The following is a 98,721-nucleotide window of genomic DNA, read 5'->3' on the forward strand; positions in this document are numbered from 1 at the left end:
GCTACTCCACCCAGGTAGGGCTAACCTCCTTCATAGCAGCGATAGCCGGAGGCTTTGGCGGAGTGAATGGCGGTACGGTAGAACAACAAGCCACCTACAACTCCTTCGACAATGCCCTGAACGATATCGGCCTGCTCGGCACCTCCAACGACAATCGTCCTGCAGCCTACCTGAACTACATCCTGTTCGATGAGCATATGCAATTCTACCAGCATGGCCACGTTCAGATAGGAACAGCGGCCAATGGCGCCCATGAAAAGCTGATGCTACAGGACATAGTAGCAGAAAAGGCAGGATTTGTGTATGTTTATATCAGCAGCGAAAGTGCTGCCACCTACTGGGTATATTTTGATGACATGAAGGTGACCCTGAATGAGAGTCCTGTGGTGCAGGAGGATGATTATTATCCTTTTGGTCTGACCTTTAACTCTTATCAGAGAGTCACTGCAAAGGAGAATAGATTCCTTTATAACGGCTTTGAATTGCAGAAATCCCTTGACTGGGGGGTATACGATTATCAGGCAAGATATTACAATCCCGAAATAGGAAGGTTCTTAAATGTTGATCCTGCAGCTGACCTGATGAGAAGGCATAGCCCGTACAATTACGCTTTTGACAACCCGATTAGATTCATCGATCCAGACGGGATGGTGCCAAATGACAATGTAACTGACCCTAAACCTAAAAAAGTTGAAGATTTAAATGTAGCTGAAAAGGTAGCACTGGTTTATTTTATTCTCATGGACAAACTAGGGGCTGCGTTGAATGAATCAGAAGGAAATGAAGGTTCATCTTTCGGAGAAAACCTTCAAAGAAGCTCAGAGTTCATCACAGAGACAACCTTGGAAGTGCAAGGTGCTCGTGAAATGACGAATGCCAGCCTTAGCTCTAAGTCCTCCAAGAATACGAAAACAGTTGCTAAAGTTGTAAATACTGTTGATGATAAGGTTGATGATGCAGGTAAAGTTTACAGTAAATCACAAGGGACTTTCGGAGGAGAAAGAGCGGGTAAAAAATTTACATCTTCTGGACGAACCGAGATTTCAAAAGAAAACGTATCAAAATATGGCGTTGAGAAATGTGAAAATTGTAATGTCGAGTTGGTTCCAGGAACACAGTCTCAGAAGGGGGTTTCCCCGGTGTCTAATGAGAGAAGGTATGACCACATATATCCTATGTCAAAAGGAGGAGACGGGGCTGCTAGTAATGGACAATTGTTGTGTATGCCATGTAATGCGAAAAAAAGCGACAACTTGCCTGTAGTTAAACCATTGAGGGAGCAATTATTACCAAGAAATTAAGAAATGAGAAGTAAATCATTAGATCACCAAAAATTATGTTTTAGGTATTTTAATGAAGATACCAATGCGCATGAAATCGAGATGCTTTGGTGTATCAAAAGTGGTAACCACTATATTGTAGATAATATACCTGTTTATGTTCCTAGTGTTGCTTTTAAAGATGTAGTCGAGGGTAGAAAAGTTAATGGAGAATTATTTGCTACACAAATCCTTGAAGTATCGGGAAATAGTACCGTTAGAGTATTGTTCAAGAACAAAGCTTTAATAGGGGGTACTATTGATAAAATGAGGCTGCTGGGATGTGATTCAGAAATTAGTAACATACCTCATTTAGTGGCATTTAATATTCCAAAGGAAATCGATTATTTTAATTTAGTACAACCCTATCTACAAGAAGGGGAAAATAAAGGAAAGTGGGAGTACGAGGAAAGTTGCCTAGCCCATGATCAAATAAAGGGGTAATAATTTTAACGTTACTTCAAGGAAAAAGCCTTGCATTGCTGGCTTATTTACTTAGTTGCAAAAGCTCTTTTAGTTCGGACGTTCTGCAGCAGGTTATCAAGCGTGTAAAGGATGTGTCCTTTATCTTCATCAGGTAGTCCCTGAATCTCCAGTACCCTGTCAATAACTGTTTCTCAACAGTCGCTCGGCTGTGCCGAGTGATTAAATATTGAAGAATAAGGTCAAGAAAGACATTGTTTTAAGCTCGGCTGAGCCGAGCAATATAAAAAGTTGATTAGAATCGTAAAGTGGCAATAGTGGTCACTCTTCACAGCCGAGCGACTGGATTGAGGGGTCTTGTGACACGGGCTTGGGAAGTACGCTCACTTATTTTGCATTCTAGATTTCATCTTAAAGAGGTGATTTTTTTATTATTTGAAAAATAGTATATTTTGCTTGTGATTAAATTTAAACATGTTTAATATCTATTTTTATGAAAATTAAGCTATATATTTTGGTATTATATTTAATAATATCAACCCCTGTTTTATTTGCCCAGAAAAACTATGTGCCGGGTAAGGTCTTTACAAATGAAAATGATACCATAAGCGGCTTAATTGACTATAGGAATTGGGAAAAGAATCCTGATGTTGTGAGCTTTCAAAGAGAAACGGGCGAGGTAGGCATCTATACACCTTTAGATATACATGGCTTTGAGGTGAATAACGAAGTGTATATTAGCGCTGTGGTTGATTTGGAAATAAGCCCTTTTAGAGCGAACGAATTGACTGATGACCCTGCACTTAACATTAAAGTGGACACCACGTTTTTACTTACGATTTTTGAAGGACGTAAAAGTCTCTACTCAAATATCAGTGACAACGGAGTAGAAAACTTTTATATTAAAAATGGGATAGATTTTGAACTGCTAGTCTACAAGATATTCCTGAAAAAGGGAAGTTACTCTTCTGTTAAGGCAGAGAACAAAAAGTTCATTGGTCAATTAAAATTGTACTTGAATGACTGTAGCAGCTTAGATGGCCAACTCTCCAACCTTCGCTACACGCAAGGTAGTCTGGTAAGTCTTTTTAAAGACTATTATTCTTGCGTGCAATCCTTTCCATCATATGCAAAAAAGAAGGATAGGGCTAAAGTGAGTGTCGGAAGTCTGGTGGGTTTGAGTCTTACATCGATAAATTTTAAGAGTGAAGAATTTGAGGCCTTGACCAATACAGACTTTAAAAATTCCGTGAGACCTGCTCTGGGGGTTTTTATCGACTTTGGACTTAAAAGAAACAATGAAAAATGGTCTATCAACAACGAATTGCTATTCACTACATACAAATTTTCAGAAAAGTATGAACGATATCAAAATGCCGACAATTCTTACTCAACATCAATGGAGTTAGGTTTCTCATATTTAAAGGTGAATAACATGGTACGTTATGCCTACCCACTTGCCAGGCTTCACGCCTATATCAATGTAGGCATGAGTAATGGCATAGTAATAAAAGAAACAAATTCTCAAAAAGGGACGATGATAATTAACACTGTACACAACTCTCGTTCAGGAAAAATAATAGAGGATGTTAGAAAGCATGAACAGGGGTTCTTGATAGGCACCGGCCTCAGACATAGAAATCACCTATTTGAGTTAAGGTACGAAATGGGTAATGGAATGTCTAAACTTGTTTCACTGAATTCCCAAAGCAGAGCGCTTTACGTTCTTTGGGCATTTAGGTTTTGACAGCCCTTGCTGCTCTTCCACACCATCGGAGTCACTCAATGAGGACTCTGGTGCTTTCCAGGCTGGATTTTTTAGGTAAATACATGCGTTACGCTACCGCTAAACATGCGCCAGCAAAAACTAAACGCATACCAGCAAAGGCTTTGCAATATCAACTTCAGCGTAATAAAACCCACTTAAACAAAATATTCCCACCTTATCTTCTTGTGAAATTTTTGACCGGTTAATTCTCCCTTTGAGTGGTAGGTAGATGTGGCATGTCAATATCGGTCAATCCAATGATCTAAAACGGTTGAAAAACGCATTTATTATTTATAAAAATTCTAAATAACAATGTTTAAACTTGAAATCCCGCTTAAAAAAGCAGATTTTCAATGTCTCCTACGTAAAATCTCTTCAATAAGTTGCCAAAGGTGGCAAATGGTGCGGTAAATATGTTTGAAATAAACTTATCCGATAGTAGATTTGTGCCCGGGTTAAGACATGCAAGAGCTGCATTAAAGAGTTATAAATTACATTAACATGACGCAAAACAGACCATTGACTCGCGTTTTTTTAGCATTTACACTAGCAGGTTCACTTTTATTTACTAACATTTCACGGGCTCAGGAAGCCGATCAGCAAAATGCAGCCGAGGGTACGCAGCAGGGAACTGAACAGGCCGCTCCAGCTACTGATGGTGGTTTGCCTGCTGACGATGCTAGCATAAGCGAAGGAATGTCGCTATTCAACTCCAATTGTAAGAGTTGCCACAAAATTGAAGGTAAACTTGTTGGTCCGGCTCTCAAGGACGTACATAAAAGAGCCCCATCTATCGACTGGATTGTTGACTTCGTACACAATTCATCAAAAGTGATCGCCAGTGGCGATGCCTATGCCAACAAAATTTATGAAGAGTATAACAAAACTCAGATGACTGCTTTCCCTACACTAAGCAGACAGCAAATACTGAACATACTCGGATATATCAAGCAGGAGACAGACGCACTGGCGGCTGCACCAACAACTACAGCAGTACCTGGTGATGCTACCGGCCAGGGGCAAGGCACCGATACCGGCATACCTGCTTCATACATGAACATCATCATGATTGCACTCGTAGTAGTGCTTTTATTGATCCTTGTAGTGTTGATCCTGATCACTACAGTACTGAAAAAATACATCAATCAAAAGGGAGAACTTGAGGAGGCAGACAAAGAGATCGTAGACGCCTCTTTTAACATCAATGCCGTTGTTAAGAGTAAGCCATTTATCTTCCTTGTTACTTTTATATCTGCTGCAATCGTTTTCAAAGTAGTGATCCACAACTTGTATGCAGTGGGTATTCAGCAAGGGTACGCTCCCAAGCAGCCGATAGCTTTCTCGCACAAGTTGCATGCCGGTCAATACGAGATCGACTGTAACTACTGCCACACCGGGGTGCGAAAGAGTAAGAACGCTAATATCCCGTCACCAAATATTTGTATGAACTGTCATGTCGCTATCAAAACTGAGTCTCCTGAGATCCAGAAAATATATGCTGCTATTGAAAATGACAGACCTATTGAATGGGTAAGAATTCATAACCTGCCTGATCTAGCCTATTTTAATCACGCTCAGCACGTAGAAGTGGGTGGTATTGAATGCCAGACATGCCATGGAGAAGTACAGGAAATGGAAGTAGTTGCTCAGGCTTCTCTACTGACTATGGGATGGTGTATCGATTGCCACAGAAAAACTGACGTCAACACCAAGGGCAATGAGTACTACGATAACCTTGTGGAGTTGCATAATGCAGAAGGAAAGGGTGCCCTTAAGGTTGAAGACATTGGAGGACTGGAGTGTTCCAAGTGTCACTATTAATTAAATTTAGATTTTGTTAAGATTCCATCTATAGATAGATTATGAACGATAATAAAAAGACATACTGGAAAGGTATTGAGCAGTTATCCAATGATCCTGAGTTTGTAAAAAATGCAGACAGGGAATTTCCCGAATTTCTTCCTATCAATGGAAATAGCGAGGGTGGAGGAAGCAGCAGAAGGGATTTTCTGAAAATGATGGGTTTCGGTATAGCTGCAGTATCATTAGCAGCTTGTGAGGCTCCGGTGAGAAAGGCCATTCCTTATGTTAACAAACCCGTAGATGTCGACCCCGGTATTCCTAACTACTATGCTTCTACCTATACTCATGGTGGAGATTACTGCAGCATATTAGTGAAGACAAGAGAAGGCAGACCCATAAAAATAGAAGGTAACAGCCTTTGCAAAATAACTGAAGGAGGTACCAGCGCCCAGGTGCAGGCATCTGTATTGACATTATATGACAGAGAGCGTTTGGGATTACCTGTTATTGGTGGAAAAGACGGTACCTGGGAGGATCTGGACAAAGAAGTTATTGCGAAGCTGCGTAGCATAGCTGCTCAGGGAGGTCAGATCAGGATTGTAAGTAATACAGTGCTTAGCCCAACTACTAAGCAGGTTATTGAAGACTTTAAGGCACAATACCCAACGGCACAGCATGTAGTGTACGATGCTGTTTCTGCCCATGGTATACTAGCTGCCAATGAGGAGTCCTTTGGCACGAGAGCTATTCCCCGTTATGATTTCAGTAGAGCAGACGTAATTGTAAGTTTTGCTGCTGATTTTCTGGGCACCTGGTTGTCTCCGGTTGAGTATTCAAGGCAGTATAGCAAAACCAGAAAGATAGGCGCCAATAAAAAAACGATGTCTCGACACTACCAGTTCGAGTCATTGTTGTCTATGACCGGTGGTAATGCCGACTACAGAACAAGGATCAAACCCTCTGAAGAGGGAAAGGCGGTAGTAGCGCTTTATGAGGCCATCACTGCAAATAAAAAATCAGATATAGAATACATCAACAAAGCGGCTGCTGATCTGAAAAAAGCACAAGGCAAATCCCTTGTTGTAGCCGGGTCCAACGATCCTCGGGTTCAGGTGGTGGTTAATGCTATCAACAGCGCTTTGAATAACTACGGCACTACCATAGACTTGTCATCACCGGCATACTACAAGCAGGGCGATGATGCTGCGATGGATAGGTTTGTAAATGATGTAAAAGGTGGAAAAGTAGCAGGAGTGATTTTCTACAACTGCAACCCGGTTTACAACTACAAAGGAGGAGCGGAACTGGCAGAGGCTTTAAAGAAAGTGTCTCTTAAGGTTTCCACATCAGACAGGCCCGATGAAACTGCAGCTATATCAGACTATGTGGCTCCGGATCATCACTTCCTGGAGTCATGGGGAGACGCTGAGCCGGTACAGGGTTATTATACTTTTGTGCAGCCTGCCATAACTCCTATATTTAATACAAGACAAGCACAGGAGAGTCTGCTCACATGGGCAGGTGTTCAAACTCCTGATTACTATACTTACCTTAAAAATGCCTGGGCACGCAGAGGTGTAAGCGGCAATGCCTGGGATAAAGCTTTACATGATGGTATCCTTGGTGCAAGGAGTGCTTCGGCAGGTGTTGAGGGAGATACCACATCATTGGCATCTACAGTAACGGCAGCGGCTGGTGCCGCAGCTTTTGCAGGTGATGTTAGCAAGGCCTCAGCAGCTATTAACAATATCAAAGGTTCCGGGCTGGAGCTGGTGATCTATCAAAAAGTAGCTATTGGTGATGGTTCTCAGGCCAACAACCCGTGGTTGCAGGAAATGCCGGATCCCGTAACTAAGGCGACATGGGATAACTACCTGAGCGTTTCTCCAAAGTGGGCATCGGAAAATGATGTAAAGAGCTTTGAAGGCAAGTGCAACATGGCCCGTATCACTGTAAATGGAGTGAGCAAAGATGTGCCTGTCCTTATTCAACCCGGACAAGCAGAAGGAACTGTTGGTCTGGCATTGGGCTATGGCCGTGTGAACGGAGGCCTGGTAGCGAATGGTAGAGGCGTAGATGCTTATCCTTTTATGCAGGTTCAAAATGGCGTAGTTGCTTATCAGGTGTTGAGCGGTGTACAGGTAGAGGTGCTTTCTGAAGTATATCAGATCGCTCAGACACAGACACATCAAACCTATATGGGTCGCGATACAGTGGTTCAGGAGTCTGTTCTTTCTAAATATCAGGACGATCCGTTTGCGGGAAGACATGATCCTAAGATCGCTACGTGGATGTCTGAGGAGGGAAGCGTGCATCCCGGAGCCTTGTCTTTGTGGAAGGGACATAAATACAACAATCATCACTGGGGCATGGCTATAGACCTCAACTCTTGTACAGGATGTAGCGCGTGTACTATTGCCTGTCAGGCGGAAAACAACGTGCCTGTAGTAGGTAGGGATGAGGTGATTAACAGAAGAGATATGCATTGGCTGAGGATCGACAGATACTACAGCAGCGATGCTGACCCGGAAGATAAAAGAGGACTGGAGATAGCAGCAGCTAACCCTGAGGTTACTTTCCAGCCGATGCTTTGCCAGCATTGTAATAATGCACCTTGTGAAACAGTTTGCCCTGTGGCGGCTACAACGCACAGCACAGAAGGCCTTAACCAGATGACATATAACAGATGTATCGGAACCAGATACTGTGCCAATAACTGCCCTTACAAAGTGAGACGTTTCAACTGGTTCAAATACCATGACAACGGAAACTTTGAGGATATAAATACTCCTATGAACAATGACCTGGGTAAGATGGTACTTAACCCTGATGTTACCGTAAGGTCAAGAGGGGTGATGGAGAAGTGTTCTTTCTGTGTGCAGAGGATCCAATACGGTAAGCTGGAGGCCAAGAAAGAAGGTAGAAGACCTAAGGATGGCGACATTACAACAGCTTGTGCCAGCGCTTGTCCTACTGATGCCATTGTGTTCGGTGATATGAACGATACGGAGAGCAGGATCTACAAGATGCTTAATATCAATGATACTGATGGTCCTGATTACATTACGGAAAAAGAGATCCTTGAGCCGAGAGCATACCATGTAATTGGTGAAATAGGAACGAAGCCAAATGTAACTTACCTGACCAAGATCAGAAACAAGGACATAGAGGAAACCAAAGCTTAATAACTAAAGAACTAAATTAAAGAACATAATATGCAAGTTACTTCATCCGTTCGCGAACCATTAGTAACCGGTGGAAAAACCGTTCACGATGTTACGGAAGATATCTGCAGACAAGTAGAAGGAAGACCTACCAAATCATGGATGCTGGGCATGGCCATTTCTCTGGCTACGCTGGGTATTGGTACCTATGCGGTATTCATGTTGCTTTGGGATGGTATTGGCGTCTGGGGATTGAACAAGACAGTGGGATGGGCCTGGGATATCACCAACTTCGTATGGTGGGTTGGTATTGGTCACGCAGGTACCCTTATTTCAGCTATTCTTTTACTTTTCAGACAAAAATGGAGAATGTCTATCAACCGTGCGGCTGAGGCGATGACCATTTTTGCTGTTATATGTGCTGCATGTTTCCCGGGTCTTCACATGGGCCGTTTGTGGCTGGGCTTTTACTGGGCGTTGCCACTACCTAACACGTGGGGGTCTTTGTGGGTCAACTTCAATTCTCCACTACTATGGGACGTGTTCGCGATCAGTACTTATTTCACAGTATCACTAGTGTTCTGGTACATAGGTCTTATTCCTGACTTTGCTTCTATCAGAGACAGGGCCACCAATAAAATATCTAAAGCAGTTTACGGGGCATTAAGCTTTGGATGGGACGGAGCCGCTAAAACATGGGCTCGTTACGAGTCGGTAGCGTTGATACTTGCCGGCTTGGCTACCCCTCTGGTACTTTCGGTTCACACCATCGTATCTTTTGACTTTGCTACGTCAGTCATCCCCGGATGGCATACCACAATTTTCCCTCCTTACTTCGTTGCAGGGGCGATCTTTTCAGGGTTTGCCATGGTACTTACCCTTATGCTGGTAACCAGGAAGGTCTTTAAACTGGAAGACTATATCACCATCAACCATATTGAGCTGATGAACATAGTGATCATCATTACAGGATCTATCGTAGGAGTGGCGTATATTACCGAGTTCTTCATCGCATGGTATTCCGGTGTTGAGGCTGAATTCTATGCCTTCTACAACCGCGCTACGGGTCCCTACTGGTGGGCATACTGGACGATGATGACCTGTAACGTGATCTCGCCTCAGCTTTTCTGGGTGAAAAAGATCAGGACCAACATCGCTGCCACATTCATACTTTCGATCATTGTAAACATCGGTATGTGGTTTGAACGCTTTGTGATCATTGTAACGTCACTACACAGAGATTACCTGCCTTCAAGCTGGGCAATGTTCTATCCTACATTCTACGATGTAGGGGTATATTTATTCACCTTCGGTTTGTTCTTTACAGCATTCTTGCTTTTTGCAAAATTCTTTCCTGTGATCAACATGGCTGAGGTTAAAAGTATTATCAAGTCTTCATCTTTAAAAAGCAATAAATAGCATGGAAAGTAATAAGCACTTTGTATTAGGTATTTATGATGATGAGGATGTTCTCCTGAGTGCCGTTACCAAGGTGAGAGAGAGCGGAGTCAAAATTCATGAAGTATATTCACCCTTTCCCGTTCACGGGCTGGATGAAGCATTGGGATACAAAAGAACAAGATTGCCTATAGCAGCCTTCTTATTTGGCCTGTTGGGTACTACTCTGGCGCTCACAATGCAGATATGGATGTTGGGTTATGACTGGCCTATGATCATCGGTGGTAAGGATTATGTTGCTCTTCCAGCTTTTATCCCCGTTACTTTTGAGCTCACAGTATTACTTTCGGCTCTTGGAATGGTGGGTACATTCATGGTAATCAGCGATCTGAAGCCCTACAAGAAGCCACGATTAATGGACATACGCATTACCGATGATAAACATGTAATGGCGATAGACCTTGCAAAAAATGCTTTGGCGAAAGAGAAGATCAGAGAGATAGTAGGTGGTACGGGTGCTACTGAAGTGAATGATAAAAATTTTGAAGAATAAAGAATTTTAACTGAGCATGAATATATACAGACATATAAAATTCGCTTCTTTAATGGCAGTCGGTGCGGCGCTTAGTGCGTGTGGTGCCGGAGGGGATAATCCGGGGTATGAATATGCACCTAATATGTACCATGCAGTGCCTTACGAGCCTTTGAAGCAGATTGTTGATCCGGAGGCAGGAACGGCTGCGGAGTGGCTTGATGCTAACAGTGATGGTCATGGAGAATACTATAACTCCAATCCGCTAAATCCTTACGGCATGACTATGAGAGTGCCTCCCGCTAATACTGTGCCTCGCACAAAAGGTGGATACCTGCCTTATAGAATACCAAAGGATAGCCTTGAGGTGGCTTCCGCCACTGCGAAAAATCCTTTGCCTAACACTAATGCTGTGCTGGCTGAGGGACAGATATTGTATGGAAGATTTTGTGATCACTGCCATGGTGGTAACGGACAGGGACCTGATGAGGGTAGTGTAGGTGAAGTGTTTGCCGGTGTACCTTCTTATTCTTCTGCTGCTGTTAAAAATGCTACTGAAGGACATATTTTCCACGTGATTACTCATGGAAAAGGTAGAATGGCTGCCCATGCTTCTCAGATTGGTGTAGAAGACAGGTGGAAGATCGTTAGATACGTACAAAAACTTCAAAATCAATAGTTCACAGGATCTATACTGATAGGATCTGATAAATGAGATAAAATGCCTAAGGCATAAAACATAAATTGAAATGACTGAAGAAAGATTTTCGTTTACCTCCGGAGCTAAAAAGACTTTAATTATCACTGGTATCATTGGTGTGGTACTATTGATCCTGGGTGTTATCTTAACCAGCGGCTCTGATCACGGACATGGCGGGGAGCACCACGCTTTGAATGAAGCTACTGAAAACCTGCTGGCAAGCGCAACACCACCACAGGAAGCGGCCGTAGAGCATGCAGCACAGAATGAACACGCTGAGGAGGGTGGCCATCACGAATCTCCAATATGGCTAAAGAGAATTTTTGCCAACCTATGGGTGAACAATGTTTACTTCACTGGTTTAGCAATCATAGGCCTCTTCTTTGTTGCTATCCAGTACGCGGCACAGGCAGGATGGTCCGCCGGTATGAAAAGAATACCCCTGGCTATGGCACACTGGCTGCCAATAGCGGCATTGCTAATGATAGCATCATGGTTTGTAGTGAAGGCTGATGTGTTTCACTGGACTCACAGCAATCTATATGGCGAAGGTGGTGACGAGATACTTCAGCATAAGAGCCCTTTCTTCTACTGGCCGCTTGAAGCCGGTTCTTTCCCACTGTTCTATTTCCTGAGGATGGTGATCTTCTTTGTACTTTGGTATATGTTCTTTATCTGGATCAAAAGGGAAATGCTTGCGGAAGACATTGATGCAGATGTAAAGCATTGGTATCAAGCCAGAAAGTACTCTGCTATTTTCCTGGTGGTATTCGCAGTAACATCTTCCGTATCGGCCTGGGATTGGGTAATGTCTGTTGATCCTCACTGGTTCAGCACCATGTTTGGATGGTACGTGTTTGCAAGTTGGTGGGTTACTGGCCTGGCTGTGATCACCCTGATCGTGGTTGTGTTGAAGGAAAACGGATACCTGAAAATAGTTAATGCTAACCACCTGCACGATATTGGAAAGTTTATTTTCGGTTTCAGTATTTTCTGGACTTACATCTGGTTCTCCCAGTTTTTGTTGATCTACTATGCCAATATCCCGGAAGAGACCGTTTATTTTATTGAAAGGCTTGACGCAGAACAGTATAAGTGGGTGTTCTTTTTAAACCTGCTGTTGAACTTCTTCTTGCCATTCTTACTGCTAATGACCAGGGATGCGAAGAGACATATGGCATTGCTTAAGCTGGTTTGTCCCATAGTTATTGCAGGACACTGGTTCGACTTTTATCTGATGATCACTCCCGGAGTGATGAAGCAAGACGGAGGCTTTGGCTTCATAGAAATTGGTATGCTGATGATCTTTGGTGTGGCATTTTTGTTCGTAACGCTGAGCAGTTTGACAAAGGCTCCGTTATTTGCGAAAAATCACCCTATGTTGAAGGAAAGTTTACATCATCATATTTAATAAATACACTGAATTAAATTTAAAGATTAATATATAGGGATATGTTCGAAGTGATTATTGCTATAGGTGCCATTCTTCTTCTCGTTATTCTATTCATGTTATTTAGAATAGGCACGTTGGTCAATGTAGTAAAAGGTACGGATAAGAAGATCGTTGGCACCAGTAATAAAGTGAACGCAGTACTTATGCTGTTGTTCATGGTGGGATCTTTTGGTCTTTTTTTCTGGTACTCATGGGTATATTTCGATGATTACACAGTGCCTTTGGCTTCTGAACATGGAGCAGCCATTGACAGCACTTTCTGGATCACCATGGCTGCAACTGGTTTTATCTTTATTCTTACCAATGTGCTATTGTTCTACTTTAGCTATAGGTATCAACATAAAGAAGGTCGGGTGGCTACATTCTACCCTGATAATACCAAGCTGGAAATACTATGGACTGTTGTGCCGGCAATTGTTCTTGCTGCCCTGGTATTCACAGGTTTGCGGGCGTGGAATGATATTACTTCTCCGGCTTCGGCAGATGCTGAGGTAGTAGAAGTGATGGGTTATCAGTTTGCATGGGCCGTGAGATACCCAGGAGTAAAAGACAACCAGCTAGGGAATTATGATTACCGACTGATCAATGACAGAGAGGGTAACCCTTTTGGTATTGATGTTACTGATGAGAATTCCTATGATGATTTTGCTCCTTTGGAATTACATATCCCTAAAGGGAAGGAAGTATTGCTGAGCATCAGAGCAAGGGATGTATTGCACAGCGTATTTATCCCGCATTTCAGGCTGAAAATGGATGCTGTTCCCGGTATGCCTACCCATTTTAAGTTTACAGCTACCAAAAGTACTCAGGATATGAGAGCTGAATTAGGAGATCCGGAGTTTGATTACTTCATCACGTGTACTGAAATATGCGGAAGAGGTCACTTCTCAATGAAACTGAAAGTGATTGTTGACGAACCTGAAGACTATGAAGCCTGGAAGGCTGAGCAGCCCACATGGCTGAAGTTGAATCCGGACTTTCTGGAGAAAGTACCTGCTGATAAGCGAGAGTTGGCTATTATAAAAGCCGGAATTGATAAAGAAGAATTAGAAGCATCATTATAGAAAGATTAGATTATGGCTACTGCTGATATACACATTACTGAAGAAACTCATCATGATGGTCATGAGCATGATCACGATCATCATGGCAATTTTTGGACTACTTACGTTTTCAGTACCGACCATAAAATGATCGCCAAGCAGTTCCTGATCTCAGGGATTTTCTGGGCGCTTATTGGTGGTATATTATCCGTAATTTTCAGGTTACAACTCGGTTTTCCTGAAGCCCAACTAGATTGGCTTAAACCGGTTTTAGGTGAGTGGATCACTCCTGAGGGTAAGCTTGACCCGGAGTTTTACCTGGCTTTGGTTACTATGCATGGTACCATCATGGTATTTTTCGTTCTTACGGCCGGTTTGAGTGGTACTTTCGCCAATTTCCTTATTCCGCTGCAGATCGGTGCGCGTGATATGGCTTCAGGCTTTATGAACATGTTGTCATACTGGTTCTTCTTTGTTTCGAGTGTGATCATGTTTACATCACTCTTCATTGAAACAGGTCCTGCTTCAGGTGGCTGGGTTATCTATCCTCCATTAAGCGCACTGCCTCAGGCGATGAATGGCTCAGGACTGGGGATGACACTGTGGCTGGTCGCTATGGCGCTGTTTATTGTATCGTCATTATTGGGAGGTATCAACTATATTGCAACCGTTATTAACCTGAGAACCAAAGGGATGTCTTTTTCTAAACTTCCTTTGTCAATATGGGCATTGTTCCTTACGGCTGTAATTGGTCTGCTTTCTTTCCCGGTTTTATTTGCCGCTGCTTTGCTACTGATCTTCGACAGAAGCTTTGGTACAAGTTTTTACCTTTCTGACATTTATATCAATGGTGAAGCGCTTCCTAACCAGGGAGGTAGCCCTGTATTATTCCAGCATTTGTTCTGGTTTCTGGGACACCCGGAGGTGTATATAGTATTGTTGCCGGCTCTTGGTATTACTTCCGAGGTTATTGCCACCAATTCGCGTAAGCCAATCTTCGGTTATAAAGCCATGGTGGGTTCCATTTTATTCATTGCGATATTATCGTTCGTTGTTTGGGCACACCATATGTTCGTATCAGGTATGAACCCATTCTTAGGTTCAGTGTTCATGCTGTTAACCCTGATTATTGCAGTGCCTTCAGCAGTTAAGGTGTTCAACTACTTAACCACTTTATGGAGAGGTAACCTGAGGTTTACGCCTGCCATGTTGTTCTCCATAGGTTTGGTGTCATTCTTCATTTCCGGTGGTCTTACAGGTATATTCCTGGGCAACTCCGCCATTGACATTCAGCTTCACGATACATATTTCGTTGTGGCTCACTTCCACCTGGTTATGGGTAGTGCATCTTTCTTTGGAATGCTTGCCGGTATCTACCATTGGTTCCCTAAAATGTTTGGAAGAATGATGGATGCCAAACTGGGATATATTCACTTCTGGTTGACATTTGTAGGTGTTTATATGGTATTCTTCCCTATGCACTACATTGGTATTGCCGGATACCCGAGAAGGTATTATTCATTTACTAACTACGATGTATTTAACTCATTCAGTGATTTGAATATGCTGGTAAGTATTGCGGCCATTGTTACACTGGCGGCACAGTTTATCTTCCTGTTTAATTTCTTCTATAGCATGTTCAGGGGTAGAAGAGCTTCTGCTAACCCCTGGCAGTCAAATACGCTGGAGTGGACTACACCTATTGAGCCGGGCCATGGAAACTGGCCGGGAGAAATACCTACTGTATACAGATGGCCATATGACTATAGCAAGCCAGGTGCAAAAGAAGACTTTATCCCTCAGCACATTCCCTTCTCAATGACTCCTGAGTCTAACTTGCCTCATGAGAATGACCTGATCAAGTTGGAAGGAGACAATGATGTGGAGGTAGTAAAGGTGGATGAAAAGAAATAATTCGAGTAGCAGGCTATTTTCAAACTTTAGCCTGCTTACCCTTATAGCCGTCTATATATTGATCTTGGTAGGTGGCATTGTGAGAAGTACGGGATCCGGAATGGGATGCCCTGACTGGCCCAAGTGTTTTGGCAACTGGGTGCCACCAACAGATGTTAGTGAGCTACCTGAAAATTATAAAGAGATATACTCCCAAAAGAGGGAGAAAAAGAACGAGAGATTCGCAAAGTATCTGAGTACGCTTGGTTTTGAAAAGACAGCAAACAGGATATTAAAGGACGAGTCTATCTTGGAGGAGGCTGATTTTAATAAAACCAAAACCTGGATTGAATACTTTAACAGGCTGTTGGGAGTGTTGATCGGATTATTTATTCTGGGGACATTTATCTTATCGATAAGATTTTTGAAAACTGATAGAACGATATTTTTTGTGGCGCTGGCTACGCTGTTAATGGTAATATTTCAGGGTTGGATAGGGTCTATTGTGGTTTCTACCAATCTGGTACCATGGATGGTCACTGTTCATATGTTTTTGGCTTTGGTTATTGTGGCTCTTCTTATTTTTCTGGTATACAAAACCAGTGCTGGCTTGGGGGGCAATCTCAAATTGACAAACCAAAAGCTTTTTCTGGGGGTATTAACGTTGTGTGCCATAACCCTTTTGGTTCAGATCGTGTTAGGTACACAAGTAAGAGAGGGCATTGACAGGATCGCAGCTTCATTGAACTATGAGGGCCGCCATCTTTGGATTGAAAGAGTTGGAGAAGTATTTATAATCCACAGATCATTTAGCTGGGCCATACTCATCTTACACATATTACTGCTTTTTATAATAGGCAGACAGGGGCGTTCTATAGTTACGGTGTTTTTGCTGGCGGTGATTGTGGTAACCATAATCTCAGGCGCGGTAATGGGGTATTTGGCCATTCCTGCTGCCATTCAGCCGGTGCATTTATTGCTTGGAACACTGGCCTTCGGGCTTCAGTTTTTGCTATTTTTGCAGGTCAGTAATGTAAAAGGAAAATTAACGACTTCATGATTATTAATAATGCATATGGTGTTTCATTGTTGAATGCTAAGCTCCGGGCTTACTTTGAGCTGGTGAAATTCCGTTTGTCATTTCTTGTGGCATTTTCGTGTGGTTTTGGATACATCCTTGCCTCAAATGGAGTGATGGACTGGCTTCATCTGGGTGTGCTTTGCCTTGGCGGATTTTTGGTGTCAGGAGCATCTATCACCATAAATCAGATCATAGAGAAGGACCTTGACAAGCTGATGACGCGTACCATGAACAGACCACTTCCGACCGGTCGTGTTACACCTGCTGAGGCAGCCGTTTTTGCATTTGTTATTGGAGCCGCGGGTCTCTTAATATTGATGGTATACACCAATATGCTGACCACAATGCTGTCGCTGCTTTCAATGATCTTGTACAGCTTTGTGTACACACCATTGAAGAGGGTAGGGCCAATAGCTGTTTTTGTAGGGGCCATTCCCGGTGCTTTGCCCCCATTATTGGGCTGGACAGCAGCTACAGGCGCTATTACATACGAGGCGCTGATCATTTTTGGAATCCAGTTTATCTGGCAGTTCCCACATTTCTGGGCTATAGCATGGGTTGCTGATGAGGATTACAAAAAAGCAGGATTTAAACTGCTGCCTGTTAGAGGGGAGAAAGATCTTAATACGGCCATACAAATTATGATCTATACGCTATTTCTGATTCCTTTAGGGTTGCTGCCGGCTAAATTTGGGATAACAGGGATAGATTCTGCCGTGGTAGTAACGATTTGTGGGATATTGTTTTTAAGCCAGACCTTTGCCCTGATGAAAAATGGCAATAGAAAGTCTGCCTTAAGGATTATGTTTGGATCCTTTTTGTATCTGCCTATTGTGCAGATAGCATTTTTGTTGGATAAAGTGTAGAAATGAATATAATGACTTCAGATTTGAAACTTGTAGAAGAACCAAAGAAGCCTTTGGCAATGGATCCAAAGAAGTTTGCGCTTTGGCTATTTATAATCACGGTAGTGATGGTTTTTGCGGCTCTTACCAGCGCTTACATAGTGCGGCAGGCCGAAGGAAACTGGATGGTTTTTGAGCTACCGGTGGAAATGTGGCTAACAACAGCCACTATTTTCTTGAGCAGCATCACTATGCACTGGGCATATCTCGAAGCTAAAAAGGATAATCTGGAGAGGGTCAAGCTGGCTTTGGGTATCACTACATTGCTGGGGATATTGTTCCTGGTGGGGCAGTTTTATATTTGGGGGGTATTAGTTGAACGCCAGGTATACTTTGTTGGGAATCCTTCGGGGTCGTTTTTATATGTCATATCAGGACTGCATGGCTTACATATTGTAAGTGGTGTCATATTTCTGATTATTGTATTAATTTCGACTTTCAAATATAAGGTGCATTCCAAAAAATTGTCACAGATACAGATGTGCGCTACATATTGGCACTTTCTGGATGTGCTTTGGATTTATTTATTTGTATTTTTATTGTTGAATCATTAATTAGAGATTAAAGAATCATTTATGTCAACTACCGCACATACAATTGATCAGCCCAATAGAAGTATTTGGGACGGTGGGCAATCGCCATTGAAGGCTAGTTATGGAAAACTGATGATGTGGTTTTTCCTGTTATCAGATGCTTTTACATTTTCTGCCTTACTTATTACTTATGGATTGGTGAGATCTGCACATCCCGCTTATGAAGGAGCTGCTGATGCCTTTACATTTTCTAACAACTACTGGCCTATACCTGAAAAGGTGTTTGAGGCAGTACCTTTTTTACATGGGGTAAATCTTCCTCTTGTATTCGTGGGTATCATGACCTTCATCCTGATCATGAGTAGTGTTACCATGGTATTGGCGGTAGAGGCCGGACATAGAATGGACAGAAAGAATGTCGAAAAGTGGATGCTATGGACGATTATAGGTGGATTGACCTTCCTTGGCTGTCAGGCATGGGAGTGGGCTCACTTTATTCATGGCACAGACTCAGGTACAGTGATGAAATTTCTGGTAAATGGTGAGTGGATCGAGAAGACTATTTTCGGAGCTAATCTAAGCGTAAACCAGTATGGACCTCCGGATTTTGCCGCTTTCTTCTTTTTTATCACCGGATTCCACGGTACACACGTATTGAGTGGGGTGGTATTGAATTTCATCGTTTATTATAATGCTGTAACAGGTGTGTACGAGCGAAGAGGCCACTATGAGATGGTTGAGAAGGTGGGGTTATACTGGCACTTTGTAGACCTTGTATGGGTATTTGTGTTCACATTCTTTTATCTCGTTTAAGACTTTAAAATATTAAATATGCATACTGAAGAAACAACACACGTTCAGGTACAACCCGCTGATAAAGCCAAGATAAGAAAGATATGGGTGACTGCTGGAATATTGGCAGTTGTCACTGCACTGGAATTTCTTGTTGCTTTTACCATTCCTCTTGAAATGGCAACATTAAGGATAGCCATATTCGTAGGAATGACCATCGTAAAAGCATTTTATATAGTAGGTGAATTTATGCACCTTAAGTATGAAACCAAAGTATTGATCTGGTCGATACTTGTACCTATGATATTTGTAGTATGGATGCTCGTTGCTTTTGTGTACGAAGGCATGTCGATCTTCGATGACAAGTATCTTAATTAGTGTCTCTAAGAAAACGCCAATGTCCGCGTTACACTCGTTCCAAAAATGCTCATGTACCTCAGTACGCTCCGCTTTTTGGAACTTCGTCCCGCCCTTTGGCGGGAACGTTTTCTTAAAGGCACTTCGAGTTTTCTTACGAACACTAATTAAGATTCGATAATGATTTAAGAAGGCTAAGGTGGATCACTTTAGCCTTATTTTCTGTTATAAGGCTGTGAATAAATTTCTAAAAATATCTTTTCTCGTCATTATGCTCGCTATACCATTGAGCATTTTTATTTTTCTGAAAATTTTTGGCGAGAACAAATTTGATATTCCCATACAGCACGCTGATGGAGTTGATGAAAAATTTGGAGCATGTGAATATGAGACCGGGCAATTCCTGGTTCCGGATTCGCTATTGAGCAAAGGCGGACCGTCATTGATCTTTATTTACAATGCTCAGGGAATGAACGCCAATACCCTAAGTAATCAGTATGAACGCATCAGGCATCTGTTTAAGGAGGATATGCCGTCCATGCGGGTGTTTACCGCTGATAGTATAGAAGTGGATACCGTTCAAATCACACGGGTCTCTCCTCATACCCTTAAACAGGTGATGAACTGTGGCTTCGTTACCGATACGTACAATCAGTATATATTGGTGGATGCAGATCGCAGGGTCAGAGGATATTATAATACTGAGCTTGATGAGGTGGATAGACTTATTGTTGAAATAAAAATTTTATTGGAAAATGGAAATAGCGGGTAAAGATGATAGGTATAGGAAATTGATTGTTGGACTTTCGGTGATCATACCGCTGGCCGTAGCGGTTCTTTTTGGAGTTAAGGTGGAGGGATATGATTTTTCATTTTTGCCACCAATATATGCCACCGTCAATGGTGTGACGGCAATAATATTGATAGCTGCACTGGTAGCGGTGAGGAGCCGGATGTATAAGCTTCATGAAAATCTTATGAAGATATGTATCGGTTTGTCAGCGTTATTTCTTGTAATGTACGTGTTGTATCACATGACAAGCGAACCGACACAATATGGAGGAGAGGGTGCTTCACGTTATATTTATTTCACGGTTTTAGTATCACATATCCTGCTGTCGGTAGCGGTAATCCCGTTGGTGCTGTTTACCTTTGTGAGGGCGCTTTCACAGCGGTTTGACAGGCATAGAAAGCTGGCCAGATGGACCTTTCCCATATGGCTATATGTGGCGGTAACAGGGGTGATCATTTATTTGATGATCAGTCCGTACTATACCAGTTAAGCACGAACCAAAGGAATGAAGATGTTGTTAATTTCAAAATGAAACTACTTAGAAAAATATTAACCTTGCTTCCTGCATTTGTAATGGCAGCTTCGTCAGATCTGCTCGCACAGTGCGCCATGTGCAGGGCTACAGTAGAAAATAATGTTAGCAATGGTGAAATTGGCATTGGAGCTGGACTCAATTTTGGCATTCTGTATTTGTTTGTAATGCCTTACCTGGCCATTGGAGTAGTAGGATTTTTGTGGTATAGAAAAAGTAAAGCCGATGCAAAAGCCCAACAAAGCAGGCGCTATTCTCAGGGGTAAGTGTCCACGTTGTCATCAGGGAGATATTTTTAAGCATTCTCCACTGACTGTACCGGGTTTTCAAAAAATGCATAGCCATTGCCTTGTTTGTGGGGTGCAGTATGAGCGAGAACCCGGATTCTTCTTCGGGGCGATGTATATCAGCTACGCATTCTCTGTGGCTATATTTGTAGCGGTTGGAGTTGCTCTTTCCTTTATCGGAGATTTTCCTTTGCATGTCTATTTGATAACTATAGTAGTGGTAGTGATATTACTACTCCCTTTCCTTTTCCGGTATTCACGCATTTTGTTTCTCCATCTGTTTGGTGGTATAGATTTTGATCCTAAGTATAGCAATTAGTGGAAATCCATTATATTTAATGGAATAGGATCATTCGAGATTAATAATTTGTCAAAGAAATATCAATATTATTTTTTACTGGCAGCGATTGGCTTTTTATTTATGGCCGCTGTGCTGTCGATTGGTTTTGTTAAAGAGGAGCAAACTGCTGAAAAAAATGTTGAGGACATTGAGCGGCTGCTGAAGAGGGAAGTCACCAGCCTGCAAAGAGAAGTGGTTCAGATATTGGAACAGCTTGAGAAAAAGGAGGGTGTGGCCTTTTCTGATTTTAAAACTTCGAAATACTCCTTTTACATATTCAACGCAGGAAAACTGGTATATTGGTCTGACTACCGGTTTGTTCCCGATTACCGATACCTTCAGGGCGACTATCGGATAAAGCGGATAAAAACGCTGAGGAAGGATTTTCTTTCCAGGAAATGGGATATACACGACAGCAATCTTGAAGTATTTGGCATAATACCCTTATATGACGACTATAAGATTGACAACAATTATGTACAGTCGGGCTTTAATCCTGCAATTTTTTCCGATCAGGAACTGATGCTTCATGATCCGACCTTCGAAAAGGGCATGGACGTCTGCCTGGGTGAGGATCAATGTTTTTTTAAGGTAACCTTTCACGAAGATTATGCCAGAAAGAATGTGGCGCTCAGCATTATAGTCTTTGTGCTTTATGCACTTAGTGGTATTATGTTGCTGATATTTATTGTCAGGCAAGCTTTTTATATTGCCATTTCACAAATGGAAACAGGCCTGTTGTTTCTGATAGGCTCATTGATGCTGGTAAGGGTGGTGATGCTGATATTTGACTTCCCGGCTAATTCACTGGAAACTTCAATGTTTGACTCCCACCATTTTGCTTCATCGAGTTTTAACCCCTCCTTTGGTGATCTTTATCTCAACATTATATTTTTCCTGCTTGTTGCTGTGTATATTTTTCGCTTTTACCATCGTTCCTTACTAGTGGCGAAGCTTCTGAACACCAGAGGTAATATCAGAACAATTGTTTCTGTAGTGCTTGCAGGCGTACTGTTCTTAATATTTCACTACCAGTACCTGATTTTCCAAACCATATATCACAACTCCCAGATTACTTATGATATCAACCAGTCAATAAAATTTAGCAGTATCCGGGTGATAGGCTTTGTTATTTTTATTAGCAATACGGCTATCGCATTTCTGCTGTTTCATGTTTTTTTTAGGTTATTGGAAAGTATAAGCGGGAACATTCGGAAGCTTATCTACTGCCTGGTAGGTGGGTGGGTCACTTTTTCGGCTATTAACATCGTAATAGAACAACACTTTTTGCCGGCAGTTGTTGTTACGCTTCTCTTTGTGATAATTTTAATTGTTACCGGCCTTTCCAGGAGCATCGCTCAATTAAAATACAGCACCTTCCTTTATTTTTTCATGGCTATTCTATCCTCGTCTCTGCTTGGAGCTTTGGCAATCTATGAGTTTGAAAATGAACGCGAACTGGACAGGAAATTTAAATTTGCCAACCAGTTTCTTATCGAAAATGATAATCTGGCCGAATTTCTCCTGTCCGAGGCTAATAAAAATATTAAGGAGGACGTTTTTATTCAAAGCCGGATGTCCAGCCCCTTTATGTCCAAAGACATTATTCGATCAAAGATCAGACAGGTGTATCTAAGCAATTATTTTGATAAGTATGATGTGCAGATATATCTATACAATGCGAATGGACAACCTTTTGAAGATATACCTGGCAATCAGATGGCCGGTGAGATCAGGAAGTTTAATGTGGAGGAGTACAAAACCAGCTATGATGGGATTTATTTCATCAATCGGCTCGGTGCTAATGCTTCAAAGAGATACCTTAACTTCATTGAGATCAAGAAGCGGGGCATATTGTCGGGATATATAGTACTCGACCTGAATCTTAAGCGTATAATTCCTGAGAACGTTTACCCTGAGCTATTGGTCGACAACCGTTTCCTGGTGCCTTATCAAAATTCGAATTATAGCTATGCTGTATTTGCTGATAGTGTCATTACATACCATTCGGGAGATTTCAATTACATTACCGACTTCAGCAATGAATATTTGGCCGATGAAGATCTGTATGAAGCGGGAATAAAAGTAGAGCAATACAGACACCTGGCAGTTAAAGATCAAAGCGGTCGTATAATAGTTATCAGTTCCAACAACCATCCGGTATCAGACCTTATTTCTAATTTTTCCTTCCTCTTTTTGATCCAGGTTTTTACTATTTTGGTATTGGCGGGTGTGTATGCTCTATATTTTAGTTTTCAGAATGTAAGCTTGAATTATTCCGCCAAAATTCAGTTATATCTTAATATTGCTTTCTTTCTTCCCCTGTTTGCTGTGAGTATTACTACACTTAGCCTTATTAACTCATCGTTTAAGCAGGAGGTAAATGAAGAATACTATAAGAAAGCGGAAAGCATCAGTAGCAACATCAGTGATGATCTGGATGAGTTTGTTAACAGTGTACAGGCCGATAGAGAGGAGTTGCCAAATAAGTTGGCTCAGATATCCAAGTTTTCAGGAGCAGATGTCAACCTGTTCAACATCAGAGGGAAACTGCTGGCAACCAGTCAGCCGTTGATATATGAAAACAATTTGCTTTCACCGTACATCAACCCAATGGCTTATGCCAAGATCAAGGAACAGCGTGAAAATGCCTATGTTACCAAGGAGTCTGTCGGTAACCTGCAATATAACTCAACTTTTTACGGGGTAAAATCATTTGATACCGGGCAGCTAATCGGTATTGTGAGTATTCCTTTCTTTCAGTCTGAATATACTTTGGAACAAAACCAGATACAGGTACTCACCAATGTGATCAATATTTTTACGGTTATCTTCATTGTTTTTCTGATAGGATCTTTCCTCGTGGCCAAATGGCTCACCTTTCCATTAGTATTCATTACTCAGAAGCTTAGGAAAACGACCCTTACCGGGTTTAACGAACCTTTGGTATGGAGCGCTGATGATGAGATTGGCCTCATGGTGGGGGAGTATAACCGCATGCTGGTGAAGTTGGAGGAAAGCAAAAAAGCCCTTGCCCGAAGTGAAAAGGAATCAGCCTGGCGGGAGATCGCTCAGCAGGTGGCGCATGAGATCAAGAATCCGCTTACACCTATGAAGCTTACCCTTCAGCACCTGAGCAGGAGGCTGCAAGGTAAGCATCAGGATGAAGAGCTTGAAAAGCCTATTAACAGCCTGCTGCATCAGGTGGAAACATTGAATGATATCGCTTCCTCTTTTAGCTCTTTTGCTAAGATGCCTATCCCTGAAAATGAACGATATGAATTTGGAGCAGTGGTGAGAAATACGGTCAATCTCCATAGCAACAGAGAAAATGTGACGATACATTTACAAACACCCGGCCATGCCGTATATACAATTGGTGATGAACAACTAATGGGCAGGATCATTTCCAATATTATTATAAATGCGATACAAGCTGGTGAAGATCAAGACCATCTGGAACTTGAAGTCATTTTGATGGACATCAATGGAACTAAACTTCAACTGGAGATCAGGGACCATGGACCAGGTATCGATGAAACTATACATAGCAAAATATTTATACCCAATTTTAGCACCAAGGAGTCTGGTTCGGGTATTGGTTTGGCCATAGCCAAGCATGGGGTAGAACATGCCGGAGGCAAGATATGGTTTGAAACGGAGATGGAAGTAGGTACTTCATTTTTTATAGAACTGCCAATGGTAGATTAGTGTGATCAGGAGACTTTCCATAGCATTTTTTCTTATCTTATCCTTCACTTTGTCATGGGCGCAGGAGGAGAATCAGATATGTGTATGGGTCGATGTTTTTGACAGGCCTCTTATCCTCGACAGCTTGTCAATTATACCAGGATCTGTGATTATCCATCACCAGGATAGTGCGCATTTTAAAATAGATCATGAGTTGAGCACAGGGCAGATTACCATTTCTGCTCCAAATGCCACAGATTCTATTCAGGTTTGTTTTAAGGTGTTTCCGGTTAGCTTTCATCAACAGTATTACCACCGTAGCCTGCAGGTGTATGATTCTAATGCCTTTTTTAAGGATCCTGTTCAGGAAGACGACATGCTATTTCAAAGGGAGGAACTGTTTGCAATAGAAGGATTGAATAAAAGCGGTAGTATCAGCAGAGGGGTGTCCTTTGGGAATAACCAGGATGTTTTTGTAAACTCCACTTTGAATCTGAATATGGAGGGCAAGCTTACCGATGATCTGAACATCCGGGCAGCCATCACCGATCAGAACGTGCCATTTCAGCCCGAGGGTAACACACAGCAGCTTCAGGATTTTGACAATGTGTTCATCCAGGTGTACAATGAAAAATTTTCAGTGACAGGGGGTGATGTGGTACTCAAAAGCCGGCCTTCCTACTTCATGAAGTATTACAAAAATGTGCAGGGCGGATTGGCAGAGTTGAACTACCACCTATTCGATAGCACTAAAGCCACTACTTCCCTGGGTATTTCCGTTGCCAAAGGCAGATTCGCATCAGTTCAGATACCGCCGATCGAAGGTGTGCTTGGGCCTTACAGAATCCCGGGGCCAAACAATGAAGCCTTTGTTATTATTCTTGCAAACTCTGAAAGGGTATTCCTGGATGGAAAACAGCTCACCAGGGGCTTTAACAATGATTATGTGATTGACTACAACAGTGCCGAGATCACTTTTACCAGCAATGTGCTGATCACTCAATTTTCCAGGATCAGGATTGATTATGAGTATTCTGATCAGAACTATAGCAGAACAATAACAGCGGCCAGTCATTACCAGGAATCAAAAAAGCTGAGTTTATTTGTAAGCGCCTACAGTGAAAAAGACAATCGCAATCGCCCCTTGCTGTTGGATCTGGAAAATGAAGATAAAGTGCTGCTCAGCCAGATAGGAGATAATCTGGACCTGGCAGTTACTTCAGGAGTTGATAGTATTGGTTTTAGCAGCGATCTTATATTGTATAAAAAGACCACAGCCACTGACGAGGTGGGTATGTCATATACGATTTACCAGTATAGTACACATCCTGATAGTGCTGTTTACAGAGTTACGTTTTCCAGCGTTGGCCTCGGCAATGGAAATTATGTGCAGGCTCAAACCACTGCCAATGGCCGTGTATATGAATGGGTGCCTCCGGTAAATGGGGTGCCACAAGGAGAATATGAACCCGTAATCGGTATCAGAGCTCCTAATAAGAAGCAACTGATTACGATGGGTGGCAGCTATAAGGTCAGTCCATATGAAAGCACCTATACCGAGCTTGCTTTTTCAGATCATGATATCAACCTGTTCTCTGAACTAGACGATGGCGATGATAAAGGGTATGCTGTTAAGGGTGGCTTTACTTCTGAGGGTAGGCCTGTATCTTTTCTAAATGGTTATAAATGGCGCATTTTTGCCAGTTATGAGTTGGATGGTAAATATTTCAATCCTATCGACCGGTTCAGATATATAGAATTTGACCGCGATTGGAATTACGACCCTGCTATTGACCTGAGGCGAGAGAACGATCAGATCATCAACGCAGGGATTGGCTTTGGAAAAGATCAGGATAATCGTTGGCTGTATGAGGTGACACACCGGAGAAGGGATAACCAGGTGAATGGATTCCAGCACAAAGCCAATGTGGATAAAACCCTGGGGAAATTTCAGCTTCGTACTTCGTTATTCTACCTGGACAATATGCTGGACTCACTGGAAGCTACCTGGGTCCGGTATGCTACGGATATTTCCTATAATTCAAAATTTTTTGTGCCCGGATATATTTATCATATAGATAAAAACCGAATAGCTACGGATATTGCTGACTCAGTTGTACGATCATCCATGTATTTTGATGAACATGTATTTTATCTGAAAAACGGTAAAGGCATCAAGCTCAATTATGAGTTGAAGCACAGTATAAGAGAGGATAGGATACCTGTAAGTGGCGATATGGAGCCTTATACCTATGCCAATACCACGCAATTTTTCTTAAATAAAGATGCCGGGAAGCATAAATTAGGGATAGTGTTGACCTATCGGAAGCTGGATTATCAGATGCTTGAGGAAACAGACGAAAGTATAGCGGGGAGGCTGGACTGGCAAAGCTACTGGTTGAACAGGCACCTGCGTTCTGATCTTACCTATGCCATATCTAACGGGCGGGAGCTTAGACGCGAATTTGTTTATATCAAGGTGCCACCCGGAGAGGGCACTCATACCTGGAGGGATTTGAATGATGACAATGTGCAGGACCTGAACGAGTTCTTTGAAGCTGTGAACCCGGATGAAAGAAATTATGCCAAAATATTCGTGCCTACCAATCAATATGTGACAGCCTTTCAAAATTTGCTGATCTACCGTATTGCTATTGAAGCACCACGTACCTGGAGCAGGGAGGAAGGTGTGAAAAAGGTGCTAAGTAGATTTTCCAATAACACATCCTGGACGGCTGATGTAAAAACTACGGATGATGCTATTGAGACCCGCTTGCTGGGATTCGCACGAAACGTAGAAGATACATACTTATTAGCAGAAAGAAATATTCTGAGATCTACCCTTTTTTATAATCGGGCAAGCCCTCGGTATGGTATTGAGCTTAGCTATTCAGATGCAAAAAACAGGCAACTACTTACCAACGGGTTTGAATTTGTGGGTACGGAAGAATATTTATTAAGTGTGAGGGTTAATCTGGGGCGTCTATATAGTTTTAATATAAAGACATCGACTTCACTTCGTGAGGTGAATTCAGATTTTCTAGAGGGAAGGAACTACCTGATAGACTCCTACAGGATCAACCCGGAGATTGCATGGCAGCCCAAAGGAAATATCCGGGTCTCCGGTCAGTACGGATACGAGGCTAAGGAAAATATTTATTCGTCTGAATCAGGTGAGAGCGCTTTTTTTAATGAGTTCATACTGGATCTTAAATTAAATAAAGCCGTAAAAAGTACGTTTAATGCACGAATAAGGTGGGTGGAGATTGATTTTACCGGAGAGGAGAATACACCTATTGGATACGATCTGCTTAATGCTTTACGACCCGGGAGAAACATTACGTGGGGGGTTAATTGGCAGCAGCGGGTGGCATCAGGCCTTCAGCTTAGTCTGAGTTATGATGGCAGAAAATCAGAAAGTGCCGATGTGGTGCATGTCGGACGTGTACAGGTAAGCGCGCTTTTTTGAGCAAAACATCGTCAGCACTGGAAAAATCCATACATTGGATAACCCACTAGATTTTCTGGTCTACCTGTTTAACCACTCTACAGCGGCTTCTTCAGTATAAAAAGGTTTGAATTCTACCCCGCACTGCTCCTCGTTCACCAAAATAGGCATGATCACCTGTTCCGGCTTTTGCATAATAAGAGCTACTTTTGCTTTAGAGAATATATGATTTCGCTCTTTGTATATATTGGCGATATCTTTCACCCGGTCAGGGTCTACTCTTAACCGGGCTTCTCTATAGTCGATAATGAATTGTTTAGTATGATCAGGAAATAGCTTTGCATGAATAATGGATTCCCAACTGGTGATCAGATCACCCAGATAGATATCTCCTGAGAGCTTTTTATAAAATATTCCCTTTTCCTGATCGTAGTAGCAATTAACCTTTTTATCCATGGATTTCGCTTTAGGCCGAAACTCATAAATATAAAAAGACTTTGATGAAAGGATAATATATTTCTGCTAAAATATAAGAACCGTTTAACGGCTAAGCACGGACAAAAATTTTGTTTATAAACCTAAGGCTTTATAATATTCTGCTTTTTCAGCATTTCCGTTCTTCGTTCTTCCTGGCGCAGCCAGTCTTTAAACATCTCAGGATATTTAGCTTCGAAATCCGTTGTTTTTTCTATTCCCTGAGATAAAGTATAGAATACGCCTCTTTCAATATCGTAGAACAAACCAGGCTTATTTACCAGGCGAAATTTTCTATCAAAGAAGCTCTCTATTTCGATGTATTCATTAGTAGTAGTTTGTATGAATTTCGGGTGCCGTCTCATTTTGTAGAACTTTATCCACAAATATACATGTATTTGCGAAATTTCATTGCTGTTATTTGATGTGTCAGGGCTTAGCATGCACCAATGCCCCTTTTGAGTTGATGGATAAAAAAAATTACTTCGCCATACAACCTTTTGAGTTAGTGAAAGCACTAACTTATATTAAAAATACAAAATAAATTAATGCAGGCAGATAAGGAATTGGTGCAAAGTTTTTTAAAAACAGGCAGCGAAGCGGCTTTTCGAGACTTGTACAGCGCTAAAACTCCGGATTTATATCGATTAGCGCTACACCTTAGCGGGCAAGACCAATACATGGCCGAAGAAGCTATACAGGAAATGTGGTTAATAGCCATTCGGAAACTGCAGATGTTCCAGTGGCGGTCTACGCTACAAACATGGCTGACGGGAATACTGATCAACATAGTGAGGCAATTACGCAGGAAGGCCTTTCAACAGGCTGTCGGGATGGATGAAATAATGAAGAACGGGGGGCAACTTCAAAAGCCTATGGATATAGATGTTTATGATTTGAAAAGCGCCATTGCAAAACTGCCGGATGGCTACCAGCAAGTACTGGTCCTGCATGACATTGAAGGGTATACACATAAGGAAATTGCAGAAATGTTAAATATTAATGAGGGGACCAGTAAAAGTCAGCTATTTAACGCCAGAAAGGCTTTGCGAGTACTTATACATCAAAATATGAAGGAGGTAAGACCATGAACAATCACGAGGAGCTGACAGATCGGGAAAAGGAGCTTTTTCAGGAACTGCACCAACCGGTTGAGATACATCCCGGGGTGGAGGAGAGACTCGTACAGAAGCTTAAAAATACCGGATTGATAAAAGATACAAAATCAAAACTTATGAATTGGACTATTGGCATAGCAGCGGCTGTTGCACTGCTGGCAACGGGAGCTTTTATGGGGAGATATCTTATTAATGTGGCGCCAAATGCAGAGCCATCATACAACTACATGCTGGTATTATATGAGGATGAGGCCTTCTCTGTTGGCGACCCCGAGGCCTTGTTTAATGAATATTCCGCATGGATGCAGCAGGTTTACCAAAAGGGGATAACCATTGATGGACAGGAGATGAAACCTGTGTCAGTAATAATTGAAGCAGAAGGCCAAAACCATCAACCCGATAAAAAGGTAGGAGGGTATTTTGTATTGAAAGCATCTTCTTTGGACGAGGTGATAGCCATAGCAAAAGATAGTCCGCATTTGAAATATGGAGGTACTATTGAGGTAAAAGAATTTATGATACGAAATTAAAAGAGAATGAAAATAACGGTACTAATACTGGCTGGTTTGCTGAAAGCCTTGACAGTCCAAGCACAGTCAACAGGCCGAGAAAAACCTGTATTCTCATGGGAAAGCGCTCAATGGCTTACCGGATATTGGGTAGGTGATGGTTTTGGAGGTGTTTCGGAAGAAATATGGGCGCCAGCTAAGGATAATACCATGATGTGCATGTATCGTCATATCAAAGATGATAAGGTCACCTTTTATGAATTTGTGCACCTGACCCCCGAAGGTATGAAGCTAAAGCATTTTAATCCTGATCTTACAGGTTGGGAGGAGAAAGACAAGTTCGTAACCTTTCCTTTATTGGGCATAACGGAAGATAAGATCATTTTCGATGGGCTCGAAATATGGAGAAAATCCGGGAATGAAATGGACGTTACGCTCACGTACAATCAAAATGGACAGGAAAATAAAGAAGTTTTTCACTATCGAAGACGGGTGTTGGAGTGATTCTTTAGAAGAACGGCAGCATACATCCTATTTCGGATGCCTTCTCTTCTGATTTTCCAACTCAGGATCTTCTCTTCGTCAACTTTGGTACTTCTTCCTCATATTTCCCGGAGCTTTCTCATCACCTTGTTGGCAAAAACGAAGTCATCGAATTCTTTAATTCCGGAAGTCATGATCTCGTTTTTATTGCCCTCCCAAAGCTTTTCACCCTTGTAAAGGAACATGATCTTGTCACCTATGCCTAATACCGAGTTCATATCGTGTGTTACCACAATTGTGGTAATGTTGTATTCCTCGGTAATTTCCAGGATCAATTCATCAATAAGTATAGAAGTTTGTGGGTCCAGCCCCGAATTTGGCTCATCGCAGAACAGATAGCTGGAGTTATTGACAATAGCCCGGGCAATGCCTACACGTTTTTTCATCCCACCGCTGATCTCAGAGGGCATTTTGTGATTTTGACCGGCCAGGCCAACACGCTCCAGGCAGAAATTAACACGGTCCAGCTTTTCAGCTTTAGGCATTTTTGTCAGCACATCAAGAGGAAACATCACATTTTGCTCAACTGTTTTTGAATCAAACAATGCTCCTCCCTGAAATAACATGCCTATTTGCCTTCGGATCTCCGTTTTTGTGTCTCTATTGGAGTTAGTAAACTCCTTATCATCAAAGTAAACGTGTCCTTCATCAGGTTCGATGAGCCCTACAATACATTTTAAAAGCACACTTTTTCCCGTACCGCTGGAGCCGATAATGAGATTTGGCTCCCCCTTTTCAAAGGTACCGCTGATCCCCCTTAGCACGGGTTTACCATCGAACGATTTATGTATATTTTCGATCCTGATCATATTTTACAAAAGTAATTGGGCCAGTAAGTAATCGGCAAGCAATATGGCTATTACACTTTGCGTTACTGCTGAAGTACTGGCTTTTCCAACCTCTACAGCCCCTCCCGTAGTATAATAGCCTTTAAAAGAAGATATTGAGGCTACCAAAAATGCAAAAACAAAGGACTTAATTAGGGCAAACGTCACCGTATATTCGTTAAAATCGAACCTGATGCCATATATATATTGAGTAGCTGTAATTACTCCGGTGAATACACCGGCCAGATATCCACCCACTATAGCCAGCAGTCCTGCTATTATAACAAGCATCGGGTACATCAGCAACGACCCTAATATTTTAGGAAGCACCAGGTAAGACGCGGAGTTGATGCCCATAACCTGGAGAGCATCTATCTGCTCGGATATCCTCATGGTGCCAAGTCCGCTGGCCATGCTTGACCCTACCTTGCCGGCATATATAACGGCAATGATGGTGGGAGCCAGCTCCAGTATGGTCATATCTCTTACTACCAGGGAAATAACATAGTTGGGGATCAGTGGATTTACAAGATTGTAGGCTGTTTGTATCGTAGTAACAGCCCCCATGAAAAATGATACCAGCGATACCAGGAAGATTGAATTTATACCTATGGCGATACATTCTTCGATAGTCAGCTTGAAGTATGTTCTGAAGGTCTCCCTGTTGACGAAGAGAGAACCCAGGAACATGAAGTATTTACCTATGGTTTCCATTAATTTCTTATAAATTTATAGCCGTATGCGGATTTTTGATCATCGCCCGGTAAAAAGATAGTAATATTATGATTAATGGCTTTGCTATAAAAATGTTTTGATAAAAAAATAAAAATCGTACAAACAGGAAATGAATAAAATAGCTGTAGTAACAGGAGGAACAAAAGGAATAGGAAAGGCATTGGTAGACCTATTTTCCGAATATGGTTTTGACATAGCGGTGTGTTCAAGAAATTCGGAGCAATTGAATATCCTTAAAAAAGAAATTGAACAAAAGTATGACAATAGAGTCTATGTGATGAAAACCGATATGGCTGAGCAGAAAGAGGTGCTTCGGTTTGCTGAATATATTGGAGAGCAGGATGGTGAAGTAGAGATATTAGTGAACAATGCAGGGATTTTCATTCCGGGACAGATACACACTGAAGAAGATGGTGTACTGGAAATGACCATTAATACCAACTTGTACAGCGCTTATCACATGACCCGGGCTCTTATTCATGGCATGAAAAAGCGCAAATCAGGACATATTTTTAATATTTGCTCCACGGCTTCGTTTGTACCTTATGTTAATGGCGGCTCTTACTGTATTTCCAAATTTGCCATGCTGGGTATGTCGAAGGTGTTAAGAGAGGAGATGAAGGAGCATGGTGTGCGGGTTACATCAGTAATGCCCGGAGCGACACTCACGGCTAGCTGGGAAGGGGTAGATCTTCCGGAAGACCGGTTTATGCGGCCTGAGGACGTGGCAGCGGCTATTTGGAATGCTTATAAAATGTCGGACCGGACGGTGATCGAAGAAATCGTGATGCGTCCGCAATTAGGTGATATTTAAACAGGTTCAGAGTTTTGAGCTTGCAATTTTTTCATCTGCCGACTGTAAACGGAGAACAGGGAACTATCAAACTGATAATATGTTTTGTTACTTTTGTAGAATAATAGATCAGGGAAGTGAATACAGAAATTACTAACGCCAGGCAGTACTGCAATAGCTTAACATCCTACTCAAGAAGGAAGACGCGGGTTGTGAATATTGGGGATGTGCCACTGGGTGGAGAACATCCTGTTCGTGTACAATCGATGACCACAGTGGATACCATGGATACGCTTGGTTCTGTAGAACAGGTCATTAGAATGGTGGATGCGGGCTGTGAGTACGTGCGAATAACTGCTCCAAGTATAAAAGAGGCTCAAAATCTGGAGAACATCAAAAAAGAGCTGCGAAAGCGAGGATACCAGGTGCCACTGATCGCAGATATTCACTTTACCCCAAATGCTGCCGAGCTTGCTGCGCGAATAGTGGAAAAGGTGCGGGTTAACCCGGGCAACTATGCCGACAAAAAAAAGTTTCAGCAGATAGAATATACAGACGAATCGTACCAGGCCGAGTTGGAGCGGATCAGGGAAAAGTTTACCCCTTTGGTTAATATATGTAAAGAATATGGCACGGCCATGCGTATCGGCACCAACCATGGCTCGCTGTCTGACAGGATCATGAGCCGTTATGGTGATACGCCACTGGGGATGGTGGAATCTGCCCTCGAGTTTGTAAGGATCTGTGAAGAGTTGAACTACTACGACATAGTGCTTTCCATGAAAGCAAGCAATACGCAGGTAATGGTGCAGGCTTACAGACTGCTGGTGAACAAGCTGAATGAGGAAGGCCTGCAGCCTTATCCATTGCACCTGGGTGTAACCGAGGCAGGCGAAGGTGAAGATGGGCGAATAAAAAGTGCGGTAGGCATTGGCGTGCTTTTGGAAGATGGATTGGGTGATACGGTGCGTGTTTCCCTTACGGAAGAACCTGAGTTTGAGGCGCCTGTGGCCAAAACTATGGTTCACAGGTACTACGACAGAGCCGGACATGGACCCATCGCCCCTATTGATGAAAATCCGGTAGATCCTTTTAGCTATGGCAGGCGGCATACACGGGAAGTAGGCAACGTTGGTGGACAAAACGTTCCACGTGTGATTGCAGACATCAGCAGGTTAGGCGTTCGTGATTATAAAGACCTGAAAGGAATAGGTCATTTCTATTTGCCAGAGCCTGATAAATGGAGAATGAACGATCTTGGCGCAGATTATATCTACTCAGGTTATGCTCCTGTTCCTTTTATGCTACCCAACGGTTTGAAAGAGATCCTGGAGTATGACACCTGGTCAACCCTGGACGATAAGGTCAACAAAGTACCCCTGCTTACTGTTCGGCAATTTCTTAACGAAGCACATCAACATAACACCATCAACTTTGTGGCGGTTGGCCTGAAAGACCTGGATGCCGTCCTTTTGGAACGCCTGAAAGGAGATGCTACTGTCATACTTGTTCTTTCTACCGATAATAAACACGGCCTTGCGGAGCAAAGGAGGGCATTCTTTGAGCTGATCAGAAATAACCTGGAGATCCCCGTGATCATCAAACGTTCTTATGCTGATCTCACCGATGACCAACTACAGATCTATGCAGCTACTGATGTTGGAGGACTGCTGATCGATGGGTTGGGAGACGGAGTTATGCTGGGAACCGAAATAGCTGCCGGAGGAAAGTCAAGAGAAGAGATGCAGAACCTTGTGCAGAGTTACAATAACACCGGTTTTGGAATACTTCAGGCGGCAAGAACCAGGATGACCAAAACCGAATACATTTCCTGTCCATCATGTGGAAGAACGCTTTTTGACCTGCAGGAAACAACAGCTATGATCAGAAAGCGAACCGACCACCTGAAAGGTGTTAAAATTGGTATTATGGGGTGTATCGTAAATGGTCCCGGTGAAATGGCTGATGCAGATTATGGATATGTAGGATCAGGCAAAGGAAAGATCACACTCTACAAGGGCCAGGAAGTGGTAAAAAGAAGCGTGCCTTCTGAAAAAGCAGTTGATGAACTGATCGAAATCATCCGGCAGGATGGGAACTGGTTGGAGAAGAAATCTGAAATCTAAAATTCGTAATTCGTAATTCGTAAATTGTAAATCAAAATGGCTGATAAGAGGGTAGAAGAAAAAAACGGGAAAAACACGCTGAAGGATTATTTTGCCTTTGGAGAGGTGTTCGGTTATTTCTTTAGAAAGAGAGATAAGAGCAGGCCATCTAATTTTAATTTAAAAATGATGCATGGCATTAATAAGTTGTCCATCATTATTTTTCTGCTGGCAATTATTTTTTTGATAGTTAAGCGCCTGTTCTGATGAATATAGAGGAATTCAGAAATTTCTGCATGGCCAAAGCCGGGGTTACCGAGGGCTTTCCTTTCGATGAGACCGTTCTGGTCTTTAAGGTCATGAATAAAATGTTTGCACTGACTGGCGTGGATACATTTGAAAGCGCCAATCTAAAATGCGATCCTGACAGAGCGGAAGAGCTCCGTGAAAAGTATGCAGGTATCAAACCGGGATATCATATGAGCAAAAAACACTGGAATACTGTAATGATGGATGGTAGCGTTAGTGATCAACTCATCTATGAACTTATTGATCACTCTTATGATCTTGTTGTGGAGGGTTTGCCTAAGAAGCTCAAAGTGGAACTCGAACTTTTAAAAACACAGAATATATAACTGAGGAGCTGCTATCAGGTAAAACAACCCCTCAGTTTTACCTATTTTTTGTATAGCTTCAAATTATATTGGTCATTATTGGTTAGCACGGTAATGGTATAAATACCTTTCTTCAACTGTGATAAGTCCAGATCAGTAATAGTTTTAGAGGGAGCGTATTCCAGAACTACTTGTCCTGACGTATTAATTACCTGGATAAGTAATGGCTTCTCTGTTCCTTTAAGTACCTCAATGCTTACCTTATCTTTCGCGGGAACAGGAAATAATTTGATGTTTTGTTTTCTGACGTGGTCTAATGAAGTGGTAACCTCATTAACATCTGTAACCGTAATGTCAAAAGCCCTCTCGTAGATATTACCGCCGCTGTCCTCAGTGCGTATTCTCACACTATAGAGTGATTTACTTTCAAAATCGAATGATTCGGCAGTTAGCAATTCTGCTCCGTCAATAGAGAATGAGCTATTGTCACTATCCCCATTGCCGGCTACAAGAGAATAGCTGAATGTTTCCCCGGCATCTTCGTCAGTAGAGGATAACGTGCCGACAAGAGTGCCTGTGGCTTCATTTTCGTTAACACTAGCACTGCTTAGCGAGATATCCGTGGGACTTTCCTGGACATCGGAGACGGTAATTGTGAAAGCTTTCTCAAATCCGTTGCCTCCGTTATCCTCAGTTTTTATTCGTATATGATATGACGCCTTGCCTTCAAAATCAAATGATTCGGCAGCGATCAATTCGCTACCATTGATGGAGAAAGCACTATTGTCTGCACCTCCGCTACCTGCTATTAATGAGTAAGTGAAGGTGTCTCCGTTGTCTTCATCGGTAGTTGTTAAGGTGCCGACCACAGTGTTTGACGCCTCATTTTCATCAATGGAAGTATTGCTGAGGATGATGTCGGTAGGAGCCTCGGCAACATCATTGACTGTAATGGTAAAAGCCTTTTCATAGGCGCCTCCAAAGCCATCGTTTGTTTTTATTCTGATGCTATAAGTATTCTTACTTTCAAAATCAAAGGATGCCGCGGTCAACAATTGGTCTCCGCTGATGCTGAAAGAGGTATTATCGGCATCTCCTGTGCCTGCCACCAATGTATAAGTGTGGGTCTGGTCCGTATTACCATCGGTGGTGGAGAGTTTTCCGACTATAGTCGTTGTAGCGGTATTTTCATCCACAGAGGTATTATCCAGCATGATATCCGAGGGAGTGTAATTGGGCTCTTCGTTCACGACTACAGACCATGACTGCGTATTGCCTGCAGAGGAGGTGACTTCGAAAACAGCAGGGCAGGTAAAGTCGACAGCCACTCCACTTGCAGGGCTGGCGTTTGCTCCGGTGGATAGAGTAAACGTTGATGTAAGGTTTGTCATGTCTGTGCCATGAAAGACATCAATTTCAATCGCGTGATTGGTGTTATCAATAGTGGCTACGGAAGTTTGTTCATTTAAAGAGAAGGCTGTAATGTCAGCATCCGCAACAATGGTTGTGATTTCGGCAACACCTATATTATTTGATGTGGAGCATTCTGTCATGGTTTCTCCACTTTTTAATTTAATCTCAATGATCACATAGGGGTATTCGGCAATAGTAGTAGTATTAGGATAGCTTCCCCGATTGCCGATATAGGTTTCCCCAGGTAATAAATAAGGAGTATCCGAAGGGAAGATCGCTCCTCCCGCGGCTACATCTCCACCTAAAACCTGATCTTTGGAAACATAGCTCTGGATAAGCATTCTGTTCAGAAACATGGTATCCAGACCCACATTTTTTAATTCATATTCATATTGAATATTATCATCGGTCGGAGTATTTGTAATTGTGATTCTCGATACAATAAGATCTGCATTCGGACAGCAGTCAAAAGCGTTGGTCTTGAAGGATATAACACAACAAAGCAATAGAAGAATGTGTAGTAAAGTCTTTTTCATACAACACGGTTAAATGGAACAAAATAATTCGTCAATATACGTTAAAAAGATTTCGCACGTTTTGAAATGTAAAAAAACCTGGCAATTCCTGATGTTCTTCGCGTAAGTTTGAACATCTTGCCAGTGCGTTCAAAGGTGTAGATGTACCAAAATGCATTAATTTATAAGTTTTTATTTTAATTTATTACTTTTTAAAGCTACCTTTGAAGTTTGGCAAGAAATGTGTGAAAATGCCCCATATGGCCGTAGAGCTTGGGCTTCTTCAATTGGTTTGCATGAGTAAATTGTATCAACCTTTAGCTGCGATTATCCTGTTTTTGTGCGTTCAGGCATGCACAGAAAGAGCGATATGTCCTGCCTATCAAAGTGCCTTTATACATGATAAGGAGGTTTTAAAAAGGCACTTCAGCTACTTTGGAGAAGATTCCATGCCTAAGGTAATGGAGGCGAGTAAGGATAAGTTCCTTATTATCGAACCGATGTCTTATCGCAAAAAGCTTAGGAGCCTGGAGACCATCCCCATGAAGGATATCTATCCTCAGGAAGCAGATTCGCTGCGATTTGATGATAAATTTTATTTGGCTGAACGCGATGGTTATGATTCCACAGCAGTAATTGCAGTGGATACACTGGCTTCCGCTGCTGATAGTATCTATATGATCTCTCTGAAAAAGGAGAAGTTTAACATAGATCAGGAGCTTTATCTATGGTATCTGCGTGATTACCTGGTGTATCCTGACGTGCGTTTGCATAGGCAGGAAATGGCAGAGCAAAAGCGGGTTGAAGAGAAGGAGGAGCGCAAGAAGAAGGGTGTATTTGGTTTTTTCAGGAACCTGTTTAATAAAAAAGAAGAGCCTTCTGACAGCACAATATTTGACGTAGAAACCTCTGCAACAGAGCTCGATGGCAAATCAAAAAAGAAGAAAAAGCCACTAGGCCTCTTTAAAAAGAAGGAGAGATCAGAGGAAGAACCACAAGACCAGCTACCACCATCTCAACCAGCCCCGGTTGAGGAAGAAGATGATGGAGAAGACGATTTTTAGATTTACGATTTTAGATTTACGAATACCTAGCAACCTGTCCCCAGAGACCAGCTACCAGCTACCACTTACTATTAATTGTTCAGCATTAACCGGTATACGGATGTTATCCAGCAGCTTCTCTTCCAGCAGACTTGCCCATTCATTCAGGTAAAGTACCACATCTTCCTTTTTATTGGGTGTTAAAAATCGCTGACCCTTCTGTAAACGGTTAAGCACTTCTTTATCTGATAATTTTTCCAGCCGTTTCAGGTCATCCGTATCCAACCCAAAGTTGAGCATTTGGCTGATGAGGTCGTCCATAAGCAAGCCGCTGGTAGGGCAGTAATCGTTTAACTGCTCGTTCCAATCACCATATTTGTGCATAGCTCTACTATGGATCTCTGTTTTGGAGAGTTTGGTGATCTCCTGTGCCAAAAAGCCACAATTGCAGCTCCCCATATGTCCCCACTGGTAGTTATTACTGGCAGCTAATGCGTTTGCCGTATTTCTGATCGCTTTTATGAGGTGTAGACTTGGTTTTGCCATGGATTTAGTATTTAACGTGCGTTTGATATAGAAGGACCGATTAAAGGTATACATATCTGAAAATAAAGTCCAAAAAACCTCTTTTAGGGAAGAATGAAGAATCTTACTAAGTTCAAGGGTGCTATTAGCAACTTAGGAAGATCCTACTCCCGTCAGGAGGATAAGCATTTTATTTTATATCGAACCCACCGTTATTTAATAAGAAACAAATGACGGACTTGCATAGTTTCTGAATACTTAGCCGCGATTTCAAATTTCAAATTTTCAGATCGCAGATCTGCTCATACGCCGATTCATGCCCCGCACCCCTCGTGAACCTCCGCTGCACCACGGTTTCAGATTTCAGATTTCAAATCTGCCGCCCGTATAAGATCGCTCTGAAAATACATCAAAAACACCGAAGTTTAAAGTCTAAACACTAAACCCGTGAAATATGAAATTAAGTGATTTTAATCTTCGTCATGCTATATTGGCTTTTGGTGTAGGTGCGTTTGTAGCAGCCTGCACATCTGCAGAAGATGGTAAGTCTGACAGTGAAGCGGTGGTAGGGATCAACACTAGTTATATAGACTCTACTGTCCGGCCTTCTGATGATTTCTTTCGTTTTGTTAACGGAAAATGGATTGACCAGACTGAAATTCCCGGTGACCAGGGTCGATGGGGCAGCTTCAATGAGCTGAGAGAAATGACTAATGAAACCGTACTTTCAGTACTTGAAACAGCAGGTAAAAGCAACAAATACGGAGAAGGTACCGACCAGAAAAAAGCTACGGATTTTTATGCTATAGGTATGGATTCCCTCTTAGCAGAAAGAGTTGGTGCTCAGCCGCTGCAGCCTTATTTCGATAAAATAGGGCAGATCTCTGATGCCGGTGACCTTCAGAAATATCTTTCCGAGCAACAGACCTATGGAGGAGGCGCTTTTTTCAACTTTGCAGTATTTCCTGACCTGAAAAACAGCAAGGTGATGGCTACGTATCTGGGCCAGGGAGGCCTGGGACTTCCTGACAGAGATTATTATACCAAAATAGACTCAAAATCTCAGGAGATCAGAGATAAATATGTGAAGCATATAGCCAGAATGCTAACCCTGGCTGGCGATGAACCACAAATGGCTGCCGATCAGGCTGCCAGGATCATGGCCTTAGAGACCCGGTTAGCCGAAGCATCAATGACAAATGTGGAGCGGAGGAATATTCCTGCTCTATACAATAAAAGATCATTAACGGAATTGGCTGAACTGGCACCCTCCATTGATTGGGGGCAGTACCTCGAAGATATGGACGTGACCGGTATTGATACGCTGATCGTTATGCAGCCTGAGTTCATAGCTGAATTTCAAAAAATAACGGAAGAAGTGCCTGTTGCTGTGTGGAAAGAATACTTGCGTTGGAGACTTGTTGATGGTACAGCAGGATTTCTGAGCAACGAATTTGTTCAGGCCAATTTTGAATTTTATAGCAAAGAATTACGTGGTGTGGAAGAAATGCAGCCACGATGGAAAAGAGTTTTGGCTACCACAAACGGCTCACTTGGGGAAGCTATAGGGAAGCTATATGTAGATGAAAAATTTCCACCTGAGGCCAAGACTAAGGCACAGGAAATGGTAGAGAATATTAAACTGGCTTTTGCTGACAGGATCAAAAAGCTGGATTGGATGTCGGATTCCACCAAGGAGAAGGCACTGGAGAAATTGAAAACAATGACGGTGAAGATCGGTTATCCCGATGAGTGGCGCGATTACTCAGGCTTGATGGTAGAGGGTGATCCTGAAAAATCATCTTATATCCAGAATGTGCTGAACGCTTCGAAATTCGGATTTGAATACCAGATCAGTAAAATAGGCAAACCCGTGGACAAGAAGGAATGGGGCATGTCGCCACAGACGGTGAACGCCTATTTCAACCCCTTGTTTAATGAAATTGTATTTCCCGCAGCCATATTACAACCTCCTTTTTACAACTACAAAGCTGACATGGCAGTTAACTATGGTGGTATAGGCGCTGTCATTGGTCATGAGATCTCACATTGTTTTGATGACCAGGGCAGCAGATTTGATGCGGAAGGCAATTTGAAAAACTGGTGGACAGAGAAAGATGCAGAGAGCTTTAAGGCCAGAACGGGTCAGTTGGTGGCCCAGTATGATGCATATGAGCCGCTGGATAGCGTCCGGGTAAATGGCGCCTTTACACTCGGTGAAAATATTGGAGACCTGGGAGGTGTAAGTGCTGCTTATGATGGCTTGCAACGCCACCTGGCCGAGCATGGTAATCCCGGCCTTATCGATGGCATGACCCCGGAACAGAGATTTTTTGTTTCGTGGGCTACTATTTGGAGGATCAAGTATAAAAATGAGACGCTGCGCACTCAGGTCAATACAGACCCTCATTCACCGGGCATGTATCGTGCCAACGGCCCGCTTGCTAACCTGGAGACGTTCTACCAGGCGTTTAATGTTCAACCAGGTGATGGCATGTACCGGGCAGATAGTGTTAGAGTAAAGATTTGGTAATATTTTTAAACTTTATTAAACTTGTTTAAACGAGTTTAATAAAGTTATTTTAATCAATATCTATATGGGAAAAGGAGATAAAAAGACTAAACGAGGAAAGATCGCCATGGGTACCTTCGGAGTTTCCAGACCCAGGCCGAGTACTGGAAAAGGCAAGAATACTTCAGTGGCCGGAGAGCTAAATGAAGAGCCAAAGACCCGAAAAGCAGGGCCGTCAAAAAAGAAATAATTTTTTTTGTTTGCTTTTAAGTTTTCCTTTTATACTTTTGATCTGAATATGAAAAACAATTTCTTTAATAGCGCATGGTGGTGGCACTTTACTAAACTGTAAAGGAACAGCGTTATTGTAGATTTGAAATAGATCAAAGACATTTTAAGCCCGCTGTTCTCCAACAGCGGGCTTTTTTATTATCGATTTACGGGTATATAAAATGACAATATTCATAGCAAAAACAACTAAAGCATGGTGGTGGCACTTTAATCATTTCCAATGATGAGCAGTATCGCTATGCCAAATTTTAAAGGGCTTGCTGTTCATCCGGCAGGCCCTTTTTTATTTAATAATGATTTGTAAACAACTAAAAATGAAACGATTTACCTTAAAAACGAATACCAAAAAGCTGCTGGCGGATATGCTTACACCAGTGAGTATCTATCTAAGGCTGAGAGATAAATTTTCGGAAAGTATTCTTCTCGAAAGTTCGGATTATCATGGTACCGACAATAGCTTTTCCTATATCTGTTGCTCCCCCATAGCTTCTTTTGAGGTGAAAAAGGGACAGTTGCAGGTGGTATATCCGGGAGGGGATGTGCAACAAAAGGAGGTAACAAGGGAAAATATTCTGTCGGAGCTCGATGCTTTCCGCTCTGCGTTTGATTCGGAACCTACCGAACACAAATTCGTGACCAATGGCCTGTTTGGTTACATGGCATATGATGGTATTAAATTTTTTGAAGATATTGAGATAAGCCAGGTAAACGATGTTATCCCCGATATCATCTACAGGGTGTACAAGTACGTTATTGTTATAGATCACTTCAGGAATGAGCTTTACCTTTTTGAACATAAGGTGGAGGAGTTGGAGAAAAAGGGTAGTCTGGGATACCTGGAATCCCTCATTAAGGTAAATAATAACCCTCAGTTTGATTTTACACTTCAGGGTAAAGAACAGTCGAACTACACAGATGAAGAGTTTCTTCAGATCCTGACCAAAGGCCGGTCGCACTGCTTACGTGGTGATGTGTTCCAGATAGTATTATCAAGGAGGTTCCAAAGCAAGTTTTCAGGTGATGAATTCAATGTTTACCGTGCCCTGAGGTCTATCAATCCTTCACCATATCTCTTCTACTTCGACTATGGCAGTTTCAAGATCTTTGGATCATCCCCCGAATCACAAATAGTGATAAAAGGAAAGCAGGCGAGCATATATCCAATTGCAGGCACGTTTAAACGCACCGGCAATGACTCCGCTGATGCTGACCTTGCCCGGGAGCTGGCTGCCGATGAAAAGGAAAACTCAGAGCATGTGATGCTCGTTGACCTGGCCAGGAATGACCTGAGTAGAAGCTCGGAGAAGGTGGAAGTGGAGGTTTTTAAAGAGATACAATATTATTCTCATGTGATCCACCTCGTGAGTAAAGTCACCGGACAGCTTGCAGCACAATCATCACCACTAAAGCTTGTTGCGGATACCTTTCCTGCCGGCACCTTGTCCGGAGCGCCCAAACACATGGCCATGCAACTGATCGACAGGTATGAAAATATCAGCCGAAACTACTATGGAGGGGCTATAGGTTTCATGGGATTCAACGGAGATTTTAACCATGCCATTATGATCAGGTCTTTTTTGAGCAAAGACAATACGCTGCACTATCAGGCCGGGGCAGGTGTGGTGGCCAAATCACTGCCCAACAGTGAATTGCAAGAAGTAAATAACAAGCTTGCGGCTTTAAGAAAGGCATTGGAAATGGCACAGAGACTGAACTAGAGCAACTATGAAAAACATATTACTACTCGATAATTACGATTCATTTACCTATAACCTGGTACATATCATCAGAGAATTAGGGCATGCAGATCACCTGGATGTGATCCGTAACGATAAAATATTGCTGGAAGAGGTAGCCAGGTATGATAAGGTACTGATCTCTCCGGGGCCCGGAATACCCGATGAGGCAGGCATCCTTAAAGCGCTGGTGAAAAGATATGCATCAACCAAGAGCATTCTGGGTGTTTGCCTCGGCTTGCAGGGCATAGCGGAAGTTTTTGGCTGTGAGCTTTATAACATGTTCACAGTGTTGCATGGAGTGGCGAGCAATATCACAGTGCAAGACCCGGAAGATTACATTTTCACAAATATCCCTCCGCAGTTTAAAGCCTGCCACTACCATAGCTGGGCTGTGCTGCCCGAGTCCGTCAATGGGGCTTTGAAAGTGACCGCCCTGGACGAACATAACAATATCATGGGACTTAGCCATGTGCAATATGATGTGAAAGGGCTTCAGTTTCACCCGGAATCAATTCTGACAGAGCATGGCAAATTAATGATCGAAAACTGGTTAAAAAATTAAAGATATGAAGGATATTTTAAACAAACTGATAGAACATAAGTCGCTGGACAAAGAGCTTTCGCGCCAGATACTGCTGGAGCTGGCACAAGGTAAATACAATAACAGCCAGGTAGCCGCTTTTCTGACGGTATACATGATGAGGAGCATCACTGTTGATGAGCTGGAGGGGTTTCGTGATGCCATGTTGGAGCTGTGCCTGTCTGTTCCGATAGATGAATATGATGCCATCGACCTTTGTGGAACGGGTGGGGATGGAAAGGATACTTTCAATATATCCACACTGGCTTCTTTTGTGGTTGCCGGAGCCGGACAGAACGTAGCTAAACATGGCAATAATGGAGTGTCTTCTGTTTGCGGGTCGTCCAATTTGCTGGCGCATTTTGGCTATGAGTTCACCAATGATATTGGCGAACTAAAAAGAAGTCTGGATCAGGCTAACATTTGCTTTCTTCATGCACCGCTATTTCATCCGGCCATGAAAAATGTAGCCCCTATACGTCAGGAGCTTGGAGTGAAAACCTTTTTTAATATGCTGGGTCCTATGGTAAACCCGTCTTTCCCTAAAAAACAACTGGTAGGGGTTTTTAGCCTGGAACTGGCCAGGTTGTATGGCTATCTCTATCAAAAAACTGATAAGGATTTTATTATCCTGCACACCCTGGATGGGTATGATGAGGTGTCCCTGACTGGCAGATTTAAGATGATCTCTAATCAGGGAGAGCAAGTGCTGGGACCGGAGGACCTGGGGCTGCAGACCGTAAAACGACAGGAAATATCAGGAGGGAAGACAGTTGAAGAATCTGCTAAAACTTTTGATCAAATATTGAAAGGACAGGGTACATCTGCTCAGAATGCCGTGGTTATCGCCAATGCCGGTATGGCATTGTATAGTGCTAACCGGGAAGCCGGGTTGGACTATTGCATCAATAAGGCTGAAGAATCCCTGCTGTCAGGCCGGGCATTAAAGGCTTTCCAAAGGTTAATTAGTAGGAAAAAAATATACACAATTGCTTAGTTAGTGTCTTTAAGAAAACGCCAATGCCTGTGTTATGCTTGTTCCAAAAATGTTCATCCCGACAACTGTACAAGACTCCGCTTTTTGGGACTTCATCCCGCTCTTTAGCGGAAACGTTTTCTTAAAGCCATCCTAAATTATACCAACCCCGATAGTGATCGGGACAGGCCGAGGGTGAATAAAGTTTGTAGCGAATTCATCCCCGAAACAAGTTCGGGACAAGTTGTGACCATTGAAAATAAATTACATACACATGAATATTCTGGAAGAAATAATAGCGCATAAAAAGAAAGAGATAGCCGAGAGAAAAAGTCTGTTTCCAACAAAACTCCTGGAGCAGAGCATTTACTTTGCAGGCACTCCGGTCTCGCTGAAAAAATATATACTACGAGAGGATAAATCAGGGATCATTGCCGAGTTTAAAAGGAAGTCACCTTCTAAAGGAATTATTAATTCCAATGCCGCAGTAGAGAAGGTTTCCATTGGCTATATGCAGGCAGGGGCCTCTGCTTTGTCAATTCTTACGGATACTCAATATTTTGGAGGTAGGAGCGAAGACCTGACTGTAGCAAGGAAATTTAACTTTTGCCCTATACTTCGAAAGGACTTCATCATTGATGAATACCAGATAATAGAAGCCAAGTCCATTGGAGCAGATGTGATTTTGCTTATTGCTGCCGTATTAGAAGAACCGGAAGTAGAACGGCTTGCGAAATTTGCCCGTTCGTTGGGCCTTGAGGTGCTGCTCGAGGTGCATAATGAGCAGGAACTATCCGCCATCAATCCTTATGTGGATCTTGTGGGGGTCAACAATAGGGACCTGACCACTTTTAAGGTGGACCTGGCTACATCAGTGGCTTTATCGGAGCTGATCCCTGGTGATTTTGTAAAGGTGTCAGAAAGCGGTATCCATACCCCTGAAGATATTGTGGAGCTTAAAAAACATGGGTTTAATGGTTTCCTGATCGGCGAACGGTTTATGCAAAACAGCCGGCCGGAAAAAGCATGTGCCGGTTTTATAGAGCGACTAAGTGAAATAGAAGAAAGGGATTATGCCAAAGCTTAATAATATCCGTCTGAAAATCTGCGGCCTGAGAGATAATATCTCCGAAGTAGTTGACCTCCAGCCCGACTATGCAGGTTTTATTTTTTATGACCGGTCACCGCGTTGTATGGCTACCAGAGTTGCTGCTGAGCAGGTAAAAGCTATTCCGGACACCGTGGCTAAGGTGGGGGTTTTTGTTAACCAGTCGCTGGGAGAGGTTTGTTCCACGGTAAAGGAATTTGACTTGCAGTATGTTCAACTTCATGGAGTTGAGAATGTGAATTATTGTAAAAGGCTACATGCCGAGGAGGTAAAGATTATCAAAGTGTTTTCAGGAAATGAAGACCTCAATGAACAATTGCTAGATCAATATGCCCCTTTTATTGATTTTTATCTGTTTGACACGCGTACGGATAAACCTGGAGGAACCGGAGAAAAATTTAATTGGGAGAAACTAAGACATTTTGATCTTCAAAAACCGGTTTTTCTCAGCGGGGGTATTGATTTGGACAATATCGGTGAAATTGAATCGCTGGACTTCGGGCTTCATGCCATAGACGTCAACAGCAGGTTCGAGGTAGAGCCGGGTTTGAAAAATATAGATTTATTAAAAAAGCTGAAGAATAAGATGAAATCTGTTCTTCAGAAGGAAAAGCATTAAAAATATGAGTTATCTAGTAGACAAAAATGGTTATTACGGGCAGTTTGGAGGGGCTTTTATTCCCGAGATGCTGCATCCAAATGTGGAAGAATTAAAGGAGAATTACCTTCAGATAATAGAAGCTCGGGAATTTCAGGAGGAATTTGCTCAGTTGCTGCGGGATTATGTGGGAAGGCCCACACCATTGTATTTTGCTCACCGCCTTTCTGAGCATCACAATGCGAAAATATATCTGAAAAGAGAGGACCTGTGCCATACCGGAGCCCACAAGGTAAATAATACTATCGGACAGATCATACTGGCCAAAAAGCTGGGAAAGAACAAGGTCATTGCCGAGACCGGTGCCGGTCAGCACGGGGTAGCCACAGCTACGGTTTGTGCACTGATGGGCATGGAATGCGTTGTATATATGGGCAAAATAGATATGGAAAGGCAACGCCCCAATGTTGAGCGCATGAGAATACTTGGTGCCACAGTAGTACCTGCCACCAGTGGTAGCCAAACGCTTAAAGATGCAACCAACGAAGCCATGCGCCACTGGATCAGTAATCCTTTGGACACACATTATATCATTGGGTCGGTAGTGGGGCCACATCCCTATCCCGATATGGTGGCACGCTTTCAAAGTGTGATCAGTGAGGAAATGAAACTGCAACTCAAGGCAGCAACTGGCAATGAAGAACCTAATTACGTGATTGCCTGTGTTGGTGGCGGAAGCAATGCTGCAGGGGCTTTCTATCACTATCTTGATGCTGAAGAGGTAAAACTGGTAGCCGTAGAGGCAGCCGGGAAGGGAATAAATAGCGGAGAGTCTGCGGCCACTTGTGTGCTTGGTAAGGCAGGAGTGCTTCATGGAAGTAAAACCCTACTGATGCAAACAGAAGATGGGCAGGTAATAGAGCCGTATTCTATTTCCGCAGGTCTGGATTATCCTGGAATAGGGCCCATGCACGCACATTTGTTTGAAACCGGACGGGTGAAATTTGAAAATGCAACCGATGAAGAGGCTATGCTTGCAGGCATTGAGTTGAGCCGCCTGGAGGGTATTATTCCGGCTATTGAATCAGCCCACGCACTGGCAGCGCTTAGTAAAATAAGCTTTAAACCGGACGATGTTGTAGTCGTTAATCTTTCCGGCCGTGGCGATAAGGATCTGGAGACATATATAAGATGGGGGAAGTACTAGTGCTGGTTACTGGTTACTGGTTACTGGTCACTGGTTACTGGTCACTAGTCACTGGTCATTGGTTACCGATTACAAACGAGCACGCAACTAACTGAAACTGAGAAGTGGAAACTGTGAACTGAGAACTGAGAACTGAGAACTGAGAACTAAAAACAGTCATGAATATAAAAGTTACGAACAGAATAAATGAATTATTTGAACACAAGAAGTCCGGAATATTGTCGGTCTATTACACGGCCGGGTTTCCGAAGCTTAACGATACACTTGATATTGCACGACACCTGCAGGCAGCCGGGGCAGATCTCATTGAGATCGGCATACCATTTTCAGACCCGGTGGCAGATGGACCTACAATTCAGCAAAGCAACAAACAGGCGCTCGACAACGGTATGACCTTGAAATTGTTGTTTAGCCAGTTGGAGGAGCTGAGACAGCACGTACAGATACCGGTTATCATGATGGGATATATCAATCCGGTGATACAATTTGGTGTCGATAACTTTTGCAAGGCGTGTGAAAAGTGTGGCATAGATGGATTGATACTGCCGGATTTGCCTATTAAGGAGTATGTAGCGGACTACAAGGATAAATTTGAGGCCCATGGGCTCAGGAATATCTTCCTTATCACCCCCCAAACCGCTGAATCCCGGATCAGGGAGATTGATGAACAGTCTGATGGCTTTATTTATATGGTGTCATCGGCCAGTACTACTGGTGCCAAAGCACACGTTGTGCAGGATCAGATAGCATATTTTCAACGGGTAAGAGCTATGCAACTCAAAAACCAGACACTCGTTGGGTTTGGGATCAGCAATAAGGAAACTTTTGAAACGGCTGTCCAGAACAGCAATGGCGCCATTATAGGAAGTGCTTTTATCAACCTGCTGGAAAAAAGTGTTGATCTGGAAAAAGATATTAAATCATTTGTAGAAGCAATTAAAGGGTTAAGTTCATGATAGTGCAATTAAAAAAGGGGCTTGATGATCAGTATAAACAGGAAATTATTGATAAGATCAATGACCTTAAATACAAAACTACCGAGGTAAACACCCAAAAAGGTGATTATATCATTGGCATTGGGAGAACAGACTTTGACATCCGCCAGATCGGGCAATTGCCGGGTATTGCAGATATCCACCGCGTTTCTGATGACTATAAGCTGGTTTCACGGAAGTGGAAGGTGAAACCTGCCACTATTGATCTGGGAGATGGCATATTGGTAAAAGAAGGAAGTCTCTCTATTATGGCAGGCCCATGTTCCATAGAGGGGGAGGAACAAATTGAGAAGACGATCAGGCATTTGAAAACTAATAATGTTAAAATTATGCGGGGAGGTGTTTACAAGCCGAGGAGTTCGCCTTACTCCTTTAGGGGGCTTGGTATTGAGGGTTTAAAGACCTGGTTCAAAGCTGCCAGAGAAGCAGGTATAAAAATTATTACGGAGGTGATGCAGGTATCGCAGATAGAAGAGATGTACGACTATATAGATATTTACCAGGTAGGAGCGAGGAATACACAAAACTTTAACCTTTTGGATGAGCTAGGGAGGGTAGATAAGCCAGTACTCATAAAAAGAGGTATATCAGGTACCATTGATGAACTGTTATACTCGGCTGAATATGTTTTCTCCGCAGGTAATGAAAATCTTATGCTATGTGAGAGAGGAATAAGGACCTACGAAAGAGCCAGTAGGAATACGATGGATATCAATGCCATCCCCATTTTAAAAGAGAAGACTCACCTGCCGGTCATTGCTGATCCGTCACATGGTATTGGTATTCGCGACCATGTGGAGCCGGTGGCCCTGGCTTGCATAATAGCAGGCGCCGATGGAGTGATCTATGAGACGCATGAAAAGCCGCATGAAGCATTTTCTGATGGGCAACAGACGCTGAATTTCAATGAGTCGGAAAAGCTTATTCATAAAATGAGAAAAGTTTTTGAGCTCAGGGAATCGATGTAAGAAGTATTTTTTTGCCCGGGCCTATTTGAAAAACTGACTTGCTGTAATGCGGGAAATTGTCGATATTACATTTTGGCTTTTAGTCTTTAAATGTAACGTCTTCAATATAATTGGCTTGTGAAAGGCTTCCTGTATAAACTTATAGCCATTTTCCTGATCATATTCTTTTCAGGGAGCGCTATCCATGCCCAGAATGAGCTCAATGTAGATAAAAATCTGGATCAGTATAACTATGATCATTGGACCAGTGAGCAGGGTCTGCCGGTCAACTCCATTATTCACATTATACAGGCACGTACGGGATATATCTGGTTTGTGTCTTACGGAGGTATTACCAGGTTTAACGGAATAGACTTTTATACGTACAGCTCATTTAATACTCCTGCTATTCAGAATAATTCCTACACACATATTTATGAAGATCGATCGGGTATAATATGGGCGAGTTCAAGTGGAGCAGGTGTGACAGCTATCGATGGAGAAAAGATTAAGATCTACGATATGGAGGATGGGCTACCGGGCAATTTTGTACAGGAGGTCGTTGCGGACCTGGAAGGAACGCTATGGGTGGCTACCGATAACGGTTTGTATTATAAGGAAGGCGAACGTTTTCTGAATGAAGATACCCCCGGGGAACTGAAAGATGTGAACCTCACCAGTATTGATTGCTCGCAGGATGGGTATTTATGGGTCGGCACCGTGGATAAGGGTGTTTATCGGTTTAAGGGAAATGATATTCAGCGCTATGACATGAGTACCGGGCTGACCAGTAACCATATCAACTATGTGAAATGCGAAATGGGAGCGGTGTTTATAGGGACAGACGGTGGCATGTCAGTAGTAGAAGGAGGAGGGATAAGACGGATGACAACTGAAGAAGGTTTGTTAAATAATTATGTTACCTCTTCTGAAATAGATAATAATGATATTTTGTGGGTGGGGACCTACAAGGGCTTTACCCGGGTCGATGATGACAGGTATTCATATTTTTCAAAGGTACATCCTCTTTTTGGCCAAGACGTTACTTCAATGGTAATGGATAACGAAGGAAATTTGTGGTTGGGAACCTATCGGCAAGGACTCTACAAATTGTGGGACGGTAAGTTTACCAACTATTCAGACCTCAGAGCAACTGATCAGAAACCTTATGTGGTACACGCTATTGTTGAAAGGAGTACAGGGGAGTACCTGGTTGTACACCAGGAGGGTGTCAGCATACTCAATGCAGAAAAGAATACGCTTCAGCCTTTAAATCTTGGCTATGACTTTTCATCTACAAATCTTAAAAGTGGGTTTCTGGATAGCAGGGGGAATCTTTGGATATCTACACTCAATTTCCTTTTAAAGTACAATGGGGGTGAGCCGGTAATATATAATACGGGAAAAGGCCTTATACATGATAACGTGCGTTTGGTATTTGAAGATTCAAAAGAGAATATCTGGGTGGGTACTACGGATGGCATAACTGTGATCAATAAAAATGAACAGATAAGTTATTCTGTGGAAAATGGACTGTCTCATGAATACATTATGAGCATTGATGAAGATTCGGATGGTAATATCTGGATAGGTACACGTAATGGCCTTAATGTATTTAAAGATGGAAAATTTACATCCTTTTACGCCAGAGATGGGCTGGCAGGTGATTTTGTGTTCAGAACAGTTGAGGATAGTGACGGTGTAAGGTGGATTTGTGGTAATGCCGGTCTTACAAGATATAAAAATGGGGAGTTCAAAAAAGTGCTGGCAACGAATGGGCTTACCAGCAACACGATTTTCCAGTTGATAGAAGATGATTTCGGTTATTACTGGTTCACCACCAATCAGAAAGGGATAAGTGTGTTCAAAGTGCGCAAAAGTGAACTCAACGACTTTCTTGAAGGAAGGATTGATCGAGTTACTTCTGTTGCTTACTCACAGGAAGACGGGTTAAAGGCAACAGCGGCCACATCATCAGCTCAGAGCCTGAAGGCAAAAGATGGTACCTTGTGGTTTGCTACTAACCGGGGAGTGGAGATGATCGACCCTGGAAATATCAAGCTGAATGCCAGAAAACCACCGGTGGCTATTGAAAAGGTGTTGATCGACAATAAACCGGTAACAGCAGATAGTTTGATCACCATTCCTGCCGGAAAGCACCGCATTACGATCAAATTTGCCGCCCTTAGCTATATTGCACCTCATAGTATTACTTACAAATACAAGTTATCAGGATTTGATGATGACTGGCAGGAGTCTCAGGATAAGAAGGAGATCAGTTACACCAACTTGCCCTATGGAAATTATAGTTTTCAGGTGCTGGCGGCCAACAGAGATGGTATCTGGAATGACGAAGGGGCCGTACTTTCCTTTTATATAAAACCGGCATTTTATGAAACGAATGCCTTTGCTGTGATGGCTATTTTGATAGTGGTTTCTTTGATTTGGCTAGTGTACTATCTCAGAATCAGGTCTCTAAAAAATGCTCAGCAGGAGTTGGCGAGGATAGTGGCGGTGCGTACTTCTGAAATCACTCATCAAAAAGAAGAGATAGAAGCACAGAAGGAGGCTATTGAGGCGCAGCAGCGACAGATCGAGGATAAAAATAAGGAACTGCAAAAGATAAATCTACGGCTGGAAGATATTGTGGAGGAAAGGACAGATCAGCTTAAAAAAGCGTATAAAGAGCTATTGGAGGTGAATAAGGAGCTGGACACCTTCATTTACCGTTCGGTGCATGATGTAAGAGGGCCTATTGCCCGCCTGCAAGGGTTGAGTCACTTAATTTCACTGGAAACGGCAGATCAGAAGATACTGGAGCTGGTGAATTTGTTGAATGTAACTGCTGAGGAAATGAATGATGTCTTTTATCGCCTGCTCAACATTGTTCGTCTGAAAGCCTCTGAACTGAATATTAATGAAGTAAATGTTGGTAAGCTCATAGACCGGGTGCTTGACAGGCTTTTGCCTAATGCAAGAAATGAAGTGCAGGTCAGCATTGACATAGAGGAGGGATGTCAGCTATTCTCAGATAAGGAGACAGTTGAAAATATTTTCTATCAACTGCTGGATAATGCTATTAAATTTAAAAAAGAAAACGAAGTGCCCCGTATTGAGATCCGTTGCAGGAAAATGAAAGGACAGACTGTGTCAATACAAGTGACAGATTATGGTTTGGGCATTCCAAAGGATATTACTACCAAAATATTTGATATGTTTTTTGTGGGGCATGACGAGATCAGTGGTAGCGGACTTGGGTTGTATACTGTTAAAACAGCAGTAAAGGTTTTAAATGGGAAAATACATCTGGTGAACGATGAAGAGGGAAAAACCACTTTCGAGATTATATTGCCGGCAAATGCTTAGTTAGCATGGTTATCAGAAAGAGGCAGCGTTACCGTAAATTCAGTGTACTCATGGATCTTGCTCTGAACAGTGATAGTGCCATTGAGCTTCTCAACTGTCATTTTAACTAAGTACAAGCCCAGACCACTTCCAATCGATTGGTTTACACCCTTATAGAACATTTCAAATACCCTGTCTATTTGTTCCGGATAAATTCCAATGCCGGTATCATAAATTTTGATGGTCAACACTTCGCTTAAAACAGTAATTTCAATTCGAATTTGGTGTTCAACCCCTCTGGGCTTTCTAAAAACCAGGGCATTTTCCAGCAGGTTCTGGATAATAATACCTAGCAGGTCCTTGTCGCTACTTACTTCAAGGTCTTCAGAGAAGTTCAAATAGTACTCAATATTGCCATCCTTTTCCAGGTGACTGAGCATGTGCCGGCCGGAGGCAACTAAGTCAGCAATCCTGACACTGTCTTTTCTGATCTGCGCATTGTTCAGGTCGTGTACCTGTGTGAGCTTGGAGATCAGCACTTTCATATTGTTGGCAGTTTCTTCGATCAGAGCTACGAAATTTTGATCTGCATCCGGAGGAACAGCCATTTTTGCCAGTGTGGACAAGCCACTGATCCTGCTGATCGGGCCTTTGAGATCATGGGAAGCCCGGTAGATAAACGTATCCAGCTCTTTGTTTTTGTTTTGCAGTTGCTGTAGGGTTTGCTTGATCTTTTTCGTGCGCTTCTCCACTTCTTTTTCCAGGTGATTATTTAGCTTTTGCAATGCTTCATTGGCGCTAAGGGTTTCATTCTGAGCAACCTGTAGTTCCCTGTTTTTTTGCTGAATACTGTCCCTTTGATTGCAGATCTCCTCATACTGATGCTGGAGCAGGTCTTTTTGCCGCTCAATCTCCTTTTTCTGCTGGATCACCTCGTAGGTTCTGTCTGCCACGATCAGTTTCAATCTCCTTCGCTGCATCCGGACCCTGAAAGTGTAGAGCAACGCAATAAACCAAATAAACAGAACTCCTAAAATGGAGAATCCGATGTATGCCCATACCGTTTGATACCACGGAGGCAGAATGGTAAATTCATAGGAAGCAATTCTACCTTCGGTGTCATAAATATTTTTAGCTTTTACATGAAAAGTATAAGTGCCTGCGCTCAGGTTGTTGTATTCTTTTTTAGTATCCGAGGTCCACTTTGACCAGCCGGGCTCGTTATTTTCAAGGTAATAACTATACACCGTCCTTTCGGGAGCCTCATAGAAAGCCGCAGCATATTCAAAGGTCAGGTTGTTGTCTTTGTATTCCAGTTCCGGTTTGAAATGGTCAGGTTGGTCGAGTATGATTGGTGGCACACCGGTCGTGTCAGTATTGTCATAATAATTTCCGTAGAAGATGACTGAATCGCGCACTGATACTCTGCTCACCAGCGTGTTAAAGGGGAGGGTGTAGTCTTTTTTAACAGTACGATCAAACCGGAAGAGACCTTCGCTGCCTCCGATCCAAATGTATTTATCGCCATCCGGGTAGATAGCGGTGATCTCCATTTCGGGTAGGCGCCTAAATGGAATATAATCCCTTACATATTCATCCCCCTCTTTTCTAAGCATTTCAACGTGAGCCGTTCGGTCCTCAGAAACTACCGAAATGATGTAATTGCCAAATTTGTCTTCTGCTATGTTATTGATATTGAGGCGTTCACTGATAATGCTGCTATCAGGTTCGAACCTTTCGGTTTTTTCGTTGAAGTGGTAGAAGCCTTTTGTGGTGGTGAATAGAAGACGGTCGTCTTTTTTGATGATTTGAATTTCGTTGATATCAGGAAGGCCATAGGTGGTGTCGTATTTGACGATTTGAGGGTTTTCAAAATTAGAGATTTTATAAATTCCATTGAATTTGGCACTGACCCATAAGTTGTTGTCTGTGTCATAAGTAACACTTCTATATGCGGGATTCGGAATATTTATTGTATATTTTTCAACCCAACTACCTTCTGAATATTCTAAAACACTTAAGCCATTATTATGACCTATATGTAGTAAACTGTCATCAAAACTGAGAAATGTTGATTCCGAAAAATTCTGGATTTTTAGTTTTTTTTTAATCACATATACGCCTTCCTGGCTCGCTGCTATTAGCTCATGCTGAGATGCTGCCAAATCCCAAATTTTACTATCCAACTCCTTAATTTTATTTAAGCTTTGATTAAAGAGAAGAAATAATCCCTCTGACGAACTAACATATACTTGATTATTAAAGCGCAAAATAGAGGTAGGAATGCCAAAAAACTTTGAGTTATTATTCCAATATTCCCATGGTGAAGATAATTCAATAAAAGATATACCTTCGTTTAAAGCACTCCATAAATTATCATGCGAATCAAACATCACATCCCTCACAGCATTTGTAATCAATCCCCCCCGTGCCTTATCAATAACTCTTTTTAATTCCAGTTCTTTATCAACTATACCTATCCCTCCATTTATCGTACCTAATGCGTAAAGATTTGACTTAATATGTTTGTCACTGGTAAGTAACTTATTTTCAATTAAGAAGCGCTCTGCGTTAGATTCTATGTCCTGAAAATCACCTTGACTGAAAAAATAAAATCCATTCTTGCTGGTTCCAATGAGTAGACTGTTTTGAAGATGCTCTTCAATCATTACTATTTCATGCTCTATAATACTTTTACTATGAGGAATTACATTAATTGTGTCTGAGACTATTTTTAGAATACCTTGATTACGTTGCGTAGTATAGAAGTTATCAAAGACATGAAAACCATATCGAAACACGCCATTATTGACAGGGGACCAATAAGTTAATTTACCATCGGTCCATCTTACTGTGAGACTGGGAGAGCTAAAATAGACACCATTTTGCGTTGGTATGACATGCCAAAATGGCGTTAGTCGTACATTGGAAGGTAAAAATTGGCTGAGCGTTACAAAATGAAGGTCACCTCTTAAGGTTGGCTGAAGATAGCCAAAGTCACCTAAGGTTCCGACAAAAATTCTATTTTTCTTGTCATGAGCAATTGATAAACCCGGTAATCCATTTTTAATAGGTAAGAATCGCCATTGAGAACCATTAAAATTTATTATCCCGTCATAATTCGCTGCATAAATAACTCCTAGATCATCTTGCATAACTTGCCAATTTGCAACTGAGGCGTTGAAATCTTTTCTATTATAGTTCTTAATCAGCAATGAACCGTTTTCTTGAGCGATGCCAGCTTTGGAACAGAAGAAATAGATAATTAAGATAGAAAAAAAATATACCCTTTTTCTAGAATTAAGTCCAAACGCAGGATGAAGATATGGCGCAATAAAAATTAACATTCATTAATTATAATGAATGTTAAAAATAGAGCTTGTAAGACAATAAAAAAATAGATCTATATTTTACTATTAGTATCTTTTATTTCTTTATTGCTTGAAGGTGTTCGGGAGTATATTTATTAGCTAAAGTATCATACCATTTAATTAAGGTTTCTGGCCCAAGTTGGTCATAAATTAAAGCATATTGATTTTTGATTCGATTTTCATACAACTCATTTTTTTGAGGGTTATTTTGTAGGTCATACGCAATTTGAATTTTCTCTGCTTGGGTTGTAGGCACATGATGTACTAAGGTTTTTAGCTTATTAAAGCAATATTCATAGTAGATCTTGCTGTGGAGAAGAAAAGTATGCCACATTTCATCAATCACTAGAAGAGACTTATCTATCAGCAGGCCTCCTTTATTATGAGATTTATTCTGCGCAGCCAGCCACAACCATTTTTTGGTTTCGGTAAATATGTCACGAGCTTCCTCAGAACTAACACTATATCTGTCCATAAAAGCGTTAATGACCACTTCTTCATTTTCGCAATCCAAAGCTTTAAGTAGATTATTCATATCTTTTTTTTTTAGTTAATAAAAGATGGTCCAGCGCGAATGCTATATCCACACTGGACAATTCTCTCTTTAAAAGGGTTCGCAGGTTTGGCAATTTCCCAGGCAAAATGGTGATTTTGTGTTTCCTTTTACTCTATTCTTTTCAAATAAAGCGTTGATTAAATCTTCCTTCTTATCAGTGGCTTTTACTTGTGGGGCGATTGTAGTGGTTGTAGTGTTCATTTTAATTATTGTTTTAGTTAAAAAAATGTTTAAATCTTATACAATAATAAAAATGAATTAGATAAATTGCAAGCAATATTATTTTAATATTTTTATAATTTATAAAAATAGTTATAATAATTTTATTAAATCAATATTTTGAAAAAACCTTTTAAAAAATCATTCAAATAATCCCATTAATTTTTTCGAAAAATGATCACTTTAGTTACTAACAACTCAAATCATATTGTTTCTCAATGAGTTATGTGATTACGGGCGGGTGATTATTGGCTGTAAGGATTAATGAGGGGCTTCGAGTAATGCTATCATTTCATCAATAGTTTTAGGTTGAGCTTATGATTAAATGGTGGCTCTCAAGACTGACTGGGAGCTTGTATATCCGGCAGTGTGAAATGAAATGTTGTGCCGGAACCTGGTTCGCTTTCTACCCATATCTTTCCCTGCAGATGATCCAGAATGTTTTTGCTGAGGTGCAGACCAATGCCTGTACCTCGTTCATTTAAAGTCCCTTTTTCACTGGACATCTGATGTATATTAAAAAGGTCGTCAATTTTTTCCTGGTCGATACCTATTCCGTTGTCTGATACACTTACAAAACATGCGTTTATTTCGCAGGAATAATTAACGATAATATTTCCTCCCGGGTGAGTAAACTTAATGGCATTAGAGATAAGGTTGCGCAATACTACCTTAAACATTTCCCGGTCTGTATGAATACCCATTTCACCAGAGCCGGTACTCAATAAGTTGATGTCCTTTTTTTCTGCTATTGGTCGGTACAGTTCGATTGTTTCTGTAATAGCCTCATTCAGCTTAAGGAAATGAATGTCAGGTTTGAAATCATCCTGCTGTACCTGTATCCACCTGATTATGTTTCTCGTCAGGTTGAGTGTATTAGCTATATCCCTGGAAAAGTTGTCAGAAAGTGCTAAAAACTCATCACCCTGAAGGGATGAATCCCTGATCATTTGTAAGGTCTGTTGAATGTTTGACAGTGGGCTTTTTATATCATGACTTAGAATGTATATCAACCTGTTTTTTATCTCATTGTGCATCTTTACCTCTTCATTCTTTTTCTTTATTGTTTGGGCATAGAGAAAAACCAGATGAGTGACCGGGTAGGAGACCAGTATCGAAATGATGACAGTTAACAGCAGGCCGTTGGTAAAGGATGTATAAGGTATGAATAATTGCAAAATGGCATAGCACAGCACAGCAAGCACACATGCCAGGATGGTGATGATATAACCTTTTTGTAGTTTTCTGGAGAGCTGAAATAGTTGGTTTTTTATCCTCACAACTTATTGGTTAATTGCTTAATGTACTAATAAATTTTAGATTTTGCCAGTGCTAACAAATTGATTAATAAATCATTATATTTAGAAGTATTTTGTGGTTGGTTTTCTTAATGAAAAACAATGTATTGCGCTCTCTTCATTTTACATTATATTGAAGGCTTTAATTCGCAGCAACAATTGTTAATAAGCGCTGTATAGAAATAGTGACCGTTGTCTAAATAATAGATGTATGAAAAAGTATGATCTGGTAGTAATTGGAGCAGGGCCATCCGGCTATGCTGCAGCAATGCGTGCAGTGGATTTTCGAAAGAAAGTACTCTTGATAGAGAAAAACAGAGTTGGTGGTGCCGGTGTAACCAATGGTGCCTTATCATCTAAAACGTGGTGGGAGATCTCCCGCGAATCGCACTTGTTGAGGAAACACCTGAAGCGCTTTAATATGGATATGCCGGAAGTTTCCTTTAAGGAAGTACAGGCTGAGGTAAACCGTGCCGTAGAGGAGCGCAAGGTACTTTTACAGGAGCATATGAATTTATTAAATTCTTCACTCTTTGCTGACCTGCTTGTGTTTAAGACCGGATCAGCGCGACTTTTAAGTCCTAATGACGTTGAAATAACATCCGGGGATGTGAAGGAAAGGGTAAAAACGGACTACGTGATATTGGCCACCGGTAGCAGGCCCAGAAAGCTGCCCAACATCCCGATTGACGAAAAGATCATCATGACCAGTGACGGAATAGAGCAGATGGAGGATTTCCCGGAAAGTATGGTAATCCTGGGAGCCGGGGTGATAGGCTGTGAATTTGCCACAATCTTTTCAGGGTTTGGAAAAACAAAGGTGCATTTAATAGATAAAGGCGAACGAATACTTCCTTTCGAGGATGAAGATGTGGTAAGGGTGATTGAACGCAATATGGAAAATAACGGGGTGCATATCCATAGAAATGCGCAACTGATTCGCATGGACATTGTTAGAGGAAGGGTGGAGTATGAGTTAGAATATGATGATGGATCTAAAGAGGTGTTTAATGTGGAAAAAGCCCTGGTTTCAGTAGGAAGGGTCCCGAATTATGAAGATCTGTGGGATGACAATGTTAGCATTGTTCTGACAAAAAGAGGTATAGAAGATAATGATACGCAAACCAGCGTTTCTAACATTTATGCTGTTGGGGATATTACAGCCGATATAGCATTGGTAAATGTAGGAGAACTGGAGGGGCGATATGCTGTGGAAAAGATCTTTGGAGAACCAAGACGAAAGCTGGTTTATGAGAACATCTCTACTATTATGTTCCTCAATCCAGAGGTGGCAGGCGTAGGGCTGAATGAAATACAAGCAGCCGAAAAAGGGATCGCCTATAAAGTGGTGACTTTGGACTACGCATGTATACCTCGTGCTATAGCCAAACGAAATACTCAGGGCTTCATCAAGCTTTTGGTGACCAACGATGAAAAAATGAAAATTCTTGGTATGCGTGTGGTGGGCAATCATGCTTCCAGCGCCATTCAGGCTGTGGCACTACTTATTAGCATGGATAAAGGTATTGAAGAGCTTGCTGAATGTGTGCACCCGCATCCATCGATTACTGAGGGGATACAGGAATGTGTGAGAATGTTGCTTGGAAAATCACTGTTTAAACCAGATGCCCTCCGAGGGAAGCTTTCATGCAGGATGTTTACTAATGGCGAATATGCAGATATATTGTTCTAAAACCACATTCGTTAACTGATACCACTTTTGAGCTTCTCCAGGTCGTCACGAGAAAGTTCAAGGTCACTTTCCAGACGGTAAAGGGTCGGGCGATGGATAAAAAACACAAAGAGTACGAGCGGCACCACCCCAAGTATTACAATTTTACCTGTAATAAAAGTGACAACACACGCCAAAAGTGCCGGGGCTTCTAAGATAGCAGCCTTTATGATGATACCGGTTTGGTACGCTGCAAGCTTTTTGTTCAGGGGCACGTTCTGTTGTTTTGCACTACCTACAACTTTATTGAAAAGAAAGGTGCTAACAGGCAAGGCTATTATGAGCAGAACGGGAGGAGCGTATAGAAGGAGTAAGTCTGCATGCTCTCCAGTCATTGGCCGCATATAATTGACTACAAGCACTGCTGTAGCAAATAATGTAACCATTACCGGTAAGGCAGTGTATATGATATTGAGGGTGCGAAATTGCTGATAGGGTGATGAAGCTTGTTGTTGCATGCTTCAATATATGAAATTTCGCTCAGCAGTCCACTGAATTTATAACAACGCAATGGACAGCCTTATAATATCAAGCAATATTGGTGTAAACGGCCTGCACATCATCATCGTCCTCTATCTTGTCCAGCATTTTTTCAATGTCCGCCATTTGTTCTTCCGTAAACTCTACAGGAGAGTTGGGCTCTCGTTTTAGTGAAGCATTGTTTACTTCAATGCCCATGTTTTCAAGTGCCGCAGACAAGCTTCCGAAGTTGGTGTAGTCACCATATACATAAACCGTACTGTCTTTCACTTCAATTTCTTCCATGCCCGCATCTATCAGCTCCAGCTCCAGCTCTTCAACGTCCATACCTTCTTTTTTGTCGAACTCAAAAACCGCATTTCTGGAAAACATGAATTCGAGAGATCCTGAAGGGACGAGGCTACCCCCGGCTTTGTTGAAGTATGATTTTACATTCGCCACGGTACGGGTCGTGTTATCAGTGGCGCATTCTACAAATACAAGCACTCCATGGGGCCCTTTACCTTCATAGTTTACTTCCACATAAGCATCAGCATCCTTTCCTTCGGCACGTTTAATAGCAGCCTCAATATTATCTTTTGGCATATTTTGTACCTTCGCATTTTGTATGGCAGTGCGAAGCTTGGCATTCATTTCGGGGTCTGTGCCCCCTTCTTTGGCTGCTACAGTGATAGCTTTAGCCAGTTTGGGAAACAATTTGGACATTTTGTCCCAACGTTTTTCTTTGGCTGCTCGTCTATATTCAAATGCTCTTCCCATAGTGTTAATATGAAGTTTCTGATGCCGCGAAAATAAAACAACTAACGTTTTCGGAGAAGAAAAATGTAAGAATTAATTGAAAGTAGACGTGAGATATGAGATATGAGACGTGAGATGTGGAAAAGGAGGGGCAGAAGTTCAAAGATCCAAAAGGGGTTAGGTTGCAGCACTTATAAATTACTCCTTATTTATCCAGTTTATTACTGATGATCTGATCGATAGAATACTTTCCACTGCCAAAAACAAACAATGTAATAAAGCCGAGAGCATAAAGAAGTGCAAACTCTTTCTTGCTGAAGGGATCATCTGCATGCACCATAAAGGCTGCCACGAACATCGTAGTTATAAGAGGAATTGTAGCCAGACGAGTGCCTAATCCCAGCAAAACAAAAATAGAGCAAAGGAACTCTGCAAAAACTGCTAATACCAGGGAGGCTGTGTTGCCTATGCCAAGGAAATCATAGAAAGCAATTTCCCCACCCTGAAGAAGTGTTTTAAGCTTTGGATAACCATGAGTAAGCATAAATGAAGATAGAGATATGCGTAATATAAATAGCCATCCATTAGCTGCTGAGATACGGAAACTTGTGGAGAAAGCTCTTTTCATGTTAGTATTGTGGTTTAGTATTGAGAAAGCTCGAAGACCGAAGCCGGAAGTCAGAAGTGTATCATTGAAGACTCCCGACTATATTACTCACACCTTTTTTGCCTACTGCTTTTGCCTACTGCCGACCATTCGTCCCCGGCTTGCCCTGGTCACTATCAGTATTGTCTATTTTAGGATATAAAATCTATGCTCATTTCATACAGGACAATAGTCGTTTTGAGCAAATATAGGATCATATGAGCGTTTAAAAAATTTATGCTTTGGTGACTTAACAATTTCTTAACAAGACCAGACTTTTTTATATATTCGCCTGTTATCAACACAATAGAAATATGAAGGTGCTACGAAGCCTTTACCTCATCATCAACTATAAGACATTTATAGTTACTATTCTAGCCATAGCCTCAACATGGCTATGTGGCTACTACCACGTAAAAGCAGAATTTCCCCTTACCGTTATAGGTATTGCTATTGTGTTTCCGGTAGTATTTTCCATAGATAGCGCTTACAAAAGAAGGGAAAAGGCACTGGCCATGCTGGGTGATTTTAAAGCGCACCTGCTAGCGATTTATTATGCTTCACGAGATTGGCTTGAGCCTGCTAATAAGGACTATGAATTGAAAATGAAAGCCCAATTGCTGGATATCTACAATTCGTTACGGGCATTTTTTACAGCGGACAGTAAACAAGTGTATCAGGCGGAAAAAGTGATCTTCGATAAAATTTCAAATTTGTCATTGCTGCTTAAAGAGTTCAGAGATTTGGGACTTCAGTCGGGAGAAATGTCGCGGGTGAGTCAATATATCAGTAAACTGGCGGTTTCAATTGAAAATCTTAAAGTAATACTTCATTACCGCACACCTATTACGCTACGGGCTTATAGCAAAGTGTTTATTTATAGCTTCCCCATTTTATACGGCCCATATTTTGGTTATATAGCTGAGCAATACAGCCCTGGTCTGGAGTATATGATGCCGGTAATGTTCAGTTTTATCCTTGTTAGTCTGGATAATATTCAGGGACACCTTGAAAATCCTTTCGATCAAATCGGGGAGGATGATATTAAGTTTGATGTCGAAGAATTTGAAGAGATGATCAGCTAGCATTAGCTAAAGTTGTGTTTGTAAGAAAACTCTAAGTGGCTTTAAGAAAACGTTGCCGCCAAAGGGCGGGACGAAGCGCCAAAAAGCGTACTGAGGTACATGAGCATTTTTGGGGCGAGCGTAACGCAGACATTGGCGTTTTCTTAATGTCACTAATTACGGTGAGTTCGATATAGTAGAACCGATTAAATTGTATTCGTATACAAAACAGCCCTTAAAAACCTCTTTTTAAGGTCATCTGAATTCTGAATGAAGAATCTTAACTTCCTCCCGTACCAATGACAAGTTTTTATTATACATTGATAATCAGATGATTATTAAATTCTCCATACCGTCATCCCTAACTCGGCTGGGGGTGCCAGGACGTAACGCAGTGAAGATCCGGGATCTCCTCGCTACTGGCAGTGTCCGGGCTTTTGCTTCTGCCCTGGATAAGGGGATCCTGAATATTTTCTCCGTTACTCCACGAAAATTTTGGATGACGTGGTAGTTTGGAAATCTAAGTGGCTTTAAAAGAGCGCCAAGGTCAAGCTCACCTCAGCATGTTTATATCATTGAAATTGTGCCAGGCGCCGGAGTTCTACATAAAGCTACTGCTACTCGTAGTAAGCTGCCACTTCATCCAAAGATTTACGCCTCAACCGAGGTACATAAGTCTCATGGGCCGGATACCCGACAGGGATGAGCAGAACGGGGCGCTCGTTAGCCGGGCGATCCAATAGTTTTGCCAGGAAATTCATTGGGCTGGGCGTGTGTGTAAGCGCTACTAAACCTGCGTGGTGAATAGCGGTGAGAAGGAAACCGGCAGCCAGTCCCACTGATTCATTGACATAGTAATTATTTCTCTTATTTCCTTTAGCATCAAGCTCATAAGCCCTTTTAAAAACGATGATCAGATAAGGAGCTGTTTCCAAAAATGACTTATGCCAGTCGGTTTGTAGTGGCTTCAGGTCTTCCAGCCACTCGGGGGTCATGCGGCCATGGTAGCTCTCATATTCTTCTTCCTCAGCAGCTTTTCGTATCTTTTTCTTTAGATCAGGGCTAGAGACCACGCAGAAGGTCCATGGTTGCTTATGAGCACCGGATGGGGCTGTTGAAGCAGTAAGGATCAGGTTGTCGATCACTTCTCTCGGTATGGGCTTGTCTGAAAAATCACGGACAGTCCTTCGTTGATCCATCCAGTGATAAAAATCGTTACTCCTCTGCACTACTTCCTCTTCAGTGTAGGTGTCTCTGTGGTATTCTTCAAAAGGGTAACCGTCTATAGTTTTGGTCTTAGGCATCTTCAGTCATTTAAAAATGATTGCTGCAATTTGAATGAATTAATATTAACCTTTTGTAACGAAGGTGACAAAAAATATCAGTTCACAGTTCACAGTTCTCAGTTCACAGTTCACAGTTTCCAGTTCACAGTTCACAGTTTCCAGTTCACAGTTCTCAGTTTCTTCGTTCACAGTTCAGTTCACCGTTTTCACCGATATTATTCGTGGTACCACTATTTGCATAGCGAAGATAGTGGTGCCACGAATAGCCACCAGCCACCAGCCAATAACCAATAACCAATAAACCAATCAACCATGCCTCTCCCTCAATACTTTAACTACATCATTCAATTCATACCCCTTGGCCGCCAACAGCACCAGGTAGTGATACATCAGATCGGCTGCTTCATTTAAAAACAGCACTTCATTATCATCTTTGGCTTCTATAACAAGTTCTACTGCTTCTTCACCGACCTTCTGGGCTACTTTGTTAATGCCTTTATTCAGTAGCTCATTCGTATATGATCCTTCTTTCGGGTTATTTTTTCTTTCCTGGATGGTGTGTTCCAGAAAGCTGAGATCCGCAGATTTATTTTTAACACCGAAGCAGGTGTCCGTGCCTGTATGACAAACCGGACCTGTGGGTACGGCTTCAATTAGCAGCGTGTCATTGTCACAGTCAACGTTAATGTTTTTTACCTCCAGAAAGTTTCCCGAGGTTTCACCTTTCGTCCAAAGCCGGGCTTTTGTGCGACTATAGAAAGTTACCTTGCCTTCTTTTAGAGTCTTCTCAAAGGCATCTTTGTTCATAAAACCCAACATCAGGACCTTCCGGGTAAAAGCGTCCTGTATGATGGCGGGAACAAGCCCGTTGAGTTTATCGAAGTCCGGTTGTATATTATTGGTATCCATTACTTATACTGCCTATCGTATGGCTATGTTTTTTTGTTTTAAATAATTTTTTAGTTCGGGGATGCCTATTTCCTTAAAATGAAAAATGCTTGCTGCCAGCGCTGCATCGGCTTGGCCGACAGTGAACGCATCATTAAAATGTTCCATAACGCCTGCACCACCGGAAGCTATGATGGGTATGCTCAGTCTTTCCGACATCTCTTTAAGCGCCTCAACAGCAAAGCCCTGCCTGGTCCCGTCATGATCCATGCTGGTGAATAGTATCTCTCCGGCACCCCTTTGCTCCACCTCTTCAGCCCAACTAAAAAGTTCTTTTTCTGTTGGTTTTGATCCTCCATGGGTATGTACGAGCCATTGTCCATCGACCATTCTTGCATCAATGGCCACAACGATACATTGGCTGCCAAATTCCTGCACCAACTCATCAATTAGCTCCGGCCTGCGCACGGCAGCAGAGTTGACAGAGACTTTATCCGCCCCGGCATATAGCAAGGGAGCTACATCTTCTACATTGCTGATACCACCACCTACAGTGAAGGGAATATTGAGATGCTTTGCAATATCTTTGACTAATTCTTTAAAGGTTTTACGGCCGTCATTAGTAGCCGTGATGTCCAGAAATACCAGCTCATCAGCTCCCTGTTCGGCATAAAGTGCCCCCAATTCAACCGGGTCTCCGGCATCTCGAATATTGACAAAATTGATTCCCTTAACCGTTCGGCCATTTTTTACGTCAAGACAGGGTATAATTCTCTTTTTAAGCATCCTGAAGTGATTTTAATTCATTCAATTTCACTTTACCTTCATAAATGGCTTTACCCAAAATAGCCCCTTCCACACCTATTTCTTTTAGTTTTACTAAATCATTGATGCTACCAACGCCCCCACTTGCGATGAGCCTGATGGAAGGGAAAATACGTAGCAGGTCTTTATACAGGTCAAGGTTGGGCCCGGTAAGCATACCGTCTGTGGCAATATCAGTACAGATCACATGATACAAACCATCACCCATGTACTTGTGAATCAGGTCTTCAATGGAAAGCGTTGTTTTTTCCGTCCATCCACTAATGGCTACTTTCCTTTCCTTAACATCTGCTCCCAGGATCAGTTTATCACGACCGTAGCGATCAGCCCATTCCAGTACTTTTGCAGGATATTTAACTGCAATACTGCCGCAAGTGACCTGTTTAGCCCCGCTTTTAAAGGCTATTTCAATATCCTGGTCAGATTTAATGCCGCCACCAAAATCTATGGAGAGTGACGTTTGAGTAGCAACCTTTTCAAGTACGCTGTAATTAACAATCCGACCTGCTTTTGCTCCGTCCAGGTCTACCATGTGAAGAAATTTCAGGCCTGCGTCTTCAAATTCCCTGGCTACTTCAATTGGATTTTCATTGTAGATCTTTTTTTTGTTATAGTCACCCTGGGTGAGCCTGACGCATTTGCCGTCAATAATGTCTATGGCTGGTATTATCCTCATAATTCAATAAAATTTTTGATGATCTGCTCGCCCTGTTTGCCTGATTTTTCAGGGTGGAACTGGGTAGCATAAAAATTATTTTTCTGAAGCGCCGCACTAAAGGGCAGTATATAGTCGCAAGTAGCCACAGTCTCTTCTATAACAGGCACGTAGTAGCTATGGACAAAATACATGTGCCTGTCGACTACATTTTGTGATATCCAACCGCTGTTTTTTGGGGTCAGGTTATTCCAACCCATGTGTGGTACTTTTTCACCCTTTTTGCTTCGAAACTTCTTTACTGATATGTTGAAGACGCCCATGCATTGCGTATCATTTTCCTCAGAGTGGTCACACATCAGTTGCATCCCCAGGCAAATGCCCAATACTGGTTGTTGAAGAGTTGGAATTAGCCGATCCAATCCAAGCTCCTGGAGGTGCCGCATAGTACTGCTTGCCTCCCCAACACCCGGAAAGATCACTTTATCTGCACTTTGGATCTCTTCAAAATTGCTGGTTAAAACAGGAGTGATACCCAATCGCTCAAGTGCATAGATCACGGATTGGGTGTTTCCTGCGTTATATTTTATAATTACTGTTTTCATTTTTTGTGTACGTTAGTCATTAAGAAAGTCATCCCGTCTTAGTAAGTTTCTTCACTATTGTTCAGAATGACCTGAAAAAAGTAGGGCGAGCGTAAGTTCTTTTGCTACAAAACCCCCTTTGTACTCGGTAACTGATAGTTCCCTGCTTCTTTTTTCACTGCCATTTTTATAGCTTTTGCAAATGCTTTAAAAATGGCTTCTATTTTATGATGTTCATTTTCTCCGGCCACTTTGATATTCAGGTTACATTTCGCAGCATCGGAAAACGACTTAAAGAAGTGATAGAACATCTCCGTAGGCATTTTCCCTACCATTTCTCTTTTAAAGTCTGCCTCCCAAACGATCCAGTTCCTCCCCCCGAAATCAATAGCCACCTGAGCCAAAGCATCGTCCATAGGAAGGCAGAAGCCGTACCTTTCGATACCTCGTTTACTTCCCAGAGCTTTGATAAAAGCCTCTCCAAGAGCAATGGCCGTATCTTCAATGGTGTGGTGTTCGTCCACTTCAAGGTCACCGATGGTGGTTATTCTAAGATCTACCAAACCGTGTTTTGCAATCTGGTCGAGCATATGATCAAAAAATGCGATTCCAGTTTTAACATCACTGTTGCCATTGCCATCCAAATTTACCTCTACGTCTATATTTGTCTCTCTGGTATTTCGTCTAACTATTGCCTTTCGTGGCTGCCCTGCCAGGAAGTTATAGATATCTTCCCAGGACCTGGTAGTGATCGAGCAGCAGCCTGAAAGATCATCCTTTTCAAGGCTGGCTTGTAGCGAGCCATCATTTATCAATATACCACTGCATCTGAGGTTGCGGGCAAGCATTACATCGCTCGTCCTGTCTCCAATTACAAACGAATTAGCGAGATCGTAACCATCAGCTAAGTATTTCGATAAAAGCGCTGTCCCTGGTTTTCTGGTGGGTTGATTGTCCTCCGGTTTTGTTCTGTCAATAATAATATCATTAAACGCTATACCTTCGTTTCGCAGGGTCTCAAGCATGCGGTTATGAGCCGGCCAAAAGGTGTCTTCCGGAAAGCTGTCTGTGCCCAGTCCATCCTGGTTCGTTACCATCACCAGTTCATAATCAAGCTCCCTGCAAATTTTTCCTAGCCAGGTAAAAACGCCCGGATAATACTCCAGCTTTTCAAGGCTGTCGATCTGTTCATCTTCCGGCTCGATGATCAACGTGCCATCACGATCTATAAAAAGTACTTTTTTCATGATTGATATTTTCTTAATGCTGTAAGTAGTGTTTTGTTCTCCTTTTCTGTACCTACTGATATCCGCAGGCAGTTTTCACAGTATTTAACTTTTGTCCGGTCTCTCACGATAATTTCTTTTTCTATAAGATACTTAAATATATCAGAAGCCTGGTGAAACCGTACTAACAGAAAATTGCTATTGCTGGGAAAAACCTTTTCTACTATGGGTAAGCTGGATAATTCCCTTTCAAGCCATTCTCTTTGCTGAAGGATGAGCTTCACCTCATCGGCCACTCTTTCCGGTTTTCCGAGCTTTTTCAGCGCTTCAGTTTGCGTGAGTGCATTAATGTTGTAAGGTGGTTTCACCTTATTGAATACATTAATCAGTTCTTCGGAGGCATATGCCATCCCCAGTCTCAAGCCCGCCATGCCCCAGGCCTTCGAGAAGGTTTGTAGTACGATTAAATTGTTGAACTTATTCAACATACCGGTAAAAGATGGGGTTGATGAGAAGTCTATGTAAGCTTCGTCAACAACTACAATTCCGTCAAAATCTTCCAATAACTTAATCACCTGGTTTTGATCCAGGGCATTTCCGGATGGGTTGTTGGGAGAGCAAACAAAGGCGACCCTGGTGTTTGCGTCTGCTGCCATAAGCATATCATCTGCAAAAAGCTCAAATTCTGACGATAGAGGAGTTTTTTTTATCGCGATGTTGTTGATAGCCGCTGAAACCTGATACATTCCGTAGGTGGGTTCCGGGGTGATAATGTTGTCTTTCCCCGGTTCACAAAACATCCTGATGATCAGATCGATGGCTTCATCGCTGCCATTTCCCAGGAAGATTTGCTTTTCAGAAAGGTTTTTCAGCTTTGCCAGCTCCTTCTTTACTGCCCGCTGATACGGATCCGGGTACCTGTTCATGCCAGTTTGGTAGGGGTTCTCATTAGCATCAAGAAATACCTCACCATCACCCTCAAACTCGTCACGAGCAGAAGAATAGGGTTGCAGGTTGAGTATGTTCGGTCTTATTTTCTCTAAAGCGTTCATTGTTCGATTTTTTATGCCATTCTTATGGTTACAGCCCTTTTGTGAGCCAAAAGCTGTTCAGCCTCTGCCATTTGTTCAATCGCTGGCCCTAAATTTTGAATACCTGCCTGTGTGATCTTTTGAAAGGTGATCTGCTTGACAAAGCTATCAAGAGAAACACCGCTGTAAGCTCTTGCAGTCCCGTTGGTTGGGAGGGTGTGATTGGTGCCGGAGGCGTAGTCTCCGGCTGATTCCGGTGTATAATTGCCTAAAAAAACGGAACCTGCGTTTAACACTTTTTCAGCCGCATCCTCAGCATTTTCTGTAGCAATGATCAAATGCTCTGGTGCATAATAATTGCTCAGCTTCAGGGCTTCATTAATGTCTTTTACCAGAATCGCTTTGCTGTTTGAAAGACTGGCTTTTGCGATCTCCTTTCTGGGTAGGTCCCTGATCTGTGTTTGCATTTCCTCATTTACACTTTTGATCAGGTATTCGTCTGTTCCAAAAAGGATCACCTGGCTGTCCCGGCCGTGTTCTGCCTGCGACAGCAGGTCAGCGGCTATAAAAGCAGGGTTGGCAGAAGCATCGGCAATAATGGCCAGTTCAGAAGGTCCTGCCGGCATATCTATTGCCACTCCATCCAGGCTTACCATCTGCTTGGCAGCCGTCACATATTGATTTCCGGGCCCGAATATTTTGTCTGCTTTGGGAATGCTCTCAGTGCCATACGCCATGGCGGCTATAGCTTGTGCTCCGCCAACTTTATACACTTTGGTTACTCCGGTAAGTTGGGCTGCATAAAGTATTGCCGAATTGATGCTTCCTTCCCGGTCGGGAGGGGTGCAAAGGATGATCTCACTGCACCCGGCTATGGTGGCGGGTATGGCTAGCATGAGTACCGTTGAAAATAATGGAGCAGTACCCCCGGGGATGTAAATGCCGACTTTTTCGATGGCCACAGCCTTCCTCCAGCAAGTGACCCCCTGCGATGTTTCTACAGGTTTTTCAACTCTTTTTTGGCTGCTGTGAAACTTGAGAATGTTTTCGGCAGCGACCTGAATGGCATTCTTTAATTCATCGCTGACCGCGTTGGTTGCAGCATCAAATTCCTGCTTGCTAACTATGAGTGTATCCAGTTTTACTTTATCAAACTTTTCATTGAGCTCAAAAAGCGCCTGGTCACCGCACTGGCGAACCCGGGTAATAATGTTTTTGACAATACTTTCAAGGTAATCCGCTTCGAAAGAGGGCCGTTTTAAAAGCTCCTCTAATTCTGATGGGTTTGGGTATTTTATAATATTCATAATGGTCGTATTAGATGATCATTTTTTCAATAGGAACTACAAGTATGCCTTGTGCGCCAAGGGCTTTAAGCTGGTCTATGATGGCCCAAAACTCATTTTCATTGACCACTGAGTGTAGGGAAGACCATCCTTCCTGTTGCAGTGGTGTTACAGTTGGGCTTTTCATGCCGGGAAGCACCTTGGTTATGGCTTCTATGGATTCGTTGGGCGAGTTGAGTAACAAATACTTGTTGTTTTTAGCTGTATTAACAGCCTTGATGCGAAAAATGAGTTTTTCCAGTAGCTCTTGTATTTCATTATCCAAGGAATTATTCGCAATAAGCACTGCTTCCGATCTCATCACGGTTTCTACCTCTTTAAGTCCGTTACTCAGCAGGGTGCTGCCGGTGCTTACAATGTCGCAGATGGCGTCAGCAAGGCCTATTCCCGGAGCTATTTCCACCGATCCACTGATCTCATGGATCTCGGCATTGATATTTTTTTCCTTGAGGAATTTGTTGACAATGTTGGGATAGGAGGTGGCTATTTTTTTGCCTTCAAGTGAAGAAGGGCCATCATATTGCTTATCCTTGGAAACAGCAATGGCCAGCCGGCATTTACTGAAATCAAGGCGTTGTACAAGATCTACCTGCTTCTGCTTTTCTATGAATACATTTTCCCCGACAATCCCGATATCGGCTACTTTGTCTTCCACATATTGCGGGATGTCGTCATCTCTTAGAAATAATATTTCCGCAGGGAAATTGAAAGTCTCAGCCTTCAAACGATTTGGACCGTTGCTGAAAGCCAACCCGCATTCCTTGAGGAGCTTGACTGACTGCTCCTGAAGTCTGCCTGATTTTTGGACTGCTATTCTGATTTTTTTGTTCATGATCATTAAAATTGACAATAAAAAAAGGCTTGCCGCATGGCAAGCCTTTTTGTTTTAAATTAGTTTATATCTCTAGCTAAAACATATATCTCCCATGCATCAGATCGATGTTGAAATGATGATGGTGATGATGTAATGTGTTAGCGAATAATTGCATTTGTTCCTTTTGTTGATACGAAATAAGGTAATTGAATTTTATGATGCAAACACTTTCATAGAATTTTTCTTTTTACATACCCAATGACTGGTTCTCGATAGATGCCAGTTCGATCACTTTTTCGTACTCATCGGGGTTCAGGTCATTGAAGAAATAATGTACCGGGTTAATTCTTTTGTTGTTTTTGATCACTTCGTAGTGCAGGTGTGGGGCTGTAGACAGGCCTGTATTCCCTACATACCCTATAATCTGACCTCTTTTTACCTTTTGACCTTCTTCTACTTCAAACTCATGCATGTGTGCATACCTGGTTTTAAATCCGAAGCCATGATCGATCTCAACGAGCTTGCCATAGCCACTGAACCTTACTTTTACTTTGGTGACAGTTCCATCAGCCGTGGCATAAATGGGCGTGCCGATAGGAGCAGAGAAGTCAATACCGGTATGCATCTTCTTTACCTTGTAGACCGGGTGTATCCTGTTTCCAAATCCTGAGGCCAATCGTATTAGCTCTTTGTTGGATATAGGCTGGATGGCCGGGATAGCAGCGAACATTTTCGCCTTATTATCAGCTAACTGCACTATATCATCATAGCTTTTCGATTGGATGTACATCTTCCTTTTAAGCTTATCAACAGTTTCTGACAGGCTAAGAATTAGCTCTTTGTGGTCTATATTTTTATTCCGGATCTCCGCATAACGGTCAACACCTCCAATGCCGGCATCCCGGATGGAGGGATCTATAGGTTCTGCTCCGAGCACCACCCGGTAAATATCATCATCACGTTTTTCCAGGGCTGCCAGTATTTTGTTCAGCTTATTTACTTCTGCATTGAGGTTTTCATAGTAATATTCCAACTCTGCCACTTCATTTTTCAGCATTACTTCTTTAGGAGATTCAAAGTAGCTGTTGTATAGCATCAGCAAGCCTACGGCTACGGCAACGATCAGAGAAGATAAGCCAAGGAAATTAAGTATAACATCCTGTGTTTTAACCTTAACGCGCTCGTACTTACATGTTTCTGTGTCGTAATAGTATTTAATTCGTGCCATATCTTAATGTTGTTTAGGCCTGAACACCTTAACCACTTCATCATTGCATTCGATATAGGGGCCTTCCAGCAGATCTATACAATAAGGAATTGCCGGAAACACTGCATCTAAACACTCACGTATAGATTTTGGTTTCCCTGGTAGGTTGACTATCAAGGTCTTATTTCGGATACCTGCCGTCTGTCGTGATAGAATAGCGGTAGGTACGTACTTCAAACTTTCCTGCCGCATCAGTTCTCCAAAACCCGGCATCATCTTATCACAAACGGCTTCAGTAGCTTCGGGTGTTACGTCTCTTTTAGCAGGGCCGGTACCACCGGAAGTGATGATCAGGCAGCAACTTTTCTCATCTGCCATTTCTATCATCTTTTGTTGCAACAACTCCTGCTCATCAGGCAGCACAGCATACTCGCTTTCCCACTCCGATGTTATATATTCATCCAGCGTTTCCACAATAGCCTTTCCGGGAAGGTCTTCATAAATTCCCTGGCTGGCCCGATCAGAAACATTGATTATGCCTATTCTAGCTTTTTGCATAACTCTTGAATAGTAACTTTTCCGAACGGCCTTTTTTGAATACCTGCCGACCTTTATTCAACCCCTTTCTTATCTCCTTTTGATGCTCTTCAGGTAAATTTATTATATCCTTACATTCCGGTGAGCAACATCCCTGATGTTTTTCAGCACACTCACTGCACTGGATAAAAAGCAGATGACATCCATCATTTTTGCAGTTCGTGTGGTCGTCACATGGATTTCCACATTGGTGGCACACGCTTATGACCTCCTCGGAAATACGCTCACCCAGTCTTTCATCGAAAACAAAGTTTTTTCCAACAAATTTATTTTCAAGGCCCTGATTTTTTACCTGGCGAGCGTACTCAATAATGCCGCCATCTAACTGAAAAACATTTTTGAAGCCTTTATGTTTATAGTAGGCGCTGGCCTTCTCGCAGCGTATACCCCCTGTGCAGTACATGATTATATTCTTATCCTTTTTGTCCTCCAGCATTTCTTCTACAACAGGCAGCGCCTCCCTAAAAGTGTCTACATCCGGGCAGATAGCATTTTTAAAATGACCTACTTCACTTTCGTAGTGGTTACGCATATCCACAATGATAGTGTTCGGATCACCGGAGAGGTTATTGAATTCCTCTGCGGAAAGGTGGGTGCCTTTGTTAGTTACGTCAAAGGTGGCATCGTTAAGTCCATCTGCAACTATCTTCTTCTTCACTTGTATTTTTAACTTGAAAAAGGACTTCCCATCATCATCTACAGCTATATTGAGTCTGGTGCCGTTCAGTTGGGCAGACATATTCATATATCCTTCAAAAGCTTCAAACCGATCTTCGGGCACACTAATCTGTGCATTAACACCTTCATGAGCTACATAAATACGGCCCAGCACACCCAGATTACTAAGATCGATATAAAGTTGGTCTCTAAAAGCTTCGGGATCCTGAATGTTGAGGTATTTGTAAAATGAAAGCGTTACTCTCTGCTCCTCACTTTCCCTCAATTTCTCTTTTAAGATTTTTTTGTTTACTCGGTTATGTAATATCATTTTGCAAGAATGATTTTGTTTTAATCCGCAAAGATAACAATAAGATTTAAGAAAAATTCAGAAATATAAAGCCCTTACGGATATTTAGAACTTTGGTTCGAGTTGTCCACGCAGTAGTTTATTATATTCTTCACAGGTAAGGTAACCATGGTCATCGCTGTATGGACATGCTTTGTAGGTATCTCCAAAGGCGCCTTTTGTGATAATTACGCCCTTGCCTTTGCATACCGGACATATCACCTTTCCGGAAGGGCCGCAGTCGATATCATAGCTGGTGGTAAGTATATTCTGGGCTTCTTTTCTTTCACCCTCACGAACCACCAGAAATGCTTCTTTGGATCTATCCAGGTATTCAATGGATTCGTCATAAAACTGGCCGGTTGTTCCACGTAATTGAATATACTTGTTAAGCCAGTCTATGCTTTGGGTATATTTTCCCAGGTAAAAGGAATTTTTGCCAAAGTAAAAGCACAGATCGGTAGGGACTACCTTGGCAGACTTCAGGACCTCCTTAAAACGGGTGTTGGCCTCTTCATGTTTGCCATCCGCCATCAGTTCAACACCCTGGTCCATGATCCTCATAAGTTCGGCATGCTTTGCTTGCTCTGCATTGCGGACCTGCTGGTTGATCTTTTCTTGTTGTGTTAACTGTGCATAGCTGAAGCAACTGTAGCATGTAAATAACAATACTAAAAATCTATTCATCAATGTAATTCCTCTTATCCAAATTGAGCCATTCGAGGGTCGAGTTACAAAATATATCCTCTATAGTCTCTTTTGGTAAATTCATTTCTTCAATAAACTTGCCAATTTCGAGATCTCCAAGAGGAAACGGGTAATCAGACCCAAGAGTTACTTTCTTTGAACCTTGCAGGTCCAGCACATATTCAAGCATTTTAGGGTCATGCGTAATGCAATCTACCCAGAATTCGCCTAAATATTCACGTGGGTTGACCGGATTGTCAATCGCAACAAGGTCGGGACGACAATTAAAGCCATGCTCTACTCGTCCAATGGTAGAAAGGAAAGAGCCACTGGCATGAACAAAATTAAAACGAAGCTTAGGAAGCTTTTCCATGACACCTGAAAAGATCAGGCTACAGATGGCCCTGGAGGTTTCGGCCGGCATACCCACCAGCCATGGCAGCCAGTATTTGGTCATACTTTTCATTCCCATCATGTTCCATGGGTGGACCATAACTGCCAAATCCAACTTCTCACAAGCTTCAAAAATAGGGAAGAAGCGGTCTTCGCTGAGATTTTCATCATTGATATTGCTGCCAATCTGGATGCCGGGAAAGCCTAATTCTTTACAGCGTTCCAATTCTTTAATGGCCAGATCTGTGTCCTGCATAGGTACCGTTGCCAGGCCGATGTAGTTTTTTGGATACTGCTCGACAAGTTGAGCAATATGGTCGTTCAAGAACATGGAAAGGTCAAGACAATCAGCCGGCTTAGCCCAGTACGAAAACATCACCGGGATGGTACACACCACTTGTACCTGGGTGTTAAACTGTTCGTATTCTTCAATCCGAATATCGGGGTCCCAGCAATTCTCCTCAATTTCTCTAAAAAACTGGTTGCCTTTGATCATTTTAGCAAACCCTTTTTTATGGTGCTGCAAGTATATGAAGTCCCCATACCCAAACTTTTCTGTCCAATTGGGCATTTGTTCAGGTATAATATGGGTGTGCATGTCAATTTTCAGCATAAGGCGGAATTAGGTTTAGCTAATTCTACAAAACTATCAAATCAAAGGGAAAATTGCGGGTGCTGAGGATGTTTTTTAAAGGTGGACATACTGTGAACTGTAAACTGAGAACTCAGAACAGAATCAGTGCTTCTTTTTGGGTACAGGGTCATAGCCGCTTGTACCCCAGGGATGACATCGTGAGATACGCTTCATGCCCATCCACGTGCCTTTGAAAGGCCCCCACTCCCGTATGGCCTCGATGGTGTACTGAGAACATGTAGGGGAGTGGCGGCAATTAGACCCCAACAACGGACTTATTGCCACCTGGTAGAATCTGATTGGAAAAATGAATAGGTTTTTTAGAAACTGCACGTGTTAAAACAATAGATCCAACAGGATAGTTTTTTAATTGCAACTTTAAATTACCATCTCACCCTCAATGTTAAAACTGTCTGAGAGAGCCTGCCGCTCCGATTCTTCTGCTAATCATCCAGGCCGGATTTATTACTATGCAATGGAATATTCGGTTCCTTCTTTGCTGTCTTTAAGTACAATACCCAGGTTCTTTAAATCATCTCTGATCTTATCGGAAAGCTGATAATCCCTGGCTTCTTTAGCATCTTGCCGTAGCTTCATTAGCACTTCAATTACTCCATTAAGCAGATCATTGCTGGTTTCTGCCTCTTCCCTGAGGCCGAGTACTTCAGTGATAAAACCCTGATACCGCGAAACGAGCTCTGCAAAAGTTTCCTGGGTGAGATAGCCCGTTTTTATATTACCTGTTTTAAAATTGTTCATCATGGTGGTGATCTCAAAGAGTACCGCCAGGGTTTTAGCAGTATTGAAGTCATCACCCATGTTCAGAAATAAGCCATCAATAAGTTCTTTTGTCTTTGTTTCAAGCTCTCCATCCACATCGTTTTGTTCAAAAGGGAGGTTTTTGGATACTTTATACCCTTCCATAAGCCTTTTATAACCCTTTTCTGCGGCTATAAGCGCTTCATTGGAGAAATCAAGAGTGCTTGAGTAGTGTGATTGTAGCATGAAAAAACGTACAACCATAGGGCTGAAACCTTTCTGAAGAAGCTGGTGTGTTCCGGCAAAAAGTTCACGAGGCAAAAAAGAATTACCCAAAGACTTGCTCATTTTTTGGCCGTTTACGGTGAGCATGTTGGAATGTAACCAGTATTTTACAGGCTCTTTCCCGGTAGAACCTACCGATTGTGCGATTTCACATTCATGGTGAGGGAATATCAGGTCCATACCACCACCATGGATATCAAAGCTTTCACCCAGGTATTTGGTGCTCATCACGGTGCATTCAAGGTGCCATCCCGGGAAACCTTCACCCCATGGAGAAGGCCACCGCATAATATGTGTAGGAGAGGCCTTTTTCCAAAGTGCAAAATCAATTTTATTCCTCTTCTCATCCTGACTGTCGAGGGTGCGGCCGCTTTCCATCAACTCTTCAATTTTACGTCCTGAAAGCTTCCCATAGTTATGGTCTTTATCATATTTGGAGACATCAAAATAGACTGATCCGTTAACCTCATAAGCCAGGCCTTTGTCGATCAGTTGCTGGACCATCTCTATTTGTTCTACAATATGTCCTGTGGCAGAAGGCTCTATACTTACAGGCAGTATGTTGAACTGCTTGAGTACATCATGGAAATCGTTTGTGTATTGCTGTACTATCTCCATGGGTTCAAGTTGTTGAAGACGTGCCTTCTTCGCTATTTTATCTTCCCCTTCATCGGCATCGCTTTCCAGGTGGCCCACATCTGTGATGTTACGGACATAGCGTACTTTGTACCCCACATACATGAGGTACCTGTAAATAACATCAAAATTTAAAAAAGTTCTGACATTACCCAGATGTACATCACTGTACACGGTGGGGCCGCAAACGTACATTCCCACATATTCTTCGTGAATTGGCTCAAATTGTTCTTTCTTGCCGGATAAGGTATTGTGCAGGTTGATCGGATACTTTTCTTTTAATGTCATTCAGGTAAATTTTGATGCCAGTGCATGCTTAAAAATAAGACAGATCAAAGTTATTACAAACGACTGGCATCAAAAATTAGTTGCTATAGTTTTTTCAGCTCCATATGAAAGAAAGGATACCACTTTTCGCCATCGGGTGAATAATGACCATCTTCTATCCATGTGGTTTCAGTGAAATCAATTGTATACTTTATCGTACCTCCGGTGGGAGTTTCAAACCACCATATTAGATCATCTCCTTCAAATTTGGCCAAAGCAGCGGTATGCCCCTTGTCTCGTGTGTAGGTATTAAAAATGTACCGGCCCTGCACCTCATCGAAATGCAATACCGCAAACGCTTCGAATACTATTTCTTTTGTTTCCGGATGCCTTCCCTGGCCCTCGACAACAAGTATCTTTCCATCTAATTTGGAATATATGTGCTCAGTTTGTTTTACCAGATGTCGTTCCTGGCTCCCTTGCTGGTACCAGCCTGTGCCGGACCATTTTCCCTGTAGCTTAGAAAACGCTTCCATTTTTTCTGCTGCTACATTACTTTCCTGCTGTGCTTTGCAGACAAGAGCTCCCTGTAAGATAAGGACTAAAAGGGTGATTGTTAGGGTCTGTGTTTTCATGTCTTTAGATATTTATGGTGAATTTTTAAAAGTTGATAATAGCCCTGAAGCATATGGTTTGCTTTGAGTGCAGGGCTATTTTTTTAGTCTCAGTGGTGCTCAAAAGCCCCTTACAGTTTTCGAAATTGAAAAACCGCATGCAGCGCTTGATAAATACTGCCGGTATTATTCGGATGATGATTTTCATATTTATAAAGTAGTTTACAATGTAAACTAAATAGATAAAAAAATTATTTTTTAATATACTGCTGTAATGTGTTGACGTAATCTTCAAAAGCTTTTAGTCCCTTTTTTGTGATTTTGCAGGTGGTCAAAGGCTTCTTCCCTTTGAAAGTTTTCACCACATCAATATAACCCGCACTTGAAAGCTTGTCTATCTGGACACTTAGGTTACCCGCTGTGGCATTGGTTTTTTCTTTAATGTAGACAAACTCTGCGGACTGCACACTTACTAACAGCGACATCACTGCCAGCCGGAGCTGTGAGTGTAGTAATGGATCCAGATCTTTAAAAGCAGACATTCTAATTCTGTTTTTTCAATATATAAGCAGGAATAAGATACCCGAACAAAATTGCAATAGCCATGATCAATGAAGAATACTCCATCGGAAGATAGAATGTGATAGGAGTAAAAATCCAGAAGGAGCTGCCTCCTATGATCAAAGGTTTAAACCTAATGATTAATCCGCTAATAAAGGTACATAACCCGACAAATAGCATGATCAATGGTGTTATTTGATAGTTGATATGCCGTCCTGCAAAAATTACGACCAGTATAGAGAATGTAAATCCGATCCAGGTCCACATGATCAGGGTGTCACTGTACGTCTTCACGGTTTCTCTTTTGGATTGCCTGTATCCATAGAGCATAGTTATGATCCAACCGGGGATGCCGATAAGCCAGACCAGGTAGGGAGCATTAAAATCTGTGAATATGGTAAGATAAAACTGAGCGAGGCTGGCAACAGCGGCTATCCAGCCCCAGAAGATAAAATAAAAGCTGCCGTCCCGGAAGTTTCCCTGGGCGGTTTTGATCATTTTGGCAATGATCTGCAAACTTTCTTCGCTTGTTAACGGATGTTTCTTGTCTTCCATGATTGTTAATTTTTATAAATGTAAAGTAGTTTATTTTGTAAACCAAATGTTTATGTTAAAATTTGAAGGAAGGCGTTATTTTCCCGGCGCCTCATCCTGAATCCCTCTCCTAAAGAGAAGGATTTTTGAATCAGTCTTGGTGGGGGTAAATAATGCATTCACAGAGACACTCCACTTCTTTACTTCGAATTTGGCTTCGGGTAAAGCAACCTTCAAATCATTCCACTCGTCAATTCCCGGGGTGGTCCGAAATTTGTCCGATCAGGTTGATTTTTTTCTAAGGTACTTTGCACTTATTTTAGCAGGAGATTGAACGATATCAGTATGTTTACAGGAATAATTGAGGCTCTTGGTACGGTTAAAACTATTAAAACCGAAGGTAGCAACAGGCATTTTGAAATAGAAAGCGCTATTTCTGATCAGTTAAAAATTGACCAGAGTATTGCGCATAATGGTGTTTGCCTTACGGTAACGGCTGCAAACGACAAAAGACATTGGGTTACTGCCATAGACGAGACACTGAAAAAGTCAAACCTCGGAGACTTTAAACCCGGTACTCAGGTGAACCTGGAGCGTTGTATGCTTAACAACGGACGTTTTGATGGTCATATAGTTCAGGGCCATGTTGACCAGGTTGCCGTTTGTAAAAGTATAAAAGAAGAGGAGGGAAGTTGGATTATAGATTTTGAATATGACCCGACATCAGGAAATGTGACCGTTGAGAAAGGGTCTGTCACGATCAATGGTATTAGTCTGACGTGCTTCAATTCTCGTGCAAATGGTTTCAGTGTAGGCATTATACCGTATACATTTGAGCATACCACTATGCACCAGCTAAAGGTTGGTGACAAGGTGAACCTTGAGTTTGATATTATTGGGAAATATGTGCAGCGCTTATTAGGGAAAGCCTAGACGGGATAATACTTTCTTCTTACCCTATCGCTGAGGGTATAAAAAAGCCATCCCATTGAAGTTCCTATCACCGCTCCCACGATAATGTCTCCCGGATAATGAACACCAAGATAAACGCGCGAGTAAGAAACAATACCTGCCCATAAAAAGAGCCAGCCTATCCATTTGTATTTTTCCTTAAAAAGTGAGTATAGAAAAATAGCCAATGCAAATACATTTCCTGCATGGGAAGAAGCAAAGCCATATCTGCCTCCTGTGTAACCATTAACTATATGTACCAGTCCTTCAAGTTCGGGGTCACGCGATGGTCTGTATCTTTCGAAAAAGGGTTTCATAAACCCTGATAGTATTTGATCCGAAGCGGCTATGGCCAGCCCTATGCCTATAAGCCAGATGATGGACTTCCATTTATACTCTTTGATGATAAGGTATAACAGCCAGGCATAAAAGGGTATCCATATGAGTTTGTCAGAGACCCAGAACATAATACTGTCTAGCCAACTGGTGTGTAGTCCGTTGAGGAAAAAGAAAAGCTCTTTATCTAGTTCTATTAATGTTTCCAGCATTTATAAACGCAGTCTTTGGTCAAATTTAATGTCTTCTATGGATCTTACCTTTAGGTTTATGATATCCTTATGTAATGGATTTACCAGATAATTAAATTCAAGGGATGATTGAGCCGATGGCACTTTCAAAAGTACAGACTTTTGCGACATCAACCATTTCAAAGAAATTTCCTTTAGATCTTCAACATAAGGGTAGTTGTCCCAATCCTTCGGCAGTTCTTTTTCTGTTACTTCTACGGGAATTATATCGTCAGGAATTATTGCCGTTAACAAACAAAGTCTTTTAGGTAGAAAGCTGGAATTGGCTAGAATTTCTAGCTTGGCCAGCGAGATATGTTCCGAGAAGTAAATGATACGCGTTCCCTTATTATGCCACCTGCCTGAAGCATATAAACCGCCTGTTCCGGTTAGGTCACGGATATGTTTGCAACTGGCTATTCTGTACAAATACATATCAGGAGTATATACCCCATTCGATGCGAGCTAACAGGTCTTTTAACTCTTGCCTTCCAATTGGAGAATTAAGGAGTGACAGCGGTTTGTTATTCCCAAGTGCGACATTTTTGGTGTGCAGCCATACCCGAAAATCTTCTTCATCGAGAAAAACTTCTATGCCTTTGGCCCAAACTGAGGCTACATCAATCGCACTTTCAGACTCTTTTTTATCTAGCTTTTGATTGAGCTTGTATCGTCTTTGAAGTGTGCTTTCAGACATGTCCAGGGTTTGACCTATTTCTCTATTGGTAAACTGCATTCTCTTTTGGAGCTTTTGTAAAACAGATATTGGGAGGCCTTTTTCTGCCACTGTCAAAAAATCAAGCATATTCCTTATCTTTTGACCTATGACGTTCACCCCTCCCAGGAGTTGGATAATAAGCTGTAGTGTGTTATTATCACCATAAAAAATGGCTGGTTCATTTACTGTTCTCGCTAAAGATTTTCTTTCATATGAATGTTTTTTTTCTGTCATATAACAAATTTAATCCTTTTTTCTGGGTTTCCAAATTTTTATAAATATTATCCTAGCCAATTAATATCTTTTTTTAATAGCCTCAGGGTTTGTTCTTCCGAAGAGTTAGCTGTGGGTTGGTAGTCATACACCCAATTGGCCTGGGGAGGAAGACTCATGAGTATGGATTCTGTTCGGCCATTGGTATCCAGTCCGAATTTGGTGCCCTTATCCCAAACCAGGTTAAATTCTACATATCGTCCCCTGCGTAACATTTGCCATTGTTTTTCCTTTTCACCAAAAGGAAGGCCGCAGTTTTTATTCATAAAATGTGTGTAAACAGGTGCAAATATTGACCCGACATCTTTTACAAATGAAAATAATTGTTCTTTTGATTTTTCCTGATCGGGGCCTAACCTGTCAAAGAAAATGCCACCGATACCGCGGGTTTCCTGCCTGTGTTTGATATAGAAATAATCATCTGCCCACTTTTTGAATTGAGGATAATACCCATGGTCGTGGTTATCGCATACAGACTTCAACTGCTGATGAAAATATTTTGCATCTTCTCTATCCACGTAGTGGGGAGTGAGGTCGATACCGCCTCCAAACCACCAGGTGCCCACCTTGCCTTCCTCAGTGGGGGAGGTCTCAAAATACCGGACGTTCATGTGAATGATGGGCACCATCGGGTTTACGGGGTGTAAGACGATGGAAACCCCACTGGCAAAAAAATCAGATTTGGGAAGGTTAAGCGCCTTCACAATGTTATCGGGTGCAGAGCCAAAAACCGCGGAAAAATTTACACCTCCCTTTTCTATTATGTTTCCATTGGTAATAACTCTCGTTCTGCCACCTCCGCCTCCTTCTCTTTCCCAAAGGTCTTCCCGGAAACGACCCTCGCCATCAGCTTCTTCTAATTGTCTGCAGATACTGTCCTGTAACTTTTTAAACCAGTCTACTATTTCTTCTTTATCCGTTGCCATTCGGCAAAAGTATCGAATTGAACTTACGTAGTACACATTGCAAAGGCTATTTCTTCACTGAACACCGGGTATGTTTTTTGTCAGCGGGGAGATTCCTTTGGGATAAATTCCTTAAATTCGCAAACGATTGAACAAACGATCGTTTGTTTGGAATGGTGGATTGAAGAACCGAAAAAAAGACTGAAATTACATGCCTGAGACCAAAGCCGCATCTGCAAAAAAGAAGGTAAAATTGCCCATTAATAAGGAAGTATTGTTAAAGGCCTGGCAACTGATGTGTACGGCCAGCAGAATGGCAGAAACCTATGATGAGAACAAGGAGATCTGCAGCAAGTATGTGCATAGCACCTCTCGCGGTCATGAGGCCATTCAATTAGCCGCGGGAATGCAGCTTAGAGATTATGACTTTGCCTCGCTTTATTATCGTGACGAATCCATTTTGCTGGGAATTGGCATGCAGCCGTATGAATTGATGCTGCAATTGATGGCTAAGGCAGACGATCCTTTTTCTGGGGGCCGGACCTACTATGGGCACCCTTCACTTAAAAGAGATGGCTTTCCAATCATACCTCACCAGAGCTCTGCTACGGGTATGCAGGCTATTCCTGCTACGGGGATGGCTCACGGCCTGAAATACCTCGAAAGCCAGGGGCTCCTCCCTGATGGCAAAAATAAATCCGTTGTGCTATGTTCGCTTGGCGATGGTTCGGTTACAGAAGGGGAGGTGTCCGAAGCTTTTCAAATGGCGGTTTTGAAGAAAATGCCCATTGTATACCTGGTTCAGGATAACGACTGGGGGATATCCGCTACCGGTAAGGAAATGCGTACAATGGATGCCTACGAATTTGCAGCGGGATTTAAGGGAATGGAACGGATGAGAGTCAACGGAGCGGATTTTGTGGATTCCTATATGGGTATGCAAAAGGCTTTTCAATATGTAAGAGATAGAAAGGGGCCTGTTTTGGTGCATGCCAAATGTCCTTTGCTCGGACACCATACTTCTGGTGTTCGTAAAGAGTGGTACCGTGGTGAGGAAGACCTTAAACTTCATTCCAAAACGGATCCCATACCCATTCTTGAAAAATATTTGCTGGAGACAGGGGTGAGTAAGAAAATACTTCAGGAGCTGAAAGCAGTTGCGCTGGATACCGTGGCCAAGGATTATGAATATGCGCTCAATTCGAATGATCCCGATATCAGGGAGTTCGACTCACACGAATTTGCTCCTACACCTATTTTGGAGGAAAAAGGGGAGCGTCATCCGAAGGGGGCTGAGAAAGTGGTTATGGTAGATGCGGCATTACATGCGGTAGATGATATTCTGAAGAATCACCCCGAAGCGCTTTTTTATGGGCAGGACGTAGGCGGTACGCTGGGAGGTGTGTTTCGCGAGGCAGCAACTCTTGCCAAAAAATATGGTGACGAGCGCGTGTTCAACACACCCATCCAGGAAGCATACATTGTAGGGTCGACAGCCGGAATGTCTGCTGTTGGGGCAAAAGCTATTGTGGAGATCCAGTTTGCAGATTATATATGGCCGGGTATCAACCAGTTGGTAGAGGAGCTCTCTAAGAGTTGTTATCTATCGAAAGGAAAGTTTCCCGTTCAGTCGCTCATTAGAGTGCCAATAGGTGCATATGGTGGCGGTGGCCCGTATCATTCCGGTAGCGTAGAGTCAACATTACTTACTATTCGAGGTATAAAAGTCGTTTATCCATCAAGCGCTGCGGATATGAAAGGACTTCTAAAAGCTTCTTTCTATGACCCTAACCCGGTGGTATTGCTTGAGCACAAAGGCTTGTACTGGTCTAAGGTACCGGGTACTGCCGATGCGAAAACCCCTGAGCCTGATAAAGATTACATCATTCCACTGGGTAAGGCCAATATTGTAGTGCAGGCCGAAAAGGAAAGAATTGACAAGGGAGAATCTGCTGTGATCATTACCTATGGGATGGGCGTATACTGGTCTAAAGCAGCTATAAAGAACTATTCGGGAAGGGTTGAAATTATGGATTTAAGAACACTTAATCCGTTGGACTGGGAGGCGGTGACTAACAGTGTTAAAAAACATAGCAGAGTGATGGTGCTGACAGAGGAACCATTGCTAAATTCATTTGCTGAATCTTTAGCGGGAAGGATTTCAAACGAGTGCTTTAACTACCTTGATGCCCCCGTTGAGATACTGGGAGCGGCCAACTTACCGGCTATTCCACTTAATGTGGACCTGGAAAAGCAGATGTTGCCTAACCCTGAAAAAATAGCCAAAGCCCTTGGAGAACTCCTTGACTATTGATCTGGAACCTGTTAGTGGAAGAGGAAGTTAGAAAGGGTAGCCAATACCAATATTAAATACAACGGCTTCTGCTGCTCTCGGTGTAAATGGTGGGTCATAAAAACCTGAAGAGAGGATAAAGCGTTTTCCCCTGGCTCGTGCCGGGTCATACACCTTTAGTCCGGCATCAAGTCGAAGTACCAGGAATGAGAAGTCGAACCTGAGGCCCACCCCTGTACCTAAGGCTATTTCTTTATAGAACCGGTTTAACTCAAATTGTGCGCCTTCCCGGGATTTATCTTTTTCGATGGTCCAGATATTTCCAAAATCGGCAAAAAAGGCGTAGTCAATAAAGCCTATCAGGTTTTTCCTGATCTCAATACTTCCCTCCAATAAGATCTCTCCTTGCTGCTCAAAGTTATAGCTAACCCTGAATGTTGATGAATCTATCGGAGAAAATGATCCCGGGCCCAATCGTCTGGGGCGCCAGGCGCGGATGCCATTACTGCCCCCTGCGAAGAAGTATTTTTCATATGGAAGAATCCGGTTATCGCTATAAGGTTTGGCAATACCCCCATTTAGCCGGTAAGCCAGGGTTGTATTTTTATTGATAGGGTGTATTTTTCTGTAATCAATATTGGCTTTGATATATTTGTAATACTCCAGGCTATCTCTTTGAAGGATTTCAGTTCCCCAAAAATTCAATGTAGTACCGCCACTCTCAAGATAAGCCCTGAGAAAGGACGAGTTGGTAAAGTTAAAGCCGTAGCTATTTAGGTTCCAGGTAACACTAAAGCTCATGCTACTCACAAATGATGGGCGGAACGTATTGATAAGCCTGTTACCTTTGCTTTCAAGCACTTCCAGCGTATCTAAAAAGCGGGAACTAAGATTTGAGTTAATCATACTTACATCAGTAGCCGTAAGGCTGTAAAGTGTTCTGTTCTCATTTTGCCAGGTGTAAGTGTTTGAAAAATTTAGGTTTTCCCTAATATATTCAGGTCGATCAGTATAAGTATATCCTGCCAGCAGGCGGGTTTTAGGGTTGATCTTGCCAAGGCGTTCCTTTGCAGTTGAACTTATGGGTAATACGAACTGTGGGAATGTCAAGCTTGCGTTGACTCCTGCTTCTACACTTGTATATACATCTTTAACTTCTGTAGCGGGGGCTACCCCTTCCATTCCTATTCTGCCATTGATCTCAAATATCTCTAATCCCCGGAATACATTCCTCTTCTTGAATGATAAATTGTAAAAAGGTCCGGGAAAACCTTGTGTAACATTCACTCCAACCTCATTTGTCCATTGATACCGGTTTAATGGGCTGGTGAAGATATTAGCGATCAGGGTCCCTCCGGAGGAGTCGTAATTTATATTAATAAAACGGAAGTGATCCAGGTTGGCCAATTGCCGCTGTGTACTAAAAGTATTGGATTTGCTGTAAACACTGTCCTTTTTAATAAGCACCCGCCGGCTGAGTATCTTTTTATTATACTGATCCTGGTAGTACCGGTAAGTAATGCCCCGGTATGTCTCGACTTGCCTTAAGGAGTCAGATATTATGCCACTACCTGCATCAGTGGTAAAATTAATAGAGTCCACTGTAAACACTTTGTGATACCCTCGTTTTGCAGGTTTGTTGATAGTTGTTTGAATAGCCACTTTTCTATCACCACGATAAGCAGTGTCTACATTGAATTCGATATATTGCCTGCTGAAGTCGAAGTAGCCGTGATCTTTTAATAACAGGTCAATTCTTTCCCTTTCAGCAGTCAGTTTGCTCTGGTCATAGTTCTGCCCTTTTATCAGCAGGCTTTCATCACTGTTATTCAGAATTTTTGTTATAGCTGAATCTCCCGCTTGCAGCAGCAGTGTATCTAATTTATAGGCGGGCCCTTCATTAATATTATAAATGACAGTCACCTTCTTGCCTGAAGTATTAAGAGAAGTATCTACTTCGGCCTTGAAGTAGCCTTTGGAATTCATATATAATTGTAATCGCCCCATGGTTTGCATGGTTTTGAACGAATCATAGACGGCCACTGGTTCACCCCAACGCATCAATACATTGCCTTCCTCAATGGTTTTATTTATCCTGGCCACCCTCTTTCTTTTCTTACGCTCCAGACGCTGCACTTTTTTTTCATTGTTCCCGGCTGTTGCTATTTTTTTATTCCATTTGGCTCTTGTGCTCTCACGTTTCTCTTCATATTTTTCAACATCATAGCGTTTAAGGCCCCAGTAATAAAACCATACATAAGGGGAAAACGGAATAATCGGAAATTGACGGTTGGCTTCCTGGACGTACAGTTGAGAAAGGGATTCGCTGGCAATTTCGTCTGCGCCCTTTATTTTTTGTTTATACAGTAATTTTTCATCTTCTTTCAGATATTTGGTACCCAGACATCCGGAGATGATGTTGCTACTGATAAGAAGGAAAATTGCTAAGTATAAGCGCCTCAAACTAAAAAGCTGATTATGGTATCTAAAACTACTGCGAAGTTCATTAAATCACTGCAATTAAAGAAATACAGAAAACAAGAACAATGTTTTTTGGTGGAGGGTGCAAAAAGTGTGCTGGAAGTTCTACAATCCGATTTTGAAGTAATGCTTTTAGTGGCAACTCAGCCGTTTCTGGATGTGTATAGTCTGGGTGGTAAATTGGAAGTGCACGTAGCAACAGCTCAACAATTAAGTAGCCTTGGTACTTTCAAATCCAATGATGCTGCCCTTGCGGTAGTTAAAATGAAGGAGCAAGAGCCTTTTAGCTTTGAACAGCAGGAATGGTGTATTGCTTTGGATGATGTCAATGACCCTGGGAACATGGGCTCGATACTACGGATTGCTGACTGGTATGGCATTTATAAAGTGCTGGCTTCAGAGCAAACGGCTGATTTTTATAACCCGAAGACCATAGCGGCATCCAAAGGCTCTTTCTGTCGCGTCCAGGCCTATTATACCTCATTGAAAGAGGTGTTGACTCAGTACCCACAACCTGTCTATGGTGCATTTATGGAAGGTGAGGACATTCATAAAGTACAATTCGGGAGAGGAGGAATGCTGGTGCTTGGCAACGAAGCCAATGGAATATCACTTGCTATTTCTTCTTTGATCACCAAAAAAATAACCATACCCAGGTATGGAAAAGCCGAATCGTTAAATGTGGCAATGGCTACAGCCGTGATTTGTGATAACATTAAGAGAAGTCAGAAATGACTTCTCTTAACAAGCGTGTACAAAATAATAACCCTAACCTAACTAAACTTCAATAGCCATTTCAGCAAGCTTACTGGAAACCCTTAAACCTGATCTTTCAACGGCTTTTTTATTCATTTCAAATCTTAGCTTTCCGTCCACAGTTACAAAGTTGATAGCGCTACCATGTTTTGCTAACCCCTCTTTTTCGGTAACTATCAATACATTCTGAGTGTTTATCTCGCTAATATTCTCTACTGCCGCACTCATTTCATGTGGTATGAACAGTAAGTCGCTCTTTTTTAAAGCATTTTCCAGTGAGGAAAATGACTTTATAACAATTTTTCTGGCTGAGGACCGCTGAGAGGCAATTTCATTAAATGTTCTTAGCAACTCCTGGTCGTCTGATAATATTCCGATGACAATTTCATTGTCGTCATCAGGCCATTGCACGTACTTCGTGATAGAAAAGATCACGAGGCTTTTTACCCTGTCTTCTTTGGCTGAACGCTCCTTTCCATAGGAACTAAAAGCCATCAACAAACAAAGAGAAAAAAATACAAGAGAGAGGGGATTGGTCTTATTGGTTTTCATCTTGGTATTGGTTTTAGTGTTATATACCAAAGTTGATATTATTAATGAAGCGTTTTTTCAGGGTAAGTACTGAAAATAAATAATAAGGGACCCGACTGCGTCATTTTCAAGCAGAGGGCACTTTTGGGGGATGGAAAATAGATGAGAAAAGCTGGTTTTTGATCGTTTTGAAGAAATCTAAGGGTTAGCCCTTAGAAGACAACTACGCAAAACCCTTAATTGGGGAAGGTGAAAAGCCCCGTTTTAGCCTAATCGGCCAATTCCCGAAGGTCTACCGGCACCACCCGCGACACACCCTGCTCAATCATAGTGATACCATAGATAACATCCGTACTTGACATAGTACGTTTGTTATGGGTTACTATTATAAACTGAGACTCCTTACTGAATGTCTTGATAATATTGTTGAATTTGTCGATGTTAGCATCATCAAGGGGGGCATCTACTTCATCGAAAATACAGAAAGGGGCCGGTTTTAATAGATAAATGGCAAAAAGCAGCGAAGTAGCCGTTAATGTTTTTTCACCCCCAGAAAGCTGGTTAATGGTCAACGGGCGCTTCCCCTTGGGTTTGGCAATAATTTCAATGCTGCTTTCGAGTGGATTTTCAGGATCACTAAGCCTTAGGTCGCAATCGTCCTCTTCCGTAAAAAGGCTTCGGAACACTTTCACAAAATTTTCCTTTATTTTCTCGTAAGCGTCAATAAATGTATCCTTAGCTACGGTATCAATTTCATCAATTGTGGTAAGCAGCGATTCTTTTGCTTTAAAAAGATCTTCACGCTGTGAGGTGATGAAGTCATTTCTTTCTTTGATTTCCTGGTAGGCTTCCATTGCCATTGGGTTAATAGGCCCCATTTTCTCCAGTTTATCCTTAATCCTGGAAACTTCATCACGAAGAGGTCCTTCTTCCCATTGCTCTTCCTCCTGGCCTTCCTCCTGGCCTTCTTCTTTCTCTTCCTCCATCAGGTCATCCAGCTTGATGTTGAATTCAACCGAAAGTCTTTCCTTTACCGAGCTCAGCTCCAGCTTGGTTTCATTGAGCTTGTTTTGAAGCTCCATGAGTAGTGTATCCACACCCTCCCGGCTTCTTTGTATCTCTCGGGCGGCCTTGTCTATCTCATCAATTTCACCACGGGCAGCATAATATTCTCTTTCCGCTTCATTAACTCCCTGCTCAATACTCTCCTTTTCATCGTACATGGCGATGAGTTCATCATCATTGGTTTCCGCCTTTTCCAAAAGCTGCTTTATTTCAGCATCGTTGTGCTTCAACTCTTCCTGGTTCTTCTCAATTCTGCCCTTGCTGCTTTCATAGGCATCCTGCTTATATTCGATTTCCTGAGTAATACTTCTAACCCGGTTTTCCTGTTGATGAAAGAAGATGTTCTGTTCGTTAAAGGCTGCAGATTTTTCAGAAAGGAGTTCGTTATGCTCATTAAGGTCAGATACGAGGTTGGTTAACCTGATCTCTTTTTCCTGTAGCTCACGTTCTTCCTGCTCGGCTTTTGGTTTATTTTTATCTATCGCCTCCGCTAATTCTTCAATTTTAGCCAAAATGTCCTCCTTGCGCATATCCGCATCGGAAAGCATTTTGCTGAACTGCTCTTGCTTGGTCTTGATGGAAATATATTCTTCATTAATGAGCTTTACTTCCTCCCTGACCTCTTCGATTTCCTGTTTATGAGTACTGCCTTTTAATTTTTCCAGCTCCTTTTGCTTATCGCTAAGCCCTTGCTGCACCTCCGAAAGCTTTTTGGTAAGCTGTTTGATCTCCTTATCCAACTTCTCCAGGTTTTTGGCCCTTCCGATCTTTTTACCTTCAAAAAGCCCTACGGAACCACCCGATATGCTATACCTTCTACGTGTAACCTTACCACTTTTGGTGATAAAAACGTTGTCATCGTCTTTAGGGATACTCTTGTAGTCGCCCTCCAGTATATACACGCGGTCGAGGATATGCCCCATTAACTTCCTGTACTTGGTATCATATTCCATGATCTCCGTGGCAGGAAAGGCATTGTCGTATAATTTCGTATCAGAAGGGGTGAAGTTTTCAAAACTGTCCAGAATGAAGAAATTAGCTTTGCCCTTGGCAGCATCACTGAGGATGTTGATAGCCTCGTAAGCATCAGCCTCTTTATCAACCACATAATAATTAAGGTATGGCTCCAGATAATTTTCGATCGTTACCCTGTACTCATCTTCGCAGGTAAGAATATCGGAGAGAAGAGGGGCATTCTTTTTCCATCCGGCTTTTTTCTTGAGGAACTTAATGGCCTCAGGAAACCCTTCCAGGTTCTCAACCAGTGATTTAGTAAGGTTGTACTCATTCTGACGGGCATCCAGCTTCCTGTTTGTCTGTGTCTGTTCTTCCCTGATTACTTCAATGGTCTTTGTGGTTGATTCGATCCTTTTTTGGAGGTCTTCCTCAGCGGCTATTAGCTTCTGCTGTTCCTTATTTTTAACCGCAAGTTGTTCAGACAGCGCAGTGACCTTCTTGTCGAACTGCACCAGGCTGGCACTTTGCTCACTGGTGTCGGTAGCTGTTTTTTCTAGCTCCTGTTTAAGGCTGGATAGCTGCAGCTCTTTGATCTCTACAGATTTTTTTAACTGATAGACTTCCTCCTGCTTGCTCTTCTGTATTTTCCTGAGCGTATCGGTTTCTTCCTGAAGCTGAGAAGTCTTTCTTTTTTGTATCTCATAATCCTCTTTCAATATTGCCAGCTTCTGCTCTATTTCATTCAGTATCTTCTGAGCTGAATTCTTTTCATGCGTAAGGCTTTCAACACTGAATTTGGCTCGTTCGTTACTCTTTTTGTCCTGCTCTATCTGATCGCGCAGACTTTCCGATTTATCATTCAGGAACCGAAGTCGTTCATTTTTTATCTTTTTCTCACTTTCATACTGCCTGATCTTGTTTACATGTTCATTGAGCGCTTTCTGACGCGATGAAAGTGTTTTTTCTTTGCCAATCAATTCAGCTTTTGCTTTTTCAAGAGCAGCTTCTTTTTCACTGACCTGCTTGTTGAGGCTTATTTTTTTGTCATTTTCGCCTTCAATTCGTTTGATCAGGCTCTGATAGGTTTCCGTATGTTTGCTGATGGTAAGCCGGGCCAGCAAAATGCTATGCTTCTTATACTTTTCCTTGAGCTTGTAATACTTTTCTGTCTGTTTAGCCTGTCTTTCAAGGGATTTCATGTTTTTGTCAATCTCATAAAGCAGGTCTTCTACACGCTCCAGATCGGCATCGGTATCCTGTAGCTTTTTAAGCGTCTCTTTTTTCCTTTTCTTAAACTTTGAAATACCGGCAGCCTCTTCGAAAAGTCCTCGTCTTGAGTTGTCCTTGTCATTAAGCAGGTCGTCTACCATTTTTAGCTCGATGATAGCATAGCTGTTGGAAGCAATACCCGTATCGAGGAAGAGGTTGGTAATGTCCTTTAACCTACAGGTTACACCATTCAGTAAGTACTCGCTCTCCCCCGAGCGGTAGTATCTTCTGGTAATAGTTACCTGAGAATATTCTGTGGGCAGTAAGTTTTTAGTATTATTAAAGGTAAGAGATACCTCGGCTAACTGCGTAGGCTTGCGCTTCTTGGTTCCATTGAAGATCACGTTTTCCATTTTCTCAGATCGTAGCGTCCTGCTACTCTGCTCCCCCAGCACCCAGCGAATGGAATCCACGATATTGGATTTGCCACAACCGTTTGGCCCGACAATACCGGTTATCCCTTCGTCAAAATTGATGGTTACCTTATCGCCAAAACTCTTAAAACCCTTGATCTCAAGCTTGGAAAGTTGCATGCACTAAACTAATTAAAAAAATACGATGGCCCTGTGGTTTGCTCAATAAGCATATTAATCAAAGCAAAGGCAACAAATTTAAAACTAAAAATGATAAAATGAATGCGAATTAGATATTAGTATTGAGATGACAGGAGTCGGAAGACGGAAGACCGAAGTTGGAAGTCGGAAGAAAAGAATAATAGTCGATAATCTGTGATCAGCAATGGTGAAGGTTCTGAATACACGCGAACCATTCTCCTCCCGGGAGGAGATACAGAGGTGGGTTGACGCAAAGCGCTTAGCGCCCGGCGCTCTGCTCTATGCTTATCCACCTCCGTCCTTTGGACACCTCCGCCAGCGGAGGACAGTGGCGATGAAGCCGGAAGAAAATAATCAATAATCTGTATCGGTAACGTTGAATGGTTTTTAATACACGCGAACCATTCTCCTCCCGGGAGGAGATACAGAGGTGGATTGACGCAAAGCACTTAGCGCCCGGCGCTCTGCTCTACGCTTATCCACCTCCGTCCTTTGGACACCTCCGCCAGCGGAGGACAGTGGCGATGAAGCCGGAAGAAAATAATCAATAATCTGTATCGGTAACGGTGAATGGTTTTTAATACACGCGAGCCACTCTCCTCCCGGGAGGAGATACAGAGGTGGATTGACGCAAAGCACTTAGCGCCCGGCGCTCTGCTCTACGCTTATCCACCTCCGCCAGCGGAGGACAGTGGCGATGAAGCCGGAAGAAAATAATCGATAATCTGTGATCAGCAATGGTGAAGGTTCTGAATACACCGAACCATTCTCCTCTTGGGAGGAGATACAGAGGTGAGTTGATGCAAAGCACTTAGCGCCCGGCGCTCTGCTCTACGCTTATCCATCTCCGCCAGCGGAGGACAGGTGGCGATGAAGACCGAAGCCGGAAGAAAATAATCAATAATCTGTATCGGTAACGTTGAATGGTTTTTAATACACGCGAGCCAATCTCCTCCCGGGAGGAGATACAGAGGTGGGTTGACGCAAAGCGCTTAGCGCCCGGCGCTCTACTCTACACAATTGGCTGCTTGCAGCTTACAGCTAATAGCTTTTTCACTTGCAAACCCGATATAAAAGTATAATTTTGTTAAACCATGGATACCGAATTAATTATATATCTCATCTTTATAGCATTTGCCATCCTTTCGAGGTTTCTAAAAAAGAAAAAGGAAGATAATGTCCCCCCACAAGCAGACTCCTTGGACGAAACTCCACAGCGCCCCTCTCAAAAACAGATGACTTTTGAAGAGTTGTTGCGTGAATTTACAGGAGAGCAACAGCCACAACCACGACAACAACCACAGCCAAAAGCCCCTACCCGTGAAACCGTTTATGAATCCTATGAAGATGAACCTTCCTGGGATTCCCGGGTCTCTGACGATGAGGCCAAAGAAACCTACAACCGTTCCGTAAGAGAGGCCAAAAAACTAAAAACACTTGATGAGCTGGTAGACCTTGACCAGCCAATCCAATCGGGACACTTCCGGGGCTATGAAATTAAGGAGGAAGACACCATCGCTGATGATATTCTCAATACCTTACAGGATGCCGATGGAGCCAAACGGGCAATTATCCTGAGTGAGATTATCAATAGAAAGTACTAAGAATAATCCTTAAAATTCTATTAAACGACAGTTTTAGGCATTTATTGTTTAAAAAGTGGAACTTTTTTTACGATTTAAGCTGCAGAATGCTAAATTGTACTTTTGTTTACCTGATAAACATTTTGATAAATTAATTAAAGATGCAATCTTTACTTTTTGATACTATGTGGAAATAGTGCAAATGTCTGTTGTCGGTTACTTTAATTTTTTGAACTATATATATAATGTAGGAAATTTTTTGAGACATCCATGCGAAAGTTAGCTTTGTTATCAACTGTTTTAACCATCTGTTTATCCTTTAGGGGATTTTCCCAAACTACTGACCCTTGTGAAAAAATTGTTATCGAGAAGTCTATTGTCCATACGAGTTTCCCAGGAGGCAATGGTTCTATTGAGATCTCAATAGAGGGAGGGGAGGCTCCTTTCACAATATCTGTCATTGGAGACAGGCGAGAAAAGAATAAACTAAATATAGATTCAACAAAGATTGATGATCTACTATCAGGTAAATACCTTATCGTTGTTCAGGATAACACAGGCTGTCGTAAGGAAGTAAATGTTGAAATCAAGTAAGACTGTTATGACCCGAGTTATGAAAAAGAGTAATTTCTTAATCTTTTTGTTGTTTGCCTTGGTTTCCTTTGCCACCAGCAATATTTCCTTTGGTCAGCTAACGGTGACACTAACCAATGAGAAAGATGCTTGCGATGGTTTGAACAATGGATCAATTGATATAACGGTATCTAATTCTAGCGGGGCCATTACATTGTTTATATTTGGACCCCCGAATTTTACATTTAACCCGAGTGATGGTGATATCACTTCTCTTTCCAATTTGCCACCCCGAACCTATCTGGTGGTTGCGCAAGATGATAATGAAACTGTTAACACCGGGTTTACAATTGATAATATTGTTGTTCCACTTAATATATCGGTGGATGCAGTAGTAGATAATAGCAGTTGTACAATTCCTAATGGATCTATCTCTATAACTGCATCCGGAGGATCAGGTGTTGGATATTCTTACTCTTGGAGTGGGCCTAATGGTTATACCAATAATATTGAGGATATCTCAGGGCTGGCTGGAGGTACCTATACAGTTGAAGTTTTTGATGACGGGACAAACTGTTCGGAAGTACTTGTTGTAGCTCCCGCAGTTAATGATCCGTCACCGGCTGTGTTTAACATTACCACAGCCTCACCTTTGGAAGTATGTTCTGGTGATGATGCCATCATTCAGCTAGATGGTAGTGAAGATCCTCCCGGACCTGAAACGGTTGAATATACTATCAAAGTAAATGGTGTCCTTGACAATACAACAACGGTCATCGGAACCGGAGCACCCATTTCATTAACTATTGCATCAGGACAGTTCAGTAATGGTGATGTATTGACAGTAGAAGCTGACAATGCTAATTGTACTGAAGTTGATATGGGCGGGAGTGTCGTTATTGATCTGCAAATCACTCCTTTATTTACAGGCAATCTTGATGCCACGGTGTGTTCGGGAGATGCTGTAGGAGTCACATTGCCTTCTTTGGATGACGATGGCGATGTTATCAGCAGTTACGATGTAAGTGTGGTAGTGGCTCCGGGTTTGACAGGCACTGCTAGTACTGCAACGGGAACCACAGATGTGAATCTGATCTCCGGCGATATTTTCACAAATACGACTAGCAATTCTTTGGATGTAGTTTACACCGTTACTCCCTATATAGGCACTTGTCCAGGTCCCGATTTCACAATTACAGTAACGATAGATGAGGCCCCGGTATTCACTGGCAATCTTGATGCCACGGTGTGTTCGGGAGATGCCATAGGAGTTACGCTGCCCTCTTTAGATGATGATGGCGATGTTATCAGCAGTTACGATGTAAGTGCGGTAGTAGACCCCGGTTTGGGAGGTACAGCTAGTACAGCAAGTGGTACAACGGATGTGAACCTAATTTCTGGTGATATATTCACAAATGCTACGGGAGGTCCCCTGGATGTAGTTTATACGATTACTCCTTATATAGGTACTTGTGCAGGTCCTGATTTTACCATTACAGTAACGATAGACGAGGCCCCTGTATTCACTGGCAATCTTGATGCTACGGTGTGTTCGGGAGATGCAATAGGAGTTACACTACCCTCTTTGGATGACGATGGTGGTGTTATCAGTAGCTATGATGTAAGTGCGGTAGTAGATCCTGGTTTGGGAGGCGCAGCAAGTACCGCAACGGGAACAACAGACGTGAACCTGATATCCGGTGATATATTCACAAATACCACTAGTAATCCTCTAAATGTAGTTTACACCGTTACTCCCTATATAGGCACTTGTCCTGGTCCAGATTTTACAATAACTGTAACGATAGATCAGGCTCCTTTGTTTACAGGTAATCTCGATGCCACAGTATGTTCCGATGATGCGATTGGGGTTATATTACCATCTCTTGATGATGATGGCGATGTTATCACCAGTTATGATGTAAGTGGGGTGGTGGCTCCGGGTTTGACAGGCACTGCTAGTACAGCAACGGGTACAACAGATGTAAACCTAATATCCGGTGACATTTTTAGTAATGCGACAGGCCCGTCATTGGATGTTGTATATACTATTACTCCTTACGTAGGCACTTGTCCGGGAGCTGATTTCACTATCACAGTAACTATAGTAGCACCTCCGGTATTTACTGGCAATCTCGATGCTACAGTATGCTCCGGTGATGTAATAGGTGTATCGCTGCCCTCTTTAGATGATGATGGCGATGTTATCAGTAGTTATGATGTAAGTGCGGTAGTAGACCCTGGTTTGGGGGGTACAGCCAGTACAGCGAGTGGTACGACAGATGTGAATTTGATCTCTGGCGATATATTTACGAATACTACAGGAGGTCCCCTGGATGTAGTTTATACAATTACTCCTTATGTGGGAACTTGTGCAGGCTCTGACTTTACTATTACAGTAACAATAGATGAGGCCCCTGTATTCACTGGCAATCTTGATGCCACCGTATGCTCTGGCGATGCTATCGGAGTCACGCTTCCCTCTTTAGATGATGACGGCGGAGTTATCAGTAGCTATGATGTAAGTGCCGTAGTAGCCCC

Annotated in this window: 87 protein-coding genes; 49 read left to right on the forward strand and 38 right to left on the reverse strand. The window is 42.3% G+C overall.

Annotation, left to right across the window (positions count from 1 at the left end):
* The 22 genes from C900_RS28485 to C900_RS14070 form a co-directional block, all read left to right on the forward strand.
* Positions 1–1,301 (forward strand): RHS repeat-associated core domain-containing protein (locus C900_RS28485; protein WP_157494031.1); only part of this gene is annotated, 1,301 nt, incomplete at its 5' end.
* 3 nt (positions 1,302–1,304) lie between these two features.
* The gene (locus C900_RS13970; RefSeq protein WP_009580625.1) at positions 1,305–1,763 is read left to right on the forward strand and encodes a DUF4265 domain-containing protein; all 459 of its coding nucleotides are present in this window, start codon (positions 1,305–1,307) and stop codon (positions 1,761–1,763) included.
* Between the two features lie 472 nt (positions 1,764–2,235).
* Positions 2,236–3,489 carry a porin family protein gene (locus C900_RS13975; RefSeq protein ID WP_009580626.1) on the forward strand — a complete coding sequence of 418 codons (1,254 nt, stop codon included), beginning with the start codon at positions 2,236–2,238 and terminating at the stop codon, positions 3,487–3,489.
* A 522-nt stretch (positions 3,490–4,011) separates the two neighbouring features.
* Positions 4,012–5,331: a c-type cytochrome gene (locus C900_RS13980; protein ID WP_009580627.1), complete on the forward strand. Its 1,320-nt coding sequence runs from the start codon at positions 4,012–4,014 to the stop codon at positions 5,329–5,331.
* 41 nt (positions 5,332–5,372) lie between these two features.
* The gene (locus tag C900_RS13985) at positions 5,373–8,498 is read left to right on the forward strand and encodes a TAT-variant-translocated molybdopterin oxidoreductase (RefSeq protein ID WP_009580628.1); all 3,126 of its coding nucleotides are present in this window, start codon (positions 5,373–5,375) and stop codon (positions 8,496–8,498) included.
* A gap of 30 nt (positions 8,499–8,528) precedes the next feature.
* A complete protein-coding gene (gene nrfD / locus C900_RS13990; protein WP_009580629.1) occupies positions 8,529–9,896 on the forward strand; it encodes an NrfD/PsrC family molybdoenzyme membrane anchor subunit in 1,368 nt (455 codons plus the stop codon).
* A 1-nt stretch (position 9,897) separates the two neighbouring features.
* Positions 9,898–10,428 (forward strand): DUF3341 domain-containing protein, encoded by a 531-nt coding sequence (locus C900_RS13995; RefSeq protein WP_009580630.1) that lies wholly within the window; start codon positions 9,898–9,900, stop codon positions 10,426–10,428.
* 52 nt (positions 10,429–10,480) lie between these two features.
* Positions 10,481–11,086: a c-type cytochrome gene (locus tag C900_RS14000; protein WP_009580631.1), complete on the forward strand. Its 606-nt coding sequence runs from the start codon at positions 10,481–10,483 to the stop codon at positions 11,084–11,086.
* Between the two features lie 70 nt (positions 11,087–11,156).
* The gene (locus tag C900_RS14005) at positions 11,157–12,518 is read left to right on the forward strand and encodes a hypothetical protein (RefSeq protein ID WP_009580632.1); all 1,362 of its coding nucleotides are present in this window, start codon (positions 11,157–11,159) and stop codon (positions 12,516–12,518) included.
* A 41-nt stretch (positions 12,519–12,559) separates the two neighbouring features.
* Positions 12,560–13,624, forward strand: coding sequence for a cytochrome c oxidase subunit II (locus C900_RS14010; protein ID WP_040496804.1), 1,065 nt, complete (start codon positions 12,560–12,562; stop codon positions 13,622–13,624).
* A gap of 12 nt (positions 13,625–13,636) precedes the next feature.
* A complete protein-coding gene (locus C900_RS14015; RefSeq protein WP_009580634.1) occupies positions 13,637–15,517 on the forward strand; it encodes a cytochrome c oxidase subunit I in 1,881 nt (626 codons plus the stop codon).
* Positions 15,504–16,556, forward strand: coding sequence for a COX15/CtaA family protein (locus C900_RS14020; RefSeq protein WP_040496805.1), 1,053 nt, complete (start codon positions 15,504–15,506; stop codon positions 16,554–16,556). The genes C900_RS14015 and C900_RS14020 overlap by 14 nt, the downstream gene beginning before the upstream one ends.
* On the forward strand, positions 16,553–17,443 hold the full coding sequence (cyoE, locus tag C900_RS14025; RefSeq protein WP_009580636.1) for a heme o synthase: 891 nt from the start codon (positions 16,553–16,555) through the stop codon (positions 17,441–17,443). The genes C900_RS14020 and cyoE overlap by 4 nt, the downstream gene beginning before the upstream one ends.
* Before the next feature lie 11 nt (positions 17,444–17,454).
* On the forward strand, positions 17,455–18,036 hold the full coding sequence (locus C900_RS14030; RefSeq protein WP_009580637.1) for a cytochrome c oxidase subunit 3: 582 nt from the start codon (positions 17,455–17,457) through the stop codon (positions 18,034–18,036).
* A gap of 21 nt (positions 18,037–18,057) precedes the next feature.
* Positions 18,058–18,828 (forward strand): cytochrome c oxidase subunit 3, encoded by a 771-nt coding sequence (locus C900_RS14035; protein WP_040496806.1) that lies wholly within the window; start codon positions 18,058–18,060, stop codon positions 18,826–18,828.
* 18 nt (positions 18,829–18,846) lie between these two features.
* Positions 18,847–19,185 (forward strand): cytochrome C oxidase subunit IV family protein, encoded by a 339-nt coding sequence (locus C900_RS14040; RefSeq protein WP_009580639.1) that lies wholly within the window; start codon positions 18,847–18,849, stop codon positions 19,183–19,185.
* A gap of 214 nt (positions 19,186–19,399) precedes the next feature.
* Entirely contained in the window at positions 19,400–19,936 is a 537-nt protein-coding gene (locus C900_RS14045) for a hypothetical protein (RefSeq protein WP_157494032.1), read from the forward strand.
* On the forward strand, positions 19,920–20,447 hold the full coding sequence (locus C900_RS14050) for a DUF420 domain-containing protein (protein ID WP_009580641.1): 528 nt from the start codon (positions 19,920–19,922) through the stop codon (positions 20,445–20,447). The genes C900_RS14045 and C900_RS14050 overlap by 17 nt, the downstream gene beginning before the upstream one ends.
* A 38-nt stretch (positions 20,448–20,485) precedes the next feature.
* A complete protein-coding gene (locus C900_RS14055; RefSeq protein ID WP_009580642.1) occupies positions 20,486–20,755 on the forward strand; it encodes a hypothetical protein in 270 nt (89 codons plus the stop codon).
* Positions 20,715–21,095 (forward strand): DUF983 domain-containing protein, encoded by a 381-nt coding sequence (locus C900_RS14060; protein ID WP_245558438.1) that lies wholly within the window; start codon positions 20,715–20,717, stop codon positions 21,093–21,095. Before C900_RS14055 ends, C900_RS14060 begins: the two co-directional genes overlap by 41 nt.
* 48 nt (positions 21,096–21,143) lie before the next feature.
* Positions 21,144–24,827, forward strand: a complete 3,684-nt coding sequence (locus C900_RS14065; RefSeq protein WP_009580644.1) for an ATP-binding protein — start codon at positions 21,144–21,146, stop codon at positions 24,825–24,827.
* A 1-nt stretch (position 24,828) separates the two neighbouring features.
* On the forward strand, positions 24,829–28,275 hold the full coding sequence (locus C900_RS14070; protein WP_009580645.1) for a hypothetical protein: 3,447 nt from the start codon (positions 24,829–24,831) through the stop codon (positions 28,273–28,275).
* 60 nt (positions 28,276–28,335) lie between these two features.
* On the opposite strand, the gene C900_RS14075 is transcribed toward C900_RS14070, so the two are convergent.
* Both C900_RS14075 and C900_RS14080 read right to left on the reverse strand, forming a co-directional pair.
* On the reverse strand, positions 28,336–28,710 hold the full coding sequence (locus tag C900_RS14075; RefSeq protein ID WP_009580646.1) for a hypothetical protein: 375 nt from the start codon (positions 28,708–28,710) through the stop codon (positions 28,336–28,338).
* 122 nt (positions 28,711–28,832) lie between these two features.
* Positions 28,833–29,093, reverse strand: a complete 261-nt coding sequence (locus tag C900_RS14080) for a hypothetical protein (protein WP_009580647.1) — start codon at positions 29,091–29,093, stop codon at positions 28,833–28,835.
* Between the two features lie 183 nt (positions 29,094–29,276).
* Here C900_RS14080 and C900_RS14085 point away from each other — a divergent pair, with 183 nt between their 5' ends.
* The 3 genes from C900_RS14085 to C900_RS14095 are packed head-to-tail and all read left to right on the forward strand — an operon-like array spanning position 29,277 to position 30,859.
* The gene (locus C900_RS14085) at positions 29,277–29,819 is read left to right on the forward strand and encodes an RNA polymerase sigma factor (protein WP_009580649.1); all 543 of its coding nucleotides are present in this window, start codon (positions 29,277–29,279) and stop codon (positions 29,817–29,819) included.
* On the forward strand, positions 29,816–30,376 hold the full coding sequence (locus tag C900_RS14090) for a YciI family protein (RefSeq protein ID WP_009580650.1): 561 nt from the start codon (positions 29,816–29,818) through the stop codon (positions 30,374–30,376). The genes C900_RS14085 and C900_RS14090 overlap by 4 nt, the downstream gene beginning before the upstream one ends.
* Before the next feature lie 6 nt (positions 30,377–30,382).
* Positions 30,383–30,859 (forward strand): DUF6265 family protein, encoded by a 477-nt coding sequence (locus C900_RS14095; protein ID WP_009580651.1) that lies wholly within the window; start codon positions 30,383–30,385, stop codon positions 30,857–30,859.
* 98 nt (positions 30,860–30,957) lie between these two features.
* On the opposite strand, the gene C900_RS14100 is transcribed toward C900_RS14095, so the two are convergent.
* Positions 30,958–31,707 (reverse strand): ABC transporter ATP-binding protein, encoded by a 750-nt coding sequence (locus tag C900_RS14100; RefSeq protein WP_009580652.1) that lies wholly within the window; start codon positions 31,705–31,707, stop codon positions 30,958–30,960.
* Positions 31,708–31,710: 3 nt separating this feature from the next.
* Positions 31,711–32,439, reverse strand: a complete 729-nt coding sequence (locus tag C900_RS14105; RefSeq protein WP_009580653.1) for an MlaE family ABC transporter permease — start codon at positions 32,437–32,439, stop codon at positions 31,711–31,713.
* A 130-nt stretch (positions 32,440–32,569) separates the two neighbouring features.
* Here C900_RS14105 and C900_RS14110 point away from each other — a divergent pair, with 130 nt between their 5' ends.
* The 4 genes from C900_RS14110 to C900_RS14125 all read left to right on the forward strand — a co-directional run bounded on the left by C900_RS14110 (position 32,570) and on the right by C900_RS14125 (position 35,993).
* A complete protein-coding gene (locus C900_RS14110) occupies positions 32,570–33,274 on the forward strand; it encodes an SDR family oxidoreductase (protein WP_009580654.1) in 705 nt (234 codons plus the stop codon).
* A gap of 116 nt (positions 33,275–33,390) precedes the next feature.
* A complete protein-coding gene (ispG, locus tag C900_RS14115; protein WP_040496810.1) occupies positions 33,391–35,379 on the forward strand; it encodes a (E)-4-hydroxy-3-methylbut-2-enyl-diphosphate synthase in 1,989 nt (662 codons plus the stop codon).
* Positions 35,380–35,415: 36 nt separating this feature from the next.
* A complete protein-coding gene (locus C900_RS14120; RefSeq protein ID WP_009580656.1) occupies positions 35,416–35,625 on the forward strand; it encodes a DUF6728 family protein in 210 nt (69 codons plus the stop codon).
* A complete protein-coding gene (locus C900_RS14125) occupies positions 35,625–35,993 on the forward strand; it encodes an MmcQ/YjbR family DNA-binding protein (RefSeq protein WP_009580657.1) in 369 nt (122 codons plus the stop codon). Before C900_RS14120 ends, C900_RS14125 begins: the two co-directional genes overlap by 1 nt.
* Before the next feature lie 41 nt (positions 35,994–36,034).
* On the opposite strand, the gene C900_RS28490 is transcribed toward C900_RS14125, so the two are convergent.
* Positions 36,035–37,921 carry a cadherin domain-containing protein gene (locus tag C900_RS28490; protein WP_009580658.1) on the reverse strand — a complete coding sequence of 629 codons (1,887 nt, stop codon included), beginning with the start codon at positions 37,919–37,921 and terminating at the stop codon, positions 36,035–36,037.
* A 275-nt stretch (positions 37,922–38,196) separates the two neighbouring features.
* On the opposite strand from C900_RS28490, the gene C900_RS14135 reads away from it, so the two are divergent.
* Complete coding sequence (locus C900_RS14135; RefSeq protein WP_157494033.1) at positions 38,197–38,964, forward strand: hypothetical protein; 768 nt, start codon at positions 38,197–38,199, stop codon at positions 38,962–38,964.
* A gap of 51 nt (positions 38,965–39,015) precedes the next feature.
* On the opposite strand, the gene C900_RS14140 is transcribed toward C900_RS14135, so the two are convergent.
* A complete protein-coding gene (locus C900_RS14140; protein ID WP_040496811.1) occupies positions 39,016–39,489 on the reverse strand; it encodes a hypothetical protein in 474 nt (157 codons plus the stop codon).
* 433 nt (positions 39,490–39,922) lie between these two features.
* On the opposite strand from C900_RS14140, the gene C900_RS14145 reads away from it, so the two are divergent.
* The 11 genes from C900_RS14145 to C900_RS14190 all read left to right on the forward strand — a co-directional run bounded on the left by C900_RS14145 (position 39,923) and on the right by C900_RS14190 (position 53,787).
* On the forward strand, positions 39,923–42,001 hold the full coding sequence (locus C900_RS14145) for a M13 family metallopeptidase (RefSeq protein ID WP_009580661.1): 2,079 nt from the start codon (positions 39,923–39,925) through the stop codon (positions 41,999–42,001).
* 64 nt (positions 42,002–42,065) lie between these two features.
* Positions 42,066–42,230, forward strand: coding sequence for a 30S ribosomal protein THX (locus C900_RS30960; RefSeq protein ID WP_009580662.1), 165 nt, complete (start codon positions 42,066–42,068; stop codon positions 42,228–42,230).
* Positions 42,231–42,585: 355 nt separating this feature from the next.
* Positions 42,586–43,989 (forward strand): anthranilate synthase component I family protein, encoded by a 1,404-nt coding sequence (locus C900_RS14150; RefSeq protein WP_009580663.1) that lies wholly within the window; start codon positions 42,586–42,588, stop codon positions 43,987–43,989.
* Between the two features lie 7 nt (positions 43,990–43,996).
* Entirely contained in the window at positions 43,997–44,572 is a 576-nt protein-coding gene (locus tag C900_RS14155) for an anthranilate synthase component II (RefSeq protein WP_009580664.1), read from the forward strand.
* A 4-nt stretch (positions 44,573–44,576) separates the two neighbouring features.
* Positions 44,577–45,587, forward strand: a complete 1,011-nt coding sequence (trpD, locus tag C900_RS14160) for an anthranilate phosphoribosyltransferase (RefSeq protein WP_009580665.1) — start codon at positions 44,577–44,579, stop codon at positions 45,585–45,587.
* Between the two features lie 253 nt (positions 45,588–45,840).
* Positions 45,841–46,653 carry an indole-3-glycerol phosphate synthase TrpC gene (gene trpC / locus C900_RS14165; RefSeq protein ID WP_009580666.1) on the forward strand — a complete coding sequence of 271 codons (813 nt, stop codon included), beginning with the start codon at positions 45,841–45,843 and terminating at the stop codon, positions 46,651–46,653.
* Positions 46,640–47,293, forward strand: coding sequence for a phosphoribosylanthranilate isomerase (locus C900_RS14170; RefSeq protein ID WP_009580667.1), 654 nt, complete (start codon positions 46,640–46,642; stop codon positions 47,291–47,293). Before trpC ends, C900_RS14170 begins: the two co-directional genes overlap by 14 nt.
* A gap of 4 nt (positions 47,294–47,297) precedes the next feature.
* Entirely contained in the window at positions 47,298–48,479 is a 1,182-nt protein-coding gene (gene trpB, locus C900_RS14175; protein WP_009580668.1) for a tryptophan synthase subunit beta, read from the forward strand.
* A gap of 158 nt (positions 48,480–48,637) precedes the next feature.
* Positions 48,638–49,435, forward strand: a complete 798-nt coding sequence (gene trpA / locus C900_RS14180; protein WP_009580669.1) for a tryptophan synthase subunit alpha — start codon at positions 48,638–48,640, stop codon at positions 49,433–49,435.
* Positions 49,432–50,442 (forward strand): bifunctional 3-deoxy-7-phosphoheptulonate synthase/chorismate mutase, encoded by a 1,011-nt coding sequence (locus C900_RS14185; protein ID WP_009580670.1) that lies wholly within the window; start codon positions 49,432–49,434, stop codon positions 50,440–50,442. Before trpA ends, C900_RS14185 begins: the two co-directional genes overlap by 4 nt.
* Positions 50,443–50,559: 117 nt before the next feature.
* Positions 50,560–53,787: a sensor histidine kinase gene (locus C900_RS14190; RefSeq protein ID WP_009580671.1), complete on the forward strand. Its 3,228-nt coding sequence runs from the start codon at positions 50,560–50,562 to the stop codon at positions 53,785–53,787.
* Here the strand turns inward: C900_RS14190 and C900_RS14195 are convergent.
* From C900_RS14195 to C900_RS14205, 3 genes are all read right to left on the reverse strand, one after another.
* Positions 53,784–56,921 carry a sensor histidine kinase gene (locus C900_RS14195; protein ID WP_009580672.1) on the reverse strand — a complete coding sequence of 1,046 codons (3,138 nt, stop codon included), beginning with the start codon at positions 56,919–56,921 and terminating at the stop codon, positions 53,784–53,786. The two genes, C900_RS14190 and C900_RS14195, sit on opposite strands and share 4 nt — an antisense overlap.
* A gap of 271 nt (positions 56,922–57,192) precedes the next feature.
* On the reverse strand, positions 57,193–57,672 hold the full coding sequence (locus C900_RS14200; RefSeq protein WP_009580673.1) for a glycine-rich domain-containing protein: 480 nt from the start codon (positions 57,670–57,672) through the stop codon (positions 57,193–57,195).
* Between the two features lie 575 nt (positions 57,673–58,247).
* Positions 58,248–59,192, reverse strand: coding sequence for a sensor histidine kinase (locus C900_RS14205; RefSeq protein WP_009580675.1), 945 nt, complete (start codon positions 59,190–59,192; stop codon positions 58,248–58,250).
* Between the two features lie 229 nt (positions 59,193–59,421).
* Between C900_RS14205 and C900_RS14210 the strand changes: the two genes are divergently transcribed.
* A complete protein-coding gene (locus tag C900_RS14210; RefSeq protein WP_009580676.1) occupies positions 59,422–60,903 on the forward strand; it encodes a dihydrolipoyl dehydrogenase family protein in 1,482 nt (493 codons plus the stop codon).
* Positions 60,904–60,914: 11 nt separating this feature from the next.
* Here C900_RS14210 and C900_RS14215 read toward each other — a convergent pair whose 3' ends face one another.
* From C900_RS14215 to C900_RS14225, 3 genes are all read right to left on the reverse strand, one after another.
* Positions 60,915–61,400 carry a hypothetical protein gene (locus C900_RS14215; protein WP_040496813.1) on the reverse strand — a complete coding sequence of 162 codons (486 nt, stop codon included), beginning with the start codon at positions 61,398–61,400 and terminating at the stop codon, positions 60,915–60,917.
* Positions 61,401–61,470: 70 nt separating this feature from the next.
* Positions 61,471–62,181, reverse strand: a complete 711-nt coding sequence (locus tag C900_RS14220) for a YebC/PmpR family DNA-binding transcriptional regulator (protein ID WP_009580679.1) — start codon at positions 62,179–62,181, stop codon at positions 61,471–61,473.
* 184 nt (positions 62,182–62,365) lie between these two features.
* The gene (locus C900_RS14225; protein ID WP_040496814.1) at positions 62,366–62,788 is read right to left on the reverse strand and encodes a DoxX family protein; all 423 of its coding nucleotides are present in this window, start codon (positions 62,786–62,788) and stop codon (positions 62,366–62,368) included.
* A 332-nt stretch (positions 62,789–63,120) separates the two neighbouring features.
* On the opposite strand from C900_RS14225, the gene C900_RS14230 reads away from it, so the two are divergent.
* Positions 63,121–63,891 carry a bestrophin family ion channel gene (locus C900_RS14230; protein ID WP_009580681.1) on the forward strand — a complete coding sequence of 257 codons (771 nt, stop codon included), beginning with the start codon at positions 63,121–63,123 and terminating at the stop codon, positions 63,889–63,891.
* A 596-nt stretch (positions 63,892–64,487) separates the two neighbouring features.
* On the opposite strand, the gene C900_RS14235 is transcribed toward C900_RS14230, so the two are convergent.
* The 19 genes from C900_RS14235 to C900_RS14320 form a co-directional block, all read right to left on the reverse strand.
* A complete protein-coding gene (locus C900_RS14235; protein WP_009580682.1) occupies positions 64,488–65,174 on the reverse strand; it encodes a nitroreductase family protein in 687 nt (228 codons plus the stop codon).
* A 288-nt stretch (positions 65,175–65,462) separates the two neighbouring features.
* Complete coding sequence (hisIE, locus tag C900_RS14240) at positions 65,463–66,065, reverse strand: bifunctional phosphoribosyl-AMP cyclohydrolase/phosphoribosyl-ATP diphosphatase HisIE (protein WP_009580684.1); 603 nt, start codon at positions 66,063–66,065, stop codon at positions 65,463–65,465.
* 12 nt (positions 66,066–66,077) lie between these two features.
* Positions 66,078–66,830, reverse strand: a complete 753-nt coding sequence (gene hisF, locus C900_RS14245) for an imidazole glycerol phosphate synthase subunit HisF (RefSeq protein ID WP_009580685.1) — start codon at positions 66,828–66,830, stop codon at positions 66,078–66,080.
* Positions 66,823–67,545, reverse strand: coding sequence for a 1-(5-phosphoribosyl)-5-[(5-phosphoribosylamino)methylideneamino]imidazole-4-carboxamide isomerase (gene hisA / locus C900_RS14250; RefSeq protein ID WP_009580688.1), 723 nt, complete (start codon positions 67,543–67,545; stop codon positions 66,823–66,825). Before hisA ends, hisF begins: the two co-directional genes overlap by 8 nt.
* Positions 67,542–68,129 carry an imidazole glycerol phosphate synthase subunit HisH gene (hisH, locus tag C900_RS14255; RefSeq protein WP_009580689.1) on the reverse strand — a complete coding sequence of 196 codons (588 nt, stop codon included), beginning with the start codon at positions 68,127–68,129 and terminating at the stop codon, positions 67,542–67,544. Before hisH ends, hisA begins: the two co-directional genes overlap by 4 nt.
* Positions 68,130–68,233: 104 nt before the next feature.
* Positions 68,234–69,355: a bifunctional histidinol-phosphatase/imidazoleglycerol-phosphate dehydratase HisB gene (gene hisB / locus C900_RS14260; RefSeq protein WP_009580690.1), complete on the reverse strand. Its 1,122-nt coding sequence runs from the start codon at positions 69,353–69,355 to the stop codon at positions 68,234–68,236.
* A complete protein-coding gene (gene hisC, locus C900_RS14265; protein WP_009580691.1) occupies positions 69,352–70,386 on the reverse strand; it encodes a histidinol-phosphate transaminase in 1,035 nt (344 codons plus the stop codon). Before hisC ends, hisB begins: the two co-directional genes overlap by 4 nt.
* Positions 70,387–70,397: 11 nt before the next feature.
* Positions 70,398–71,672 carry a histidinol dehydrogenase gene (hisD, locus tag C900_RS14270; protein ID WP_009580692.1) on the reverse strand — a complete coding sequence of 425 codons (1,275 nt, stop codon included), beginning with the start codon at positions 71,670–71,672 and terminating at the stop codon, positions 70,398–70,400.
* A 10-nt stretch (positions 71,673–71,682) separates the two neighbouring features.
* Positions 71,683–72,543 (reverse strand): ATP phosphoribosyltransferase, encoded by an 861-nt coding sequence (gene hisG, locus C900_RS14275; protein WP_009580693.1) that lies wholly within the window; start codon positions 72,541–72,543, stop codon positions 71,683–71,685.
* 229 nt (positions 72,544–72,772) lie between these two features.
* Positions 72,773–73,753 (reverse strand): M23 family metallopeptidase, encoded by a 981-nt coding sequence (locus C900_RS14280; protein ID WP_009580694.1) that lies wholly within the window; start codon positions 73,751–73,753, stop codon positions 72,773–72,775.
* Between the two features lie 3 nt (positions 73,754–73,756).
* Positions 73,757–74,290: a molybdopterin adenylyltransferase gene (mog, locus tag C900_RS14285; RefSeq protein ID WP_009580695.1), complete on the reverse strand. Its 534-nt coding sequence runs from the start codon at positions 74,288–74,290 to the stop codon at positions 73,757–73,759.
* Positions 74,277–75,317 carry an oxygen-dependent tRNA uridine(34) hydroxylase TrhO gene (gene trhO / locus C900_RS14290; protein ID WP_040496815.1) on the reverse strand — a complete coding sequence of 347 codons (1,041 nt, stop codon included), beginning with the start codon at positions 75,315–75,317 and terminating at the stop codon, positions 74,277–74,279. The genes mog and trhO overlap by 14 nt, the downstream gene beginning before the upstream one ends.
* Before the next feature lie 84 nt (positions 75,318–75,401).
* Complete coding sequence (locus tag C900_RS14295; protein WP_040496816.1) at positions 75,402–76,022, reverse strand: hypothetical protein; 621 nt, start codon at positions 76,020–76,022, stop codon at positions 75,402–75,404.
* A complete protein-coding gene (locus C900_RS14300) occupies positions 76,015–77,028 on the reverse strand; it encodes an amidohydrolase family protein (RefSeq protein WP_245558439.1) in 1,014 nt (337 codons plus the stop codon). The genes C900_RS14295 and C900_RS14300 overlap by 8 nt, the downstream gene beginning before the upstream one ends.
* Positions 77,029–77,151: 123 nt before the next feature.
* On the reverse strand, positions 77,152–77,382 hold the full coding sequence (gene yidD, locus C900_RS29390) for a membrane protein insertion efficiency factor YidD (protein WP_083867501.1): 231 nt from the start codon (positions 77,380–77,382) through the stop codon (positions 77,152–77,154).
* 135 nt (positions 77,383–77,517) lie between these two features.
* On the reverse strand, positions 77,518–79,017 hold the full coding sequence (gene cysS / locus C900_RS14305) for a cysteine--tRNA ligase (RefSeq protein ID WP_009580699.1): 1,500 nt from the start codon (positions 79,015–79,017) through the stop codon (positions 77,518–77,520).
* 83 nt (positions 79,018–79,100) lie between these two features.
* A complete protein-coding gene (locus tag C900_RS14310) occupies positions 79,101–79,631 on the reverse strand; it encodes a hypothetical protein (RefSeq protein ID WP_009580700.1) in 531 nt (176 codons plus the stop codon).
* A 230-nt stretch (positions 79,632–79,861) separates the two neighbouring features.
* Positions 79,862–80,152 carry a winged helix-turn-helix domain-containing protein gene (locus C900_RS14315; protein ID WP_009580702.1) on the reverse strand — a complete coding sequence of 97 codons (291 nt, stop codon included), beginning with the start codon at positions 80,150–80,152 and terminating at the stop codon, positions 79,862–79,864.
* A gap of 1 nt (position 80,153) precedes the next feature.
* Entirely contained in the window at positions 80,154–80,726 is a 573-nt protein-coding gene (locus tag C900_RS14320) for a hypothetical protein (protein WP_009580703.1), read from the reverse strand.
* A gap of 324 nt (positions 80,727–81,050) precedes the next feature.
* Between C900_RS14320 and C900_RS14325 the strand changes: the two genes are divergently transcribed.
* A complete protein-coding gene (locus tag C900_RS14325) occupies positions 81,051–81,638 on the forward strand; it encodes a riboflavin synthase (protein WP_009580704.1) in 588 nt (195 codons plus the stop codon).
* Here C900_RS14325 and C900_RS14330 read toward each other — a convergent pair.
* From C900_RS14330 to hemF, 4 genes are read right to left on the reverse strand one after another with little or no spacing between them, the layout of a single operon-like run.
* Entirely contained in the window at positions 81,635–82,204 is a 570-nt protein-coding gene (locus C900_RS14330) for a phosphatase PAP2 family protein (protein WP_009580705.1), read from the reverse strand. The two genes, C900_RS14325 and C900_RS14330, sit on opposite strands and share 4 nt — an antisense overlap.
* Positions 82,205–82,657 carry an RES family NAD+ phosphorylase gene (locus C900_RS14335; protein WP_040496817.1) on the reverse strand — a complete coding sequence of 151 codons (453 nt, stop codon included), beginning with the start codon at positions 82,655–82,657 and terminating at the stop codon, positions 82,205–82,207. It lies immediately after the preceding gene.
* 1 nt (position 82,658) lies between these two features.
* A complete protein-coding gene (gene parS, locus C900_RS14340) occupies positions 82,659–83,174 on the reverse strand; it encodes a type II RES/Xre toxin-antitoxin system antitoxin (RefSeq protein ID WP_009580707.1) in 516 nt (171 codons plus the stop codon).
* A 47-nt stretch (positions 83,175–83,221) separates the two neighbouring features.
* On the reverse strand, positions 83,222–84,139 hold the full coding sequence (gene hemF, locus C900_RS14345) for an oxygen-dependent coproporphyrinogen oxidase (protein ID WP_009580708.1): 918 nt from the start codon (positions 84,137–84,139) through the stop codon (positions 83,222–83,224).
* A gap of 190 nt (positions 84,140–84,329) precedes the next feature.
* On the opposite strand from hemF, the gene C900_RS14350 reads away from it, so the two are divergent.
* Positions 84,330–86,432 carry an alpha-ketoacid dehydrogenase subunit alpha/beta gene (locus C900_RS14350; protein WP_009580709.1) on the forward strand — a complete coding sequence of 701 codons (2,103 nt, stop codon included), beginning with the start codon at positions 84,330–84,332 and terminating at the stop codon, positions 86,430–86,432.
* A gap of 27 nt (positions 86,433–86,459) precedes the next feature.
* On the opposite strand, the gene tamL is transcribed toward C900_RS14350, so the two are convergent.
* Positions 86,460–88,874: a translocation and assembly module lipoprotein TamL gene (gene tamL / locus C900_RS14355; protein WP_009580710.1), complete on the reverse strand. Its 2,415-nt coding sequence runs from the start codon at positions 88,872–88,874 to the stop codon at positions 86,460–86,462.
* Positions 88,875–88,889: 15 nt separating this feature from the next.
* On the opposite strand from tamL, the gene C900_RS14360 reads away from it, so the two are divergent.
* Complete coding sequence (locus tag C900_RS14360) at positions 88,890–89,627, forward strand: RNA methyltransferase (protein WP_009580711.1); 738 nt, start codon at positions 88,890–88,892, stop codon at positions 89,625–89,627.
* Positions 89,628–89,669: 42 nt separating this feature from the next.
* Here the strand turns inward: C900_RS14360 and C900_RS14365 are convergent, their stop codons facing one another.
* Complete coding sequence (locus C900_RS14365) at positions 89,670–90,200, reverse strand: YfiR family protein (RefSeq protein ID WP_009580712.1); 531 nt, start codon at positions 90,198–90,200, stop codon at positions 89,670–89,672.
* 248 nt (positions 90,201–90,448) lie between these two features.
* Entirely contained in the window at positions 90,449–94,003 is a 3,555-nt protein-coding gene (smc, locus tag C900_RS14370; RefSeq protein WP_009580713.1) for a chromosome segregation protein SMC, read from the reverse strand.
* Between the two features lie 1,115 nt (positions 94,004–95,118).
* Here smc and C900_RS14375 point away from each other — a divergent pair.
* The 3 genes from C900_RS14375 to C900_RS14385 form a co-directional block, all read left to right on the forward strand.
* Positions 95,119–95,628 carry a hypothetical protein gene (locus tag C900_RS14375; RefSeq protein ID WP_040496818.1) on the forward strand — a complete coding sequence of 170 codons (510 nt, stop codon included), beginning with the start codon at positions 95,119–95,121 and terminating at the stop codon, positions 95,626–95,628.
* Positions 95,629–95,877: 249 nt separating this feature from the next.
* Positions 95,878–96,201, forward strand: coding sequence for a hypothetical protein (locus C900_RS14380; protein ID WP_040496819.1), 324 nt, complete (start codon positions 95,878–95,880; stop codon positions 96,199–96,201).
* A 19-nt stretch (positions 96,202–96,220) separates the two neighbouring features.
* Positions 96,221–98,721, forward strand: a 2,501-nt coding sequence (locus C900_RS14385) for a PKD-like domain-containing protein (protein ID WP_040496820.1), incomplete at its 3' end; no start/stop codon positions are given.

It is taken from the genome of Fulvivirga imtechensis AK7, assembly GCF_000331535.1.
In the GTDB taxonomy this organism is placed as follows: Bacteria; Bacteroidota; Bacteroidia; order Cytophagales; family Cyclobacteriaceae; genus Fulvivirga; species Fulvivirga imtechensis.

Coding starts and splice junctions, on each gene's coding strand:
- C900_RS28490 (WP_009580658.1), bottom strand. CDS start 37,921: ATGAAAAAGACTTTACTACACATTCTTCTATTGCTTTGTTGTGTTATA.
- C900_RS14095 (WP_009580651.1), top strand. CDS start 30,383: ATGAAAATAACGGTACTAATACTGGCTGGTTTGCTGAAAGCCTTGACA.
- hisIE (WP_009580684.1), bottom strand. CDS start 66,065: ATGGATACCAATAATATACAACCGGACTTCGATAAACTCAACGGGCTT.
- C900_RS13980 (WP_009580627.1), top strand. CDS start 4,012: ATGACGCAAAACAGACCATTGACTCGCGTTTTTTTAGCATTTACACTA.
- C900_RS14000 (WP_009580631.1), top strand. CDS start 10,481: ATGGCAGTCGGTGCGGCGCTTAGTGCGTGTGGTGCCGGAGGGGATAAT.
- C900_RS14015 (WP_009580634.1), top strand. CDS start 13,637: ATGGCTACTGCTGATATACACATTACTGAAGAAACTCATCATGATGGT.
- C900_RS14005 (WP_009580632.1), top strand. CDS start 11,157: ATGACTGAAGAAAGATTTTCGTTTACCTCCGGAGCTAAAAAGACTTTA.
- hisG (WP_009580693.1), bottom strand. CDS start 72,543: ATGAACAAAAAAATCAGAATAGCAGTCCAAAAATCAGGCAGACTTCAG.
- C900_RS13975 (WP_009580626.1), top strand. CDS start 2,236: ATGAAAATTAAGCTATATATTTTGGTATTATATTTAATAATATCAACC.
- C900_RS14325 (WP_009580704.1), top strand. CDS start 81,051: ATGTTTACAGGAATAATTGAGGCTCTTGGTACGGTTAAAACTATTAAA.
- C900_RS14120 (WP_009580656.1), top strand. CDS start 35,416: ATGGCTGATAAGAGGGTAGAAGAAAAAAACGGGAAAAACACGCTGAAG.
- cyoE (WP_009580636.1), top strand. CDS start 16,553: ATGATTATTAATAATGCATATGGTGTTTCATTGTTGAATGCTAAGCTC.
- C900_RS14135 (WP_157494033.1), top strand. CDS start 38,197: ATGAGTAAATTGTATCAACCTTTAGCTGCGATTATCCTGTTTTTGTGC.
- hisA (WP_009580688.1), bottom strand. CDS start 67,545: ATGAGGATAATACCAGCCATAGACATTATTGACGGCAAATGCGTCAGG.
- C900_RS14085 (WP_009580649.1), top strand. CDS start 29,277: ATGCAGGCAGATAAGGAATTGGTGCAAAGTTTTTTAAAAACAGGCAGC.
- C900_RS14195 (WP_009580672.1), bottom strand. CDS start 56,921: ATGCAAGATGATCTAGGAGTTATTTATGCAGCGAATTATGACGGGATA.
- C900_RS14235 (WP_009580682.1), bottom strand. CDS start 65,174: ATGCCTAAGACCAAAACTATAGACGGTTACCCTTTTGAAGAATACCAC.
- C900_RS14125 (WP_009580657.1), top strand. CDS start 35,625: ATGAATATAGAGGAATTCAGAAATTTCTGCATGGCCAAAGCCGGGGTT.
- trpB (WP_009580668.1), top strand. CDS start 47,298: ATGAGTTATCTAGTAGACAAAAATGGTTATTACGGGCAGTTTGGAGGG.
- C900_RS14215 (WP_040496813.1), bottom strand. CDS start 61,400: ATGCAACAACAAGCTTCATCACCCTATCAGCAATTTCGCACCCTCAAT.
- C900_RS14060 (WP_245558438.1), top strand. CDS start 20,715: ATGCAAAAGCCCAACAAAGCAGGCGCTATTCTCAGGGGTAAGTGTCCA.
- C900_RS14090 (WP_009580650.1), top strand. CDS start 29,816: ATGAACAATCACGAGGAGCTGACAGATCGGGAAAAGGAGCTTTTTCAG.
- C900_RS14320 (WP_009580703.1), bottom strand. CDS start 80,726: ATGGAAGACAAGAAACATCCGTTAACAAGCGAAGAAAGTTTGCAGATC.
- C900_RS14310 (WP_009580700.1), bottom strand. CDS start 79,631: ATGAAAACACAGACCCTAACAATCACCCTTTTAGTCCTTATCTTACAG.
- C900_RS14110 (WP_009580654.1), top strand. CDS start 32,570: ATGAATAAAATAGCTGTAGTAACAGGAGGAACAAAAGGAATAGGAAAG.
- cysS (WP_009580699.1), bottom strand. CDS start 79,017: ATGACATTAAAAGAAAAGTATCCGATCAACCTGCACAATACCTTATCC.
- C900_RS13995 (WP_009580630.1), top strand. CDS start 9,898: ATGGAAAGTAATAAGCACTTTGTATTAGGTATTTATGATGATGAGGAT.
- C900_RS14315 (WP_009580702.1), bottom strand. CDS start 80,152: ATGTCTGCTTTTAAAGATCTGGATCCATTACTACACTCACAGCTCCGG.
- C900_RS14200 (WP_009580673.1), bottom strand. CDS start 57,672: ATGAATAATCTACTTAAAGCTTTGGATTGCGAAAATGAAGAAGTGGTC.
- C900_RS14295 (WP_040496816.1), bottom strand. CDS start 76,022: ATGAATAGATTTTTAGTATTGTTATTTACATGCTACAGTTGCTTCAGC.
- C900_RS30960 (WP_009580662.1), top strand. CDS start 42,066: ATGGGAAAAGGAGATAAAAAGACTAAACGAGGAAAGATCGCCATGGGT.
- C900_RS14375 (WP_040496818.1), top strand. CDS start 95,119: ATGGATACCGAATTAATTATATATCTCATCTTTATAGCATTTGCCATC.
- C900_RS14105 (WP_009580653.1), bottom strand. CDS start 32,439: ATGGAAACCATAGGTAAATACTTCATGTTCCTGGGTTCTCTCTTCGTC.
- C900_RS14140 (WP_040496811.1), bottom strand. CDS start 39,489: ATGGCAAAACCAAGTCTACACCTCATAAAAGCGATCAGAAATACGGCA.
- C900_RS14225 (WP_040496814.1), bottom strand. CDS start 62,788: ATGAAAAGAGCTTTCTCCACAAGTTTCCGTATCTCAGCAGCTAATGGA.
- C900_RS14300 (WP_245558439.1), bottom strand. CDS start 77,028: ATGCTGAAAATTGACATGCACACCCATATTATACCTGAACAAATGCCC.
- C900_RS14145 (WP_009580661.1), top strand. CDS start 39,923: ATGAAATTAAGTGATTTTAATCTTCGTCATGCTATATTGGCTTTTGGT.
- C900_RS14380 (WP_040496819.1), top strand. CDS start 95,878: ATGCGAAAGTTAGCTTTGTTATCAACTGTTTTAACCATCTGTTTATCC.
- C900_RS14365 (WP_009580712.1), bottom strand. CDS start 90,200: ATGAAAACCAATAAGACCAATCCCCTCTCTCTTGTATTTTTTTCTCTT.
- C900_RS14020 (WP_040496805.1), top strand. CDS start 15,504: ATGAAAAGAAATAATTCGAGTAGCAGGCTATTTTCAAACTTTAGCCTG.
- mog (WP_009580695.1), bottom strand. CDS start 74,290: ATGCAAAAAGCTAGAATAGGCATAATCAATGTTTCTGATCGGGCCAGC.
- C900_RS14230 (WP_009580681.1), top strand. CDS start 63,121: ATGAAGGTGCTACGAAGCCTTTACCTCATCATCAACTATAAGACATTT.
- hisB (WP_009580690.1), bottom strand. CDS start 69,355: ATGAAAAAAGTACTTTTTATAGATCGTGATGGCACGTTGATCATCGAG.
- C900_RS14040 (WP_009580639.1), top strand. CDS start 18,847: ATGCATACTGAAGAAACAACACACGTTCAGGTACAACCCGCTGATAAA.
- C900_RS14010 (WP_040496804.1), top strand. CDS start 12,560: ATGTTCGAAGTGATTATTGCTATAGGTGCCATTCTTCTTCTCGTTATT.
- trpA (WP_009580669.1), top strand. CDS start 48,638: ATGAATATAAAAGTTACGAACAGAATAAATGAATTATTTGAACACAAG.
- trpD (WP_009580665.1), top strand. CDS start 44,577: ATGAAGGATATTTTAAACAAACTGATAGAACATAAGTCGCTGGACAAA.
- C900_RS14280 (WP_009580694.1), bottom strand. CDS start 73,753: ATGGCACGAATTAAATACTATTACGACACAGAAACATGTAAGTACGAG.
- C900_RS14185 (WP_009580670.1), top strand. CDS start 49,432: ATGATAGTGCAATTAAAAAAGGGGCTTGATGATCAGTATAAACAGGAA.
- C900_RS14210 (WP_009580676.1), top strand. CDS start 59,422: ATGAAAAAGTATGATCTGGTAGTAATTGGAGCAGGGCCATCCGGCTAT.
- C900_RS14100 (WP_009580652.1), bottom strand. CDS start 31,707: ATGATCAGGATCGAAAATATACATAAATCGTTCGATGGTAAACCCGTG.
- parS (WP_009580707.1), bottom strand. CDS start 83,174: ATGACAGAAAAAAAACATTCATATGAAAGAAAATCTTTAGCGAGAACA.
- C900_RS14170 (WP_009580667.1), top strand. CDS start 46,640: ATGCCAAAGCTTAATAATATCCGTCTGAAAATCTGCGGCCTGAGAGAT.
- C900_RS14335 (WP_040496817.1), bottom strand. CDS start 82,657: ATGTATTTGTACAGAATAGCCAGTTGCAAACATATCCGTGACCTAACC.
- C900_RS13970 (WP_009580625.1), top strand. CDS start 1,305: ATGAGAAGTAAATCATTAGATCACCAAAAATTATGTTTTAGGTATTTT.
- C900_RS14220 (WP_009580679.1), bottom strand. CDS start 62,181: ATGGGAAGAGCATTTGAATATAGACGAGCAGCCAAAGAAAAACGTTGG.
- C900_RS14035 (WP_040496806.1), top strand. CDS start 18,058: ATGTCAACTACCGCACATACAATTGATCAGCCCAATAGAAGTATTTGG.
- hisD (WP_009580692.1), bottom strand. CDS start 71,672: ATGAATATTATAAAATACCCAAACCCATCAGAATTAGAGGAGCTTTTA.
- C900_RS13985 (WP_009580628.1), top strand. CDS start 5,373: ATGAACGATAATAAAAAGACATACTGGAAAGGTATTGAGCAGTTATCC.
- C900_RS14055 (WP_009580642.1), top strand. CDS start 20,486: ATGAAACTACTTAGAAAAATATTAACCTTGCTTCCTGCATTTGTAATG.
- hisC (WP_009580691.1), bottom strand. CDS start 70,386: ATGAACGCTTTAGAGAAAATAAGACCGAACATACTCAACCTGCAACCC.
- C900_RS14080 (WP_009580647.1), bottom strand. CDS start 29,093: ATGAGACGGCACCCGAAATTCATACAAACTACTACTAATGAATACATC.
- C900_RS14360 (WP_009580711.1), top strand. CDS start 88,890: ATGGTATCTAAAACTACTGCGAAGTTCATTAAATCACTGCAATTAAAG.
- C900_RS14350 (WP_009580709.1), top strand. CDS start 84,330: ATGCCTGAGACCAAAGCCGCATCTGCAAAAAAGAAGGTAAAATTGCCC.
- C900_RS14155 (WP_009580664.1), top strand. CDS start 43,997: ATGAAAAACATATTACTACTCGATAATTACGATTCATTTACCTATAAC.
- smc (WP_009580713.1), bottom strand. CDS start 94,003: ATGCAACTTTCCAAGCTTGAGATCAAGGGTTTTAAGAGTTTTGGCGAT.
- hemF (WP_009580708.1), bottom strand. CDS start 84,139: ATGGCAACGGATAAAGAAGAAATAGTAGACTGGTTTAAAAAGTTACAG.
- hisF (WP_009580685.1), bottom strand. CDS start 66,830: ATGCTTAAAAAGAGAATTATACCCTGTCTTGACGTAAAAAATGGCCGA.
- trhO (WP_040496815.1), bottom strand. CDS start 75,317: ATGATATTACATAACCGAGTAAACAAAAAAATCTTAAAAGAGAAATTG.
- trpC (WP_009580666.1), top strand. CDS start 45,841: ATGAATATTCTGGAAGAAATAATAGCGCATAAAAAGAAAGAGATAGCC.
- C900_RS14075 (WP_009580646.1), bottom strand. CDS start 28,710: ATGGATAAAAAGGTTAATTGCTACTACGATCAGGAAAAGGGAATATTT.
- nrfD (WP_009580629.1), top strand. CDS start 8,529: ATGCAAGTTACTTCATCCGTTCGCGAACCATTAGTAACCGGTGGAAAA.
- C900_RS14150 (WP_009580663.1), top strand. CDS start 42,586: ATGAAACGATTTACCTTAAAAACGAATACCAAAAAGCTGCTGGCGGAT.
- C900_RS14030 (WP_009580637.1), top strand. CDS start 17,455: ATGACTTCAGATTTGAAACTTGTAGAAGAACCAAAGAAGCCTTTGGCA.
- C900_RS14050 (WP_009580641.1), top strand. CDS start 19,920: ATGGAAATAGCGGGTAAAGATGATAGGTATAGGAAATTGATTGTTGGA.
- hisH (WP_009580689.1), bottom strand. CDS start 68,129: ATGAAAACAGTAATTATAAAATATAACGCAGGAAACACCCAATCCGTG.
- C900_RS14330 (WP_009580705.1), bottom strand. CDS start 82,204: ATGCTGGAAACATTAATAGAACTAGATAAAGAGCTTTTCTTTTTCCTC.